General features: G+C 71.0%; 103 protein-coding genes and 1 pseudogene. 46 read left to right on the top strand and 58 right to left on the bottom strand.

The window, feature by feature from the left end:
• Positions 1-158: 158 nt before the first annotated feature.
• Both ACFYPG_RS07755 and ACFYPG_RS07750 read left to right on the top strand, forming a co-directional pair.
• Positions 159-1,439 (top strand): thymidine phosphorylase, encoded by a 1,281-nt coding sequence (locus tag ACFYPG_RS07755; RefSeq protein WP_387351010.1) that lies wholly within the window; start codon positions 159-161, stop codon positions 1,437-1,439.
• Between the two features lie 110 nt (positions 1,440-1,549).
• Positions 1,550-2,230 carry a DUF4272 domain-containing protein gene (locus tag ACFYPG_RS07750; protein ID WP_355009505.1) on the top strand — a complete coding sequence of 227 codons (681 nt, stop codon included), beginning with the start codon at positions 1,550-1,552 and terminating at the stop codon, positions 2,228-2,230.
• A gap of 2 nt (positions 2,231-2,232) precedes the next feature.
• On the opposite strand, the gene ACFYPG_RS07745 is transcribed toward ACFYPG_RS07750, so the two are convergent.
• Both ACFYPG_RS07745 and ACFYPG_RS07740 read right to left on the bottom strand, forming a co-directional pair.
• Positions 2,233-3,141 (bottom strand): putative RNA methyltransferase, encoded by a 909-nt coding sequence (locus tag ACFYPG_RS07745; protein WP_387351008.1) that lies wholly within the window; start codon positions 3,139-3,141, stop codon positions 2,233-2,235.
• A 1-nt stretch (position 3,142) separates the two neighbouring features.
• Positions 3,143-3,631, bottom strand: coding sequence for a MarR family transcriptional regulator (locus ACFYPG_RS07740; protein ID WP_357206872.1), 489 nt, complete (start codon positions 3,629-3,631; stop codon positions 3,143-3,145).
• 57 nt (positions 3,632-3,688) lie between these two features.
• Here ACFYPG_RS07740 and ACFYPG_RS07735 point away from each other — a divergent pair, with 57 nt between their 5' ends.
• Together ACFYPG_RS07735 and ACFYPG_RS07730 are read left to right on the top strand one after the other, a co-directional pair.
• Positions 3,689-4,147: a PPOX class F420-dependent oxidoreductase gene (locus ACFYPG_RS07735; RefSeq protein WP_387351006.1), complete on the top strand. Its 459-nt coding sequence runs from the start codon at positions 3,689-3,691 to the stop codon at positions 4,145-4,147.
• A 50-nt stretch (positions 4,148-4,197) separates the two neighbouring features.
• Positions 4,198-5,271, top strand: coding sequence for an adenosine deaminase (locus tag ACFYPG_RS07730; RefSeq protein ID WP_238680481.1), 1,074 nt, complete (start codon positions 4,198-4,200; stop codon positions 5,269-5,271).
• A 2-nt stretch (positions 5,272-5,273) separates the two neighbouring features.
• Here the strand turns inward: ACFYPG_RS07730 and ACFYPG_RS07725 are convergent, their stop codons facing one another.
• Entirely contained in the window at positions 5,274-5,567 is a 294-nt protein-coding gene (locus ACFYPG_RS07725; RefSeq protein ID WP_238690831.1) for a hypothetical protein, read from the bottom strand.
• Positions 5,568-6,069: 502 nt separating this feature from the next.
• On the opposite strand from ACFYPG_RS07725, the gene ACFYPG_RS07720 reads away from it, so the two are divergent.
• The 4 genes from ACFYPG_RS07720 (at position 6,070) to ACFYPG_RS07705 (ending at position 11,186) form a co-directional block, all read left to right on the top strand.
• Positions 6,070-9,717, top strand: coding sequence for a nitrate- and nitrite sensing domain-containing protein (locus ACFYPG_RS07720; RefSeq protein ID WP_387351003.1), 3,648 nt, complete (start codon positions 6,070-6,072; stop codon positions 9,715-9,717).
• Positions 9,714-10,118 (top strand): roadblock/LC7 domain-containing protein, encoded by a 405-nt coding sequence (locus ACFYPG_RS07715; RefSeq protein WP_030329023.1) that lies wholly within the window; start codon positions 9,714-9,716, stop codon positions 10,116-10,118. Before ACFYPG_RS07720 ends, ACFYPG_RS07715 begins: the two co-directional genes overlap by 4 nt.
• A gap of 98 nt (positions 10,119-10,216) precedes the next feature.
• On the top strand, positions 10,217-10,591 hold the full coding sequence (locus ACFYPG_RS07710; protein WP_124820399.1) for a DUF742 domain-containing protein: 375 nt from the start codon (positions 10,217-10,219) through the stop codon (positions 10,589-10,591).
• 1 nt (position 10,592) lies between these two features.
• A complete protein-coding gene (locus ACFYPG_RS07705) occupies positions 10,593-11,186 on the top strand; it encodes an ATP/GTP-binding protein (RefSeq protein WP_007455465.1) in 594 nt (197 codons plus the stop codon).
• A 279-nt stretch (positions 11,187-11,465) separates the two neighbouring features.
• On the opposite strand, the gene ACFYPG_RS07700 is transcribed toward ACFYPG_RS07705, so the two are convergent.
• A complete protein-coding gene (locus ACFYPG_RS07700; RefSeq protein WP_387351817.1) occupies positions 11,466-13,910 on the bottom strand; it encodes a transposase in 2,445 nt (814 codons plus the stop codon).
• 39 nt (positions 13,911-13,949) lie between these two features.
• On the bottom strand, positions 13,950-14,906 hold the full coding sequence (locus tag ACFYPG_RS07695) for a DNA primase (protein ID WP_387351001.1): 957 nt from the start codon (positions 14,904-14,906) through the stop codon (positions 13,950-13,952).
• 160 nt (positions 14,907-15,066) lie between these two features.
• Between ACFYPG_RS07695 and ACFYPG_RS07690 the strand changes: the two genes are divergently transcribed.
• Positions 15,067-15,405 carry a helix-turn-helix transcriptional regulator gene (locus tag ACFYPG_RS07690; protein ID WP_355009499.1) on the top strand — a complete coding sequence of 113 codons (339 nt, stop codon included), beginning with the start codon at positions 15,067-15,069 and terminating at the stop codon, positions 15,403-15,405.
• A 55-nt stretch (positions 15,406-15,460) separates the two neighbouring features.
• On the opposite strand, the gene ACFYPG_RS07685 is transcribed toward ACFYPG_RS07690, so the two are convergent.
• From ACFYPG_RS07685 to deoC, 10 genes are all read right to left on the bottom strand, one after another.
• Positions 15,461-16,135, bottom strand: coding sequence for a permease prefix domain 1-containing protein (locus ACFYPG_RS07685; RefSeq protein ID WP_355009498.1), 675 nt, complete (start codon positions 16,133-16,135; stop codon positions 15,461-15,463).
• A 68-nt stretch (positions 16,136-16,203) separates the two neighbouring features.
• Complete coding sequence (cydC, locus tag ACFYPG_RS07680; RefSeq protein WP_387350999.1) at positions 16,204-18,042, bottom strand: thiol reductant ABC exporter subunit CydC; 1,839 nt, start codon at positions 18,040-18,042, stop codon at positions 16,204-16,206.
• Complete coding sequence (gene cydD, locus ACFYPG_RS07675; RefSeq protein ID WP_387350997.1) at positions 18,039-19,715, bottom strand: thiol reductant ABC exporter subunit CydD; 1,677 nt, start codon at positions 19,713-19,715, stop codon at positions 18,039-18,041. The genes cydC and cydD overlap by 4 nt, the downstream gene beginning before the upstream one ends.
• The gene (locus ACFYPG_RS07670) at positions 19,712-20,719 is read right to left on the bottom strand and encodes a cytochrome d ubiquinol oxidase subunit II (protein ID WP_355009495.1); all 1,008 of its coding nucleotides are present in this window, start codon (positions 20,717-20,719) and stop codon (positions 19,712-19,714) included. The genes cydD and ACFYPG_RS07670 overlap by 4 nt, the downstream gene beginning before the upstream one ends.
• A 10-nt stretch (positions 20,720-20,729) precedes the next feature.
• Positions 20,730-21,983 (bottom strand): cytochrome ubiquinol oxidase subunit I, encoded by a 1,254-nt coding sequence (locus ACFYPG_RS07665; RefSeq protein ID WP_387350995.1) that lies wholly within the window; start codon positions 21,981-21,983, stop codon positions 20,730-20,732.
• Between the two features lie 476 nt (positions 21,984-22,459).
• The gene (locus ACFYPG_RS07660; protein WP_355009493.1) at positions 22,460-23,365 is read right to left on the bottom strand and encodes a M56 family metallopeptidase; all 906 of its coding nucleotides are present in this window, start codon (positions 23,363-23,365) and stop codon (positions 22,460-22,462) included.
• A gap of 10 nt (positions 23,366-23,375) precedes the next feature.
• The gene (locus ACFYPG_RS07655; protein WP_387350994.1) at positions 23,376-23,849 is read right to left on the bottom strand and encodes a BlaI/MecI/CopY family transcriptional regulator; all 474 of its coding nucleotides are present in this window, start codon (positions 23,847-23,849) and stop codon (positions 23,376-23,378) included.
• A 312-nt stretch (positions 23,850-24,161) separates the two neighbouring features.
• Positions 24,162-24,986 (bottom strand): aldehyde dehydrogenase family protein, encoded by an 825-nt coding sequence (locus ACFYPG_RS07650; RefSeq protein WP_355009491.1) that lies wholly within the window; start codon positions 24,984-24,986, stop codon positions 24,162-24,164.
• Complete coding sequence (locus tag ACFYPG_RS07645; protein ID WP_355009490.1) at positions 24,979-26,409, bottom strand: aldehyde dehydrogenase family protein; 1,431 nt, start codon at positions 26,407-26,409, stop codon at positions 24,979-24,981. Before ACFYPG_RS07645 ends, ACFYPG_RS07650 begins: the two co-directional genes overlap by 8 nt.
• A 6-nt stretch (positions 26,410-26,415) precedes the next feature.
• Positions 26,416-27,375, bottom strand: coding sequence for a deoxyribose-phosphate aldolase (gene deoC, locus ACFYPG_RS07640; RefSeq protein ID WP_387350992.1), 960 nt, complete (start codon positions 27,373-27,375; stop codon positions 26,416-26,418).
• A gap of 133 nt (positions 27,376-27,508) precedes the next feature.
• Between deoC and upp the strand changes: the two genes are divergently transcribed.
• Together upp and ACFYPG_RS07630 are read left to right on the top strand one after the other, a co-directional pair.
• Positions 27,509-28,141, top strand: a complete 633-nt coding sequence (gene upp / locus ACFYPG_RS07635) for a uracil phosphoribosyltransferase (RefSeq protein WP_355009488.1) — start codon at positions 27,509-27,511, stop codon at positions 28,139-28,141.
• A 73-nt stretch (positions 28,142-28,214) separates the two neighbouring features.
• Positions 28,215-28,892: a GPP34 family phosphoprotein gene (locus ACFYPG_RS07630; RefSeq protein WP_355009487.1), complete on the top strand. Its 678-nt coding sequence runs from the start codon at positions 28,215-28,217 to the stop codon at positions 28,890-28,892.
• A gap of 165 nt (positions 28,893-29,057) precedes the next feature.
• On the opposite strand, the gene ACFYPG_RS07625 is transcribed toward ACFYPG_RS07630, so the two are convergent.
• Positions 29,058-30,722 (bottom strand): phospho-sugar mutase, encoded by a 1,665-nt coding sequence (locus ACFYPG_RS07625; protein WP_355009486.1) that lies wholly within the window; start codon positions 30,720-30,722, stop codon positions 29,058-29,060.
• A gap of 48 nt (positions 30,723-30,770) precedes the next feature.
• On the bottom strand, positions 30,771-32,840 hold the full coding sequence (locus ACFYPG_RS07620; RefSeq protein WP_355009485.1) for a serine/threonine-protein kinase: 2,070 nt from the start codon (positions 32,838-32,840) through the stop codon (positions 30,771-30,773).
• Positions 32,841-33,046: 206 nt separating this feature from the next.
• On the opposite strand from ACFYPG_RS07620, the gene ACFYPG_RS07615 reads away from it, so the two are divergent.
• Both ACFYPG_RS07615 and ACFYPG_RS07610 read left to right on the top strand, forming a co-directional pair.
• The gene (locus tag ACFYPG_RS07615; RefSeq protein WP_387350989.1) at positions 33,047-34,630 is read left to right on the top strand and encodes a methylmalonyl-CoA mutase; all 1,584 of its coding nucleotides are present in this window, start codon (positions 33,047-33,049) and stop codon (positions 34,628-34,630) included.
• 482 nt (positions 34,631-35,112) lie between these two features.
• The gene (locus ACFYPG_RS07610) at positions 35,113-36,372 is read left to right on the top strand and encodes an amidohydrolase (protein ID WP_355009483.1); all 1,260 of its coding nucleotides are present in this window, start codon (positions 35,113-35,115) and stop codon (positions 36,370-36,372) included.
• On the opposite strand, the gene ACFYPG_RS07605 is transcribed toward ACFYPG_RS07610, so the two are convergent.
• Positions 36,329-37,291: a DUF4349 domain-containing protein gene (locus tag ACFYPG_RS07605; RefSeq protein ID WP_387350988.1), complete on the bottom strand. Its 963-nt coding sequence runs from the start codon at positions 37,289-37,291 to the stop codon at positions 36,329-36,331. The two genes, ACFYPG_RS07610 and ACFYPG_RS07605, sit on opposite strands and share 44 nt — an antisense overlap.
• Positions 37,292-37,384: 93 nt before the next feature.
• On the opposite strand from ACFYPG_RS07605, the gene ACFYPG_RS07600 reads away from it, so the two are divergent.
• The 4 genes from ACFYPG_RS07600 (at position 37,385) to ACFYPG_RS07585 (ending at position 40,866) form a co-directional block, all read left to right on the top strand.
• A complete protein-coding gene (locus tag ACFYPG_RS07600; RefSeq protein WP_387350987.1) occupies positions 37,385-38,017 on the top strand; it encodes an MBL fold metallo-hydrolase in 633 nt (210 codons plus the stop codon).
• Positions 38,018-38,021: 4 nt separating this feature from the next.
• Positions 38,022-39,005: a hypothetical protein gene (locus tag ACFYPG_RS07595; protein ID WP_387350985.1), complete on the top strand. Its 984-nt coding sequence runs from the start codon at positions 38,022-38,024 to the stop codon at positions 39,003-39,005.
• Positions 39,006-39,109: 104 nt separating this feature from the next.
• Positions 39,110-39,844, top strand: a complete 735-nt coding sequence (locus ACFYPG_RS07590; protein ID WP_387350984.1) for a hypothetical protein — start codon at positions 39,110-39,112, stop codon at positions 39,842-39,844.
• 62 nt (positions 39,845-39,906) lie between these two features.
• Entirely contained in the window at positions 39,907-40,866 is a 960-nt protein-coding gene (locus tag ACFYPG_RS07585) for a GNAT family N-acetyltransferase (protein ID WP_387350982.1), read from the top strand.
• Positions 40,867-40,941: 75 nt separating this feature from the next.
• Here the strand turns inward: ACFYPG_RS07585 and ACFYPG_RS07580 are convergent, their stop codons facing one another.
• Positions 40,942-41,397 carry a gamma-glutamylcyclotransferase gene (locus tag ACFYPG_RS07580; protein WP_355009477.1) on the bottom strand — a complete coding sequence of 152 codons (456 nt, stop codon included), beginning with the start codon at positions 41,395-41,397 and terminating at the stop codon, positions 40,942-40,944.
• Positions 41,398-41,503: 106 nt separating this feature from the next.
• On the opposite strand from ACFYPG_RS07580, the gene ACFYPG_RS07575 reads away from it, so the two are divergent.
• Positions 41,504-42,907, top strand: coding sequence for an NAD(P)H-quinone dehydrogenase (locus ACFYPG_RS07575; protein ID WP_355009476.1), 1,404 nt, complete (start codon positions 41,504-41,506; stop codon positions 42,905-42,907).
• Here ACFYPG_RS07575 and ACFYPG_RS07570 read toward each other — a convergent pair.
• From ACFYPG_RS07570 to ACFYPG_RS07555, 4 genes are all read right to left on the bottom strand, one after another.
• A complete protein-coding gene (locus ACFYPG_RS07570; protein WP_355009475.1) occupies positions 42,885-43,505 on the bottom strand; it encodes a DUF998 domain-containing protein in 621 nt (206 codons plus the stop codon). The genes ACFYPG_RS07575 and ACFYPG_RS07570 overlap by 23 nt on opposite strands.
• A 152-nt stretch (positions 43,506-43,657) precedes the next feature.
• A complete protein-coding gene (locus ACFYPG_RS07565) occupies positions 43,658-43,990 on the bottom strand; it encodes a helix-turn-helix transcriptional regulator (protein WP_355009474.1) in 333 nt (110 codons plus the stop codon).
• Positions 43,987-44,331, bottom strand: coding sequence for a type II toxin-antitoxin system RelE/ParE family toxin (locus ACFYPG_RS07560; RefSeq protein ID WP_387350979.1), 345 nt, complete (start codon positions 44,329-44,331; stop codon positions 43,987-43,989). The genes ACFYPG_RS07565 and ACFYPG_RS07560 overlap by 4 nt, the downstream gene beginning before the upstream one ends.
• The gene (locus ACFYPG_RS07555; RefSeq protein ID WP_112732530.1) at positions 44,253-44,882 is read right to left on the bottom strand and encodes a DedA family protein; all 630 of its coding nucleotides are present in this window, start codon (positions 44,880-44,882) and stop codon (positions 44,253-44,255) included. The genes ACFYPG_RS07560 and ACFYPG_RS07555 overlap by 79 nt, the downstream gene beginning before the upstream one ends.
• Before the next feature lie 508 nt (positions 44,883-45,390).
• Here ACFYPG_RS07555 and thrS point away from each other — a divergent pair.
• Positions 45,391-46,608 (top strand): threonine--tRNA ligase, encoded by a 1,218-nt coding sequence (gene thrS / locus ACFYPG_RS07550; RefSeq protein WP_387350977.1) that lies wholly within the window; start codon positions 45,391-45,393, stop codon positions 46,606-46,608.
• 39 nt (positions 46,609-46,647) lie between these two features.
• On the opposite strand, the gene ACFYPG_RS07545 is transcribed toward thrS, so the two are convergent.
• The 5 genes from ACFYPG_RS07545 to ACFYPG_RS07525 all read right to left on the bottom strand — a co-directional run bounded on the left by ACFYPG_RS07545 (position 46,648) and on the right by ACFYPG_RS07525 (position 53,325).
• Positions 46,648-48,780 carry an ABC transporter ATP-binding protein gene (locus ACFYPG_RS07545; protein ID WP_387350976.1) on the bottom strand — a complete coding sequence of 711 codons (2,133 nt, stop codon included), beginning with the start codon at positions 48,778-48,780 and terminating at the stop codon, positions 46,648-46,650.
• Positions 48,777-50,510, bottom strand: coding sequence for an ABC transporter ATP-binding protein (locus tag ACFYPG_RS07540; RefSeq protein ID WP_355009472.1), 1,734 nt, complete (start codon positions 50,508-50,510; stop codon positions 48,777-48,779). Before ACFYPG_RS07540 ends, ACFYPG_RS07545 begins: the two co-directional genes overlap by 4 nt.
• On the bottom strand, positions 50,504-50,986 hold the full coding sequence (locus ACFYPG_RS07535; RefSeq protein ID WP_387350973.1) for a MarR family winged helix-turn-helix transcriptional regulator: 483 nt from the start codon (positions 50,984-50,986) through the stop codon (positions 50,504-50,506). The genes ACFYPG_RS07540 and ACFYPG_RS07535 overlap by 7 nt, the downstream gene beginning before the upstream one ends.
• A 165-nt stretch (positions 50,987-51,151) precedes the next feature.
• On the bottom strand, positions 51,152-52,591 hold the full coding sequence (locus ACFYPG_RS07530; RefSeq protein ID WP_387350971.1) for a GuaB1 family IMP dehydrogenase-related protein: 1,440 nt from the start codon (positions 52,589-52,591) through the stop codon (positions 51,152-51,154).
• A gap of 137 nt (positions 52,592-52,728) precedes the next feature.
• Complete coding sequence (locus ACFYPG_RS07525; RefSeq protein WP_357221146.1) at positions 52,729-53,325, bottom strand: LysE/ArgO family amino acid transporter; 597 nt, start codon at positions 53,323-53,325, stop codon at positions 52,729-52,731.
• 70 nt (positions 53,326-53,395) lie between these two features.
• On the opposite strand from ACFYPG_RS07525, the gene ACFYPG_RS07520 reads away from it, so the two are divergent.
• Positions 53,396-54,289 carry a LysR family transcriptional regulator ArgP gene (locus ACFYPG_RS07520; RefSeq protein WP_387350969.1) on the top strand — a complete coding sequence of 298 codons (894 nt, stop codon included), beginning with the start codon at positions 53,396-53,398 and terminating at the stop codon, positions 54,287-54,289.
• Positions 54,290-54,305: 16 nt separating this feature from the next.
• Here the strand turns inward: ACFYPG_RS07520 and ACFYPG_RS07515 are convergent, their stop codons facing one another.
• Positions 54,306-56,057, bottom strand: coding sequence for an acetyl/propionyl/methylcrotonyl-CoA carboxylase subunit alpha (locus ACFYPG_RS07515; RefSeq protein WP_387350967.1), 1,752 nt, complete (start codon positions 56,055-56,057; stop codon positions 54,306-54,308).
• A 150-nt stretch (positions 56,058-56,207) separates the two neighbouring features.
• On the opposite strand from ACFYPG_RS07515, the gene ACFYPG_RS07510 reads away from it, so the two are divergent.
• From ACFYPG_RS07510 to ACFYPG_RS07500, 3 genes are all read left to right on the top strand, one after another.
• Positions 56,208-56,819, top strand: a complete 612-nt coding sequence (locus ACFYPG_RS07510; protein WP_355009513.1) for a PadR family transcriptional regulator — start codon at positions 56,208-56,210, stop codon at positions 56,817-56,819.
• Between the two features lie 121 nt (positions 56,820-56,940).
• Positions 56,941-57,900, top strand: coding sequence for an ATP-binding cassette domain-containing protein (locus ACFYPG_RS07505; RefSeq protein ID WP_355009464.1), 960 nt, complete (start codon positions 56,941-56,943; stop codon positions 57,898-57,900).
• Between the two features lie 18 nt (positions 57,901-57,918).
• The gene (locus ACFYPG_RS07500) at positions 57,919-58,674 is read left to right on the top strand and encodes an ABC transporter permease (protein ID WP_355009463.1); all 756 of its coding nucleotides are present in this window, start codon (positions 57,919-57,921) and stop codon (positions 58,672-58,674) included.
• 114 nt (positions 58,675-58,788) lie between these two features.
• Here the strand turns inward: ACFYPG_RS07500 and ACFYPG_RS07495 are convergent, their stop codons facing one another.
• From ACFYPG_RS07495 to ACFYPG_RS07475, 5 genes are all read right to left on the bottom strand, one after another.
• Positions 58,789-59,442: an O-methyltransferase gene (locus ACFYPG_RS07495; RefSeq protein ID WP_355009462.1), complete on the bottom strand. Its 654-nt coding sequence runs from the start codon at positions 59,440-59,442 to the stop codon at positions 58,789-58,791.
• Positions 59,439-60,107, bottom strand: a complete 669-nt coding sequence (locus tag ACFYPG_RS07490; RefSeq protein ID WP_387350965.1) for a Maf family protein — start codon at positions 60,105-60,107, stop codon at positions 59,439-59,441. Before ACFYPG_RS07490 ends, ACFYPG_RS07495 begins: the two co-directional genes overlap by 4 nt.
• A 162-nt stretch (positions 60,108-60,269) precedes the next feature.
• A complete protein-coding gene (mycP, locus tag ACFYPG_RS07485) occupies positions 60,270-61,397 on the bottom strand; it encodes a type VII secretion-associated serine protease mycosin (RefSeq protein ID WP_387351815.1) in 1,128 nt (375 codons plus the stop codon).
• A gap of 1,384 nt (positions 61,398-62,781) precedes the next feature.
• On the bottom strand, positions 62,782-63,240 hold the full coding sequence (locus tag ACFYPG_RS07480; RefSeq protein WP_124858015.1) for a hypothetical protein: 459 nt from the start codon (positions 63,238-63,240) through the stop codon (positions 62,782-62,784).
• A gap of 91 nt (positions 63,241-63,331) precedes the next feature.
• Positions 63,332-63,526, bottom strand: a complete 195-nt coding sequence (locus ACFYPG_RS07475) for an acyl-CoA carboxylase subunit epsilon (protein WP_387350964.1) — start codon at positions 63,524-63,526, stop codon at positions 63,332-63,334.
• A 90-nt stretch (positions 63,527-63,616) separates the two neighbouring features.
• On the opposite strand from ACFYPG_RS07475, the gene ACFYPG_RS07470 reads away from it, so the two are divergent.
• Both ACFYPG_RS07470 and ACFYPG_RS07465 read left to right on the top strand, forming a co-directional pair.
• Positions 63,617-65,632, top strand: a complete 2,016-nt coding sequence (locus ACFYPG_RS07470; protein ID WP_387350962.1) for a serine/threonine-protein kinase — start codon at positions 63,617-63,619, stop codon at positions 65,630-65,632.
• A gap of 65 nt (positions 65,633-65,697) precedes the next feature.
• Entirely contained in the window at positions 65,698-65,925 is a 228-nt protein-coding gene (locus tag ACFYPG_RS07465; RefSeq protein ID WP_387350960.1) for a hypothetical protein, read from the top strand.
• A gap of 83 nt (positions 65,926-66,008) precedes the next feature.
• Here ACFYPG_RS07465 and ACFYPG_RS07460 read toward each other — a convergent pair whose 3' ends face one another.
• Both ACFYPG_RS07460 and ACFYPG_RS07455 read right to left on the bottom strand, forming a co-directional pair.
• Positions 66,009-66,761, bottom strand: coding sequence for a GH25 family lysozyme (locus tag ACFYPG_RS07460; protein WP_355009511.1), 753 nt, complete (start codon positions 66,759-66,761; stop codon positions 66,009-66,011).
• Between the two features lie 126 nt (positions 66,762-66,887).
• On the bottom strand, positions 66,888-67,439 hold the full coding sequence (locus ACFYPG_RS07455) for a Uma2 family endonuclease (protein WP_355009457.1): 552 nt from the start codon (positions 67,437-67,439) through the stop codon (positions 66,888-66,890).
• Positions 67,440-67,540: 101 nt separating this feature from the next.
• On the opposite strand from ACFYPG_RS07455, the gene ACFYPG_RS07450 reads away from it, so the two are divergent.
• The 4 genes from ACFYPG_RS07450 (at position 67,541) to ACFYPG_RS07435 (ending at position 70,716) form a co-directional block, all read left to right on the top strand.
• On the top strand, positions 67,541-68,275 hold the full coding sequence (locus tag ACFYPG_RS07450) for a M50 family metallopeptidase (protein WP_355009456.1): 735 nt from the start codon (positions 67,541-67,543) through the stop codon (positions 68,273-68,275).
• A gap of 36 nt (positions 68,276-68,311) precedes the next feature.
• Entirely contained in the window at positions 68,312-69,295 is a 984-nt protein-coding gene (locus ACFYPG_RS07445; RefSeq protein WP_387350958.1) for a ketopantoate reductase family protein, read from the top strand.
• Between the two features lie 61 nt (positions 69,296-69,356).
• Positions 69,357-69,857 carry a SigE family RNA polymerase sigma factor gene (locus ACFYPG_RS07440; protein WP_355009454.1) on the top strand — a complete coding sequence of 167 codons (501 nt, stop codon included), beginning with the start codon at positions 69,357-69,359 and terminating at the stop codon, positions 69,855-69,857.
• On the top strand, positions 69,850-70,716 hold the full coding sequence (locus ACFYPG_RS07435) for a hypothetical protein (RefSeq protein WP_387350956.1): 867 nt from the start codon (positions 69,850-69,852) through the stop codon (positions 70,714-70,716). The genes ACFYPG_RS07440 and ACFYPG_RS07435 overlap by 8 nt, the downstream gene beginning before the upstream one ends.
• 85 nt (positions 70,717-70,801) lie before the next feature.
• Here the strand turns inward: ACFYPG_RS07435 and ACFYPG_RS07430 are convergent, their stop codons facing one another.
• Positions 70,802-72,385: an acyl-CoA carboxylase subunit beta gene (locus ACFYPG_RS07430; protein WP_387350954.1), complete on the bottom strand. Its 1,584-nt coding sequence runs from the start codon at positions 72,383-72,385 to the stop codon at positions 70,802-70,804.
• A gap of 84 nt (positions 72,386-72,469) precedes the next feature.
• Here ACFYPG_RS07430 and ACFYPG_RS07425 point away from each other — a divergent pair, with 84 nt between their 5' ends.
• Both ACFYPG_RS07425 and ACFYPG_RS07420 read left to right on the top strand, forming a co-directional pair.
• Positions 72,470-73,345, top strand: coding sequence for a biotin--[acetyl-CoA-carboxylase] ligase (locus ACFYPG_RS07425; protein WP_355009451.1), 876 nt, complete (start codon positions 72,470-72,472; stop codon positions 73,343-73,345).
• A 107-nt stretch (positions 73,346-73,452) separates the two neighbouring features.
• Positions 73,453-74,025 (top strand): PH domain-containing protein, encoded by a 573-nt coding sequence (locus tag ACFYPG_RS07420; RefSeq protein ID WP_355009450.1) that lies wholly within the window; start codon positions 73,453-73,455, stop codon positions 74,023-74,025.
• A 45-nt stretch (positions 74,026-74,070) separates the two neighbouring features.
• On the opposite strand, the gene ACFYPG_RS07415 is transcribed toward ACFYPG_RS07420, so the two are convergent.
• From ACFYPG_RS07415 to ACFYPG_RS07400, 4 genes and pseudogenes are all read right to left on the bottom strand, one after another.
• Complete coding sequence (locus ACFYPG_RS07415; protein WP_355009449.1) at positions 74,071-74,727, bottom strand: MaoC/PaaZ C-terminal domain-containing protein; 657 nt, start codon at positions 74,725-74,727, stop codon at positions 74,071-74,073.
• A complete protein-coding gene (locus tag ACFYPG_RS07410) occupies positions 74,724-75,431 on the bottom strand; it encodes a GtrA family protein (protein ID WP_387351813.1) in 708 nt (235 codons plus the stop codon). Before ACFYPG_RS07410 ends, ACFYPG_RS07415 begins: the two co-directional genes overlap by 4 nt.
• 63 nt (positions 75,432-75,494) lie before the next feature.
• Positions 75,495-76,031, bottom strand: coding sequence for a GtrA family protein (locus tag ACFYPG_RS07405; RefSeq protein WP_387351811.1), 537 nt, complete (start codon positions 76,029-76,031; stop codon positions 75,495-75,497).
• A gap of 215 nt (positions 76,032-76,246) precedes the next feature.
• Positions 76,247-76,334: pseudogene (locus ACFYPG_RS07400) on the bottom strand (GtrA family protein); the annotation flags it as partial.
• Between the two features lie 136 nt (positions 76,335-76,470).
• Between ACFYPG_RS07400 and ACFYPG_RS07395 the strand changes: the two are divergent.
• From ACFYPG_RS07395 to ACFYPG_RS07380, 4 genes are all read left to right on the top strand, one after another.
• Positions 76,471-78,315 carry a phosphoenolpyruvate carboxykinase (GTP) gene (locus tag ACFYPG_RS07395; protein ID WP_355009447.1) on the top strand — a complete coding sequence of 615 codons (1,845 nt, stop codon included), beginning with the start codon at positions 76,471-76,473 and terminating at the stop codon, positions 78,313-78,315.
• 37 nt (positions 78,316-78,352) lie between these two features.
• Positions 78,353-79,222, top strand: a complete 870-nt coding sequence (locus ACFYPG_RS07390) for a hypothetical protein (RefSeq protein ID WP_355009446.1) — start codon at positions 78,353-78,355, stop codon at positions 79,220-79,222.
• A gap of 359 nt (positions 79,223-79,581) precedes the next feature.
• Positions 79,582-80,724: a geranylgeranyl reductase family protein gene (locus tag ACFYPG_RS07385; RefSeq protein WP_387350951.1), complete on the top strand. Its 1,143-nt coding sequence runs from the start codon at positions 79,582-79,584 to the stop codon at positions 80,722-80,724.
• Positions 80,725-80,755: 31 nt separating this feature from the next.
• Positions 80,756-81,526 carry an isoprenyl transferase gene (locus tag ACFYPG_RS07380; RefSeq protein ID WP_091394347.1) on the top strand — a complete coding sequence of 257 codons (771 nt, stop codon included), beginning with the start codon at positions 80,756-80,758 and terminating at the stop codon, positions 81,524-81,526.
• Positions 81,527-81,568: 42 nt separating this feature from the next.
• Here ACFYPG_RS07380 and otsB read toward each other — a convergent pair whose 3' ends face one another.
• The 3 genes from otsB to ACFYPG_RS07365 form a co-directional block, all read right to left on the bottom strand.
• Positions 81,569-82,393: a trehalose-phosphatase gene (gene otsB / locus ACFYPG_RS07375; RefSeq protein WP_387350949.1), complete on the bottom strand. Its 825-nt coding sequence runs from the start codon at positions 82,391-82,393 to the stop codon at positions 81,569-81,571.
• Between the two features lie 67 nt (positions 82,394-82,460).
• Positions 82,461-82,814 carry a hypothetical protein gene (locus ACFYPG_RS07370; protein ID WP_210784414.1) on the bottom strand — a complete coding sequence of 118 codons (354 nt, stop codon included), beginning with the start codon at positions 82,812-82,814 and terminating at the stop codon, positions 82,461-82,463.
• A gap of 162 nt (positions 82,815-82,976) precedes the next feature.
• A complete protein-coding gene (locus ACFYPG_RS07365) occupies positions 82,977-83,420 on the bottom strand; it encodes an XRE family transcriptional regulator (RefSeq protein WP_091394342.1) in 444 nt (147 codons plus the stop codon).
• Between the two features lie 264 nt (positions 83,421-83,684).
• On the opposite strand from ACFYPG_RS07365, the gene ACFYPG_RS07360 reads away from it, so the two are divergent.
• The 6 genes from ACFYPG_RS07360 (at position 83,685) to ACFYPG_RS07335 (ending at position 89,014) form a co-directional block, all read left to right on the top strand.
• Positions 83,685-84,029 (top strand): hypothetical protein, encoded by a 345-nt coding sequence (locus ACFYPG_RS07360; RefSeq protein ID WP_110562608.1) that lies wholly within the window; start codon positions 83,685-83,687, stop codon positions 84,027-84,029.
• 31 nt (positions 84,030-84,060) lie between these two features.
• Positions 84,061-84,396: a hypothetical protein gene (locus ACFYPG_RS07355; RefSeq protein WP_355009443.1), complete on the top strand. Its 336-nt coding sequence runs from the start codon at positions 84,061-84,063 to the stop codon at positions 84,394-84,396.
• A 413-nt stretch (positions 84,397-84,809) separates the two neighbouring features.
• Complete coding sequence (locus ACFYPG_RS07350) at positions 84,810-86,225, top strand: PhoH family protein (protein ID WP_387350946.1); 1,416 nt, start codon at positions 84,810-84,812, stop codon at positions 86,223-86,225.
• A 277-nt stretch (positions 86,226-86,502) separates the two neighbouring features.
• Positions 86,503-87,180 (top strand): lytic transglycosylase domain-containing protein, encoded by a 678-nt coding sequence (locus ACFYPG_RS07345; protein ID WP_387350944.1) that lies wholly within the window; start codon positions 86,503-86,505, stop codon positions 87,178-87,180.
• A 105-nt stretch (positions 87,181-87,285) separates the two neighbouring features.
• On the top strand, positions 87,286-87,939 hold the full coding sequence (locus ACFYPG_RS07340) for a rhomboid family intramembrane serine protease (protein WP_355009440.1): 654 nt from the start codon (positions 87,286-87,288) through the stop codon (positions 87,937-87,939).
• A 106-nt stretch (positions 87,940-88,045) separates the two neighbouring features.
• The gene (locus tag ACFYPG_RS07335; RefSeq protein ID WP_355009509.1) at positions 88,046-89,014 is read left to right on the top strand and encodes an NAD(P)/FAD-dependent oxidoreductase; all 969 of its coding nucleotides are present in this window, start codon (positions 88,046-88,048) and stop codon (positions 89,012-89,014) included.
• A gap of 113 nt (positions 89,015-89,127) precedes the next feature.
• On the opposite strand, the gene ACFYPG_RS07330 is transcribed toward ACFYPG_RS07335, so the two are convergent.
• The 7 genes from ACFYPG_RS07330 to glpX form a co-directional block, all read right to left on the bottom strand.
• The gene (locus ACFYPG_RS07330; protein WP_387350942.1) at positions 89,128-90,360 is read right to left on the bottom strand and encodes an ABC transporter permease; all 1,233 of its coding nucleotides are present in this window, start codon (positions 90,358-90,360) and stop codon (positions 89,128-89,130) included.
• Positions 90,357-91,052: an ABC transporter ATP-binding protein gene (locus tag ACFYPG_RS07325; protein ID WP_355009438.1), complete on the bottom strand. Its 696-nt coding sequence runs from the start codon at positions 91,050-91,052 to the stop codon at positions 90,357-90,359. The genes ACFYPG_RS07330 and ACFYPG_RS07325 overlap by 4 nt, the downstream gene beginning before the upstream one ends.
• A gap of 20 nt (positions 91,053-91,072) precedes the next feature.
• Entirely contained in the window at positions 91,073-92,590 is a 1,518-nt protein-coding gene (locus ACFYPG_RS07320) for a hypothetical protein (protein ID WP_355009437.1), read from the bottom strand.
• A gap of 143 nt (positions 92,591-92,733) precedes the next feature.
• Entirely contained in the window at positions 92,734-93,123 is a 390-nt protein-coding gene (locus ACFYPG_RS07315) for a hypothetical protein (RefSeq protein ID WP_355009436.1), read from the bottom strand.
• Positions 93,124-93,492: 369 nt separating this feature from the next.
• The gene (locus ACFYPG_RS07310) at positions 93,493-93,789 is read right to left on the bottom strand and encodes a DUF4190 domain-containing protein (protein WP_387350940.1); all 297 of its coding nucleotides are present in this window, start codon (positions 93,787-93,789) and stop codon (positions 93,493-93,495) included.
• Between the two features lie 194 nt (positions 93,790-93,983).
• Positions 93,984-94,964 carry a DMT family transporter gene (locus ACFYPG_RS07305; protein WP_387351810.1) on the bottom strand — a complete coding sequence of 327 codons (981 nt, stop codon included), beginning with the start codon at positions 94,962-94,964 and terminating at the stop codon, positions 93,984-93,986.
• Positions 94,965-94,966: 2 nt separating this feature from the next.
• Entirely contained in the window at positions 94,967-95,998 is a 1,032-nt protein-coding gene (glpX, locus tag ACFYPG_RS07300) for a class II fructose-bisphosphatase (protein WP_238661612.1), read from the bottom strand.
• 159 nt (positions 95,999-96,157) lie between these two features.
• Here glpX and ACFYPG_RS07295 point away from each other — a divergent pair, with 159 nt between their 5' ends.
• Both ACFYPG_RS07295 and ACFYPG_RS07290 read left to right on the top strand, forming a co-directional pair.
• On the top strand, positions 96,158-96,805 hold the full coding sequence (locus tag ACFYPG_RS07295) for a DUF4245 domain-containing protein (RefSeq protein ID WP_355009434.1): 648 nt from the start codon (positions 96,158-96,160) through the stop codon (positions 96,803-96,805).
• Between the two features lie 206 nt (positions 96,806-97,011).
• Entirely contained in the window at positions 97,012-97,857 is an 846-nt protein-coding gene (locus tag ACFYPG_RS07290; protein ID WP_357202747.1) for a hypothetical protein, read from the top strand.
• A 43-nt stretch (positions 97,858-97,900) separates the two neighbouring features.
• On the opposite strand, the gene ACFYPG_RS07285 is transcribed toward ACFYPG_RS07290, so the two are convergent.
• Positions 97,901-98,122 (bottom strand): exodeoxyribonuclease VII small subunit, encoded by a 222-nt coding sequence (locus ACFYPG_RS07285; protein ID WP_030328827.1) that lies wholly within the window; start codon positions 98,120-98,122, stop codon positions 97,901-97,903.
• A gap of 45 nt (positions 98,123-98,167) precedes the next feature.
• Positions 98,168-99,421, bottom strand: a complete 1,254-nt coding sequence (gene xseA, locus ACFYPG_RS07280; RefSeq protein ID WP_387350937.1) for an exodeoxyribonuclease VII large subunit — start codon at positions 99,419-99,421, stop codon at positions 98,168-98,170.
• A gap of 154 nt (positions 99,422-99,575) precedes the next feature.
• On the opposite strand from xseA, the gene ACFYPG_RS07275 reads away from it, so the two are divergent.
• The gene (locus ACFYPG_RS07275) at positions 99,576-100,562 is read left to right on the top strand and encodes a 4-hydroxy-3-methylbut-2-enyl diphosphate reductase (protein WP_355009432.1); all 987 of its coding nucleotides are present in this window, start codon (positions 99,576-99,578) and stop codon (positions 100,560-100,562) included.
• Between the two features lie 40 nt (positions 100,563-100,602).
• A complete protein-coding gene (locus ACFYPG_RS07270; protein ID WP_112581935.1) occupies positions 100,603-101,037 on the top strand; it encodes a hypothetical protein in 435 nt (144 codons plus the stop codon).
• Between the two features lie 73 nt (positions 101,038-101,110).
• Here ACFYPG_RS07270 and ACFYPG_RS07265 read toward each other — a convergent pair whose 3' ends face one another.
• Both ACFYPG_RS07265 and ACFYPG_RS07260 read right to left on the bottom strand, forming a co-directional pair.
• On the bottom strand, positions 101,111-104,407 hold the full coding sequence (locus ACFYPG_RS07265) for a S8 family serine peptidase (protein WP_387350935.1): 3,297 nt from the start codon (positions 104,405-104,407) through the stop codon (positions 101,111-101,113).
• Positions 104,408-104,544: 137 nt separating this feature from the next.
• Positions 104,545-105,720 (bottom strand): DNA recombination protein RmuC, encoded by a 1,176-nt coding sequence (locus ACFYPG_RS07260; protein WP_355009430.1) that lies wholly within the window; start codon positions 105,718-105,720, stop codon positions 104,545-104,547.
• Between the two features lie 54 nt (positions 105,721-105,774).
• Here ACFYPG_RS07260 and ACFYPG_RS07255 point away from each other — a divergent pair, with 54 nt between their 5' ends.
• Entirely contained in the window at positions 105,775-106,593 is an 819-nt protein-coding gene (locus tag ACFYPG_RS07255; protein ID WP_387350933.1) for a hypothetical protein, read from the top strand.
• Between the two features lie 68 nt (positions 106,594-106,661).
• Here the strand turns inward: ACFYPG_RS07255 and ppc are convergent, their stop codons facing one another.
• The 3 genes from ppc to ACFYPG_RS07240 form a co-directional block, all read right to left on the bottom strand.
• Positions 106,662-109,448, bottom strand: a complete 2,787-nt coding sequence (ppc, locus tag ACFYPG_RS07250) for a phosphoenolpyruvate carboxylase (protein ID WP_355009428.1) — start codon at positions 109,446-109,448, stop codon at positions 106,662-106,664.
• A 129-nt stretch (positions 109,449-109,577) separates the two neighbouring features.
• Entirely contained in the window at positions 109,578-110,630 is a 1,053-nt protein-coding gene (locus tag ACFYPG_RS07245) for a hypothetical protein (protein ID WP_387350931.1), read from the bottom strand.
• Positions 110,631-110,795: 165 nt separating this feature from the next.
• The gene (locus tag ACFYPG_RS07240; protein ID WP_387350929.1) at positions 110,796-111,731 is read right to left on the bottom strand and encodes a cyclase family protein; all 936 of its coding nucleotides are present in this window, start codon (positions 111,729-111,731) and stop codon (positions 110,796-110,798) included.
• Between the last annotated feature and the right edge of the window lie 365 nt (positions 111,732-112,096).

The following is a 112,096-nucleotide window of genomic DNA, read 5'->3' as shown; positions in this document are numbered from 1 at the left end:
CCCCGCCGGGGTGGGTGGGGGGTGGGGGGGGGGGGGGGCCCCCCGGGGCCCGGGGGGGGGGGGGGCGGGTTGCCCCCCGCGGGGGGCCGGGGGCGCCCCCCGCCCCGCGTGGGCAAGGCCGTGCGTCGGTTCCACCAAAGGACTAGGAAGATCATTTGATGAGTAGTTTTGCTGCTGTTGACGTTATTCGGGTGAAGCGGGATGGCGGTGTGCTGTCGGACGCGCAGATCGACTGGGTGGTCGACGCGTACACCCGGGGGGTTGTCGCCGACGAGCAGATGTCGGCGCTGGCGATGGCGATCCTGCTCAACGGCATGACCGGGCCGGAGATCGCTCGGTGGACCGCCGCGATGATCGCCAGTGGTGAGCGGTTGGACCTGTCGGCGGTACGCCGGCCGACGGTCGACAAGCACTCCACCGGCGGCGTCGGCGACAAGATCACTCTGCCGCTCACCCCGCTGGTGGCGGCGTGCGGCGCGGCCGTGCCGCAGCTGAGCGGCCGGGGTCTCGGGCACACCGGCGGCACGCTGGACAAGTTGGAGTCCATCCCGGGCTGGCGGGCCACGGTGAGCAACGACGAGTTCATCGCCCAGCTGGACGAGGTCGGTGCGGTGATCTGCGCGGCCGGTGCCGGGCTCGCCCCCGCCGACCGCAAGCTGTACGCGTTGCGGGACGTGACCGGCACCGTGGAGGCGATCCCGTTGATCGCCAGCTCGATCATGAGCAAGAAGATCGCCGAGGGCACCGGGGCGCTGGTTCTCGACGTCAAGGTCGGCTCAGGCGCCTTCATGAAGTCCGTCGACCAGGCCCGCGAGTTGGCGCGCACCATGGTCGAGCTGGGCGGCGCGCACGGGGTGCGGACGGTCGCCCTGCTCACCGACATGTCCACCCCGCTCGGCCTGGCGATCGGCAACGCGGTCGAGGTGACCGAGTCGGTCGAGGTGCTGGCCGGTGGGGGACCGGCCGACGTGGTGGAGCTGACCCTCGCACTGGCCCGGGAGATGCTCGACGCCGCCGGTCTGCCGGACGCCGATCCGGCCGCGGCGCTGCGCGACGGCCGGGCCATGGACTCCTGGCGGGCGATGATCCGGGCGCAGGGCGGCGATCCGGACGCGCCGATGCCGGCGGCAGCCGAGGTGGAGGTGGTCCGCGCGGAGCGGGACGGGTACGTCGCGGCCATCGACGCGTACGCCATGGGGGTTGCGGCGTGGCGGCTCGGCGCGGGCCGGGCGCGCAAGGAGGACCCGGTCAGCGTGCCGGCCGGTGTGGTCTTGCACAAGCGGCCGGGTGACGAGGTGCGGGCCGGTGATCCGCTCTACGAGCTGCGTGCCGACGACGCGACGCGGATTCCGGCCGCGCTGACCGAGGCCGCGAACGCGGTGCGGATCGCGCCGACGGCCCCGGCGGCGACGTCGTTGGTCATCGAACGCGTCGGCTGATCGATCCGGCGTCGCCCTGGCGTGGTGCCGGTCACGTGGGAGCGCTATTGTCGCAGGCCAAGGGGGGACAACCGGCCTTGCGCCGGCGCGAGCAGACAGGAAGATCCGCCGTGAGCGTTGCTGCCCCCGACCCCCGTGAGGTGCGCGAGGCGAGCCTGGACGAGCTGTCCCGGCTCGGCCTGCCGTTGCCGCCGGCCCAGTTTCCCCTCGTCTGGGAGCCGGGTGACCAGATCGACCTGCGCCCGACCGTGGAGATCGAGGCGCGGATCGCTGTGCTGCACCTGATCCTGGCCCGCTGTTTCGGGATGCCCCCGCAGGCCGCGATGAGCTGGCTGCTCGGCTCGCACCTGGTCGACATGGTCACCCCGCCGGAGTGGCAGTTCGTGATGGGCGGCAAGGGCGACCACCGGTCGTTCGTGCTGCACCACGACGCGCTCTTCGCGCTGGCCTGGGTGCTCGGGTTGAGCAAGCAGCTCGACCCGACGCTGGCCGTCGACGAGCGGCTGGTCGAGCGGCTGCCGCACATCGTCGACGGGGAGACCTTTTCGCACTGGCGCTCCCGGATCCTCACGGCGCCACAGCACCCGGCCGACGCGGCAGCCCTGCTCGACCTGCACTACTGCCTGGACTGGGCGTACCTGGAGACCGAGCGCGGCGGCCGGCGGGCACCCGGCCTGGTCGACGCGAACGCGATCGGGCAGCGGCGTTGGGCGCTGGAGTGGGCGGTGATCCTGCGCGGGCCATACCACGACGAGCCGCCTGGCTGGGAAGAGGTCGACCTCTCCACCTGAGGTCAGCGAGGTCGCAGGACGTCGAGCCGGACCGCCACCGTGACCCGGACCGGTTCGGGTAGCGCGGCCAGTCGGGTGGTGAGTGCGGCTGCGTCGGTGTGCCAGGCGCTGGGGCCCATGCCGACCACTGTGGCGACCTCTGGCCGGGTCAGCGCCAACCCGGCCCGGTGCACTGCGGAGCTGACCAGCGTGAAGTGCCCGCCCAGGCTGGCTGCCACCCGGTCGGCCTTGTCCGGGTCCACCCGCAGCAGGTCGAGGGTGTCCACCAACTCGGCGAGGTGGTCGGCGTCGGGCGTGACCACCAGCAACGTGCCGGCCGGGTCGAGCACCCGGTGGAACTCCGGGCCGTTGCGCGGGGCGAACACGTTCAGCAGCACGGCGGTCGAGGCGTCCGCGAGCGGCAGTCGCTGCCAGGTGTCGGCGAGCGCGGCGGCGGCCCGGGGATGCGCGCGGGCCGCGCGGCGCAGCGCCGGCTTGGACACGTCCAGGGCCAGACCCACGGCGTCCGGCAGCGCCGCCAGCACCTCGCCGAGGTATCGGCCGGTGCCGGCGCCGGCGTCCACCACCAGGGGGTACGCCCCGAAGTCGGGCGGTTGTACCTCTGCTGCAGCGGATTCCGGCTGCGGGGCGTCCGTGTCGCCGAGACGGCCGACGGCGTCCATCGCGGCGGCGGCGAGGGCGGCCGAGATGACGTCGTAGTGCCCGGTGGCCTGGAAGTCCGCGCGGGCCGCGACCATCCCGGGGGTGTCGCCGACGTGCGGGGATCGACCGGTGAGCAGGTTGACGTAGCCCTGGCGGGCGATGTCGAAGCTGTGCCGGCGTGGGCAGCGCAGCGTCCTCGTGTCGGTGGCCTGCTCGAGCGGCTCGCCACAGACCGGGCAGCGCAGCCGGGCGAGGATGCGGGAGTCCACGTCAGACCTCCGCGTCGTGCCGTGGCTGGGGCGCCCGTCCGCCGAGCTGGTCGACCACGCGGTGGGTGAGCGCGCCGAGGGCGTCGACCTCGGCGGGGGTGAGCAGGTCGATCAGGTGCCGGCGGACGGCGGCCACGTGACCGGGGGCGGCGGACTCGATGGCCTGCCGCCCGGCGGGGGTGAGGACGACGACGGAGCCCCGGGCGTCATCGGCGCACTCCTCACGGGTCACCAGGCCGCGCTGCTGCATCCGGGTCAGGTGGTGGGAGAGCCGGCTGCGCGACCACAGCATCCGGTCTGCCAGCTCCCGTAGGCGCAGTCGCCCCTGCGGTGTCTCGGAGAGGTCGGACAGCACGTCGTAGTCGGCCTCGGAGAGGCCGGCGTCCTGGGTCAGCTCCCGGGCCAGCTCCAGGTCGAGCAGTCGACGCATCCGGCGGTAGCCGCGCCAGGCGCGGTCCTCCCGTTCGTCCAGCCACCGGGGTGCGTCCATCCGTCGAGTCTAACGCTTTTGTTGACATGTCATCGATGTGCCCTTAAATTCGATGACATGTCAACTAATTTTCCCCAGCGGCCTGGTGCGCCGACCGCCGCCGCTGGTGACCGACTGTGGGAGCTGTTCGGTCAACGGGGGCGCGGAGTGCTGGTCACAGTGCGCCGGGACGGGCGGCCCCAGCTGTCCAACCTCGACTACCTGGCCGAGCCGGGGTTGCTCCGCTGCTCCACCACCGGCGACCGGGCGAAGGTCCGCAACCTGCGCCGCGATCCCCGCGCCAGCTTTCACGTCACCACTCCGGACGGCGGCGCGTACGCGGTCGCGGAGGGGGCCGTGAGGCTCAGCGAGCCGGCCATGGCCACCACCGACGAGACGGTCGACGAACTGGTCGAGGTCTACCGCCGGATTCGCGGTGACCACCCGGACTGGGCGGACTACCGGGCCGCCATGGTCGGCGACGGGCGGTTGGTCATCCGCCTCGACGTGCACCGGGTGTACGGCTGGCGGCCGTGACCCGGCCGGTCCCGTACCCGTCCGCCAAGGCCGCTGACTAGGGTCTGAGCATGGTCGCAACTATCCGGTACGAGGACATCGTCAAGGTCCCGAAGGCGCTGCTGCACGACCACCTCGACGGTGGGCTGAGGCCGGCGACGATCGTCGACCTGGCCGCCGAGGTGGGCCACGAACTGCCCACGACCGACCCGGAGGCGCTCGGACGCTGGTTCGCGGACGCGGCGGACTCGGGCTCCCTGGAGCGCTACCTCGAGACGTTCGCGCACACCGTGGCCGTCATGCAGACAGCGCCCGCGCTGCGTCGGGTGGCCCGCGAGTGCGCCCTGGACCTGGCCGCCGACGGCGTGGTCTACGCCGAGGTGCGTTTCGCCCCGGAGCAGCACCTGGAACGGGACCTCAGCCTGGACGAGGTGGTCGAGGCGGTGCTGGCCGGGTTCGCCGAGGGCACCGCCCAGGCGGTCGAGGCGGGCCTCACCATCCGGGTGGGCACCCTGCTCACCGCGATGCGGCACGCCGCCCGTTCGCAGGAGATCGCCGAGCTGGCCGTGCGGCACCGGGATGCCGGGGTGGTCGGCTTTGACATCGCGGGCGCCGAGGCGGGCTTTCCGCCCACCCGGCACCTGGACGCCTTCGAATACCTGCAACGGGAGAACTTCCACTTCACCATCCACGCCGGCGAGGCGTTCGGTCTGCCGTCGATCTGGCAGGCGATCCAGTGGTGCGGGGCCGACCGGCTCGGCCACGGGGTGCGGATCGTCGACGACATCGCCCCCGACGGCTCACTCGGCCGGCTGGCCGCGTACGTCCGGGACAAGCGGATCCCCCTGGAGCTGTGCCCCTCGTCGAACGTGCAGACCGGCGCGGTGGCCTCGATCGCGGACCACCCGATCGGCCTGCTGCGGGACCTGCGCTTCCGGGCCACCGTCAACACCGACAACCGGTTGATGAGCGGCACCTCGATGTCGCGGGAGATGTCGCTGCTGGTGGAGACGTTCGGCTACGGCTGGAAGGAGTTGCAGTGGTTCACCATCAACGCGATGAAGAGCGCATTCATCCCGTTCGACGAGCGGCTGCGGATCATCGATGACGTGATCAAGCCGGCGTACGCGAAGTTGCTGGCCTGAGCTCAACCATGTGGGTGGCCGGCGAGCAGCCCGGCCACCCGGCGCAGCACCTCCCGGGCCCGGGCCGCCTCCGCGCCGAGGCCCATCTGCCGGCGCAGCACGGCGGGCTCGGCCCGTAGCAGCGTCACCCCGCGCCGAATCAGCACCCGGGGCGCCTTGCGCTGCTCGGACAGGTCGCGGGCGAGTCGGCGTAGGAAGGTGGCCCCGCGCGGGCGTCGCAGCGCGTACGCCCCGGCGAGCAGGCCGCGGCGGCGGCACTCCTCGACGATCTCGGCGGCGAAGATCCCTTCGGCCACGAAAAGTGGCGATCCGGCGACATCAAATGGCCGGGTGGCCACCCGTCGATCAGCGCCGATCGCATAAACCGGCACATCGGCTCGGCCCTCACGGGCAAGTTGGGCAATGATTTCCACCGCACTGAGGGCGTCCCAGGAGTGCGGCGATTCCCAATCCACCTGGCCGTTTCGTCTCGGCAACGTAGGGTCATCGCCGTCTTTGTAGAAGTCGTCCAAGCAAAGCACCGGCAAGCCGGTTTGCTGCGCTATGTACGACTTTCCGGACCCCGATGGGCCGGCCAGTAGGACAACACGGTGCGGATGTTCCATTACCTTCAGTTACTCCGGCCAGACAGACTGCTATCAAATCGCATCAACATCTCATCACACCTTCGGTCTGGGACAACCTGGGCTTTCTTCTTGTCGACCGGCGTGATGGAATCTCGGGGGTCCGACCCGCCGGGTCGGTCGCTGGGCGTTGCCCGGGGCAACGCGTTCAAGCTGTAATCGCGAGGGCGGTGACGTGAGCAAACGGCCAAAGACGGCGGGCTCCTTCCTGTCGCGGCTGCGCCGGCCGGCCAGCCGGCTCCGGGACATGCCGATCTGGTCCAAGCTCGGTCTCATCATGATCGTGCCGACCATCGCCACGGTCGTGGTGGGCACCAGTGGTCTCATCGACCACGTGGAGACGCTCAACAATGCCAACCGAGCTGGCGACCTGGCGAATCTGTCGAGCTATTCAGGTGATCTGGTCGACACCCTCCAGGACGAGCGGACCGCCGCCGTACTGCTGCTGGGTGCGGACGGGACGCAGCCGACGGCGCAGTACCAGGAGGCCTACAACCGGGTGAACTCCCGGGTGGACCAGGCAGCGGCCCCCTACCGGCAGCAGCGGGCCGAGGTCGAGGACCTGCCGAGCAGCCTGGAAGGTCTGCTCGACAGCATCGACCAGAACCTTCAGGACCTGTCGGGCGTCCGCAGCCAGGTGTTCAACGGCAAGCTCGCGCTCACCGAGACCGTGCAGGCGTACGAGGGTCTGATCAGTGACCTGCTCGCCATCCGCGACTCGTCCACACAGCTCGCCGGTGACAACCAGCTGAGCGACCGGATGCGCGCCGCCGCGGCGGTCGCCCGGGAGAAGGAGTTCCTCGCCGCACGACGGGTCGTGGTGCACCGCGCGCTGGGTGTCAAGGGCGGTCAGCGCCTGACCCCGGCCCTGCGTCGGGACTACGTCGCCAGTGACACCGGCCAGCAGCAGGCCCTGCAGAGCTTCAAGGCCGTCGCCACCCCGGACGACGCCAAGTTCCACGACCAGACGGTCGCGGGCGGCGACCGCCGGCAGGCACAGAACTACACCGGCTGGATCGACGGCAACACCACAGGCAACATGCGCGGCGCGCCGTTCGGCCCGGACCAGTGGGAAGCCGCCATGACGGCCAACGCCAAGCTGATCCGCACCGTCGAGGTGAAGCTCGACAGCGAAGTGGTCGACCAGGCCGACACGCTCCGCTCGGACGTCCAGCGCCAGGTCTTCCTGGAGACCGGCCTGCTGCTCAGCATGCTGCTGCTGGCCATCCTCTTCGCCTACCTGGTGGCCCGCTCGATGGCCCGCTCACTGCGTGAGCTGCGGCAGGGCGCGCTCTCCGTGGCCCAGTACGGCCTGCCACAGGCGGTGGCCCGTCTGCGCGACCCGCAGGTCGTCGGGCAGCTCTCCCCGGTGCAGCTGGCCAACCAGATCGCCGAACCACTGCCGGTGCGCAGCAGGGACGAGTTCGGCCAGGTGACCGAGGCGTTCAACGCCGTCCACCTGGAAGCCGTCCGCACGGCCGCCGAGCAGGCGGCACTGCGTGCCTCCGTCGCGACCATGTTCGTCAACCTGGCCCGTCGTTCCCAGATCCTGGTCGACCGCCTCATCGGGCACCTCGACCGGCTGGAGCGCGGCGAGGAGGACCCGGACCGGCTGGCCGAGCTGTTCCAGCTCGACCACCTGGCCACCCGGATGCGCCGTAACGACGAGAACCTGCTGGTGCTCGCCGGTGCCGACTCCACCCGTGTGCAGCGTGAGCCGGCCGCTCTCATCGACGTGCTGCGCGCCGCGCAGTCCGAGGTCGAGCACTACACCCGGATCGAGTTCGGTGTCATCGACCGTGACATCGAGGTCGCCGCGCACGCGGTCAACGACCTGGTGCACCTCGTCGCGGAGCTGTTCGACAACGCCACCGCGTTCTCCCCGCCCGACTCGCAGGTCATGGTCGAGGCTCGCCGGGTCGGCGACCGCTCCTCGCTGTACGTCGAGGACCGCGGCATCGGCATCAGCGCCGACCAGTTGCACGACCTCAACGAGCGGCTCGCGACGCCGCCGCAGGTGGACGTGGCCGTGTCCCGGATGATGGGCCTGGTCGTGGTCGCCCGGCTGGCGTCCCGGCACGGTGTCCGGGTCGAGCTGCGCCCCGGCAGCGATCGCGGCACTGTCGCCGAAGTGAGCCTGCCCACCTCGGTGCTGGTGCCCCGGGCGCTCTCCGGTCGGGTGCAGCAGCCTCCGGCGCTGCCGGCGGCCGGTACTCACCAGTTCGGTGGCCCGCAGTCCGGTGCTCCCCAGTTCGGTGGTCCGCAGTCCGGTGGGCCCGCGCCGGTCTTCGGCGCGCTGCCCGCGCTGGGCAACGGTCCTCGCCCGAGCGAGTCCGGCAACCAGGTCACCCTGGGCGGTCGCCCGTTCGACCCCGCGACGCGCAACGGTGCCGGCACCCCCGCCAACGGCGGCGCGTACCGCTCGATGCCGGCCTGGTCCGACCTGACCGGCGCGGCCGGAACGAACGGCGTCCACGGCGGCGACGGGTTCACCCCCCGGTCGGCCAACGGCCACGGCATCGACCCGCTGCCGCAGCGCCGGGGCGGGGACGAGACCCCGACCACCGACCAGCAGCCGACCATTCCGCGTCAGCTGCCGAGCAGCCCCGAGGCGCACCCGTACTCGGCGCCGCCGGTCTCCGCGCAGCCCTACTCCGGTGCCCCGGTCTCCGCCTCGCCGGCCTCCGGCCAGCCGTACTCCGGGCAGCCCTACTCGGGTGCGCCGTACGGCGGCGCGCCGGTGTCCGCCGCTCCGGCCTCCGGTCAGCCGTACGCCGGTCCGCCGGTGTCCGCGTCGCCGGTCTCGGCCTCGCCGGCGTCCGGTCAGCCGTACGCGAACCAGCCGTACTCGGCGCCGCCGGCTTCCAGCCAGTCGTTCAGCGGCTTCGCGCCCCGGTCCGCCCCGCCCGCGCAGGCACCCAACGCCCCGGCGCCGCCGGCCTGGCCGCCAGTGCCGGGCAGCGACCGGGACACGGCCACCCCGCCGGTGCCCGAGCGGCTCGCCGCCGCGCTGGACATGACAACGGAGCTGCCGCGGGTGCCGCGACCCGGCGAGCAGCCGGCCGCAGCCCAGCCTCCGGCTCCTGCGCCGACCCCGGCAGCAGCGCCGGCTCCGGCTCCGCAGACTCGGCCGACGCCGCAGCAGCCGCAGGCGCAGAACCGTCAGCGGTACGCGGATGAGACGATGGAGCTGCCGATCTTCCGGGAGCTCGAGTCGGCCTGGTTCCGTACCCGTCGCCCGGGCTCCGAGGAGACCGCGGCCGGCGGTCAGCCAGCGACGAACGGCGACTCCGCGACCCAGCAGTTCGCCGCGGTCGAGGCCACCGGTCGGGCAGTCCACAAGACACCACCCGGGACGACAGGTAACACACCGATGGCAGACACTCCGACGGTCGGAGGGGCGCCGCGGGACAACGGCTCCACAGCGAACGAGGGCACCCGCCCCAGCCTCGCCGAAAGCCTGCCGAACCGCCGGCCCCAATCGCAGAGCAACGGCTGGCAGACCGCCGCCGACGACGGCTGGCGTGCTGCCTCCGCGGCGGCCGGCGCGGCGCCGGTGAGCGAGACCACCACGACCGGTCTGCCGAAGCGCAAGCCGATGGCGCAGCTGGTACCTGGTGCGGTGGAGAAGCCCACCACCTCGGTCCAGCGGCGCTCCCCGGAGGCGGTTCGTGGCCTGCTCTCCGCCTACCACCGGGGCGTGCAGCGAGGGCGTAGCACCTCGGACAACCCGACCAGCCCGGAGGCGACTCCGGGAGGGCAATCCTCGCAGTCTGGCTCAGGCCCGGTGGCCGGGAGCGGGCAGAAGGAGCAAGAAGGATGACAACTACGCAGGATCTTGGTTGGCTGCTGGCCAACTTCGCCGACCGGGTGCCCGGCGTCGCGCATGCGGTCGCCGTATCGGCGGACGGCCTACTCCTCGCGTCGTCACGGGATCTGCCGCGCGACCGGGCAGACCAGCTCGCCGCGATCTCATCGGGTCTGGTCAGCCTGACCCAGGGGGCAGCACGCTGCTTCGAGGGAGGCGCGGTGTTGCAGACCGTCGTGGAGATGGACAATGGCTTCCTGTTCCTGATGTCCATCTCCGACGGCTCGTCCTTCGCCGTGCTGGCAGCCCGCAGCTCCGACGTGGGCCAGGTTGGCTACGAGATGGCGCTGCTGGTCGACCGGGTGGGCGACGCGCTGACCCCGCAGCCGCGTGCGGCTGCGGGCATGCTGGGCTGACGTCTCGCCGATCGTGAGGTCGGCACGACTTCAACAACGACAACGACGGGTTTCACCGGTGGGAGCCGGTAACGGGTGCGAAGGAGGTGAGCGGCGAGATGGCCGATCGTGACGAACCAACCGGAGCGTTGGTCCGTCCATACGCCGTGACCCGTGGTCGCACCCGTCCCCGGCTCGACATCGCGCTGGAGGCGCTCGTCGAGACGACGGTGCGCGGCCGTACCGCTGCCAATGGCAACGGTGGTGGCCGCGAACACCAGTACATCGCCGCGCTGTGTGACGGTCGCGTGCAATCGCTCGCGGAGATCGCGGCGCGGATGCAGCTCCCACTCGGTGTGGCCCGGGTGCTCATCGCCGACATGGCGACGGACGGCCTGGTCGCGGTCCACGAGCCGACCATTTTGGACGACTCCGACGACGCGGTGGGCACTGAACTGCTGGAGAGGGTGCTGAGTGGACTTCGCAGGCTCTGACATGTCGCACCGCCCGCCGAACCCGAGCGGCCGCGTGACGTCGGCGAAGATCGTTATCGCCGGTGGATTCGGCGTCGGTAAGACGACGCTGGTCGGCTCGGTCTCGGAGATCACGCCGCTGACCACCGAGGCCATCATGACCTCCGCTGGCGTGGGCGTCGACGACACCCGGCAGGTGCCGGGCAAGACGACGACCACGGTGGCCATGGACTTCGGCCGGATCTCGATCGACCGTGACCTGATCCTGTACCTGTTCGGTACGCCGGGTCAGACCCGTTTCTGGTTCATGTGGGACGAACTGGTGCGGGGTGCGATCGGTGCGGTCGTGCTGGTGGACACTCGCCGGCTGGCCGACTGCTTCGCGGCGATCGATTTCTTCGAGCACCGACGCCTGCCGTACCTGGTGGCGATCAACTGCTTCGACGGGATGCAGTACCACGACCCGCAGGACGTCCGGGACGCCTTGGCGATCTCGAGCGACGTGCCGGTGGTGGCCTGCGACGCCCGTAACCGGGAGTCGACGAAGCACGTGCTGATCTCGCTGGTCGAGTACGTGCTGACCATGCGCCGTACGCGCGCCGTCGCCCCGGCCTGATCCGGGACGCTGCACGCCCCGGTGGTGGCTCCGGCCGCCATCGGGCGCTGCCAGCTGCCCGGGTGAGTGCCCCCGCGCTGGCTCGTCGCTCGGACGAGCCAGCGCGCCGCCGAGCCGCCTCCTGACGATCCTGGAAGCCGTCAGCCCCTTTCCGGGGCCCCGGCCACCCACCGTCCTCACGAGGCGGCTTTTGCGTGCCCGGGGTAGATCCGCCCCGCACAGGCAGAAACGCCCCCAGCCAGCCGGCTGGGGGCGTTTCCGCGTGTGCGAAGGGGTCGGTCAGGACTGGTAGCCCGCCGAGCGGTACTCGTACTCCCGGTCGTCGTCGCGGTCCCCGTGGTCGCGGCTGAAGTCCCAACCGCCGGCCGCCTCGCGGCCGGGCCGACCACCCACTGCGAAACCGCCGATCTCCTGGCCGCGACGCCAGCCCCGGAAGTAGCCGGTGGTGTTCTCCGCGAGGCTTGCCGCATCACGCACTATGCGCAATGGGCGCTCCTCGCGCAGCGGCGAACCCGGCACCAGGTTGGCCTGCGGCACGCGCTTCGGCAGCCCGGCGTTGGTCTCGGCGCCCACCGCCGGGCGGGCGGCCTGCTCCGCGGCCTGCCAGCCGGTGTCGGCGGTGGTCGACCATTCCAGGTCGGACTCCTCGGCCTGCCCGACGAACCAGGCCGACTTGGCCTGCGCGAAGATCAGAAGATCCCCGTCGCCCTCGTCGGCGACCGGCGGCGGCCGGTGCTCCATGGGCGGTGGCCGGTGCTCGACCGGGGGCGACGGCCGGTGCTCGGCGGCGCGCTCGGTGCGGGCGGCCGCCCGACCGTTGCGAGCGGCCTGCTCGCGGTCGACCAGGCGCAGCGGCGGCGTCTCCAGGTGCTGGTCCGGGGGAGGGTTGAGCCCCTCGCGCAGCGCACGGTCGGCCAGCGGCGGCGGTTCCACCAGCCGCAGCATCGGCGGCTCCGGCGGCAGGTCGTCCGCCAACCACGGCGGGGTGACCCGACCGTCGGCCCGACCCGGGTCGGTCGGGGCTTCGACACCGCGGCTGCCGCCGTACGAGTAGGCCACCGGGTTGTTCGGTGAGCTGTCGGACGGGTCCTCCGGGTTGTTGACCAGCGGCCAGTTCGCACGGGAGCCGGGCGGTGCGGCCTCCTGCCCCGGTCGGGGGGTCGGCACCGGAATGCTGAGATCGGTGGCGCTGAACCCGCCGGTGGGTGGCTCGTCGACCGGGCGTTGCAGGTGGCTCGGCCGGGGCTCACCGTTGGTCTTGGGGCGGGGCGGAATGACCGTTCGCTGCCGCTCGGCCCGCGCGTTGTTGATGGCGGCAGTGGTCAGCGTCGGCCGGAACGGCTCACCGGCCTCGGCCGGCGGCACCATGCCCCGCTGCGCCGGCGCGATCGGGGTGATCCCGGGCGGCGGAGGCGGAGGCGCGGAGACGGGCCGGTTGGTCGGGCCGTCGATCCGGCTCGGAAGCGGCTCGCTGCGACTGGGCAGCGTGGACGGCGGCGGACCAGCCATCGCCGCCGGAGTCATCGGCGCGGGTGCGACCGGCGGCGGCGTGACCGGCGCGGGTGCGACCGGCGGCGGCCCGAGCGGGCGGGGCGACGCCAACGGCGCGTTGCCGGGGATCGGCTCTGGACGGCTGCGCCGCCCGACAGCGGCTGCCGGGTCGGCGGCGGGCGGGGTGGGTCGCACCGACCGCAACCCGGCGTTGGTGCCGGCGAGGCCCGTCAACCCGGCGTTGGTGCCGGCCAGGCCGGTCAACTCGCCGACGGACTCGCCGCGGCGGGCCGCAGCCCGGCGGCCGGGCGCCTGGACCGGCGTGCTGACCCGCGAGCTGAGCGCGCTGACCAGCGCCTCACACCCGGCGTCGCAGGCTCGTACGGAGGCGACGGCCTGGCGGACCGTCTCGGCCACCGCGGACGTGAGCGCCCGGTTGACCGCGGCCCGTCGGGGTGTCTCGGAGATGGCGACCCGCAGGGCGGTGACCGCCTCGTTGATCTCCTCGGCATCGGCGACCCCGTCCGCGGCGAGGTGCGCGGCGATGGCATCCGCCGCGACCGACACCTCGCGGCCCCGGGCCACTGTGCCGCCGAGCATGCCGGGCTCGGGCAGCGCGTCCAGCACTGCCAGAGAGACCGGCTCGGCCGGGTCCGGGTAGGCGCGCAGGGCCGCCGGGTAGAGCTCACGCAGAACCTCACGCAGCGCCACGGCGGCGGAGTGCCGGCCACTGGCCAGCGCGGCGTGCGCGGAGAGCACCTGCTTGTATCCGGCGAGGTCCCGGGGCGCCGGCAGGGTGACGGCGGAGAGCGCCCCCGCCTGCAATGCGCGGGCGAGGCCGACCGCCCGTCGTTCGGCCGGAGGCGACTGCATCTCCTCAAGGGAGTCGTCGTCGGCGAAGCGCTCGGCGAAGTCGTCCACCGAGTCGTCGTCAGCGATCGCCAGGGGTCGCCCCGCCGCGCTCAGCAGCGACGTGACCGTGTGGTCGTCGCTGTCGGCGGCGATGGCCGCACCGCTCGGCCCGCCCGACCGCTCCACGAGCAGCGCGACGAGCTGGGCGTAGCCAGCGGCGTCATCGCTGATCTCGCAGACATGCAGCAGACGGCCTGCGTCGTCGACCACAGCGGACGTCAGCGTCGAACCGGCGGAGGCCGGTCGGTCAGCTGAATCCGCCGAGGCCAGACCGCAGTAAACGCGCACGAGCGCCACGGCGTCGTCCTCCTCCCGGGACAGGTCTTTCCTCTGCCAGCAACTGATGCTCCCCGGTACGGGTCAGTCGCGCCAGTCCACCACCGCAGAGATCTTGCCGACAATGGTGCGCCAACCCAAACTTGCGGTCTGCGCCCCGATCTTCTTCAGCCGTCGCCGAGCCATGAACGCGCCGATCCCGCCGTTGGCGGTGCCACGCAGAGCCTCGTCCAGGTCGTCGAGGCTGGAGCCGGCCGAGAGCATGTCGAGTACCGCAGGCAGCCGCAATGCGTACGAGAGGTCACGCGCGGCCTCGCCCGCCTCGATCAGCAGGGTCGAATCCCACGTGTCGTGCCCGCCGCGCAGGTTCTCCACGACCAGGTCGAGCTCGTAGGTGTCCTCGTCCAGCGGAGCGATATCTGCCGGCTCCACCCGTTCGGACAATTCATTCCAGCTGTCCAGTTGGGACAGATCGTTTGGCGCACCGGATCGGATGAAACTGACAAGCGACTCGGGGGTCTTGAACAGCAGCAGCTTGCCCCGGTTGCTGAGGAAGACCGGCACCTCCTCGTCGTCCGCCTCGTCCGCGACTGCCTCGTCCGACTCCTCGTCGGTCCCGGTGTCGGTGGCGGCGCCGTCCCGGCGGCGCGTCGACTCGTCGTCCTCGTCGGCGAACTCCTGGGCCAGTTCCTCGTCGAGGATGACGACGGTCTCGTCGTCCTCTTCCTCCTCCTCGATCGCCTGGCGGCGGGCGAGGAACGGGTCGTCCTGGTCGCGCTCGGTCACGTCGGTCGGAGTCAGCGAGCTGGCCGGTCGGTACGCCCGGAGCGTGAAGCCGGTACCGGCGGGCAGGGCGATCTCCACTGGGTCGATGCGCAGCTCGTCCCAGAGTGAACGGTCGATCGACGCCGACGGTCGGTCGGTCTCGACCTCGTCTGGCTCGGCCACGCCGGTGGTGTCGTCGAGCTCGGGCTCGTCGGCGTCGGGCCGTTGGGGCGACTGGCGGGCCACGCTGACCTCCGTGTGCTTCGGGTTGCCCACCCACCGGGGTCTCTGACCGGCGAGTGACTCTGGGCACATACCCTAGTCGGCGGCCCTGGGTGACCGGTGCCCGCACCCCGGTGGCCGGTTGGGGCACGGGTCCGACCTGCTGGTCGTCGTCGCTGGCGAAGTGACGATTCGACAAGTAGCGTAGCTACGCATGAAGGCCCAGGAGCTGCACGGCCACCTCGATGCTCTGCTGCTCGCCGTGCTCGAACAGGGCGCGCTGCACGGCTACGCGATCATCGAGGCGCTGCGCGCCCGCAGTGACGGCAGTCTGGATCTGCCCACCGGCACCATCTATCCGGCGCTCCGTCGCCTGGAACGCGCCGGTCACGTGGCGAGCACCTGGAGCACTGTCAGCGGCCGGGAACGGCGGACGTACCAGCTCACCGACTCCGGCCGGCGGGCGCTGGCCGGGGAGCGGGCCGGTTGGCGCGAGTTCCAACTGACCGTCGGCCGGTTCCTCGATTCCGGCAGCCCGCCCACCCCGGCCTGACGCGCCCACTGCTGATGCGCCCCCTCCGGGCTGGCCCGTTCGCGCCGGCCGGTGATCAGCGGGTGGTGGCCAGCAGCCAGCCCCGCGCCGCGCGGGTGAGCGAGAAGTAGGCGCCTCCCACCAACACCGCTCCGATGATCATCGGGGGCCAGTGCAGCGCCGCGTCCCAGAGGTTCAACGACCAGGTGAAGAGGGCACCGCCGGCCACCATGCCGAGGATCAGGACGCCGGTCAGGCCGGTGCCCACGGCACGCTGGGCCAGAGCCAGGCCCGGCCGGGGTGCCCGTGCGCTCGCCCGGACCACCAGCAGGCCGGCCACCGCGAGCAGCAGCGTGCTCATCCAGATCCAGTCGACCGAGTTGGAGAGCAGCAGGTAGCCGGCGGGCGGGCGGGGGCCGTCGCTCCAGCTCGCCCCGCGCCAGGTCAGATCGCCGGCGGCCACCCCCACCCCGGCGACCGCCAGCATCCGCAGGGAGAGCCCACGCAGGGCGCCCACCGCCAGCTCGGCCTGCCAGGACGGGAGCACCTGCGCCGGTGAGCCGAACTCGGCCACCGCCCTGCGCTGCGCCTCGGTGGGTGGCACCCCGCTCTCGCGGTACGCCTCCACGGCGTCCAGCAACCCGTGTCGGGCCTCGGTCAGCAGGTCGGACTTGAGTCGCGCCGGCCCCTGCAACCGGGCGGCCAGCTCCCGCAGGTGCTCGTCGACCATCACGTCCTCACCGCGCCACATGGCACCACAGTGCCACGGACCCCGGCCGGTCGACGTCCGGGAGAACCCTGGTCCGCCCCGGAGCCGGGTCAGGGGGCGAGCGCCAGGTAACCCCGTTCGGCCGCGGCCTGGAGCAGCCACTGGTCCCGGTACCAGCCCGGGGCCGCCACCAACTCGGCGTGCCGACCGCGCTGGATCACCCGACCGCCGTCCAGGACCACTATCTCGTCCAGCTCGGCCAGCCCGCTGAGCCGGTGGCTGATCAGCAGCACCGAGTGCCCGGCGGGGGTGGCGGCGAGGGCGGACGCGAGCACCGCGTCCGCGGCGGCCGGGTCCAGACCTTCGGTGGGCTCGTCGAGCACCAGCACCGGCGGCGCGGCGAGTAGTGCCCGGGCGAGCGCCAGCCGCTGCCGCTGCCCACCGGAGAGCTGCCCGCCCTCCTCGCCGACCAGCGTGTCCCAGCCCGTCGGCTGGGCACGGACCCAGTCCAGCAGGCCGGCGGCGGCGGTGGCCTCGGTCAGCTCCTCCTCGCCCGCTGCGGCCCGCCCGAGCAGCAGGTTCTCCCGCACCGTGGCATGAAAGACGTACGCCTCGGCCAGCAGCCCGCCGACAGCGCGCGGCAGCGCCTCCTCGGCGTACGCCGAGAGGTCCTGACCGTCCAGGGTGACCCGGCCGGACGCGGGCGGGACGGTGCCGGTCAGCACGGCGGCCAGTGTGCTCTTGCCGGCGCCGCTCGGGCCGACGACCGCGATCCGGCGTCCCGCCGGCAGGTCCAGGCTGACCCCGTCCAGGGCGGGTGCCGCGCCGGCCCGGTACCGCACTGTCACGTCGACGAAGCGGAGGTCGTGCGGGCCGGTCAGGTCCGTTGAACCGGTCGCCGTCGCCGTCGCCGTCGCCGTCGCCGTCGCCGTCGCCGTCGCGGTCGCGGTCGCGGTCGCCGTCGCCGTCGGAGCGGTCGGCGGGTCGGCGTCGAGCAGGTCCGCCACCCGGGTCAGGCCGGGCCGCAACTGCGTCCACTGCCGGGCCGCCGCTACCAACGCCAGCGTCACCTCGACGGCGGCCAGGGTGCCGACGGCCAGGACGCCCACCAGCACCCCCCGCACGTCGGCGGCGAGCGCGACCAGCACCACCGCCGCGGCGGTCACGCCGGCGGCCAGTACGCCGGCCGCGTCCACGGCGAACCCGGTGGCGGCCAGCCGACGTTCCAGCCTGGCCAGCCGGTGGGCGCGCTGCTCGGCGGCGCGCAGCGTGATGTCGGTCGCCCCGAACGCGGCCAGGTCTGCGGCACCGTGGGTGAGGTCGATCGCGTCGGTGGCCAGCGCGCCCCGCAGGGGGGCCACCTCGGCTGCGCTGCGGCGGGTGACCGCGGTGGCCAACGCGGGCAGCGCCACCCCGGCGACCAGCAGCCCGACGGCGAGCGCCCCGGCGGCCGGTGGTGAGATCAGCGCCGCCACGGCGACCGCCGACACACCGACCACTGCCGCCGCAGAGGCGGGCACCAGCACCCGCAGCAGCAGGTCCTGGACGGCCTCCACGTCGGAGACCAGGCGGCTCAGCACGTCCCCCGAGCGGTGCGCCGTGCCACGGCGGGCCGCCAGGGTGGCGAAGACCCGGGCCCGGACGTCGGTGATCATGCGGAGCACCGCGTCGTGCCCGGCGAGTCGTTCGGTGTAGCGGAACACGCCACGGCTGATCGCCAGCGCCCGGACCGCGACGATCGCCACTGTGAGGCGGTCCAGCGGAGGCTGACCGGCGGCGCTCATCAGCAGCCAGGTGGCGGTGGCCATCAGGGCCAGGCCGGCGAACTCGGTGGCGGCCGCCAGCAGCCCGGCTCCGACCAGGCGGCCCAGGTACGGCCGGGCCAGTCGCAGCACCGCCCGCTCGGCGGCGGCCCGCCCGGCCGGTGCCGACCCCTTCTGCCCGGTCATCGGGCGGCCTTCCCGGTCGGTTCGGGCGTCAACTCGGTGACTTGACCGTCCTCGATGCGCAGGATCCGGTCGGCGTCGGCCAGCAACGCCGGTCGGTGTGCGACGAGCAGCGCCGTCCGCCCGGCGACCAGGCGACGGGTGGCGTCGAGCACCACCGCCTCAGCGGCCGTGTCGAGTCGGGCGGTGGGTTCGTCGAGCAGCACCACCGGGGCGGAGCGCAGGAACGCCCGGGCCAGTGCCACCCGCTGCCGCTGCCCACTGGACAGCCCGTGGCCGCGCTCACCGAGCAGGGTGTCCAGGCCGTCGGGCAGCCCGGCCACCACGTCGTCCAGTGCGGCGTCGTGCACTGCGGCGGTGAGTACGTCGGCCGGGGTGTCCGGTGCGCCGAGGCGGATGTTGTCGGCCAGCGAGGCGGCGAAGAGGTGCGCCCGCTGCGGCACCCAGGCGAGCTGCCGGCGCCAGGCGTCCAGGTCGGCGGTGGCGAGGTCGATCCCGTCCACGGTGATCCGGCCGCTGGTCGGCGTCACGAAACCCAGCAGCAGGCCGAGCAGCGTGCTCTTGCCGGCGCCACTGGGCCCGATGATGGCGATCCGCTCGCCGGGTCGGATGGTCACTGTCACGTCGCGCAGCGCTGTGGTCCGCTCGTACGCCACCGTCACCCCCTCGAACCGGATCTCGGCCCGCGCGTCGGGGACGGAGGCACCCTCGGCGGCCCGGGGCGCGGTGGGTGCGGCGGAGACGGTCAACGCCTCGTCCAGCGCGGCCAGCCCTTCCATGCTGGCGTGGAAGCGGCTGCCGGCGGCCCGCAACGGCAGGTACGCCTCCGGGGTCAGGAGCAGCACCAGCAGCGCGGTCTGCAGGGCCAGCCCGCCACCGAGCAACCGGATGCCGACCGGCACCGCGACCAGCGCCACCGAGAGGGTGGCGACCAGTTCGAGGACCAGCGCGGAGAGGAACGCGATCCGCAGTGTCTTCATGGTGGCGACGCGGTGTCCGTCGGCCATCCGGCGTACCACGTCGGTCTGCGCCCGGGCACGCCCGAACGCGCGCAGCGTGGGCAGCCCGGCGACCATGTCCAGGAAGTGCCCGCCGAGCAGCGCGAGCCGCCGCCACTGCCGCTCGGTGGCGGCCTGCGCCTGCCAGCCGAGCAGTGCGCCGAAGACCGGGATCAGCGGCAGGGTCAGCGCGATGATCACCGCCGAACTCCAGTCGGCGAAGACGACCCGCGCCAGCACCGCGAGGGGCACCGTCACGCTGAGCACCAGTTGCGGCAGGTACCCGGTGAAGTACGCGTCCAGCGCGTCCAACCCACGCCCGGCCAGTGTGGCGATCTCACCGGCCCGCTGCCCGGCCACCCACCCGGGCCCGTGCCGGCCCACCGCGCCGAGCAGGTCGGCCCGCAGGGTGGCCTTGACCGTGGCGGCGACGCGCGCTGAGACAGTGCCCTGCGCCCACACCAGGGCCGAGCGGGCGGCGACAGCGACCACGAAGCCGGCCAGCGCCGGTCGATCCAACCGGCCGTCGATCGCGGTGGCCAGCAGCGACGCGAGCGCGGTGGCCTGCGCCACGATCAACCCGGCGGCCAGCACCCCCAGGAGCGCGAGCACGGCAAGATCGCCCCGGGCCGCAGGGACCCGGCGCAGCAGACGCGGGTCGAACGGACGGCGGCTCACCAGTACACCGGTGCCCTACCGTCGGTCCGTCCTCGGAAAACCCACCAGCACATCGCCTGGAAGCCTAGTAGGGCCGGAAGTAGCGGCAGCGCCACCCAGCCCAGCAGCCGCAGGGTCGGCGTGCTGGCGGCCGCGTCGGCCACCCGCAGCGAGGCGTCCGGGTCGGTCGTGGACACCAGCACGTAGGGCCAGAGAGCTGCTCCGACCAGCAGCACCGGCAGCGCCAGGGCCGCGCCGGTGGCGACCAGAGCCCACCCCGGCCGCCGCCGGGCCAGCGCCGCACGGGCCGCCAGCAGCGCCGCCACGAGCAGCACCGGCAGGAGTACGGCCACCGCCGGCCGCTGCACGGCGTCGCGTACCCGGGCGGAGAGCAGGCCCACGACGGTGGCCAGGGCGACCGCGGTGAGGGCCACCGGCACCAGCCGGCGGGCCGTGCGGCCGACCACGGCGGCGGCCTCGGCCGACAGTCGCAGTGTGAGGAAGGTCGCCCCGTGCACCGCGACCAGGGTGACCATGGCCAGGCCGGCGGCGGCCGCGAACGGGGTGGCCAGGTGTGTCACCCCGGCGACGTGCCCGTCGGCCTTCAGAGGTACGCCCTGCAACAGCGCGGCGAGCAGCACACCCCAGCCCAGCGCGGCGAGGACGCTGCCGATCACCACGACGCGGTCCCAGCGGGCGCGAACCCGCTCGTCACTGGGCCGGCTGCGCAACTGCACCCCGACGGTGACCAGGATGACGCCGACCAGGGCACCGGCGACTGCCGGATAGCAGCCGGCGAGCAGCTCGCCCTCCAGGAGGGGGAACGCGCCGAAGAGAATGCCCATGGCGGCCACCAGCCAGACCTCGTTGCCGAGGAAGAACGGGCCGAGCGCGGTGAGCGCCTCCCGGCGCCCGGCCGGACCGACGCCGCGGGCGAGCAGCAGCCCGACGCCGTAGTCGTAGCCGGCGAGCACCAGGTAACTGGCGAAGAAGAAGCCGAGCACTGCGTACCAGGCGAGGTCCACTGTCTACTCCTCAGAGGAGGGCGGGTTCGGGGTGGGCCAGCTCGCTGGGCGGTACCGGCGGGCGGCCGAGCGCCGGGTCGGCCGCGCCGCGTCTGGCGTGCCGGGCGAGCAGCACCCAGTTGGTGACGGCGAGGGTGCCCAGCAGCAGACTGAACCCGATCAGCGAGGCGAGCATCAGCGGCGCGCTGACCCGGGAGACGGCCTGCTCGGTGGGGAGCAGCCCGTACGCCACCCAGGGTTGACGGCCGACCTCCCGGGAGATCCAGCCGAGGATCACCGCGATGAACGGCAGCGGCAGGGCGAGCAGGATCAGCCAGAGCGGGAAGCGCAGTCGGATGACCCAGTCCCGGAAGAGCAGAGGCAGCAGGAGCCAGACGCAGCCGAGGGTGAAGCCGATCAGGATCATGAAGCCCAACCCGACGCTGGCCAGCACCGGCGGGGTGTAGTCGCCGGGGCCGAACCGCGTGGTCCACTCGGCGATCAGCGCCTGGCTCTCCGGGCTGTCGCCGCCGAACTTGGTCGGCTGAACCGAGCCCACCGGGCCGAACTGGGCGAAACCGAAGCCCTGCACCATCGTGATGGCCAGTGCCGCGGTGACCAGGCCGATCCGCAGCGAGGTGCGGAAGAGCGCGAAGTCCGGGGTACGCCGGATCAGGTGCCAGGCGCTGACCGCCGCCATCAGCATCCCGCCGACCAGCAGCGCAGCCGAGACCACGTGCCCGAAGGCCATGCCGAGGCTGGGGTTGCTGAGCAGCGCGCCGAAGTCGGTGAGGTGGGCGATCCCGTCGCGGACCTCGTAGCCGACCGGGTTCTGGAGCCACGAGTTGGCCACCATGATCCAGAACGCCGAGGCATACGCGGTGATCGCCACGCCCCAGAGCAGCGCGAAGTGGACGCCCTTGCCGAGCCGGTGCCAGCCGAAGATCCACATTCCGAGGAAGGTGGACTCCAGGAAGAACGCCACCAGCGTCTCGATGGCCAGGGGCGCGCCGAACACGTTGCCGACGTAGCGCGACAGGCCGCTCCAGTTCAGCCCGAACTGGAACTCCATCACGATCCCGGTGGCGATGCCGAGCACATAGTTGATCACGTAGAGCTGACCCCAGTAGCGGGTCAGCCGCTCCCACTTCGGGTTGCCGGTGATCACCCAGGCGGTCTGCATGCCGACGAGCAGGGTGACCAGCCCGAGCGTGACCACCACGAACAGGAAGTGGATCGAGGTGGTGGTGGCGAATTGCAGGCGGGCGAGGAGCAGGGTGTCCATGACCAGCCCTCCATAGCGTTGGCTCCCTTGTCGTAGCCACCCTACACGTAGCTAGCCTACTGGTAGCGTCTACTACGCTACGTCGTAGGAAATATTACTACGTAACGTAGTAATAAAGCTCGCGCTCAACCCTGGCCCTCGTGCCGTAGCGCCCCGGGTCCGTCACCGCCCCACCCCGTCGATCATGGAGTTGTGGTGGGTGACAAAGGCCCCGCTAGTAAACAAACCAGGCACCACAACCCCATGATCGACCCGAGCGGGCCGCGATCTTGCACTTTCTGTCCCGGCATAGGGCGCATTCGAGGCTTATCGACAACCGAAACTGCAAGATCGGCGGGGGTGGGCGCGGGGCGGCGCGGCGCGGGGCGGCGCGGGGCGGCGCGGGGGGCGCGGGGCGGTCAGGGGCGGCAGCCTGGATCTGGTGGTCGGCTTGCGGTGCGGGGCAGCGGTTTGTCGCCCGAGGTGCCCGGTGGGCGTCAGCTCAGGAAGAGGGTGACCGGGAGGGCGACCAGCGTGGTGGCGACCGCGAGGGCGGTGGCGCCGAGCACCCGGGGCGGCCGGTCGCTGACCAGCAGGCGCTGCACCCGTACGTCGAGATCCCGGTCGCCCATGCCGAGCGCGCCGGCCGGGGTGATCCGGTGCCCGGCGGCGGCGAACCGGCGCAGCGCACCCGCCAGCGGTGCCTCGGCGTGCAGCTCGCGGGCCTTGTCGTCGGCGCGCATCTCGACCAGCAGGGCGACCCGCTCGTGCGCGTCGCGCACCCAGCCGAACCACGGCAGCGCCCTGCACAGCGCAGTGAACGGCAGCAGCACCAGGTCGTGCCGCTCGTGGGCGTGCGCACGCTCGTGGCTGAGAACCGCGGCCAACTCGGCCCGGTCCAACAGGCTCAGGGTGCCGGCGCTGATCACCACCTGCGGCTTCACGCCCGGCAGGCAGTACGCGGCGGCGCTCGGATGATCCAACACCAGCGCGCCCGGCGCGGCCGGGTCGTTCCGGGCGACCAGGGAGAGCAGGTCCCGGTGGCGACGCTGGGCGCGTACGGTGCCGTGGATGCTGCGAACGGTCGTCGTGACCAGCACCGCCCCGATGCCGAAGCCCACGCCTACGCCGGCCAGGTGGAACGTGCCCACCCCGATCGGCAGGGCACCGTGGGCGAGGTCGTTGGCGAGGGCGAGCAGTGCGCTACCGGTCGACCGGTCGTACGCGCTCAACCCGAGCGCCATCGGCAGGCCCATCGCCGAGAGGCCCAACGCCAGCCCGACGGCCTGCCAGCAGACGATCGCCACCCGCGGGCTGCGCCACGTCCAGGTGGAACGGGCCAACACCTGGGCGGTCAGATAGCAGGCCAGCATCGTGGCGGCGAAGTGCACGGCGTAGGCCATGGCGCGCGCCCTACCGCTCCGCTGTCTCGCCGGCGGCTCGTCGGCCCGCCGGCCCGTCCACCCGGTCGGTCAGGGCGTCGGCCCTGCCCGCGTCGCCGCCGGTGGAGCCCGACCCGGTCAGGCCGGCTTCATTGCCCAGGGCTGCTCGCAGCACCTCGGCCTCGGTGCCGGTCACCGAGCGGGCGAAGCGCACCAGCGCGGCGTCCCGGCTGCCACCCAGGTCGAGGGCGTCGAGCATTAGTTGAGCGATGTGCGCCTCGCGGCTGGCCGCCGGACGATACCGCCAGGCCCGGCCTTCCCGCTCCCGTTGCACCATGCCCTTGCCGGCGAGCCGGTCCAGCACTGTCATCACAGTGGTGTACGCCAGCTCACGGCCATCGAGCGCGTCGGCCACCTCGCGCACGGTCACCCCGTCCGACGTGCCGGGAACCACGTCCCACAGCACGTCCATCACCGCACGCTCAAGATCGCCCAACCGAGTCACGAACCAATCCTACCCCCGGTAGTAGACCCCCACCCGCCCGTCCCCACCCACCACCAACCCCACCCACCCTCGCCACCAGCGATCATGGGATTGACCGGGCCGAAAGAGATCAAAGCCCCCGCCAACCCCATGATCACCAGGGGAGATCGGCGGAACAGGACAAGCACAGGGCAAGAACAGGGATGTTGCTGCCTCCGAGGCGCTGGAGGCAGCAACATCCCTGAAGGCGCCGTGGATCCTGACCGCCCGGAGTGGGCGGGCTCCCCCCGGAAAACCGCCCCGGACAGAAACCCAGAGGCCGAAAAAAGCCGATCACACCCCCTTCGGGTGCCACACCGTCTTCGTCTCCAGCAGCGCGGTCATCGGCGCCACCCCCGGGTCACCGGTCCAGTCGTGGTCGGCCGGGGCCGGCCGGAGCACCCGCTTGAGGTTGTCCGCCGCCTTGACCTCCAGGTCGGTGGCGAGCGCGGCGTCGGTGACCCCGGTCAGGTCGATCGCATTGACGTCCATGTGCGCGGCCAGCGTCGGCGCGGTCTCGGTGATCGCGCCGGTGAGGATGTTGACCACACCGCCGGGCAGGTCGGAGGTGGCCAGCACCTCGGCCAGCGTCACCGCCGCCAGCGGCTCGCTCGGGGATGCCGCCACCACCACCGTGTTGCCGGTGACGATCGCCGGGGCGATCACGCTGACCAGGCCGAGCAGCGCCGGGCGCTCCGGGGCGACCACAGCGACCACGCCGGTCGGCTCGGGCGCGGAGATGTTGAAGTACGGGCCGGCGACCGGGTTGGCACCGCCGTACACCTGGGCCACCTTGTCGGCCCAGCCGGCGTACCAGACCCAGCGGTCGACAGCGGCGTCCACCTCGTCGCCGGGGATGCCCAGGGCGACGAACTGTTCGCGGCGGCCCTCCAGCATCTCGGCGGCCCGGTAGAGGATCTGACCCCGGTTGTACGCGGTCGCGCCAGCCCAGCCCTTGACGGCGGCGCGGGCGGCGACCACCGCGTCCCGGGCGTCCTTGCGGGAGGCCAGTGACACATTCGAGGACTGCACGAGATACGACCGTCCCGACTCGCTGCGCGGGAACTTCCCGCCGATGAAGAGCTTGTACGTCTTGCGTACCGCGACCCGCTCAGACATTGAGGTACCCCTCCAGCCCGTGCCGGCCGCCCTCGCGACCGTAGCCCGACTCCTTGTAACCACCGAACGGCGAGGTGGGGTCGAACTTGTTGAAGGTGTTGGCCCAGACCACGCCGGCGCGTAGCCGGTCGGCCATCCACAGGATCCGGGAGCCCTTGTCGGTCCAGATCCCGGCCGACAGCCCGTACGGCGTGTTGTTGGCCTTCTCGACGGCCTCGGCCGGGGTGCGGAAGGTCAGCACCGACAGCACCGGGCCGAAGATCTCCTCGCGGGCGATCCGGTGTGCCTGGGTGACGCCGGTGAAGATGGTCGGCGCGAACCAGAAGCCCCGGTCGGGCAGGTCGCACGGCGGTGACCAGCGCTCGGCGCCCTCGGCCGAGCCGGCGTCGGACAGCTCACGGATCCGCTCCAGCTGGGCGGCCGAGTTGATCGCGCCGACGTCGGTGTTCTTGTCCAGTGGGTCACCGACCCGGAGCTGAGCCATCCGTCGCTTCAGCGAGTCCAGTACTCGGTCGGCCACGTTCTCCTGGACCAGCAGTCGGGAGCCGGCGCAGCAGACGTGCCCCTGGTTGAAGAAGATGCCGTTGACGATGCCCTCGACGGCCTGGTCGATGGGTGCGTCGTCGAAGACGATGTTGGCGGCCTTGCCGCCCAGCTCCAGGGTGAGCTTCTTGCTGGTGCCGGCGACGGAACGGGCGATGGCCCTGCCCACGTCGGTGGAGCCGGTGAAGGCGACCTTGTCCACGCCGGGGTGCTCGACGAGCGCGCGGCCGGTGTCGCCAGCGCCGGTGAGGATGTTGACCACACCGGCCGGCAGCTCGGCCTGCTGGCAGATCTCGGCGAAGAGCAGCGCGGTCAGTGGGGTGGTCTCGGCCGGCTTCAGCACCACCGTGTTGCCTGCGGCCAGCGCCGGGGCGATCTTCCAGGCCAGCATGAGCAGCGGGAAGTTCCACGGGATGACCTGCGCGGCCACGCCGATGGGGCGCGGGTTGGCACCGAAACCGGCGTGCGGGAGCTTGTCGGCCCAGCCCGCGTAGTAGAAGAAGTGCGCGGCGACCAGTGGCAGGTCGACGTCGCGGGACTCGCGGATCGGCTTGCCGTTGTCCAGCGACTCCAGGACGGCCAGCTCGCGGGAGCGCTCCTGGATGAGCCGGGCGATCCGGTACAGGTACTTCGCCCGGTCCCGGCCCGGCATCGGGCCCCAGACCTTGTCGTACGCCTTGCGGGCGGCGCGCACCGCGCGTTCCACGTCCTGGGCGCCGGCCTCGGCGACCTCGGCCAGCACCTCCTCGGAGGCGGGGTTGATCGACTTGAAGCTGCCACCGTCGGTCGGGTCGACGAACGTGCCGTCGATGAACAGCCCGTACGAGGGTTTGAGGTCCACCACCGAGCGGGACTCGGGGGCGGGGGCGTATTCGAACATCGGCTATCAGTCCAGGGTGAAGTAGTCGGGACCGGAGTAGACGCCGGTCGTCAGCTTGGTGCGCTGCATCAGCAGGTCGTTGAGCAGGCTGGACGCGCCGAAGCGGAACCAGTCCGGGTCGAGCCAGTCCGGGCCGACGGTCTCGTTGACCATCACCAGGTACTTGATCGCGTCCTTGGTGGTCTTGATGCCACCGGCGGGCTTCACGCCCACCTGCCGCCCGGTCGCTTCGCGGAAGTCGCGCACCGCTTCCAGCATCACCAGGCTCACCGGCATCGTCGCCGCGATCGGGACCTTGCCGGTGGAGGTCTTGATGAAGTCGCCGCCGGCCAGCATGGCCAGCCAGGAGGCCCGCCGGACGTTGTCGTAGGTGGCCAGCTCGCCGGTCTCCAGGATCACCTTGAGATGGGCGTCCCCGGAGGCTTCCTTGGTGGCCACGATCTCGTCGTAGACCTCCTTGTACCGCCCGGCCAGGAAGGCACCCCGGTTGATCACCATGTCGATCTCGTCGGCACCGGCCGCGACGGCGGCCCGGGTGTCTGCCAGCTTGATCTCCAACGGCGCCTGACCCGAGGGGAACGCGGTCGCCACGCTGGCCAGGTGCACACCGGAGCCGCGCAGCACCTCTGCCACGTGGGGGACCATCGCCGGGTAGACGCAGACCGCGCCGACGTGCGGGCAGGACGGGTCGGCCGGGTCCGGGCGCAGGGCCTTCGCGGCGAGCGCGCGCACCTTGCCCGGGGTGTCCGCCCCTTCCAGGGTGGTCAGGTCGACCATCCGGATCGCCAGGTCGATCGCCTGCGCCTTGGCGGTGGTCTTGATGGAGCGGGTGCCGAGCTGTGCCGCCCGCTGCTCCGCGCCGACCTGGTCCACGCCGGGCAGGCCGTGCAGGAAGGTCCGCAGAGCGGTCTCGGATCGTCCCAGCTCGGAGAGCTCCGACCGGGCCGACGTCGTTGTCGCCGTCATGCCGAGAAGTCTACGCACGAGACCGCCGAGTGATCTTGCTCACGACCTCTCGATGGCGTTCCGACGTGAGCGGCGTCCCTGGTCCGACCGCACCCGCACCGTCGCGGGGTACGGACCGGTAGGTTGAGCGATCGTGGACGTACACGTCATTGACCACCCGCTGGCCCAGTCAAGGTTGACCGCCATGCGGGACGCGCGCACCGATTCCTCGACGTTCCGGGCGGCGCTGCACGAACTGACCACCATGCTGGTGTACGAGGCGGCGCGTTCCTTCCCCGTCGAGCGGTACCCGGTGCAGACGCCGGTCACCGGCACCGAGGGCACCCGACTGGCCAACCCGCCGCTGCTGGTCCCGGTGCTGCGCGCCGGGCTGGGCATGGCGGACGCCGCGCTGGGTCTGCTGCCCGAGTCCTCGATGGGTTTCGTGGGCCTGGCCCGCGACGAGGCGACCTACGAGCCCCGCGCGTACATGGAGTCGCTGCCACGCGACCTGGCCGGGCTGCCGGTGCTGGTGCTCGACCCGATGCTGGCCACCGGCGGTTCGCTGGAGCACTGCTGCCAGCTGCTGGCCGACCGCGGCTGCACTGACATCACAGTGCTCTGTGTGCTCGCCGCCCCGGTCGGCATCGACCGGCTGGAGCGCTCCGGCCTGCCGTTGCGCCTGGTCACGGCCTCGATCGACGAGGGGCTCAACGACCACATGTTCATCGTCCCCGGCCTCGGCGACGCCGGCGACCGCCAGTTCGGTGGCATGCCCCGCTTCTGACGGGAGACCCGGTCGGTGCCGGGTCCGGCGGGGTCCGTGCACCGGGTGCGCGGACCCGCTACCGTCTCCGGCCATGACTGGTGTTGCGCTCGCCGAGGAGTTGCTGCTCCTCGCCTACGACGACACGACCGGCAAGGCGACGATGCCACGGATCAGCCTGGACCTGGGCATGGCCGCCGCGGTGCTGGTCGAGCTGGCCCTGACCGGCCGGATCGCGTACGCAGACGGGTCCCTGGCGGTGATCGACCCGACGCCCACCGGCGAGCCGTTCAGCGACGATGTCCTCGGCCGGATCGCGGCCGACACCCCGCACAGCCCAGCGTCCTGGGTACAGCGTCTGCGGCACGGCCTGCGCGACCGGATCCTCGCCGACCTGTGCCGGCAGGGTGTCGTCCGGGACGTCGACGAGACCGAGCTGGGCTTCATCCACGTGCACCGTTACCCGGTCGTGGACACCTCCGTCGAGGCGGAGACCCGGCAGCGGCTGGCCGAGGCGCTGACCGGCGCGGCAGCCCCGGACGAGCGGACCGCCGCGCTGGCCACCCTGGTGGTGGTGCTCCGGATGGAGTCCGCGCTCGGGGTGAGCGGCGAGGCCGCCGCCGACGCCCGCCGCCGGCTGACGGAGATCGCCACCGGCGCCGGGTTCTCCGGCGAGGTGAGCACCGACGACTCGGTGGTCCGCCCGTCGGTCGGCCTGGTCGTCGCCGCCCTGGCCAAGGCCGTCGACCAGGCCCTCGGCAAGCGCGCCTGACCGTCGAAGCCAGCACGCCCCTGCCATCCTTTGCTCTGCACCCGAAGATGCACCACGAGCAGCCGGCGTCTGGCGACCGCCGCATGTCGGCTCCCCGATGGCACCTGGCGCATCCGCGGGTGCAGAGCAAAGGGAACGTGCTGGGCGGACGGGTCCTTCGCGGCGTCAGATGCCGAGAGCGGCGCCGACCTCGGCCCGCAGCCCGACGACCGCCTGCGCCGCCCGGCTGCGGGCCGCCGGGACGTCACCATCCGAGACCGGCTCCACCACCTCGAGGTACGCCTTGAGCTTCGGCTCGGTCCCGGACGGGCGGATCACCACCCGGGCCGCCGCGGTCCGCAGGATCACCACGTCCGACTCGGGCAGCAGGTCCCGAACGCTGTCCACCGGCTGCCCGAGCAGGGTGGCCGGGGTGGCCGCCCGGATCCGGGCCATCGCATCGGAGATGACCCGCAGGTCGTCCACCCGGGCGGAGAGCTGGTCCGTGTGGTGTACGCCGAACTCGGCAGCCAGCTCGTCCAGCCGGTCGGTCAGCGTGCGACCCTGCGTCTTCAGGCCGGCGGCCAACTCGGCCACTGTCAGCGCGGCGGTGATGCCGTCCTTGTCCCGGACGTGTTCCGGGGCGACGCAGTAGCCGAGCGCCTCCTCGTAGCCGAAGACCAGCGGCGCGCTTCCTCCGCCGGCCCGCACGATCCACTTGAAGCCGGTCAGCGTCTCGTCGTAGGGCAGGCCCCGGGCCGCGCACATCGCCCGCAGCAGTGACGACGACACGATGGTGGTGGCGTAGAGCCCGGTCACCCCCCGGCGCATCAGGTGATCGGCGAGCAGGACGCCCACCTCGTCGCCCCGCAGCATCCGCCAGCCGTCGCGGTCCCGGACGACCACCGCGCAACGGTCGGCGTCCGGGTCGTTGGCGATGGCGAGGTCCGCGCCGGTGGAGTCGGCCAGGGCGATCAGCCGGTCCACCGCACCCGGCTCCTCCGGGTTGGGGAACGACACGGTGGGGAAAGCCGGGTCCGGCTCGGCCTGGTCGGGCACCACTCCGGGGGTCGGGAAACCAGCGCTTGCGAAGGCGGCGGTGAGCACCGCCGCGCCCACCCCGTGCAGGGGGGTGTACGCCACAGTCAGGTCCCGTGGCCCGTCCGGGTCGATCACCGCGGTGGCCCGTTCGACGTACGAGGCGACCAGGTCGTCGCCGAGCACCTGACCCGGCTCGCCCAACGGCACCTGGGCCAGCGGCCCGACCGATCGGATGGCGGCCTCGATACCGGCGTCGGCGGGTGGCACGATCTGCGCGCCGGCGCCCAACTCGCCGCCCAGCTCCGCGCCGAGGTAGACCTTGTAGCCGTTGTCCTGCGGCGGGTTGTGGCTGGCCGTGACCATGACGCCGGCGACACCGCCGAGGTGCCGCACGGCGTATGCCAGCACCGGGGTGGGCAGCGGGCGGGGCAGCAACAGCGCCGGGCGGCCAGCGCCGGTCGCCACCTGGGCCGTGCGCTCGGCGAACTGCCGGGAGCCGTGCCGGGCGTCGTACCCGATCACCAGGGGACCGGTGCCACCCTGGGCCGCGAGCCAGGTGACCAGGCCGGAAGCGGCCTGGGTGACAACGGCGAGGTTCATCCCGTTCGGGCCGGCGCGCAGCGGGCCGCGCAGGCCCGCCGTGCCGAAGGTCAGCGGGCCGGCGAACCGGTCGGCCAGCTCGGGGCCGCTCGCCGGGAGACCGTCGAGCACCGCCGTCAGCTCGTCCCGGCTGGCCGGGTCGGGGTCGTCGGCCAGCCAACGCCGGGCTTGCTCGCGAATGTCGTCGATGTCAGTGCTGTCCGCCGCCATGCCCCTTGATAGCACGGCGACGGATCACCCCTGTGGGTTCCCTCCGGCTCAGCCGTTCCCGGTGAGCTGGAACGTCCGTGCCATCTCGTCGAAGATCGCCTTGCTCTCCGCGAACTTGGCGTCCGTGGCGGTGAGGTAGAACGAGTACGCCTTGCCGTCCTGCGCGACTCCCCGCCAGACACCGTGCCGCATCGCGTCACCCGCGCCGCAGGTGTACTCGAATTCGGCTGCCGGCCTGCTGGCCAGTTCGGTCTCCGTGGAGGAGATCTGGTTGTACGGCTTGACGCAGGAGGTGCTCCGGGTCTTGAGGCCGTTCTCGGCCGTCTCGGCCCACCGGACGGAGCTGCTGGTCCACTTCTCGGTGATGATGCGGACCTTGCGGCCGCTGTCGGCCGGGTCGATGTAATCGGTGTACGAGCCGCCGGTGGACTTCTTCCAGCCCTTCGGCACCATGACCTGGATCCCGCGGGCCGTGTGCTCCTGCATTTCGACGGTGGGAGCCGCCGGGGCGGCGGTGGTGGGCTGCGCGGCAGGGGTGCTCGGCGGGGCGTCGTCGCCGCCGGAGAGCGCCACCGCGGTGAGCAGCAGCACGACGACCAGGCCGCCGGCCGCGGCGAGCTGCACCTTGCGCGGCCAGCCCTTGACCGTGGTGACGAGCTGACCTCCGGTGGCCCTGGCCTTGTCCAGCGCGCTGCCGCCCGAAGCGGCCGGCGTGGTCGCCCAGGGCTGGCCGGTGCCCGGCACCGACCACTGGTTGCCGCCGCCGTAGGTGCCGCCGACGCGCTGGGTGGCCTCCGGTGCTGCGCCGCCGTACCCGACCTGCTGGGTGGCATCGGCCGGGCTGCCGTAGCTGACCCGCTGGGTGGCGTCGGGGTGCCCGCCGGCGTCCACCCGCTGGGTGGCGTCCGCGTTGCCGCCGTAGGTGCGCCCGGCCGCCGGTCGGCCCGTCGTCGGCATCGCGCCGGTCGGCGTGTGCAGCGGGCCGGCCAACGCGTCGGCGCTGGTCTCGTCGAGACCCCCGGTGGTGCCGGCCGGGCGAGCTGCCGCCTGCGGGCGCTCGCCCCGGCGCAGCGAGGCCAGCCGGTCGGTCAGGGACTCGCCCGGGGCCAGCATCGCCTTGCCGCCGATCTGGCTGTCCGGCTTCGGCTCCGGCTGGGGCGGCGGCAGGACGGGGATGGGGCGCTGCTGCACCGGTACCACGGCGTACGGGTCGGTGACCGAGTGCACAGCCGTCGCCGTGCTGCCCAGCGGGCCGGCGAGCAGCTCGCGCAGCATGGCCCGGGAGGTGTGCACGTCGAGTCGGCGCGCCGGGTCCTTCTCGAGCAGACCCATCAGCACCCGGGTCAGCGGGCCGCTGCGCTGCGGTGGGGCGGGCGGGTCCTCCACCACGGCGTGCATGGTCTCGATCGGGTCGCCCTTGTCGAACGGGGGGCGCCCCTCGACAGCGGTGTAGAGCGTCACACCCAGCGAGAAGAGGTCACTCGGCGGCCCGAACTCCTGGCCCATGGCCCGCTCGGGCGAGATGAAGTGCGGTGAGCCGAGCACCATGCCCGGGGTGGTGAGCTGCACGTCGGTGGGCATCCGGGCGACCCCGAAGTCGGTCAGCACGCAGCGCCCGTCGGTGCAGATCAGCACGTTGGCGGGTTTGACGTCGCGGTGCAGCACGCCGATCGCGTGCGCGACCTCCAACGCGCCGAGCAGCGCAATGCCGATCTTGGCGACGGCCCGGGGCGCGACCGGCCCGTCCTCGATCACCATGTCGGCGAGGCTGCGGGCGTCCAGCAGCTCCATCACGATCCACGGCCGGCCCGCCTCGGTGACCACGTCGTACACCTGCACCACGGCGGGGTGCTGGATGGCGGCGGCGGCGCGGGCCTCGCGCAGGGTGCGTTCGTACATCGCGTCGCGGTCGCTGGGGGCCAGCCCTGGGGGCAGGACGACCTCCTTCACCGCCACGTCACGGCGCAGCAGGGTGTCTGTGGCGCGCCACACCGTGCCCATGCCGCCGTTGCCCACCGAGGACCGCAGCGAGTACCGGTCACCAATGGTGGTGCCGGGCGCCGCTCGTCCGTTGGCGGGACTGACTGGTCCGCCGCTCCACGTCGGGATCTGAGTCACAGAAAAGCCACCGGGGGAAATCGAGGGGGGCTGGGACACAACCCCCCTATCTTGCTGGTTCCGACGCCGGATGCGAAAGCCGACGCGGCGGACGTTTGTCGAAGTCGACAGAACGTGCCCTGTCGTTCACCTGCTGTCGACCGCTCGGGACGCACTGTGCGGTATCCCTCACCCGACGACGTGGCCGGGCGTCCTACCATCCGGGGATGAACCAACGGCGGTCAAGTGAGTCCGGTTTTCCGATCAACGGCGTCTACACGGAGGCCGACCTTCCGGAAGAACTGGACTCCCGGCTCGGCAGCCCGGGCGAGTTTCCGTACACCCGGGGTGTCTACCCCACCATGTACACCTCCCGCCCGTGGACGATGCGCCAGTACGCCGGCTTCGGCACCGCCATCGAGTCCAACGCGCGGTACCACCAGTTGTTGCGGGCCGGCACGATGGGCCTCTCGGTCGCGTTCGACCTGCCGACCCAGATGGGCTACGACTCGGACGAGCCGATCGCGCACGGCGAGGTCGGCAAGGTGGGTGTCGCGATCGACTCCATCGAGGACATGCGGCTGCTCTTCGCCGACATTCCACTGGACAAGGTGTCCACCTCGATGACCATCAACGCGCCCGGTTCGGTGCTGCTGCTGCTCTACCAACTCGTCGCCGAGGAGAACGGGGTGCCGGGCACGGCGCTCAACGGCACCATCCAGAACGACATCCTCAAGGAGTACATCGCCCGGGGGACGTACATCTTCCCGCCGAAGCCGTCGCTGCGCCTGGTGGCCGACACGTTCGCGTACTGCCGCAGCGAGGTGCCGAAGTGGAACACCATCTCCATCTCCGGCTACCACATGGCGGAGGCCGGCGCGACGCCCGCGCAGGAGATCGCGTTCACGCTGGCGAACGGGGTGGAGTACGTGCGGGCGGCGCTGGCCGCGGGGCTCGCCGTCGACGACTTCGCGCCCCGGCTGTCGTTCTTCTTCGTGGCCCGCACCACGCTGCTGGAGGAGGTGGCGAAGTTCCGCGCCGCCCGGCGGATCTGGGCTCGGCTGATGCGTGACGACTTCGGCGCCAAGGATCCGAAGTCGATGATGCTGCGGTTCCACACCCAGACCGCGGGCGTGCAGCTCACCGCCCAGCAGCCGGAGGTGAACCTGGTTCGGGTGGCGGTGCAGGGTCTGGGCGCCGTGCTCGGTGGCACCCAGTCGCTGCACACCAACAGCTTCGACGAGGCGATCGCGCTGCCTACCGAGAAGGCGGCCCGGCTCGCGCTGCGTACCCAGCAGGTGCTGGCCTATGAGACGGACCTGACCTCCACCGTCGACCCGTTCGCCGGGTCGTACGTGGTGGAGGCGATGACCGCCGAGATCGAGGCCGCCGCTGTCGAGTTGATGGAGCGGGTGGCCGACCACGGCTCGGCGGTGGACGCGATCGAGGCCGGGTTCCAGAAGCGGGAGATCGAGCAGTCCGCGTACCGGATCGCCCAGGAGATCGACTCGGGGGAGCGGGTGGTGGTCGGGCTCAACCGGTTCACGGTGGACGAGGAGGAGCCGTACGAGCCGCTGCGGGTCGACCCGACGATCGAGGCGGCCCAGGCCGACCGGCTGGCCCGGTTGCGTTCCGAGCGGGACGCCGACGCGGTGGCACGGGCTCTCGCCGATCTTCGGGCCGCCGCCGAGGGTACGGAGAACGTGTTGTACCCGATGAAGGAGGCGCTGCGGGCCCGGGCGACAGTGGGTGAGGTCTGCGGGACGTTGCGTGAGGTATGGGGGTTGTACCGCCCCACCGACCGATTCTGAGCGTCCAGCCGCGACTGCGTGCCTCGGGGCGCGCCGCGACTGCGGCCTCGGGGCGCGGTGTGTCCGGCGCTCTCAGCGGGTATCCGGTCGGTTGAGCCGGGACGCACACCCTGTGCGCCTACGGCGGGTGGGTGCGTGTGAGCGTCCTTATCCGGCTCGTTGCGCTGTGTGGTCGGCTAATTGTCGGAGTGTCAGTTCATCACCCCGACTAATGCGACAATTTGGCAACGGGTCTCCGACTGTCGACCGGGATTCGGGACCGCCGCGACCGGTTACGCGTTGTAGGAGGTGAGGGGCTGATGACGGCATTCGACCGTGATCTACCTGCTGTCCCCCGCCTTGACGAGCGGCCCCAGCAGGGCATACGTGACTCTGCGCGGTCCGATCATTACCGTAACGAGGTTGCGCAGCGTCACCGTCGGAGGTCTAGGCTGTCTGCTGTCCCCGATGATCCATCCATTCCTAGTGATCGAGAATTCGACGTGACGAGTGCGTTGACGCTGCCCACGAGTGGCCAGCTGGCGTCGTCCTGGCCGGAGACGCCACCGGGATCCGAGCCCCTGCCCCGCGAGTTGGACCACCTTCTCGCGCTCCGGGTACCGGGGCTGATCGCTACGCGCCGTCACCTCCACTCGCACCCTGAGCTTTCCGGCAACGAGTTCGAGACGGCCGCGCTGATCGCCCGGGAGCTGTCGCTGGCCGGGCTGAGCCCGCGCCTGCTGCCCAAGGGCAACGGCGTGATCTGCGACGTCAACGGCAGGCCGGACGGCCCGGTAGTGGCGCTGCGCGCCGACATCGACGCGCTGCCGCTGGACGACCCCAAGGACGTCCCGTACCGGTCGACCGTGGAGGGCGTCTGCCACGCCTGCGGGCACGACGTGCACACCTCGGTCCTGCTCGGCGTCGGCATGCTGCTGGCCCAACTCGCCGACCTGGGTGAGCTGGACGGTCGGGTCCGGCTCATCTTCCAGCCGGCCGAGGAGATCCTGCCCTGCGGTTCGCTGGAGGTCATCGAGGCCGGCGGCCTGGACGACGTGGTGCAGATCTTCGCGCTGCACTGCGACCCGAACCTGCCGGTGGGCCAGGTCGGCCTGCGGGTCGGCCCGATCACCGCGGCCGCCGACAACGTGACAGTCCGACTCTCCGGCCCGGGCGGGCACACCGCCCGCCCGCACCTGACCGTCGACATGGTCGACGCGCTCGGTCGGCTGATCACCGAGGTGCCGGCCCTGGTCAGTCGTCGGGTGCCGGCCAACAGCGGCCTGCTGCTGGTCTTCGGCCACGCCTCGGCCGGCACCCGCTACAACGTCATCCCGTCCGAGGCGAGCGCGTCCGGCACCCTCCGGGTGATGGATCGCGACACCTGGGAGAAGGCTCCCAAGATCGTCGCTCAGGTGGTGCGGGACGTGATCGCGCCGACCGGTGCCACTGTCGATCTGGAATACCTGCGCGGCCGGCCGCCGGTGTGCAACGACGCCCGCGCCATCCAGGTGCTGACCGCCGCCACCGCCGCCGCCCTCGGTCCGGACGGGATCGCCGAGACACCGCAGAGCATGGGCGGCGAGGACTTCTCCTGGTACCTGGAGTACGTCCCCGGCGCCCTCGCCCGGCTCGGCGTGGGTCGCGCCGGCCCCAACGTCGACCTGCACCGGGCGAGCTTCGACGTGGACGAGCGGTCCATAGCGGTCGGCGTCCGCGTCATGGTGCAGACCGCGTTGCGGGCACTGGCGGCGGCGCGCTGACCGGCGCGACCAGAGCCGAGGGCTTGCGCCGTCGGCGCAGCACCACCAGCAGCGCCACCAGCGGTACGCCCAGCGCCACCAGCCACGGCAGCAGTGCGCCCAGCACCGTGAGCAGGACGGTCATCGAGACGACGAACGCCTTCCAGCCGCCCCTGAGTCCGACGAGGAAGCCGGTCTCGGCCTTCTCCTCGGTGTCCTTCGCCGCCGGCCCGGCCAGCGACACGGTGATCGTGGAGAGGGCGGTCAGGTCGGCCAGGCGTCGCTTCTTGGCTTCCAGCGAGGCCAGGTCGGCCTCCCGTCGACCCAACTCGTTCTCCAGCGACACCAGGTCGGTGATCGAGGTGGCCCGGGACAGCAACCGGCGGGCGCTCTCCACCCGGGCTCGCTGACTGGTGATCCGGGCCTCCAGGTCGACCGTTTCCTCGGTGACGTCCTGAGTGTTGATCTCCCGGCTCTGCTGCCGACCGAGCTTCGCGATCTCCTCCACCACGCCGGTGAACTTCGCCGCCGGCACCCGCAACTCCAACTCCGCCACCGCGTCGGCGTCGGCGCTGTGCCGCTGGTCGCCGCCGACGAAGCCGCCGGCCCGACCGGCCGCGGCGGTGGCCTCGCGGGCGGCAGAGTCCACATCGTCCACCTGCACCCGCATCTTTCCGGTGTAGATGATCGCCCGCTGGTCGACCCGTAGGTCGGGTGCGCCGGCGCCAGCCCCCTCCGGTGCGCCCGCGGCGGCGTCCCGGTTCACCTCACCGCCGTTGGCGGCTGGCGCCTCGGCCGCCGTGCCCGCGCTGTCCTGCGCCCCGCTGTCGTCGGCTCCGCACCCCGTCAGCGCCAGGGCCGCCGCCAGTGTCGTCGCCGCCAGCAGCGCACTGCGGCGTCGTCCCACCTGTCCGTCCATCCCCGCTCCCATCGTCGTCAACCGGTGTGGCGATAGCTCGGACGCGACGCGCACACCGGCTGGTTCCGGCAGACTGCGCTGAGGACGTCACGATTCGATAATCGAGGAGTCACGATGCGGCTCACCAAGTACGCCCACTCCTGCCTTCGGGTGGAACACGACGGGGGAGTGCTCGTCGTCGACCCCGGGGTGTTCAGCGACGCGGCGGCGGCGCTGGACGGTGCGGACGCGGTGCTGATCACCCACGAACACCCCGACCACCTCGATCTGGCAGCGGTGCGCCTCCAACTCGACCGACAGCCGTTCCCGATCCACGGGCCCGCCTCGCTCGGCGAGGCCCTGGGCGACGCGGCTGACGTGCTGCGCCCGGTCAGCGTCGGTGAGTCGTTCACCGCCGCCGGGGTCGCCGTGCGCGCGTACGGGGGACGACACGCCGTGATCCACCCCGACATCCCGGTGGTCGACAACCTCGGCTACCTGATCAACGACGTGGTCTACCACCCGGGCGACTCCCTGGTCGTGCCCGACGAGACCCCCGTCGACACGCTCTTCGCGCCGATCCACGCCCCCTGGTCGAAGTTTTCCGAGGTGGTCGACTTCATCCGCGCGGTCGCGCCGCGGCGCGCGTACGCCCTGCACGACGCGTTGCTCAACGACAAAGGGCTGGGCGTGCTCGACAGGCAGTACACAGCGCTGTCCGGCACCGAGTACCAGCGACTGGAGCCCGGTAGCCGGGTGGACGTCTGACCCGATGCCCGGCCTCTCCGCGGAGCTGGTGCAGCAGCTCTACCGCACCCCACCGGACCGGTTCGTGGCCGCCCGGGACGCCGCTGTGGCCGAGGCCCGCCGGGCCGGCGACGCGACCACCGCCCGGCAACTGGCCCGGCTGCGTCGCCCGACGGTGGCCGCCTGGTTGGTGAACCTGCTCGCCATCGGACGCCCGGAGCTGGTCGCCGATCTGGTGCAGCTCGCCGACGCCCTGCGAGTCGCCCAGCGTGAGTTGCGGGGGCCCCGACTGCGGGAGCTGTCAGCGCAACGCCGGGCGGTGGTCGGCGCCCTGGTCGCCGAGGTTCGCAAGCTCGCCGCGGCCGAGCCGGACGCGCCACCGGCGAGCCGGCTGCCCCTGGCCGAGGTGGAGGCGACGCTGAACGCGGCGTTCTCCGACGCCGAGGTCGCCGAGCAGGTGCGGGCGGGCCGCCTGCTGCGGGCGGCCAGCTACGCCGGCTTCGGTGAGGTGCCCCGGCCGCAACTGCGGCTGGTCACCGACGATGACGAGGAGCACGAGGAGGAACGCCCGGCCCGCCGACCCGGCCCCCAACGGGGCCGTCCCGAGGCGACCCCCCGTACGGACCGGGCGGCCGAGCGTGCCGAGCAGGCCGAACGGGCCGCACAGCGAGCGGCCCGAGCGGAGCGGGCCCGGCAGCGCCGTGCCCTGGACCGGGAGTTGGCGAAGGCCCAGGCCGACCAGGAGCGGGCGGAGACCGAGCTGACCGAGGCGACCGGGCAGGAGCGCGACGGTGTGGCCGTACTCGATCGCCTTGAGGCCGAGTTGGCCGAGCTGGAGCGGCGGCGCGCGGTCGCCGAGCAGGATCTCAGCCGGGCCAAGCTCGCCCGGCGTGCCGCCGAGCGGGCGGTCACCGTGGCCCGGCGGCGCGCCGGTGAGGTCGAGGCGGCGGTCGAGGCGCTGGCGGCCGAAGAGGGGGATGCGGACGCGGGCGGTGGCGCGGCAGACTGAGCATCGATGGACGACGACGAGTGTGCGCGCCGTACACGGCGAGTGGCCCCGGGTCGGGGCGTGGTCGTGGTCGCCGGGCCGGGTTGCCCGAGCGGGGCGGCGCGGTGACTCCGGAGCAGGTCGCGGCCGCCAGTAAGCCTGTCGTGCTCGACCTGGGCGACGCCTTCAGCCGGGACCCGACCACGTTGCGCCGGGCCCGACTGCTCGGCATCTCCGGCTGGGCCTTCTACATCAGCGGCCGGGCCGGCGCGCTCGGCGGTGTGCGGGCCGAGACGGCCGCCGCCGCCCTCGGGTTCATCGCCCCGGACGCGGTCGCCGACGGTTGGGACGCCGCCGCCCGGGTCGTTGCGCCGTTCGAGGTGGCCGCCGCGAGCCTCGCCGAATGCTGCCGGTGGGGGGCGCAGCAGCTCGGCCCGCTGCCCGGCACCGAGCGCCTGTCGGTGCTCGTCGAGCGGGCGGTGGTGGCGGCGGAGGCCAGTGGGATGCCGCTCTTCGCCGCGTGGCGGGCCATGCCGCTTCCGGATCTCTCACCCGGAGCTCGCAGCGCCGCCGGGCTGCGGCTGCTCCGGGAACACTTCACCGGCGCCTACCTGCTGGCGGTACGCGCGGCCGGGATGACCCCGCTGGAGGCCGTGCTGTCCGGGCCGGAGGGCGAGGCCGGGGCGGTGGCCTGTGGCTGGCCGCCGCCGTACCCGCCGATCGGACCGTTGGTGCGCCGCCGGCTCTGGGCGGAGGCGGTGACCAACCGACTGGCCGCGCCGGCGTTCACGGCCCTCGGGCCCGCCGACGGCGCGGAGTTGGTGGAGTTGCTGCACCGCACCCGGGTCGACCTCGGCTGAGCCTCCCGTCGGCCGGAAAAATGGGCGGCGTCGAAGCGGATCGGCTGCCAGGATGTCCTGCCGTGACCCTTCCCGCTGGTTGGACGACGCGCCGACCCACCCTCGACGACGTGCCGGAGATCCTCGCGGTGGTGCACGCCGCCGACACCTTCGCCATCGGTCATCCCGACTTCGACGCCGAGGACGTCGCGGCGTCACTGACCGCCCCCCACTTCGACCCGACCCGGGACTCCTGGCTGGCCATCGACCCCGACGACACAGTTGTCGGCTGGGCGACGGTGGACAACCCGACCGGGGTGGGCCGGGAGTTCGTGGAGGTCTACGTCGATCCGGTACGGGCCGCCGCCGTCCGCGCGCCGTTGCTGCTGCGCCAACTGGACCGCGTCGCCGAGCGCGCTGCCGAGCGGGGGCTGCCGTCACTCACCGTCCGCTGCGCGGTCTTCGCGCCGGAACGTGACTGGGAACACGCCCTGCGCGGGCTCGGGTTCGCCCTCGTCAAGCGGTACGTCCGGATGAGCCGGCCGCTGGACGACCTGCCCGACGAGCCGGCCGGGCCGTCGGCGGTGACGGTGCGGCCGGTCCGCCCGGACGACGAGACCGATCTGGTGGAGTTCCACCGGATCTACGAGGACGCCTTCGGCGACACCCCGGACCACGAGCCGCTGTCGTACGAGCGGTGGCGGGCCCGGATCGGCGACCTGACCGCCTGGGACGAGTGGTTCGTCGCCGAGGTGGACGGGGTGCCGGTCGGCGCGTTGCAGTCCTCGGACCAGGCGCTCGACCAGCAGTCGGGTTGGGTGAAGAGCCTGTCGGTGCGGTCCGCGTACCGTCGCCGGGGTGTGGGTGCGGCGTTGCTGCGCCGCGCCTTCGCCCGCTACGCCGAGAAGGGGCGGCGCGCGGTCGGCCTGGGCGTCGACCTCACCAACCCGACCGCCCCGCTGTCGCTGTACCGCTCGGTGGGCCTGCGGGAGACCCAGTGGACCGACATGTACGAACTTTCCGTGCCGGCGGCCGGTGTGTGATTGACGACCCCGGTCCGGCCCGACCGGCGCCTCGCTCGACAGCGGTAGCACACTGGGGGCGTGCGATACGCGCTGCTACGCCGAGGCGGTGCCGGTGGGGCGGGCCCGCAGTTCGGTGACGTAGTCGTCCGGGGCGCCCGCCTTCTCGGCGGCGTTCGCGATCTCGGACAGGTACCAGGAGGTCGGCAGGCCACCCTCGTACCCGTTGAAGACGTAGATCCAGGCGGTCACGTCGCCGTCGAGGGTGGAGACCCGGACGTGCAGCTTGCGGTACGTGCCGGCGGTCACCCCCTCGAGTTCGTCGAGTTGGCCCGCGTCGTAGGGGTGGATGTCGTAGAGCGCCACGAACACCCGGTCACCGGGAGACTCGACGAGGGTGCTCACCGCGCCCTCCCAGCCGATCATGTCCGCCCCGGCGAAGGTCAGCCGCCAGCCCTCCAGCCAGCCGGTGCCGACCATCGGCGAATGCGGACAGTAGGCGCGCATCCGGGCGGGATCGAGATTTGAGCCGTAGGCGGCGTGATGACGCACGGCGATGACGATAGCCCGGCCGACGGGTGGGGGAGAATACGACAGTGCGTGTCGAATGCGCTCGGGAGAAGAAAGTCACTGTGAGCATCAACGAAGGGCGAACGCTGTGAGCCGGATCGTGATCATCGGCGGGGGGCCGGCCGGGTACGAGGCGGCACTGGTCGCCGCCCAGCTGGACGCCGATGTCACAGTGGTGGAGGCCGACGGTGCGGGCGGTGCCTGCGTGCTCTCCGACTGCGTACCGTCGAAGACCTTCATCGCCAGCTCGCAGGTGGTCACCGGCTACCGCGACACCGAGGAGTTCGGGGTGCACTCGGACGGCCTGGAGGCGGTCACCGTCGACGCGCGTGCGGTGCACGGGCGGGTCAAGCGGCTGGCCCTGGCGCAGTCTGCGGACATCCACGCCAAGCTGCTGAAGGCGGGAGTCACCTTCGTGGCCGGCACCGCCCGGCTCGGCGAGGACTCCCTCGGGCACACCCACCGGGTCGTCGTCACCCCCGCCGACGGCGCGGAGGAATACTCGATCGACGCGTCCACCGTGCTGGTGGCCACCGGCTCGACGCCCCGTCAGCTGCCCACCGCCGTACCGGACGGTGAGCGCATCCTGACCTGGCGACAGGTGTACGACCTGCCGGAGCTGCCCGAGCACCTGATCGTGGTCGGGTCCGGCGTGACCGGCGCCGAGTTCGCCAGCGCGTACCTGGCGATGGGGGTCGAGGTGACCCTGGTCTCCAGCCGGGACCGGGTGATGCCGCACGAGGACGCCGACGCCGCCTCCGCCATCGAGCGGGTGTTCCGCAACCGGGGCATGGAGATCCTCAACAACTCCCGGGCCGACGCGGTCCGGCGTACCGCCGACGGCGTCGAGGTGGAGCTCTCCGACGGCCGCAAGGTGACCGGCTCACACGCGCTGATCACCGTCGGTTCGATCCCGAACACCGCCAACCTGGGTCTGACCGAGTACGGGGTGGAGCTGGGCCGGGGCGGTTACCTGACCGTCGACCGGGCTTCCCGGACCAACGTGCCCGGCATCTACGCCGCCGGCGACTGCACGGGCGTGCTGCTGCTGGCCAGTGTCGCCGCCATGCAGGGCCGGATCGCCATGTGGCACGCGCTCGGTGAGGCGGTCCGCCCGCTGCGGCTGCGTACCGTCGCGGCGAACGTCTTCACCGACCCCGAGCTGGCCACCGTGGGTGTCTCGCAGGACGAGGTCGACGCGGGCAAGGTGCCGGCCCGGCAGGTGATGCTGCCGTTGTCCGGCAACGCCCGGGCCAAGATGGACGACCTCTCCGACGGTTTCGTGAAGCTGTTCTGCCGTCCCGCCAGCGGTCAGGTGATCGGCGGTGTGGTGGTCGCTCCGAAGGCCAGCGAGCTGATCCTGCCCATCACGATGGCGGTGGAGAACAACCTCACTGTCAACGAGCTGGCCCAGACCATCACCATCTACCCGAGCCTGTCCGGCTCCATCACCGAGGCGGCCCGTCAGCTCATGCTGCACGAGCTGGAGTGACCCGCCGGGTCAGGCTCATCGCCACCGTCACCAGGACCGCCACCTCGGCGAGGATCAGGAGGCGTTCGGCCAGGCCGATGAGCATCCGGTCGCCGGGGTAGGCGGACCAGATCATCGCCGCCGCCAGGGCCAGGCTCAACAGGACCAGGGCGCGTAGCGTCCGGGCGGCGGGCGTCAGGTCGGGTCGGCGGGCGAGCAACCAACCGGCCACCGGCAGCGCCAGGAAGGCGATCACCGACGCGTACCGGTGCAGGTAGGCGGCGGTGGTCATGGCGGTGCCCGGCTCGTTCGTCGGCACCACGGCGGCCAGCAGCAGCCCACCCACCCACGCGCCGAGCAGCAGCTCTGCCGTTCGACCGGAGTGCGGTCGGGGTGGGCTGGCGCGGCGCAGTCCGTAGAGCAACGCCACGGTGGCGAGCGCGAGCACCACCATGGCGATGTCGATGACGCCGCCGCGGTCGGAGACCGCGAAGTCGCTGATGGTCAACGCCCACGGGTTGAGGTCGTCGTTGACTTCGAGGTGGCCGATCACTGTGAGCAGCGCCGCCAGGGCGATCCCGCCCAGGGCCAGCAGGCCGGTACTCCGGGTAACAGGCATACCTCAGCCTGTCGCCGCGGACACCCCACCCGAATCCGGGACAGCCACCGAAATCGACCCCCGGGACCACCCCTAGAGGCCTTCCGGCATTTGGCTGTCACGTGCTTCTGCGCATCCGTGAACTTCCGATGGTCGCGACGACCCTCGCCAGGTCAGGCGACGTTCAGCTGGATGTTCCCAATGCGGGCGACGACGTCGAGATGACCACCCAGGCCGGTGACGTAGGCGCGGAGTGATCCCAGGCTGGTGTGCTCGCCATTCTCGATCTGGCTGATCCTCGCCTGCGTCAGCCCTGCCGCCTCGGCCAACTGCACCTGAGTCATACCCAGGTGCTTGCGGATCTCTGCCAGCTGCGCCCCACTGACCGCTGCCAGCATCTGCTCACGGTGCTGAGCGCGCCGGGAGGTCCTGTCCGGATCTGCCCAGGATGGATCGAGCGCGCGGGCCTTCGCCTTGACTTCCTGCCAGTCAGCTCCATCGGTCATCTCTGTGTTTCCCTCAGCCTGGAGAGGTGCTCCTGAAACCGGTCGTCCGCCAACGGGACCGCCGTCTTGTACCAAGTCTGCCACTGGCCCGACTTGTCGCCAGCGACCAGAAAAACAGCTTCTCGAACGGGATCAAAAGCGAAGATCATGCGGACCTCCGTGGAGCCAGTCGACCCAGGTCGCAGCTCCTTCATATGGTGGAAGATGCTGCCTTTGAGGCGGTCAACCAGGGGACGCCCGAGCGCCGCAGATCCAACGACACTCAGTCGATGGGGACGTCGACGGCGGCGACTGCGGCGGCGGCGCGGGCGTGACGGGCGCTGACCACTGTCATCGCCCAACCGGCGGCGGCGAAGCCGGCGGCCGCGGCGGTGGCGATGATGGCCAGCCGCCAGGCCGACTCGGTCAGGGCGGTGCCGCCCAGGTGCCCGACCAGCGCGCCGTAGGTGGCCCAGCCCAGCGCGGCGACGGCCTCGTAGAGCACGAACAGGCGGTACGGGTAGCGGCTGCGCCCGGCCGAGAAGCAGGCCGCCATCCGCCCGCCGGGCACGAACCGGCAGAGCAGGATGACCAGCGGCCCAGGTTGTCGCAGCCCCTGGGTGACTCGGCTGGCCACCCGGCGGGCGCGGCTCAGCTCGGCGTGCCGGGGTGGCCGCCGATCCGGTGCGCTGCGCCCCAGCAGGTAGCAGGCCAGGTCGCCGGCGAATACGCCGAGCGCGCCGACGGCGATGGTGACCGGCAGGCTGAGCCCGCCGTAGACGGTGAGCGCACCACTGGTGATCATGACGATCTGGGTGGGGATCACCGGCACGAAGGCGTCCGCGATCAGCAGCGCGAGCAGCACCAGGTACGCCCACGTCGGCGACGCTACGTCAGTCAGAAGTTCGGGCACGCCTGCCACCTCGCCGAATGCGGCCGATTGGGTGTCTTGAGCCTGACGTCGTGTCCGGCGTCACGGTGGACGGCCCCGGCCCGTCGTGACCGTCGACACGACTGGGCCACCCAGCCACAACGAGCCCGATCGGTGCCGGGTGACGGTTTCGGAGGCGGTTCCACCCGTTCGAGGCGGGCGGCAGAACGCCGTTCGTCGGCGTACCGTTGTCGGCGCGGCCACGCCCGTCGGGTCCCCCGTTCCTGACGATTCGGCCGCCAGGGCCGCCGGCGGGTCCCGCGCCGGCGGCCCACCCCTCCGCCGCGAAATCCGGGTGCATTCCCGATGGTCGCGCGGGTACGGTCGCCACATGCGCAGCGCGGTAGTGATGACCACGACGCCGGGTGTCCCCGGCGCGCCGCTCTGACGTAACCACAGTCGACCAGGCCCCGGGGCGATCCGCCCCGAGGCCAGCGCGCCGAACGGAGCTCAGGTCGCCTCCGGGTCGTACCCGATCCAGGAGCTCGACATGATCGACCACCGTAGGCTCGGCCGTGAGCTGGACCTCTTCGTCTCCGACCCGCTGGCCGGCGCCGGCCTGCCGATCTGGCTGCCGGCCGGTGCCGCCGCCCGGCATGCCGTCGAGGAGTACGTCCGGGAGTTGGAGCGCCGCTCCGGCCACCAGCACGTCTACTCGCCGCCGCTGGGCAAGCGGGAACTCTTCGAACTCTCCGGTCATCTCGGCTACTTCGCCGACGACATGTTCCCGCCGATGCGGCTGAGCGCCGACGACGAGTTCGTGCTCCGGCCGGCGCTCTGCCCGCACCACGCGCTGGTCTTCCGGGCGCGGGGCCGTTCCTACCGGGAGTTGCCGTTGCGGATCGCGGAGCTGGGCGGGATGTACCGCTCGGAGCGCTCCGGTGTGCTCGGCGGGCTGTCCCGGGTACGCGCCATCTCGCTCAACGACGCGCACACCTTCTGCGCCCCCGAGCAGGTCGGCGCGGAGGTCGTCGAGATCCTCGGGCTGATCCGTGCCGCGCACGCCGCGCTCGGTGTCCGGCCGGCCGGGTTCCGGCTGTCGCTGCGCGGGCCGGGCGAGAAGTACGTCGGCGACGACGCCCAGTGGGCCCGCGCCGAGGAGTTGCTTCGGGAGGCGCTGGCCGGGATGGAGTACGTCGAGGCACCGGGGGAGGCTGCCTTCTACGGTCCGAAGATCGACATCCAGATCGTCGACGCCGCCGGCCGGGAGTCGACCATCTCCACCGTTCAACTGGACTTCGACAAGCCGGAACGGTTCGACCTGTCGTACACCGACTCGGACGGCAGCCGGCGTCGCCCGGTGATGGTGCACCGCAGCCTGGTCGGCAGCATGGAGCGGCTGTTCGCGTACCTCATCGAGGTGCACGAGGGGGCCTTTCCCGCCTGGTACGCGCCCGTTCAGTTGGTGCTGCTGCCCGTCGACGACGGCCAGGCCGACGCGGCGGCCGACCTGGCCCGACGGGCTCGCGACGCCGGCCTGCGGGTCGAGGTCGACGTCGCCGGCTCGCTGGGCGCCCGGGTACGGGACGCGGTCCGCCGCCGCGTCCCGTACCTCGGAGTGCTGGGGGCCCGGGAGGTGGCCGACGGGCACCTCGCGCTGCGCCTGCGCGGCGGCCGCGCCCTGGCTCCGATGCCCGCCGACGCGGCTCTCGCCCTGATCGGCGGGCAGGTCGACGCCCGCGCGACCGACCTGCTGCCGTCGGACTGACACGCCCACCGATCGTCTCGCGCGCACGGCCGCCCGACCTCAGACCGATGCCGGTTGGGCGGCCGGTTCCTCGTCGACCACAGCGCCGGTGAACTGGGAGCGGTAGAGCCGGTGGTACGCGCCCTGGGCGGCGAGCAACTGCTCGTGAGTGCCCTGCTCGACGATCCGGCCGTCCTCCATCATCAGGATCAGGTCGGCGTCGCGGATGGTGGACAGCCGGTGCGCGATGACGAAGCTGGTCCGGTCCGAGCGCAGCGCGGCCATCGCCCGTTGCAGCAGCACCTCGGTACGGGTGTCCACCGAGCTGGTGGCCTCGTCGAGGATCAGCAGCGACGGCTCGGCGAGGAACGCCCGCGCGATGGTGATGAGCTGCTTCTCGCCGGCGCTGACGTTGCTGCCCTCCTCGTCGATGACGGTGTCGTAACCGTCGGGCAGGCTGCGCACGAACCGGTCCACGAAGGTGGCCCGGGCGGCGGCGAGGATCTCCTCCTCGGTGGCGTCCGGTCGCCCGTAGGCGATGTTGTCCCGGATGGTGCCGCCGAACAGCCAGGTGTCCTGGAGCACCATGCCGATCCGGCCGCGCAGGTCGTCGCGGCGCATCGTGGTGATGTCCACCCCGTCGAGCGTGATCCGGCCCGCGTCCAGCTCGTAGAACCGCATCACCAGGTTGACCAGGGTGGTCTTGCCGGCGCCGGTCGGGCCGACGATGGCCACTGTGTGTCCGGGCTCGGCGACCAGCGAAAGGTCGTCGATCAGCGGCTTGTCCGGCTCGTAGCGGAACGAGACGTGCTCGAACTCGACCCGACCGTGCGGGTCGGTGACCCGGGCCGGCGCGACCGGGTCGGGGGTCTGCTCGTCCGCGTCGAGCACCGCGAAGACCCGCTCGGCCGACGCCACCCCGGACTGGAGCAGGTTGGCCATCGAGGCGAGCTGGGTGAGCGGCTGGGTGAACTGGCGGGAGTACTGGATGAACGCCTGCACGTCGCCGAGGCTCATCGTGCCGGAGGCGACCCGCAGCCCACCGACCACGGCGATCGCCACGTAGCTCAGGTTTCCGATGAACATCATCGACGGCATGATGATCCCGGAGATGAACTGCGCCCCGAAGCTGGCCCGGAACAACTCCTCGTTCTTCGCGTGGAACGCGGCCTCGACCTCACGCTGCCGGCCGAAGACCTTCACCAGCTCGTGGCCGGTGTACGCCTCCTCGATCTGGCCGTTCAACTCGCCGGTGTGCGTCCACTGGGCGATGAACTGCTTCTGCGAGCGCTTGGCGATGCGCTGGGTCACCAGCACCGACAACGGCACCGCGACCAGGGCCACCAGGGCCAGCACCGGCGAGATCCAGAACATCACGGCCAGCACGCCGACGACGGTCAGCAGCGAGGTGAGCAGCTGGCTGAGGGTCTGCTGGAGGCTGGTGGAGATGTTGTCGATGTCGTTCGTGACCCGGCTGAGCAGCTCACCGCGCGGCTGCCTGTCGAAGTAGGGCAGCGGCAGCCGGTTGAGCTTCTCTTCCACCTCGGCGCGCAGCCGCAGCACCGTGCGCTGGACCACCCCGTTGAGCAGCCAACCCTGCCACCAGGACAGCAGGCTCGCCGCCAGGTACAGCCCGAGCGCCAGCAGCAGCACCCGACTCAGCGCGTGGAAGTCGATGCCCACCCCGGGCACCACGTCCATCCTGGCCAGCATGTCGGCGAAGCTGTTGTTGCCGCTGGCCCGGGCCGCCGCGACGGCCTGCTCGGCGGTGGTGCCGGCGGGCAGTTGCCGGCCGATCACCCCAGTGAAGATCAGGTCGGTGGCGTGGCCGAGGATCTTCGGTCCGGCCACGCTGAACCCGACGCTCACCAGGGCCAACGTGATGATCGCGGCCAGGTGCAGCCGGTGCGAGCGCAGCCGGCCGAGCAACCGCCGGGCCGACGGGCCGAAGTTCATCGACTTCTCGGCGGGCATTCCGGCGCTCATCCATCCCGGACCGCCGCCCTGACGGCCGGGTGGCAGCCGCTTCGGCGTCGGCGCGGTCTCCCCGCCGGTCCCCGGCGCGGTCTCCCCGCCGGTCCCGGGCGCGGTCTCCTCGCCGGGTTGTCGCGCGGTCTCATCCGGCGTCCGTCCGTCGCCGGCCGGCTTCTGACTGGGTACGGCCGCGGCGCGCGACTCGTCACGCTCGCTCATGCCGCCACCTCCGTGGTCTGCTGCGAGGCCACGATCTCGGCGTACGTCGGGCAGGTGTCCAACAACTCCGCATGTCGTCCCACTCCGACGACCCCTCCGTTTTCCAGGACGATGATCTGATCGGCGTCGATGATCGTGGAGACCCGCTGGGCGACGATCACCACCGCCGCCTGCGCGGTGACCGGCCGCAGGGCCGCTCGCAGCCGCGCGTCGGTGCCCAGGTCGAGCGCGGAGAACGAGTCGTCGAAGAGGTAGATCTCCGGTTGCCGGACCAGGGCCCGGGCGATGGCCAGGCGCTGCCGCTGCCCACCGGAGACGGTGGTGCCGCCCTGCGCGATCGGGGCGTCCAACCCGCCGGGCATCTGGGCCACGAAGTCGCGGGCCTGGGCGATCTCCAGCGCCGACCACAGCTCCTCGTCCGTGGCGTCCGGGTTGCCGTAGCGCAGGTTGCTGGCGACCGTTCCGGTGAACAGGTACGGCCGCTGCGGCACCAGGCCGATGCGTCGCCACAGCTCGTCCGGCGCCAACTCCCGCACGTCCACCCCGTCGACCAGCACCGCGCCGTCGGTGACGTCGACCAGGCGGGGGATCAGGGACAGCAGCGTCGTCTTGCCCGCGCCGGTGCTGCCGATGATCGCCGTGGTGGTGCCCGGCGTCGCCCGGAAGGAGATGTCGCGCAGCACCGGCTCCACCGCGCCCGGGTACTGGAAGCGCACCCCGCGCAACTCCAACTCGGCTCGGCTGGGCAGCTCGGTGACCGGCACGGTGGCCGGGACCACCGAGGAGTCGGTGTCCAGCACCTCGACGATCCGCTCGGCGCAGACCGCTGCCCTCGGCACCATCATCAGCATGAAGGTGGCCATCATGACCGCCATCAGGATCTGCATCAGGTACTGGAGGAACGCGGTGAGCGCGCCGATCTGGATCGCGCCGGCGTCCACCCGCTGCGCGCCGAACCAGAGCACGGCCACGCTGGAGACGTTCAGCACCAGCATGACCACCGGGAAGATCAACGCCAGCAACCGGCCGGTACGCAGCGCGGTCGCGGTCAGGTCGGCGTTGGCGACGGCGAAGCGGTCCGTCTCGTACGGCTCCCGGACGAACGCGCGGACCACCCGGATGCCGGTGATCTGCTCCCGCAGCACCCGGTTGACAGTGTCGATGCGGGTCTGCATCAGCCGGAAGCCCGGCACCATCCGACGGATGATCGCGCCGAGGGTGATGGCCAGCACCGGGACGCTGACCAGCATCAGCCAGGAGAGCCCGACGTCCTCACGCAACGCCATGAACACGCCGCCGACGCTCATGATCGGTGCGGCGACGAGCATCGTGCAGCTCATCAGCACGAGCATCTGCACCTGCTGCACGTCGTTGGTGTTGCGGGTGATCAGCGACGGTGCCCCGAACCGGGCCACCTCGCGGGCGGAGAAGCGGTTGACGTGCCCGAACAGTTCGGCGCGTACGTCACGGCCGAAGCCCATCGCGACCCGGGCACCCAGGTAGACAGCCGCGATGGAGCAGACGATCTGGATCAGGCTGACCAGCAGCATCCAGCCACCGGTGCGCACGATGTAGTCGGTGTCGCCCCGGGCCACACCCTGGTCGATGATGTCCGCGTTGAGGCTGGGCAGGTAGAGCGAGGCCATGGTGCCCACGAACTGGAGCAGCACGACCGCCAGCAACGGTCTCTGATAGGTGCGCAGTTGGCCGCGCAGGAGTCGGATCAGCACGCCGGGTCCTTCGTTTCGCTAGGGCGTCCGGTCATCCGCGGGTCGTCTCCGCTGCCGATGACCTCAAGCAGGAACTCCCGGATCACCTGGGCCTTCGCCGGGTCGGCGTCGACCGAGGTGAGGGGCCGTCCGGAGTGCATGAGCGCGTCGAGCGCTGCCACCCGTTCCCGCCCGGCGGGGGTGATGGCGAGTCGGATGCTGCGTCGGTCGTTGTCGTCGCGCTGCCGCTCGACCAGGCCGTCGCGCTCAAGCGTGTCGACGATGCCGGTCAGGGTCGCCGGGCGGACGAACCCCTTCTCGGCGACCGCTCGGTGCGGCAACTCGCCGTGCCGGGCGAGCGTCATCAGGGTGATCATGCCGGCCTGGGTGAGGCCGTGCTCCTCGGCGAGGTAGCGGTTCCACCGCTGCCCGACCAGGTGCCCGGCCACCACCAGCAGTCGGCCGAGCGGCACGTCCTGGAGGGTCACGAGTTCCACGAGAAGCAGGTTAGCCCCCTGATAGTCAGGGGCCAAACGAAATTGCCGTAGCGGTGGCCACATACCGAACACGCGTCGATCATGGAGTTATGGTGGGCAATTCACCCATCGCTGCCCCTTTTGCGGGGCACCACAACTCCATGATCGACGCGGTGAAGGGGGCCCTTACCAACTCGTGGGGAGGGGCATTCCTTCGGTGAAGCCGGCGGCGCTCTGCACGCCGACGATCGCCCGCTCGTGGAACTGGGTCAGGTTCCGTGCTCCGGCGTAGGTGAAGGCGCTGCGTACCCCCGCGATGATCTCGTCGATCAGGTCCTCGACACCGGGACGGGCCGGGTCCAGGTGCATCCGGGCCGAGGAGATGCCCTCCTCGAACACTGCCTTGCGGGCCCGGTCGTACGGGCTGTCGTCGGCAGTTCGGGCGCTGACCGCCCGAGCCGAGGCCATTCCGAAGCTCTCCTTGTACCGCCGGCCGTCCGCGTCGGTGTAGAGGTCACCGGGGGACTCGTAGGTGCCGGCGAACCAGGAACCGATCATCACGTTCGACGCGCCGGCGGCGAGCGCGAGCGCCACGTCCCGGGGGTGCCGCACCCCGCCGTCGGCCCACACGTGCCGGCCCAGTTGGCGGGCGGCGGCAGCGCAGTCGAGCACGGCGGAGAACTGCGGTCGACCCACGCCGGTCATCATCCGGGTGGTGCACATCGCCCCCGGGCCGACGCCGACCTTGATGATGTCCGCCCCCGCCTCCACCAGGTCGCGTACGCCCTCGGCGGTGACCACGTTGCCGGCCGCCACCGGCACCCCCGGGTCCAGCTTCCGGACCGCCTGAAGTGCGGAGATCATCCGTGCCTGATGGCCGTGCGCGGTGTCCACTACCAACGTGTCCACCCCGGCCTCCAGCAGCGCCGCCGCCTTGCCGGTCACGTCCCCGTTGATCCCGACGGCCGCCGCGATCCGCAGCCGCCCCCGGTCGTCCACCGCCGGTGTGTAGAGGGTGGCGCGCAACGCGCCCTGTCGGGTCAGCACCCCGACCAGCCGACCCTCGGCGTCCACCACCGGGGCGAGTCGACGACGGCCCGCCGAGAGCAGATCGAAACCGGTACGAGGATCCGCGTCCGCCGGAACGGTGTGCAGCTCGGTGGACATCACGTGACGCAGTTGCGCGAAGCGGTCCACGCCAGTGGTGTCCGCCTCGGTGACCACACCCATCGGCCGGCCGTCGTCGTCGACGACGATCACCGCACCGTGCGAGCGCTTGGGCAGCAGGTGGATGGCATCGCCCACGGTCTCTGTCGGGCCCAGCGTGATGGGGGTGTCGTAGACCAGGTGGCGCTGCTTGACCCAGGCGACGACGTTGGCCACCACCTCGATCGGAATGTCCTGCGGGATCACCGTGATGGCACCCCGGCGGGCGACCGTCTCGGCCATCCGCCGTCCGGCGACCGCGGTCATGTTCGACACCACCAACGGAATCGTGGTGCCGGTGCCGTCGCCGGTGGAGAGGTCGACGTCGAGTCGGGAGCCCAGGTCGGAGCGGGCCGGCGCCATGAAGACGTCGGTATAGGTCAGGTCGTGCGCGGGAGCCGCGCCGTGAAGGAACCGCACCCGGCAATCATTCCCGCTCGCGGCCGGTTCCACCGCCGGTGGTCGCGGAAAACACTCGCATCGTCGTCGGTCCTGGTCCCGGTGGCGCGGCGGTGCTCGCCGCAGGAGATGCCACGGCGAGTCCGGGTACGAACCGGTCAGCCCAGTAGGAGTGCCACGGCGAGCCCGGCCATCACGACGGCGATGACCGCGTCCAGCACCCGCCAGGCGGCGGCGCGGGCGAGCAGCGGCGCGAGGCGCTGTGCACCGACGCCGAGCGCGGTGAACCAGGCCACACTGGCCAGAACGGCGCCGGCGCCGAAGACCCACCGGTGCGGGTGTTGCTGGGCCACGCTGCCGAGGAGCAGCACGGTGTCCAGGTAGACGTGCGGGTTCAGGTAGGTGAAGGCGGCGCAGGCGAGCAGGGTCGCCCCCAACGTGGCCGGCGGCCGCTCGGTGGGCAGCAGGGCGCCGGGACGCAGGGCGCGGCGGGCGGCGAGCCCCGCGTAGCAGAGCAGGAAGGCGGCTCCGCCCCAGCGGATCGCCGTCAGCAGGCCCGGTCGGCCGGTCACCAGCGAACCGACCCCGGCCACTCCCGCCATGATCAGCAGCGCGTCCGAAGCGGCGCAGGTCAGCACCACGGGTACGACGTGCTCGCGTCGCAGGCCCTGACGCAGGACGAAGGCGTTCTGGGCGCCGATGGCGACGATGAGCGCGATGGAGACCGAGAAGCCGGCGACGGCGGAGGTGAGCACGGAGTCGACGCTAGGACCGTCGACGGTCACCAGTCCAACTAAAGATTTTCACGCAACTTAAGCTGAGCTGATGGACGGTCTCGACTCGGCGCAGCTTCGGACACTCGCGGCCGTGGTGGCGGAGGGCAGCTTCGACGCGGCGGCCCGGCTGCTGCACGTCACGCCGTCAGCGGTGAGCCAACGGATCAAGGCGCTGGAGGAGACCGTCGGCCAGGTGCTGGTCCGCCGTGCCCGTCCGTGCGTGGCAACCGACGCCGGCCGCCCGCTGCTGCGCCTGGCCGGTCAGCTCGCGCTGCTCGAACGGGAGGCCCTCGGCGATGCCCGCGGCCCGCTGGCCGGCGGTGGCCGGATCCGGGTCGCCGTGGTGGTCAACGCTGACTCGCTGGCCACCTGGTTCCCCGCCGCGCTGGCCCGGTTGCCGCAGCGGGCCGGGCTCTCATTCGACCTGCGGCAGGACGATCAGGACCACACCGCCGAGCTGCTGCGCGACGGTTCGGTGACGGCGGCGGTCACCGCCCAGCGGGAGGCCGTGCAGGGCTGCCGGGTGCTGCGACTCGGGGCCGTGCGCTACCGCGCGTTGGCCACAGCGGAATTCGCGGCGTCCCACTTTCCCGGAGGATTCACCGCCGCCGCGCTGGCGAGCACCCCGTTGCTGGTCTTCGACCGGAAGGACCGGGTGCAACATCGGTTCATCCGGGCGGTGGTCGGTCGACCGCTCGACCCGCCGGTGAACTACGTACCGTCGGTGCCGGCGTTCAGCGAGGCGATCCGGCTCGGGCTGGGTTGGGGTCTGGTGCCGGAACAGATCGCCCAGGCCGACCTGACCGCAGGTCGCTGTGTCGACCTCGCGCCGGGCCGACACCTCGACGTTCCGCTGTACTGGCAGCACTGGCGGCTGGAATCGGACGTGCTGAACGCCCTGACCGTCGCCGTCCGCGAGGTCGCCGCCGAAACCCTGCGCTGATCGTCCGCCGGACGGCTCAGGCGATGGTGCAGATGGGGGCACCGGCGGTGATCACGGCGCCGACCTCGGCGCTGAGGCCGCTGACCGTACCCGCCTTGTGCGCGTGCAGCGGCTGCTCCATCTTCATCGCCTCCAGCACCACGACCAGGTCACCCTCGGCCACCGTGTCGCCGTCCGCCACCGCGATCTTGACGATGGTGCCCTGCATCGGCGAGGTGAGCGAGTCGCCGCCGACCGGGGCACCGGCCTTGGCGCCGCCACCGCGCCGGGTCGGCTTGCGAGCTGCGGGTGCCGCGGTGGTCGTACTCCCGCCGAAGCCGGCGGGGAGGCTGACCTCGATGCGCTTGCCGCCCACCTCGACCACGACGGTGTCGCGCTCGGCCGGCGCCTCGGCGGTGCCGGCGGCGGCGGTGAACGGCGGCACCGTGTTGTGGAACTGGGTCTCGATCCACCGGGTGTGCACTGTGAAGGGCTCGGCGGTGAACGCCTCGTCCCGCACGACGAGCCGGTGGAACGGCAGCGCGGTGGCCATTCCGTCGAGGACCATCTCGTCCAGCGCGCGGCGGGCGCGCTCCAGCGCCTCGGTCCGCGTCTCACCGACGATGATCACCTTGGCGAGCAGTGAGTCGAAGTTGCCGCCGATCACGTCGCCGGCCGAGATGCCGGTGTCGACCCGCACACCTGGCCCGCTGGGCAGGCGCAGCGCGGTGACAGTGCCGGGGGCGGGCAGGAAGTTGCGGCCCGGGTCCTCGCCGTTGATCCGGAACTCGATCGCGTGCCCGCGCGGCGTCGGGTCCTCCGTGATCCGCAGCTTCTCGCCGTCGGCGATCCGGAACTGTTCGCGGACCAGGTCGATGCCGGCGGTCTCCTCGGTGACCGGGTGCTCGACCTGGAGTCGGGTGTTGACCTCCAGGAAGGAGATGGTGCCGTCCACGCCGACCAGGTATTCCACTGTGCCGGCGCCGTGGTAGCCGGCCTCGCGGCAGATCGCCTTGGCGCTCTCGTGGATCTGCGCGCGCTGGGCGTCGGTGAGAAACGGCGCGGGCGCCTCCTCGACGAGCTTCTGGTGACGCCGCTGCAACGAGCAGTCCCGGGTGCCCACCACGATCACGTTGCCGTGCTGGTCGGCGAGGACCTGCGCCTCGACGTGCCGGGGCTGGTCGAGGTACCGCTCGACGAAGCACTCGCCCCGACCGAACGCCGCGACCGCCTCCCGGGTGGCCGACTCGAACAGTTGCGGGATCTCCTCCATCGTGCGGGCGACCTTGAGGCCGCGCCCGCCACCACCGAAGGCGGCCTTGATGGCGACCGGCAGGCCGTGGTCGACGGCGAAGGCCATCACCTCGTCCGGGCTGGCCACCGGGTCCGGGGTGCCGGGAACCAGCGGTGCGCCGGCCCGCTGGGCGATGTGCCGGGCGGTGACCTTGTCGCCCAGGTCACGGATCGCCTGCGGGGTGGGGCCGATCCAGGTCAGCCCGGCGTCGGTGACGGCCTGGGCGAAGTCGGCGTTCTCGCTGAGGAAGCCATAACCCGGGTGTACGGCGTCGGCGCCGGCCCGAGCGGCGACGTCGAGGAGCTTGTCGATGCGCAGGTAGGTCTCGGTCGCGCTGTCCCCGTCCAGCGCGTACGCCTCGTCCGCGAGGGTGGCGTGCAGGGCGTCGCGGTCGGAGTCCGCGTACACGGCAACGCTGCCCAGGCCGGCGTCGCGGCACGCGCGGATCACCCGGACGGCGATCTCGCCGCGGTTGGCGATGAGTACCTTGCGCACCTTCGTGGCTCCTCCCGGGCAGGTTACTGACGGGGAGTGTATCGGCCGCCCACGGCGACCCTAACGATCGCTCAGTGTGGGATGGCGCACTGCACCCGCCACGGTTTAGTCAAACTTGGCTATTACGCTTATCGGGTGTCTTCGACTCGGATGATGATTCTCGGTCTGGTGCGGTGGATGCAGCCCGTGCACGGCTACGACGTGCGCCGTGAGCTGCTGAGCTGGAGCGCCGACAAGTGGGCGAACGTGCAACCCGGGTCGATCTATCACGCCCTGCGCAAGCTCACCGAGGAAGGGCTGCTCCGCGCCGTCGCGACCGAGCAGGTGGGCGCCCGTCCGGCGCGGACCACGTACGAGGTGACGGTCAAGGGGGAGGACGAGTTCGAGACGCTGCTGCGCAACTCGTGGTGGACCATCAGCGAGCCCGTCGACCCGTTCGTGGCTGCCTTCTCCTTCCTGCCCGCCATGCCGCGCGCCGAGGCGGCCGCCGCCCTGCGTAACCGGGCCAACCTGCTGCGCGCCGGCGTCGAGTCCATGCGCGCCTCGCTGGAGTCGGACTGGGTGCGCAACCGCAAGCCGGTGCACGTGGCCTGGATGTTCGAGCTGTGGTCGGCGCGCGCGGAGGCGGAGATGACCTGGTGCGAGCGGATCGCGGAGCGGATCGATTCCGGAGTGTCGTACCTGCCTGCTGAGCTGGACGAAGCGCAGGGTTGGACGGGGTGGAGGGACGGCCTGGAGTCGCCCGGCTCCAACGCGGAATAATCAACGTTGACTAAGAAAGCTATATCGCGTTAGCCTACTGACGGCACAGCGGGGGATTGCGCCGTCCGGCGTCGACCCACTCGACGGCCGGCCCGACCGGCCCGAACGACCAGGAGCAGAGATGATCGAGACCAGGGGGCTGCGGAAGTCGTTCCGCTCCCGCGCGGGTCGAGAGACGAAGACGGTGGACGCCGTGCGGGGCGTCGACCTTGACGTTGCCAAGGGTGAGATCTTCGGCTTCCTCGGCCCGAACGGCGCCGGCAAGACCACCACGCTGCGGATGCTCGCCACGCTGATCGAGCCGGACGGCGGCGAGGCCACCATCGCGGGCGCCGACCTGCGCAAGGACCCGGCCGAGGTGCGCCGCCGCATCGGGTACGTCCCGCAGGGCGGCAGCACCTGGGACGAGTCGACCGCCCGCGAAGAGCTGGTGCTGCACGCCCGGATGTACGGCATCAGCAAGGCCGACGCGCAGCGGCGTGCCGCCCGCGCCCTGGACGCCTTCCAGCTCACCGAGTACGCCGACCGCAAGTGCAAGACCTACTCCGGCGGCCAGCGTCGCCGGGTGGAGATCGCCCTCGGCATCATCCACGAGCCGAAGATCGTCTTCCTGGACGAGCCGACCACCGGCCTCGACCCGCAGAGCCGTGCACACATGTGGGACGAGATCCGCCGGCTCCGCGCCGACGGGATGACCGTCTTCATCACCACTCACTACCTGGACGAGGCCGACGCGCTCTGCGACCGGATCGCGATCATGGACAACGGCGAGGTGGTGGCCGAGGGCACCCCCGCCGAGCTCAAGCGGGAGATCTCCGGCGACGTGGTGCTGGTCGGTCTCGACCTGGCCGCCACCCCGCAGGCCGCCCAGACGCTTGACGGCGAGCCGTACGTCAACAAGCTGGAGACGGTCGACGAGGGCGGCCTGCGCCTCTACGTCGACGAGGGCGCCACCGCCATCCCGCAGGTGCTGCGCCGACTCGACCACGCCGGGCTGGAGCTGCGCTCGATCGAGCTGCACCGACCCAGCCTGGACGACGTCTTCCTCACCAAGACCGGCCGCTCGCTGCGCGAGTCCTGACCACCGGAGACGACTCTCATGAAATTCGCCCGCGACACGTGGCTGATCTTCCAGCGCCAGATCCAACTCCTGCTACGCAACCCGGTCTGGGTCTTCGTCGGCGTGTTCCAGCCGGTCATGTACCTGCTGCTCTTCGCCCCGCTGCTCAAGCCCGCACTGAACGCGCCCACCCAGGCGGCCGCCTACAAGATCTTCGTACCGGGTCTGCTGGTGCTCCTGGCCATCTTCGGCGGCCTGTTCCAGGGCTTCGGCCTGATCGCCGAGCTGCGAGCCGGCGTCATCGAACGCTCCCGGGTCACCCCGATCAGCCGGCTCGCCCTGCTGCTCGGCCGCTCGCTGCGCGACGTGGTCTCGCTCCTGGTGCAGGCCGTCATCATCACGCTCCTGGCGCTTCTCTTCGACCTTCGGGTGTTCCTCGGGGACCTGCTGCTGGCGTACCTGATGCTCGCCCTGATCGCCCTCATGACCTCGGCCGTCTCCTACGGCGTCGCCCTCAAGGTCAAGAGTGAGGACGCACTCGCCCCGCTGATGAACACCGTGGCGCAGCCGGTGCTGCTGCTCTCCGGCATCCTGCTGCCGCTGACCTTCGCGCCCGGCTGGTTGCAGGGCATCGCCAACTGGAACCCGTTCTCCTGGGCGGTCGACGGCACCCGGGCGCTGTTCGCCGGTGACCTGGGCAGCGACAAGGTCTGGCAGGGCCTCAGCATCACCGCTGTCCTCGCCGCGCTGGGCGTCTACTGGGCTGCCCGCCAGTTCGCCCGCAGCGTCCGCTGACGCCGGCCTTCGCTGTTCCTTGGTATTGGGGTGTCCCCTGGTGGGGACACCCCAACGCCGTGTTCAGCGGTTGCCGATGGTCGGCGGTTGTCGGCGGTCGGCGGTTGTCGGCGGTCAGCGGACCCGGGCGAGGGTCAGGCCGTCCGCGATCGCCAGCATCACCGGGTCCACCCGTACGTCCGCGAGGACCTCGTCGTTGAACGCGGCGATGGCCCGGTCATTGGCGTCCTGCGGGGCGATCACCCGCCCGCCCCGCAGGACGTTGTCGACGGCAATCACCCCACCCGGACGCATCCGGGGCACCAACTCGGCCCAGTAGATCGGGTAGCCGGTCTTGTCCGCGTCGATGAACGCGAAGTCCAGGTGTCGCTCGTGCGGCAACTCCCGCAGCCCGTCCGCGGCCGGGCCGATGCGCAGGTCGATCAGATCCTGCACGCCGGCCCGAGCCCAGTAGCGCCGGGCGATGCCGGTGAACTCCTCGGAGATGTCGAAGCAGGTCAGTTGCCCACCCTCGGGCAACCCGCGGGCGATCGCCAGAGACGAGAGCCCGGTGAACGTGCCGACCTCGACGGCCTGCCGCACGCCGAGCAGCCGGGTGAGGAACGTCAGGAACGCGGCCTGCTCCGGAGCGACCTGCATGGTGGCGTGCTCGGGCAGCACCGACCGGGTCTCCTCGGCCAGGTCACGGATGATCTCGTCCGGCGGGGAGCCGTGTGCGACCAGATAGGCGTGCAGCTCGTTGGTGAGCGGGATCGACTTGATGGTCATGACCGGACGTTACCGAGCGGCTCGACCATTTGGCCGCCCGGCGCGACAGTCGTCCACAGGTCGGTGATCCGCAGATCCAGCTCGGCGAGGAGCCGGCGCAGCAGCGGCATCGACAGCCCGACCACCGTCCCCGGGTCACCCTCGATCCGTTCCACGAACGGCCCACCCAGCCCGTCGATCGTGAACGCGCCGGCCACCGCCAGCGGCTCACCAGTGGCCACGTAGGCGGCGATCTCGTCGTCACTGATGTCAGCGAAGTGGACCGTCGTCGACGCGACGGCCTCCGCGCGCCGGCCCGCAGTAACGTCGACCAGGCAGTGCCCGCTGTGGAGAACGCCGCTGCGTCCCCGCATCCGCAGCCACCGCCGGGTCGCGTCCGCGGCATCCGCCGGCTTGCCGAGGATCTCCCCGTCGAAGGCGAGCACCGAGTCGCAGCCGATCACCAACGTCCGCTGATCGGCGGTCGCATTAAGCCGGGTCAACACCGCCTGCGCCTTCAGGCGAGCCAACTCCAGGCACAACTCCTCGGCCCGCTCGGTCACCACCAAGGACTCGTCCACCCCACTGACCAGCACCTCCGGCTCGACGCCGGCAGCCTGGAGCAATTTACGACGGGCAGGGCTCGCCGATGCGAGCACGAGGCGGAGCGGCAAAGTCTCAGACACCACCCCGACGTTACCGCCCAGCCACCCACCAAGACCGACACCCCGCCGCCGCCGGGTGGCCCGCGCCCTTGATCCACTCGACCTACAGGAAAACGCGCTATCCCGTCCCCCCGGACACCGCGACTTCCTGCAACCCGAGTGGATCACCGCTTCGCCGATCGTTCAGCGACTGATTCTGGGTGGCGGATCATCGCCACGTCGACGCCGCCGCGCTATCACGGCCCATCCGACCCCGGCAGCCACGAGCACCCCGAGAGTGGCCAGCCCACGCGCGGTCGCGCTGTCGCTCCCCCCGCCCGGCTGAGCGCCAGCCGTCGTGGTCGGGCCAGCACCGGCCGGAGCGCTCACCGATTCAAACCCAAGCGGCGGTACGTCTGCCGTCAGCGCCGCCACAAGATCGATCACTCCATAGCCGTACTCGTCGTCACGCCCAGGAGGGCCCTTGTCGACAGCGGTAGCCGTGAGCCGGTGCGCCACCTCTCGGGCCGGCAGGTACGGGTACTTGGATCTGATCAACGCAGCCGCGCCCGCAACGATCGCCGTCGCGCTCGATGTGCCAGTCCCCTTGGAGTATTTCCCGCCGTAGCTGGTGCTATAGATGTCAACGGCAGGGGCGACCACATCGATGTTCGGTCCGGTGACCGAGATGGCAGCATGTTGTCCAGCGCGATCGACGCCCCCAACCGCGATAACACCCTCTTCGCTGGCCGGATAGCGGACGCCCGTGTCGGAAGGCGCATTACCTGCTGCGGCGACCACTACGATGTCGGCATCCTGGGCTGCCCTGATCGCTCGCTGAAGTCGTATGCTGGCACCGGCGACCGCTGAAATGCTGATAACGTCGGCACCGCCGGCGATGGCGAATTCAATGCCGGAAGCTAGTGCGTCGGGATTGCCCACGCCGTTAGGTGGGGTATCCCGGATTGGAAGGACCTTTGCTCTCGGTGCAATACCTAGGGCGCCTTGATTGTTTGTCTGCCCATGCGCGGCGATCAGGCCAGCCATTGAAGTTCCATGACTGTCCCGATCCCGGCGCCCGTCACCATTTCCCCCGGGAATAACGTCGGCTCCTACAAGTAAATTCTCGCGCAGGTCGGGATGGGGGTCGACTCCTGTGTCCGGCACTGCAACGATCACGCCGGACCCTTGGCTAAGCTTATGTACCTGCTCAATCCGCAGGAATGGGAGGTGCCATTGATCGCCCCGTATTAGGTCTGCATCCTGGGGCGGGGCGGCAAGGCTTGCAGGGAACAAGACTCCGACCAGGGCTAGTCTGGAGAAACCCGCCAGGGTTGACTCAATCACCTGCCGAAACCAATTGCCGGACCCGGGTCGATCGGATTGTCCCTGTCTGGTGGGCGAACCACCGGAGGGACGCCCTGGTCGGTCTCCCATGGGTTATCCGGATCCCAGTAGCGAGAGTTCTCTTCGCCCTCTGCCCCAGTCCTTGGACGGCCGCCGGTTCCAGGTAGACCGGGTGCACCGCCAATCGGGAAACCGTTCAAACCTCCATTGAAGCTACGTGCCCCGCCCGGCCGACTTCCAGCCGAACCGGTGGGCGTAGTCCCAGCGCCGCCGCCGCCGATGACCCCGCCTACCGGATTGACCCTTCTAGGAGTGCCAGAATTGTTGACCGGATGGCCTGGGGCTGGCCCCGGCACGCCGCCGATTAATCCTCCGGCGGAAGGGGCCGGGCGGGTGGGCGTTGCGGGATGTGCTGCCTTTCCCTCGAGGCCCCCGCTGACTGGTTTTGACAGGCTCCCAGGTTGGGGTGTTCGCGTGGGAGGCGTTGAAGGCGAGCCGATGGAAGCAGGGGGCATCCTTGTCGTAATGCCAGGGCCAACCGAAGCTGGTGGGCCTCCTGCTCCCGGTGCTTGAACGGTTGGTGGCGTCGTCCCAGTGGGCGGCAGGGAGTGTCCAGCGGGCGCACCCCCGAGGACTGGACCGATCCCCGAGATCGTGGGGGCGGCGGAACCTACCCGCCCAGCACTTGCGCCACGAGGCTCAGTGGTGGACGTGGGTAAGGGCACTGGAACTATCGGTGGAATAGGGGGTGCCGAATAACCGCTATAGACGTCAGGGTCGTCCGGCTGCCGCACATTCCTAGGCGCCACGGGTGGTCTTTGGAGGGTTGCTTGAGCTTGTTGGAGTTCGCCGCTCAGGTTGAACATCATGGAGCGGGCCTGCACATTCAGCCGTTCCAGTTCCCCGTCAGCGACAGGCGGCTCGGTCGCCCGGTTGCCCATCACCGCTTTCGGGTCGGCGACCATCGACTCGTACGCCTGCTTCTGCTGGAACTTGGTCGCGTACTCCTCATAGACCTTGTGGAGTGCGGCGCGGGTGGTGCCGATGGCCTGGGTTGCGGCGGAGAGCGCTGTGTAGTTCGCGGCGGCCGCGTCGTGGGTGCGCTGCACCTTGTCGATGAGTTCGTCGAGTTCGGCGAGGTACGTGCGGGAGGCGGCACTGGTTTCGGGGGGCCACGCCTCGGCGAGTCCGCGTCGGTACTGCTGGAGGCGGCCGAGGTGGGTTTGCGCCAGGTCGCAGACCTTGCGCCAGCCGGCGACCTGCTTCCAGTGGTTGGCGGTGTCGTGGTCCTGGAGGCAGGCCCACATGCTGTTGACGTCCATGAGGTGCCAGTCGGTGAGGCCGGAGGTGCGGCCGGTGCCCCGTTCGATCACGGCAGCACCACCGGACCTTCGGCGTCGGGACCGGTCGGGTCGGTCAGCATCGACGTTGGGCCGCCGGGCAGCATGTTCAAGGGGTTGGCGAGGGCTCGTTGCACGTCGACCACTCGGGCGGCGGTGAAGGCGTCGCTGTCGGCGTAGTGGGTGGCGACCTGATCGGCGGCGGCGGCCAGGTGGCCGGTGGCGCCTCGGACGGCGTACACCATGTCGGCGGTGGCCTGCTGCGTCTCGTGGTGGGCGTGCAGGAAGGTGACCAGCTCGATGAAGGCGTCGCAGGGGTTGGGCAGCTTCGCGGACATGTCTTCGGCGATGTACGACAGGTGCGGCGCGTAGTTGCTTTCGACCTCGGCGGCGAGCCGGTCGGCGAACTCTCTGAGCTGGCTGATGTCGGCTTCGATGCCGCCGTAACCGCGTAGCCAGGGTGCTGGCCGGTCTTCTTCGGGGATCATGGATCCTCCCTACCCGTAACGGCACCGTTTCCCTGAGTGAGGTTAACGGCTCAACGCCACCCTGACAGCCCCCGTACGGCAGGTCTCGGGGTCAGCGGGGCAGGCTGGCGGCGCGCCACCCGCGTGAGCCGCCGGGTCGACCGCTGCGTGCCCAGGCGGACGCGGTCGCCGGGACGGGGGCGGCGGCCGGACGGGTCCGGACGATGATCGCCCCCACCAGAGCGGCCAACTCCTCGGCGGTGGGCACGCCGCGGACGACCCGGAACAGCGGCTCTTCGGCAGACATGCCGCCAGGGTACGCGGCGCGAAGTTACCCGAAGCGCACAGTGGCGTGCCGGCGGTGTGAGCGTCAGTCGGTCCGGGTACCGTCTCACCGATGTCGAACGCGCTTCCCCAACTCGTCGCTGACCGATACCGGCTCCTGTCGCCGCTCGGCCAGGGTGGCATGGGCAGGGTGTGGAAGGCGCGCGACGAGGTGCTGCACCGGGATGTCGCCATCAAGGAGTTGGTGCCGCCGCCCGGTCTCACCGACGAGGAACGCCGCGAGATGCGGGAGCGCTCGTTGCGGGAGGCGCGGGCCATCGCCCGGCTCAACAACGCCAACGTGGTCCGCATCTTCGACGTGCTGCGCACCGATGGCGATCCGTGGATCGTCATGGAGTACGTGGCGTCGAAGTCGTTGCAGGACACTCTCGCCGAGGACGGCCCGGTGGGGGTTGCCCGCACGGTGGAGATCGGCCTGGGCGTGCTGGGTGCGCTCAGCGCCGCGCACAAGGCCGGCGTCATGCACCGCGACGTGAAGCCCGGCAACGTGTTGCTCGGCGACGACGGTCGGGTGGTGCTCACCGATTTCGGTCTCGCCACGATCCCCGGTGACCCCAACGTGACCCGCACCGGCATGGTGCTCGGCTCGCCCGCGTACATCTCGCCGGAGCGGGCTCGGGACGGCACCGCCGGGCCGGAGGCCGACCTGTGGTCGCTGGGCGCGACGCTCTACGCGGCGGTCGAGGGCAAGTCGCCGTACGCCCGGCCGTCGGCGATCGGCACCCTGGCCGCGTTGGCCACCGAGCCGATTCCGCCGCCGAAGAACGCCGGCCCGCTCAAGGCCGTCCTCAACGGGCTGCTGCGCAAGGACCCGAACGAGCGGATCACCGCCGAGGTGGCGGAGCGGTTGCTGCGCCGCGCCGGGGGCAAGCGGTCGCGCGGCATTTCCCTGCTCGATGGCGTACGCCGGCCTGGGCCGAACGGTCCGCGTGAGCCGCGCCTGCCGGTGGTGCCGGCCCCGCGACCGGCCGAGAGTGTCGACCGGCCGGTGTCGCCGCCGCCGGCCGCGACCACCTCCGCCGCAGCGGCGACCCCCGCCGCCGATGCCACGCCGCCGGCTGTCGTTTCCGGTGCGGTCGCCGACCCGACTGCGGTCGTGCCGGCCGAGTCGGCGGCAGCGGCCCCGGCCGAGCCGACCGCCACGATCGACCGACCGTCCGACGCCGACCAGTCCGACGCCGAGCCGACCGCGAAGGTCACGGCCGCGCCCGACACGAGCGGCGGCGGAACGATCGGCGACGGTACGACGAACGTCGACGACGAGCCGACTGTGGTCGACGGTCCGCCGGTGGCTCCGGAGCAACGCAAGCCGACCACGCCGACGTCGCTCATGCCGCCGCTGAGTCCGGCCGGCCGCGCGCCGGTGCCTCCCTCGGACGGCACCAAGCCGAACAACACCCGACGCAACGTGCTGATCGGGGCGGTGGTCGCGCTCCTGTTGATCGGCCTCGTGGTGATAGTGCCGATGCTGACCACTGACGACGACAAGACCCCGCAGGCCAACCCGACCAGCGCTGCCGCGACCTCCGCGTCCGCGCCGACCTCGGCTGCGGCGCCTCCGCCGCCCACCACCGGTGCGCCGAGCCCGTCTGCCTCGGCCACTCCCTCCGTCGACCCGAACGTGCTGCCGGCGGGCTGGAAGCTGCACAAGGATCCCGCAGGCTTCTCCCTGCCCATTCCCGATGGTTGGGTGCGTCGCGAGGTCGACAGCGTGACTGTCGTCTTCGACCAGTCCAACGGGCCGGGTGAGCTGCTCGTGCAGTGGACCCCCAGGCCGGCGAAGGATGCGGTCGCCGACTGGCGGGAGCAGGAGCCGAATCGCGCGAGCCGCGTCATCAACTACCAGTACCTCAGCATCAAGGAATGCACTTTCTGGAAGACCTGCGGTGACTGGGAGTGGCTGGAAACCCGCGACAACACCCGGATCCACGTCCGTAACCGGGGGTTCGTGACGGCCAAGGACCGGGGTTACGCGCTGCGGTGGGAGATCCCGGAGAAGGACTGGCAGGCCAACCTGCCGAACTTCGACCGGATCGCCAAGGGTTTCGTGCCCGACCGCAAAGACTGAAACTGATTCGCATGACCTTGTGTCGTCCTGGGTAATTGACAGTCGACGACGGAAGGAGGCACGACATGCGTTACCGACGGAGGGACGCTCGGCCCCGGCTGGCACTGTGGATGCTCGTGGCGCTCGGCGACGCGATCCTGCTGCTGGTCAGCGCGGGGGTTTCGGTGCTCGTCGCACTGCTCGGCGTCGTGATCGTTGCCGGCTTTGGTGTTGCTGCCTGGCGCTTGACCCGCAGGGGCGCGCTGGCTAGTGAGAACGCTGTGGTGCCGGCCCTGAGCCGGCGGCGGGCCTGACCCGTACCCGGTGGTGTGGCGGCAGCCGGACCGATTGTCGACCGTGATGGTGATCGTCGATCCCGCTGCCGCCAACGGCCCGGTCAGGTGTTGTTGGCCAACGCGATCAGGCGGCTCCGATCGCCGTTCCAGTAGTTGCGGTCCACGTTGCCGCTGATCCCGGAGACCGCGCCGGTGCTGGTGTACTGCCAGAAGCTCCACACCGAAGCCCCGGCCGGCAGGGCACCGGGCGTGCTCGACCAGCGGGCCAGCCAGAGCGGGTGGTTCGCCCACGGGCCGGTCCAGCTGCCGGTGCACTGGTTCCACCAGCTGGTGGTGGTGTAGATGACCGCGTACCGGCCGGTGCGGGAGCGGTAGGTGTTCAGGAAGTCCTGCACCCAGTTGCGCATCCCGGTCGTGCTGAGCCCGTAGCAGTAGCCGCCGGCGTACGGATTGCCTTCGATGTCCAGCGCGGCCGGGAGAGTGCGGCTGTCCGCGGACCAGGCGCCGCCGTTGGAGGCCAGGTAGTTGGCCTGGGTGGAGCCGGCGGAGATGTTCGGGCGGGCGAAGTGGTACGCCCCGCGGATCACCCCGGCGTTGTACGAGTTGACGTAGTTGGCGTTGAAGTTCGGGTCCTTGTAGCTGGTGCCCTCGGTCGCCTTGATGAAGGCGAACTGGATGCCGGCGTTGCGAACGCTGGTCCAGTTGATGCTGCCCTGGTAGCGGGACACGTCGACACCGGGTGTGGTGGCGGCGGCCGCCGGTCCGGCGGTCGCGACCAGGGCCGCCGCCGCGGTGGCGAGGACGGTGAGGCCGGCCGCGAGCGCGCGGCGCAGCGATGATGAGGTACGGGCCATGAGTGCCTCCAAGAGGATCGCTCTATCGACATCCATCTTTGGAGGTAAGTGCCCTAGATTGCAAGTGCGGCTGAATAAAAGCTTCAATCACGGGGCGCGTAGGACCCCTGGACGAGGCGGAACCGATCAGCGCAGTGCGGCCGGGTCGAGCTGCCAGCGGAACGGCTCGACGACGCTCAGCGTCTCACCGGGCTTGGCCACCTGGTCCTCGACGTAGTGCTCGCCGTCGAGCCGGAACAGCCGCAATGAGTGACCGTCCCCGTCCTGCTCGACAAGCAGGTACCAGGGGATTCGCGCGATGGCGTAGAGCTGCATTTTGAGCAGACGGTCAGCGGCCGCGTTCCCCGGCGAGACGACCTCCCCGACGAGAGACACCCGGTCGGAGTCGAGATAAGTGCCGTCGTCGTCGGCATCGGTGACGACGAGATCCGGGATCACGACCCGGTCGACGCCGAGCCGGACGTTGATTGCGTCATAGACCAGGAAACCGCGAGGCTCTGCTGCCGCCTCGATGCTGTTCGCCAGCCGACGCGACACCCGCTGGTGCCGTCGGCTCGGGGCAGGGCTCACCAACAGGCTCCCGTCGAGCAGTTCGATCCGGTCAGGCGTCTCGCCCAGGGCGAAGTAGTCGGCTTCGGTCCACAGACCGACGTGCGGCTCCAGTGGGGCAGTGCTCACCGACGGTCACCTCCCGCTTCGCTCGCCACCCGATCAGTCTCACAGGATACGAGCCGGTGCCTTGGGAACGACACGGAACGCCGCCGGTAGGCTCGCGCCCCATGATGTCGATCGACGGACTGGGCGAGAAGTGGGACACGCTGTTCGGCGCGCAGCCGGACCCGCCCGCGCTGCTGGTGCTGATCACCGGGGCCGTAGCACTGGTGGTGGTCTCCACCCGGCTGCCGTGGCGGATCGCCCGTAACGCCGTCACCATCGCGCACGAGGGCGGGCACGCCCTGGTCGCCCTGCTGACCGGCCGCAAGCTGCGCGGCATTCGACTGCACTCGGACACGTCCGGGCTGACGCTCTCCGCCGGCCGCCCCACCGGGCCGGGCATGATTCTCACTCTGCTCGCCGGGTACGTCGCACCGCCGCTGGTCGGGCTGGCCGGGGCCTGGCTGCTCGGCGGTAACCGGATCACCCTGCTGCTCTGGGTGGCCGTGGCGCTTCTGCTGGCCATGCTCGTCATGATCCGCAACGCGTTCGGTGTGGTGTCGCTGCTGGTCACCGGAGCGCTGGTGTTCGCCGTCTCCTGGTACGCGACGCCGCAGGTCCAGGCCGCGTTCGCGTACACCGGGGTGTGGTTCCTGCTGCTCGGTGGGGTGCGACCGGTGGTCGAGCTGCAACGGCTGCGCTCGCGGGGCCGGATGCCCGCCTCCGACGCCGACCAGCTCGCCGGGCTCACCCCGTTCCCGCCGCTCTTCTGGGTGGGCTTCTTCGCCCTGGTCAACGTGGCGGCGCTGATCGCCGGAGCGCTCCTGCTCGCCGGCCCGTTCCTCCCCACATCGCCCTAGCCGTCTCGCTCCGATCGATCCGGGCAGAATGAGGCAATGCGATACCTGATCATCGGCGCGGGTGCGGTCGGCGGGACCATCGGGGTACGGCTGGCCCAGGCCGACCGGGACGTGACGGTGGTGGCCCGCGGTGCGCACCTGGAGGCGATCCGAGCGCGGGGTCTGACCCTTCGGCAGCCCGAGGGTGAGGTCACCGCCCGGCTCGCGGCGGTGGACCGGCCCACCGATCAGCCGCTGCCGGCGGACACCGTGCTGATCCTCACCGTCAAGTCACAGGACACCGCCGGCGCGTTGGCCGCCTGGGTGGACGCTCCGGTGGTCGGCGGCGGCACGGCGGGCGAACGTCTGCCGCTGGTGACCGCGCAGAACGGGGTGGCCAACGAGCGGGCCGCGCTGCGCCTCTTCGCCGACGTGCACCCGGTCTGCGTCTGGCTGCCGGCCACCCACCTGGACCCGGGTGTGGTGGTCGCCAACGGGTACCCGCATCCCGGGATGCTCCACATCGGCCGGTACCCCGGAGGCGCCGACGACACCGACCGGGCTGTCGCCGCCGACCTGACCGCCGCCGGCTTCGTCGCACCGGTCCGCACCGACGTGCTGCGCTGGAAGTACGGCAAGCTGCTCAGCAACCTCGGTAACGGCCTGCAGGCGTTGCTCGGCCGGGACATCCCGGACGCGCTGGTCGAGCGGGTACGCGCCGAGGGCGTCGCCGCGCTCGCCGCCGCCGGCATCGCGCACACCTCGCCAGAGGAGGAGAAGGCCGAACGCGGCGACCTGGTCGGGCAGCGCCCGGTCGACGGCGAGGCCCGCTCCGGCGGCTCCACCTGGCAGAGCCTGGCCCGGGGCACCAGCTCGACCGAGGTCGACCACCTCAACGGTGAGATCGCGCTGCTCGGCCGGTTGCACGGGGTACCGACGCCGGTCAACGTCGCCGTGCAGCGGGCCGTGCGCCGGGCGGTCCGGGAGCGGATCGGGGCCGGCGCGTTCCCGCTCGACGAACTGGAAAAGTCGATCGCCTGACCGGGCAACCAACGGCCCTTGCCGGTGCGTGTTCCCAGCGACCGACACGGGGAGGTAGCGGGTGCCGGACGTCGACGGGTTCGACGAGTTCTATCGGGGGAGTCGGCAACGACTCCTCGGGTTCGTCTACGCCCTCACCGGTGATCGGGGTGAGGCCCAGGACGCCGTGCAGGAGGCGTACGTCCGGGCGTGGCAGCGCTGGTCGACGATCAGCGGGTACGACGACCCGGAGGCGTGGGTACGGGTGGTGGCCAGCCGGATCGCGGTCAGCCGGTGGCGCAGTCTGCGGAGCCGGGCCCGCGCGTACCTGCGACACGGGGCGATCGAGACCGTTCCCGGGCCGGGCACCGACACCGTCGCGGTGGTCGCCGCCCTGCGTCGACTGCCCGAGGAGCAACGCGTCGCCATCGCCCTGTACTACCTGGTGGGCATGCCGGTCGCCGACGTGGCGCGGGAGACCGAGGCCCCGGTGGGCACCGTCAAGGCCCGTCTCTCCCGGGGGCGTACCGCGCTCGCCGGCCTGCTCGCCGTCTCTGACCTGGAGGAGGCCACCGATGCGTGACGACCCGACGTTCGTCGAACAGATCCAGCGGGACCTGCAGGACGTGCGGTGGCTCGGCCCGGAGGAGATCCGCTCCCGGGCCCGCCGCCGCAACCAGCGCAGGATCGTGGTGGCCACCGTCGTGCTGGCCCTCGCCGGGGTCTCCGCAGTGGCGGTCGCCGCCCCGAGGAAGTCCGCGCCGCCGGTCCCGCCGGCCGCCACGCCCTCCGCCTCGCCGACCCGGCACGAGATCAGCCCCGACGCCCTGTTGCAGCCGGCTGACCTGCCGCAGCAGTTCGACGTGCAGCTCAGCCAGTCGGGCCTGGGCGAGCCGGTCCTGCTGGATCACATGCTCGGTGCCTGCCGGACGAGTCAGGGGCGATCGAATGGCTTGCTGCATTCGATCCTGTCCCGTTCGCAGACCCTGGTACCGAAGCGCGCCGCGGCAGTCCTCACCCAGTCCGATGGTCTATTCACGCAGGATCTCTACCGGCTACCTCCGGACGCGGCCATCCAGCTTCTCGCCACCATGGACGACCTGGTCGCACCGTGTGCCGAATGGACCAGCGTCGGCGAATACAAGGTGCAGGGCGCAACAGGCACAGGCACCGCGTCGGCGACGCACCGCTGGGCGGTGGTCCAGCGGGACTTCGCCGGTGACGGGGCTGCGCTGCTGCGGCACACCGGTTCGCAACCCGTCGACCAGAAGACGGGCAAGCCCATCGCCGCGCCACCTCGGCCGACCATTACCGCCGTGGTTCGGGTGGGCGACCTGATCACCGTGCTCAGCCTCCGACAGACGGGCACCGAGATGGACCTGCGCCGATTGGCGGAGGTCGCCGCCCGCCGGATGTGCGTCGCCGCCAACCCGGCCTGCTGACCACTGTCGATCCGCGCAACCTCAGGGGCTGTTGCCCGCCGCCCGGAGGCAGCACTTCTCGTGACGTTGCGCGGATCGACCGGCCTCAGAGCGGGATGTTGCCGTGCTTCTTGGGCGGCAGGGTTTCCCGCTTGGTCCGCAGGACGCGCAGCGCCCGGACGATCTGGGTGCGTGTCTCGTGCGGAGCGATCACCGAATCGATGTATCCACGCTCGGCGGCCACGTAGGGGTTGGCCAGGGTGTCCTCGTACTCGGCGATCTTCTCGGCCCGGACGGCCGCCGGATCCTCGGCCCCGGCCAGCTCCGAGCGGTAGAGGATGTTCACAGCCCCCTGCGCGCCCATCACCGCGATCTGCGCGGTCGGCCAGGCGAAGTTCAGGTCCGCGCCGAGGTGCTTGGAGCCCATCACGTCGTACGCCCCGCCGTACGCCTTACGGGTGATCACGGTGACCTTCGGGACGGTCGCCTCGGCGTACGCGTAGATGAGCTTCGCGCCCCGGCGGATGATGCCGTCCCACTCCTGACCGGTGCCGGGCAGGAAGCCGGGCACGTCCACGAAGGTCAGCACCGGAATGTTGAACGCGTCGCAGGTGCGGACGAACCGGGCGGCCTTCTCCGAGGCGGCGATGTCCAGGGTGCCGGCGAAGTGCATCGGTTGGTTGGCCACCACGCCGACCGGCCGTCCCTCGACCCGGCCGTAGCCGACCACGATGTTCTGCGCGTAGAGCGGCTGGACCTCCAGGAACTCGCCGTCGTCGAGGACGTGTTCGAGGACGGTGTGCATGTCGTACGGCTGGTTGGCCGAGTCCGGGATGAGGGTGTCCAACTCCCGGTCCTCGTCATTGACCTCAAGCGAAGCGGGGGCGTCGACGACGACCGGCTCGTCGAGGTTGTTCGACGGCAGGTACGACAGCAGCGCCTTGACGTAGTCGACGGCGTCCTCCTCGTCACTGGCGAGGTAGTGCGCGTTGCCGCTGCGGGTGTTGTGCGTACGCGCGCCGCCCAGCTCCTCCATGCCGACGTCCTCGCCCGTCACCGTCTTGATCACGTCGGGGCCGGTGATGAACATGTGCGAGGTCTGGTCGACCATCACGGTGAAGTCGGTGACCGCCGGGGAGTAGACAGCGCCGCCGGCACAGGGCCCCATCACCAGTGAGATCTGCGGGATGACGCCGGAGGCCCGCACGTTGCGGAAGAAGATCTCGCCGTAGAGGCCGAGCGAGACGACGCCCTCCTGGATGCGCGCGCCGCCGGAGTCGTTGATGCCGACCACCGGGCAGCCGATCTTCATGGCCAGGTCCATCACCTTGACGATCTTCTCGCCGAAGACCTCACCGAGCGAGCCACCGAAGACAGTGAAGTCCTGCGCGAAGACGCACACCTGCCGGCCGTCCACCGTGCCGTAGCCGGTGACCACACCGTCGCCGTACGGGCGGTTCCGCTCCAGCCCGAAGGCAGTGGACCGGTGCCGGGCCAGCCCGTCGAGCTCGACGAAGGAGCCCTCGTCGAGCAGCATCTCGATCCGCTCGCGGGCGGTCTTCTTGCCGCGCGCGTGCTGCTTCTCCACGGCGCGGGCCGACCCGGCGTGCACCGCCTCGTCGACCCGGCGCTCCAGGTCCGCCAGCTTGCCCGCGGTGCTGTGCATGTTGGTCCCGGTCTCGGTAGTCACCCAGGGAATATAACGATGGTTCAGGTGGGTGCCGCTGTGCAGTACGCCTCAGTGTCGACCGGAGCACCGCCGTAGGCTGGCGGAATGCCGGGCTCCCCGTACACCGATCTGGACCGGCCGCCGCTCTCGGCGGCCCGGCTGCGCCGCGCGTTGACAGCGCCGAACGGGCCGTGGGCCCGGCTGGAGCTGCGAGCCGAGACCGGCTCCACGAACGCCGACGTGGCCGAGGCCGCGCGGGCCGACGAGCCCGAGGGCCTGGTCGTGGTCGCCGAGCGGCAGACCGCGGGGCGCGGCCGGCGCGGGCGGGTCTGGCAGTCGCCGGCGCGGGCCGGCATCGCGACGAGCGTCCTGCTGCGGCCCGGTGAGGCCGTGCCGGACCGCGGCTGGCTGCCGGCGACACCCACCGGGTACGGGTGGCTGCCGTTGCTGGCCGGCGTGGCGCTGGTGGAGGCGGTGGCCCGGCTGGCCGAGCTGGAAGCCACCCTCAAGTGGCCGAACGACCTGCTGATCGACGACGCGAAGTGCGCGGGCGTGCTGGCCGAGGCGGTGCCTGGACGGGCGCCGGACCAACCGCCGGCGATCGTGCTGGGCATCGGGCTCAACGTGACGTTGCGCGCCGACGAGTTGCCGGTGAATCCGACCGGGCTGCCGGCCACCTCGCTCCAGTTGGCCGGCGCGGTGGCCACCGATCGGGATCCGCTGCTGCGGGCGCTGCTGCGGGCGGTGGCCGACTGGTACGACCGTTGGCGTTCGGCGGGCGGCGACGCGGTGGCCAGCGGCCTGCGCGACGCCTACCTGGCGGCCTGCGCGACGATCGGGCGCGAGGTACGCGTCCTGCTCCCCGACGGCGACTCCCTGACCGGCACCGCCACCGGGGTGGACCCGGACGGCCAACTGATGGTCACCACGTCGACCGGCGTCCGAACCCTGGCCGCCGGCGACGTCCTGCACCTCCGCTGAGGACGGGCAAGATCACGTAGAGCCGAGTGGGCCCGCGCGGCGGATGTTGTGGTGGGGCCTGGGGGGTTTACCGTCTGCGCGTCCAGAAAATCGCGTTGGAGGTTCCCGTGGCGTTTCCCGAAGACGTGCTCACCGAGGACGAGCACGTCGTGCTGCACCTGCACCCGCACTGGAAGGCGTTGATCCGGCCGATCGCGGTGCTGGTGCTGGCCATCGCCGCGGTGGTGGTCGGCGTGCTCCTGTTGCCCGAGAGTGGCGGCGGTTCGGTCGCGCTGGCCGTGATCGGGGCGATCGCCCTGGTCGCGGTGCTCTGGCTCGGCCTGTGGCCGTTCCTGGTCTGGCGCACCACCCACTACCTGTTCACGAACGAGCGAGTCCTGCTTCAGCAGGGTGTGCTCTCCCGGGACCGGCGGGACCTCCCGCTCGCCCGGATCAACGACCACTCGATGAACCAGCGTTTCGTCGAGCGTCTGCTCGGCTGCGGGACGCTCACCATCGAGTCGGCTGGTGAGCGCGGCCAGTCGGTGCTCGCCGACGTGCCGGACGTCGGGAAGGTGCAGACCACCCTGTACGAGCTGGTCGAGGCACAGCACGACAAGCACTCGCTGGGCGATGGCGAGATGCGCGACATGCTCGCCGACATGCAGGACGGCAAGCCGCTGCGCGACACCACTACCTGATCCGGGCCGGTGGAGACCCGCCCCTGGCACACCGTCGGGGGCGGGTCAGTCGGGTGGGCCGCTGCTCTTCGGCGGGTCGGTCTCGGACGACCCGACGGTGGACGGGACTGCCGCGGTCGGGCCGCTGTCGGGCTGGTCAGCTCCGGCCTGGTCAGCTCCGGGCCGGTCAGCGTCGGTCGGAGTGGTTTCGGCGGGGTCGGCCTCGACCGGTCGCACGGCGAACCAGCCACGGAAGCGGGTCCGCAGCACCTCCTGCTCGGGCCGGTCGTCCGGGCCGAGGCGCAGCATGGCGCCGGTGAGGCTGACGGTGCCGAGCCCGGGGCGGGCAGTCGACGGCCGGGCGCCCATCACGTCGACCCGGACCGCGAGCCGGTCGCCGGCCCGCACCGGGGCGAGCCAACGCAGCTCCTCCAGGCCGGGGGAGGCGTCCGCGGCGGCCCGGGACAGCAGGTGGTCGACGTACGCGCGCATGAACAGGCTGACCGTGTAGAAGCCGCTGGCGATCAGACCACCGTGTCGGCTGGCCGCAGCCAGCTCGGGGTCGACGTGGTACCACTGCGGGTCGAAGCGGCGGGCGAAGGCGACCATCTCGTCGCCGTCCACGGTGACCACGCCAAGATCGACGGTGAGCCCCGGGACGAGATCCTCGAAGAACAGCTCGGCGGGTCGCCCCGTGCCGGAGCGGGCGTCGGGTGTCGTCACCGGCGGGGTGCGCGACGGGTGCCGACGTGCAGCTCCGCGGCGAGTTCCGCGTCCAGGTCGACGGCGGGGCTGACGCTCAGCCGCGGGAGCCGACCCTGAGTCGGTGCGCCGGCCGGCGGGTCGTTGCGTTGCGCGGACTCCGCCTCCTCCAGCTCGGACACCGATTCCGCCAACTCGGCGACCGGGTCCATCTCCGCCATGGTGTCCCACTCATCGCGCGGAATGCTGTGCCAGGTGGAGTCGGGCTTCGCGGGCTCGTCCTCGGCCGGCGCGACGGGTTGGAAGACAAACGTGCGGTACGACCAGAACCGGAACAGCGTGGCCAGCAGGACGCCGACGGTCTTGGCCAGATTCAGTGCCAGCAGGCCGTGTACGCCGAGACCGTACTTCGCCGCCGCCACAGCCCCCAGCTCAATGAGCAGGCCAGCGCCGTTGAATAGGAAGAAAAGCAGATATTCCCGGCGAAGTGCCGATTTCGGGCGATCACGGTACGTCCAGTGCCGATTCATGAGGTACGACGTGATGGTGGCGACGATCGTCGCGATCACTGTCGCCTTCAACTGACCATTGACGAAAACGGTCAGTGCAAGGGCATTGAACACCGCGTAATTGATGACGGTGTTGATGCCGCCGACGATGCCGAACTTGAGCGCCTCGTGGATGAACTTCTGCCAGCGCTCAGGCAGCAGGCGGACAAGACGCATGCGAAACACCTTAGGGCAGTCGGTGCGGCCGGCGATCACCGGCCGAACGAGGTGGGCGGCAGGTCACGCCCCGTGGTCACGGTCGGGATCGACCTGCGGAAGGGTCGGGGTTCCCGCTTCGACGAAGACGAACCGCCGGTACGACCAGAATCGAAACAGCGTGGCGAATCCCGTACCGACGATGTAGCTGGCGAGATTGTCTGCCAGGCGCGTCTGGAACACGGCCGGCCAGATGGCCCCGAGCCCGTAGCGGCTGAGCGCGAGGCAGGCCACGGTGATGCCGAGACCGACCGCGTTGAAGAAGAAGAACAGCGCGTACTCGCGGGCCGCGTTGTTGCGCTGACGGTGCCGCCACGTCCAGAACCGGTTGCCCACGAAGGCGACGGACGCCGCGATCACCGTGGAGATCGTCTTCGCCGTCAACTCTTCGATGCCGTGCCTGCTCGTCAGGTAGTTGAAGAGCGCGAAGTCGACGAGGAACGCGAAACCACCCACTGTGGCGAACTTGCCCATCTCGCGGATGAGGTGACCGAAGCGGTCGAGGAGTAAGCCGACGAGACCCCGTCGGGTCTGCCGGGGACCCGGTTGTTCCCCGGTCATCGTGGCGGCCACGGGGGGAGCCTACCGGCTGCCGGCCAGTCAGAGGGGTAGCAACGGCAAGCGGGCGTGGTCTCCCGGAGGGGCCCAGCGCCGTGTACTCAACCACTGCACAGAGCGTAGCCAATTGGGAGGACTGAGCCGCTGCGGAACGGGAATCACCGCATCGGTCGGCGGGGCAGGTCAACGGCCCGACCGCAACAAGCGTCCGCCGGGGTGCAAAACAAGATTTGCGTGAAACTGCGCGGGAAAGCGGGTATCAGCTCGTGATGCCGCAGCGAGGCCGTAGCTTGTGCAGTTCTTCACAACCTGTCCCACTGACTCGGAAGGCTGCCCGGTTTACGCTGAGGCCAATCCCAGGTTTCCACGAAGGCGACGCATCGCGCCGCTGAGCTTCGTGCATCCCATAGATCGGTCAGCGTCGACCACAAGGAGATGTGTCATGGTTGCTCCGGCTGTTGTGCGGGGTATCGATCAGGCCCCGACGTCCCATCCGAAACTGCTCGCCTGGGTCCGTGAGGTCGCGGAACTGACCACCCCCGACCGTGTCGTCTGGGTGGACGGGTCCGACGAGGAGTGGCGCCGCCTCACCGATGAGCTGGTCGAGGCCGGCACCCTGATCCGGCTCAACCCGGAGAAGAAGCCCAACTCGTTCTACGCGCGCACCGACCCCACGGACGTCGCCCGGGTCGAGGAGCGCACCTACATCTGTTCCGTCGACGAGGCGGACGCCGGCCCCACCAACAACTGGATGGCGCCGGCCGAGATGAAGCGGACGATGACGGATTTGTACCGGGGCTCCATGCGCGGTCGCACCATGTACGTCATCCCGTTCGTCATGGGGCCGGTCGAGGCCAAGTCCCCGATGTTCGGCGTCGAGATCACCGACAGCCCGTACGTGGTCGCCTCGATGCGCATCATGACGCGGATGGGCACCCGGGTCCTGGAGGCCATGGGCGACGACGCTGACTTCGTGCACGCGCTGCACTCGATCGGCGCCCCGCTCGCCCCCGGCCAGCAGGATGTCGCCTGGCCGTGCAACGACACCAAGTACATCTCGCACTTCCCGGAGAGCCGGGAGATCTGGTCGTACGGCTCGGGTTACGGCGGCAACTCGCTGCTGGGCAAGAAGTGCTACTCGCTGCGGATCGCCAGCGTGATGGGCCGGGACGAGGGCTGGCTCGCCGAGCACATGCTGATCCTCAAGATCACCTCGCCGGAGGGCAAGGTTTACCACATCGCCGGCGCCTTCCCGTCCGCCTGCGGCAAGACCAACCTCGCCATGGTGGAGCCGACGATTCCTGGCTGGAAGGTCGAGACCATCGGCGACGACATCGCCTGGATGCGGTTCGGCCCGGACGGCCGCCTCTACGCCGTCAACCCCGAGTACGGCCTGTTCGGCGTCGCGCCCGGCACCGACTGGAAGACCAACGCCAACGCCATGCGCACGCTGGACCGGGGCAACTCCGTCTTCACCAACGTCGGCCTGACCGATGACGGCGACGTCTGGTGGGAGGGCATGGGCGAGCCGCCGGCACACCTGATCGACTGGAAGGGCAACGACTGGACGCCGGAGAGCGACAGCCTGTCCTCCCACGCGAACAGCCGATTCTGCACCCCGATCACGCAGTGCCCGATCCTCGCCGACGAGTACTTCGACCCGAACGGCGTGCCGATCGACGCGATCCTCTTCGGTGGACGCCGCAAGGACACCGTCCCGCTGGTGACCGAGGCCCGCGACTGGGTGCACGGCGTCTACATGGGCGCCACGCTCTCCTCGGAGACCACCGCCGCAGCGTCCGGCGCCGTCGGCGTGGTCCGGCGGGATCCGATGGCGATGCTGCCGTTCATCGGCTACCACGCCGGGGACTACTTCCGGCACTGGATCGAGATGGGCAAGGGCACCGACGGCGACGAGGCGAAGCTGCCGAAGATCTACTACGTCAACTGGTTCCGCAAGGACCCGGACGGCTCGTTCCTCTGGCCCGGCTTCGGGGAGAACTCCCGGGTGCTCAAGTGGGTCGTCGAGCGGCTCGAGGGCACTGCCGACGCGGTCGAGACGCCGGTCGGCATGGTCCCCGCGCCGGACGCCCTGGACGTCGAGGGCCTGGACATGACCCCGGAGGATGTTCGGATCGCGCTGAAGGTCGACCCGGACGAGTGGCGTAACGAGCTGCCGATGATCACCGAGTGGTTCGAGAAGTTCGGTGACAAGCTGCCCGGCGTGCTCTGGGCCGAGTTGGACGCGCTGCGCGCCCGCCTGGACGCCGCCCAACCGCAGCGGTAGGTGTGAACGAGACCCTTCGCGGGCAACATCGGAATTCATGAGGACGGCCGCCGAGACACAGGTCCGGCGGCCGTCCGCCGTCCGGGTGCTCACCATCCTGCTGGCGACGACCGCGGCGGCCACCGTCGTGGTCGAGCTGCTCAACTGGTGGTACGCCCCGGAGCAGGGGTTCGGGCTCGCCGTACGGACCGGCTGGGCCATGCTGCGCTCGTTCGGCTTCCTGCTGCTGATCGGGCACGTGCGACGGGGTCGTACGGCGGCCCGCCCGTTCGGGCTGATCCTCGCGGTCACCACGATCTTCGCGGTCGGCCGGCTCATCGTGCCCCGGCAGGGCGTGCCGCCGCTGCCCGGCCTGCTCGGCTTCGCCATTCTCACGGCGCTCTGCGTCGCGGTGGTCTGGCTGCTCTACCGCTCGTCGGCGTTGGCCGCGCACCTGGTCCGGCACCGTCCACGCCTCGTCATCGACTCCGGCGGCATCTCCTGGCGGGAGACCCCGCCACGCCGACCACAGGCCAGTGCCTGGTTGTTGACCAGCCGGGTGGCTGCCTTCACCTACAGCCCGCTGATGCTGGTGCCGGCACTGGTCGCCGGGGGTTCCATCCTGGATGGTCGACTGACCGCGGTGCCGGCCGTGCTGTTCTGGTTCGGTGCGGGCATCACGGCCAGCTACGCGGTGCTGTTCTGCACAGCGTTCCTGATGCGGGGCAAGGACTGGGCGCGTGGCCTGCTGGTCGTCGTCACTGTGGCCGTACTCGCCGTGGATCTGCCGCTGTGCTGGTGGCTGCTCGGCGTGGACGGCCTGATCCGCGACGGCGCCCCGCTGCTCGCCGCCGCCGGGCTGACCCTGTACGGCCTTCGCCGCGCCGCTCGCGCCCCCGACGACGCCGGACCTGAACCCCGACCTTGACCGCGGCGGAGCCCCGCACCGACGCCGCCGGGTGCCGACCCGGCGGCCGACCGCGGCCCAGCACCTGCCCATCCCCTCGTCTGCTCTGCACCGTCCTTTGCTCTGCACCCCGATAGGCGACAGTCGCGGACGGTAACCGTCGCATCCGCGGGTGCAGAGCAAAGGTGGGGTGGGTGAGATTGGTCGGCCGGGTGCGGGAGCGGTCTTCGCGGGCGGCCAGGGGGCAGGATGGCGGGTGGCGTCGGTCACAGCGTCGACGTCGGGGCGAGCTGCGGAGATGTCGCGGCGGCCGGCCGCAGGGCCGACCGGGTCGCCCGGCGGGAGCGGCCGCGAACCGGCGGACTGGGAGGAGGCTCGTGGTGGGCGACGAGTTCGACGTGGTGGTGGTGGGGGCGGGACCGGCCGGGGCGGCAGCCGCGCTGACGGCGCGCCGGGCCGGTGCCAGCGTGCTGCTGCTGGACCGGGCCGACTTTCCCCGGGACAAGGCGTGTGGTGACGGGATCGCCGCGCACTCGGTGGACGTGCTCGCCGAGCTGGGGGTGACCGAGGCGGTGGCGGGTTACGCGCCGCTGCCGGCGTTACGCATGGTCTCGCCGGGTGGCGGTGCGGTGGCTCGGGCGCTGCCCCGACCCGCGTACACAGTGCCCCGGGAGGTTTTCGACGCGCGGCTGGTGGCGGCCGCGGTGGCCGCCGGCGCGCAGTTGCGCCGGCACACGGTGCGCCAGGTCGAACAGCGCGCGGACCGGGTGGTGCTCGACGGGCAGGTGTCCGGCCGGGTGGTGATCGGCGCGGACGGCGCCGGCTCGGTGGTACGTCGGGCGCTCGGCCATCCGCAGAACCCCGAGCGACACCTCGCGCTGGCCATCCGGGGGTACGCCCCGGCTCTGCCCGGCCCGTCCGAGCAGCTCATCGTCACCTCGAAGGCGCGTTGGCCGGCGTACGCCTGGTCGTTTCCGATCGGTGACGGACGGGCGAACGTCGGGTACGGGGAGGTCCTGCGCGGTGAGCCGTTGAGCCGCGCGTACCTGCTGGACCGGCTGGCCGCGCTGCTGCCCGGCACCGATCTGGCGACCGTGACCGCGTTGCGCGCGCATCACCTGCCGCTCTCCACCCACCGGCCGTCGCCGGGGCGTGGGCGCACCCTGCTGGCCGGGGACGCTCTGTCACTGATCAATCCGTTCACGGGGGAGGGGATCTTCTACGCGTTGCTCTCCGGCGCGCTCGCCGGGTCGGCGGCGGCCCGGTCGCCCGAGGGCGCGGCTGGCCGCTACGCCGACGGGTTGCGTCGCCGCCTCGGCACCCACCTGCGGCACAGTTCGGTGGCGGCGTGGTTGGCCCGGCGACGTCGGGTGGTGGACGCGGCGGTCCGGGCCGCCCATCGGGACGACCGGGTGTTCTACGACGTGGTCGAGCTGGGGCTGGGTGACGGACGCCTCACCGCTCGTACGCTCGCACTGATCGGCGTCGGTCTGGGCGGCGGGGATGGGGCTCCGAGGCAGTGAACTGGCGCAAGGGTCGCTACGCTGCTAGGTGATGACGCTGCGGAACCTTATCTACTCCGTGTACGAGCGCCGGCTCACGGCGAAGCTCGCGGGTAAGCCGGTGCCCCGGCACGTCGGGGTGATGTGCGACGGCAACCGCCGATGGGCGAGGGAGATGGGCTTCGTCGACCCGAACGACGGGCACCGGGTCGGCGCGGCGAAGATCAAGCATGTCCTCGGCTGGTGTGACCAGGCCGGCGTCGGGCACGTGACCCTCTATCTGCTGGCCACCGACAACCTGCGCCGTCCGGCCGCCGAGCTGGACCCACTCCTCAAGATCATTGAGGACCTGGTGGTGGAGCTCTCCGAGGAGGGCAACCCCTGGCGACTGCGCATCGTCGGAGCGCTCGACCTGCTGCCGGCGCAGACTGCGGCGGCACTCAAGGGCGCCGAGGAGCGCACCCGTGAGCGCACCGGTGGCGCGGAGGTCAACATCGCGGTGGGCTACGGCGGCCGCCGGGAGATCACCGACGCGGTCCGTTCGCTGCTGCTGGAGCACGCCGCCACCGGAGGCACGATCGAGGAGTTGGCCGAGGTGCTGGACGTCGAGCACATCGCCGAGCACCTCTACACCCGCGGCCAGCCCGACCCGGACCTGGTCATCCGCACCAGCGGCGAGCAGCGGCTTTCCGGTTTCATGCTCTGGCAGTCCGCGCACTCGGAGTTCTACTTCTGCGAGCTCAACTGGCCGGATTTCCGGCACATCGACTTTCTGCGGGCCCTGCGCTCGTACGCCACCAGGCAACGCCGCTACGGCGCCTGACCCGGCGGCGACGCCGTCGGCCGCCGCTGGGGTCAGGTCGGTTCAGGACAGGTGGGTCAGCGCCCGGGTGAGGAAGTCACCCAGGGCGGCCGGCGACTCGATGGTCAGGTCGGCGGCGTTGGCCACCTCGTGGCCGGTCTCCGGGTTGGCCACCGCCACGCAGACGCCGAGGAAGTCCGGGTCGGCGGTGGCGCGAGCGCGCAGCGCGGCGAAGGCCTTGATGTCGGAGACGTCGTCGCCGAAGTACCAGGCACCGGTGGCACCCTTGATCGCCTCGCCGATCACCATGCCCTTGTCCCTGTCGACAGGTGGCTTGAGTTCCAGCACCATCCGCCCGGCCTGCGAGCGCAACCCCAGACGGTCGGCCTGCGCCTGCCCCCACTGCTGCACAGTCGGGCCGAGTTGCGGGGCGGTACGCCAGTGCAGCGCGACCGAGAGCCGCTTGTACTCCACAAGCGTGCCGGGTGGCAGTTCCGCCCGAGCCAGGTCGGCCAGCTCCGACATGGTCGGCACCCAGGGCAGCGCGGCCGGTTCGGTGACTGTCTCGCCGCCGGAATGGCTGTGCTCCAGCCCGTAGAGGCCGTAGAGGTCCACGCCAGCGAGCCCGCCGAGCTGATCCCGAAGGAACTCGACGGGTCGGGCGGAGACGATCGCGACCCGCTGCACGACCGGGGCGAGCGCCTCGATCGCGGCCAACGCCTTGGGCGCCGGGCGTACCGCGGTCGGATCGTCGTCGACGGGCGCGAGCGTCCCGTCGAAGTCGAAGAAGAGCACGGTCCCGGCCGCCCGGCTGGCGGTTACCCGCCAGGCCTGGTCGGCGTTCAACGGGGTCCTCGGCTGCTGATTGCCCAGATTCAACGGCGGCACGCGCGTCAGCGTACCCCGGCGATCCAGGCTCATTCCTGGCCGAGCGGACCCATTGAGCGGTAAGCGATCAGCGTTCGGCGGCTCCTCGTCCGCGCCGGCCGAACGGCACCACCGCGGCCTCCTGGCCGTGGCTCAACAGGTAGCCCTCCACGAACCCGGTGTTGCGATCGCCGGTGTGGTTGTCGATCTCGTTGAGCCGTGCCACCAGGAACTCGGTGAGCGCGCTGATTCGGTTGTTCAGACGCTCGTGCAGCTCGGCGACGACGGCCAGGACGACCGCGGTGCCGGCGGTGATGAGCGCAAAGAGGTTGACGAGCAGCGGCAGCTGCCCGCCGTCGACCGCGAGGGTCACCGTGTTGCCGGTCGCCCACAGTGTCACCGACACCGTTGCGACCACGACTGCCAACCACTTCAGGGTCATGGACAGACCCCTCCTTCTGTCCCGCAGGGCTGGGTTCGGCCTTGTCCCGTCCCCCCGCCGATGACGAGCCCAAGCAGTACGAGTAGGGACGCTAGCGTGCCCGTTCCGGCCCCGGAGGCAAACGAATGAACCTGACCAGGCGTTCTTTCGCTATCTGAGGAACTAGCCTGCCTGATTGCCCCTTTTTCGGACATCGACCGGCAACGTTGGGCGGTATGCGAGGTATCTGATGGTTTCCCGGATGTGGAACTTCTCCGCGTCCGACACCTGCGGGTCGACCAGACGGCGCAGCAGCGCCTCCACGTCGGGGTCCATCGGAGGGGCGGCCTGGCCGGTGCGGGGGCCGGCTGCGGCGCGGTCCCAGCCGAGCGCGGCGAAGGCCGCGGCGGGGTTCAACCCCAGGCCCTCGCAGAAGGCGACCACCCGTTCGGCCTCCGGGTCGCTGGCCCAGTCGCCCCGGACCCAGCGGTTGATGGTCTGCCGGGAGACGCCGGTGCGCCGGGACACCTCGGTGCCGCTCCAGGCTCGGGTAGCCCGCGCCTCGTCCAGGGCCCGCCTGACGAAGGTGGCGAAGGCGATCTTCCGCGCATTGGCCGTCTCGGTCACTCCGTGACGGTACGACCAGCCGGCTACGGGTGCGCGCCCCGGCTCGCCACTGTCACGCGGACGTGACGAAGGGTTCGGATTTCCGGTAAACGAGTCAGTGCCACTGTTGAGGGGTGTCACGCGGGCAGAATAGACGAACGTAGAGGCGAACGTAAGCGGACGAAAAGCTGATACTGTCACGCCCATGGGACAATCTACGGTGTGTCACGTGCATGAGACGATTGGTGCTCACATGCGTCACGCCCCCGGTGCCAGGGGGTCGTGGTGACCGAGCTCGCCACCCGCGCCCAGGCCTTCGGGCTGATCGCCGAGGGGGTCGCCGCAGGGCTGACCGCCCCCTGGCGCCTCTATCTGGCCCGAGGCTGCCGCTACCTGTCGCTGAGCGTCGGTGATCGTGCCGAGTGGAACGCCTGGCGTACCCATCTCGGCTGCCCGGAGCTGAGCGTCCGGGTCTACGACGCCGGCGGCGAGATCCGTCGGTCCTCGATGGCCGAAGTCGTGCTGGACGGCTGCCGGATCAGCGTCGAGCTGGTCGAGGAGGTCAGCACCGACGACCTGGACCGGCTGCTCGTCGCCGACCCCACCACGATCGAGCCGGAGGAGCGATGACCTGGCGTCCCGGCTGGGCCGGAGCTGCCCGATGAGCCCGTTTCTCGCGGTGTTCCTCGTCCTGGTGCTCGGTGCCACCAGTTACGCGGCCGGCCGTCTGCACGGGCAGCTCAGCTACCGCATCGGCTACCGCTTCGGTTACCGGCAGGGCTACTTCGACGGTGACCGGGGCGCCTGGAACCGGCGTCGTCGGGACGCCCAGGCGGCGATCGCCTCGGCCCTGTCGGTCTCGCCGGCGGGCGTGGTCCGCACCGCCGGTGCTGTCGAACGCCCCGGCACCACGTACACCGGCTCGTCGTTCAGCGCGCCGGCCGCCCCGATCACCGGGCGGCACCCGATCGGCACGCTCGTCCGACGTACCGGTTGAGGTCGGTCGGCGGGCCTGCCCCGCCGACCGGCGCCACGAGCGCGGTGCGTCGTCCGCGGCGGACACGCACCGTCGGGGTCACGTCAGACCGGTGACGGTGGCCCCACCGGCCGGGATGCGCGCAGGGGGCATGCATCCCGGCCGGGTCCGCCGCGTGCGCGACAGTGCCCTTCGACCGGTGCAAGCGTCGACGGAGCGCTGTTCACGATCGCGTCTTGGGAGATCCACGTTCGGCCCCTAGCCGGGAAGGTCCGGCGGGGCTAGCGTCTAGGCATGGCACGGGGTTCTCCCGAGCCAGCCGGTCCGCCCGGATCTGCGACCTCGCGCATGGGGTTCCGCATCCGACCCCGTGTCCCCGGGCACCGGAGGAGGCGGAACACGGGTGGCGGGTGCCCATCCGTCGGAGCAGGCCTGTGACGACTCGCCGTACCATCGCCGGTGCCGACCAGACCCCGGCCGCGACTGCCACGCCCCGCCGAGCCACCAGGAGCCGCCGTTCGGTGGCCGCCGCGCCGGCCGACCCCAAGGAGCCACGACCAGCCGGCCAGGCCTTTGTCCTGGACACGTCGGTACTGCTCTCCGATCCGGCGGCGTTCCACCGGTTCGCGGAGCACGAAGTGGTGCTGCCTCTCGTGGTCATCACCGAGTTGGAGGGAAAGCGGCACCATCCGGAGCTGGGCTGGTTCGCCCGGCAGTCGCTGCGGATGCTCGACGACCTGCGGGTTCGGCACGGCCGACTCGACCGCCCGGTGCCCGCCAACGATGTCGGCGGCACCCTGCGGGTGGAGCTCAACCACACCGACGACGGTGTTCTGCCGCCCGGGTTCCGCAACGAGAGCAATGACGCCCGGATCCTCTCCGTCGCGCTCAACCTCGCCGCCGAAGGGCGGGAGGTGACCCTGGTCAGCAAGGACATGCCGTTGCGGGTCAAGGCGGCCTCGGTTGGACTGCGCGCCGACGAGTACCGCCACGGCCAGGCCAGCGACCCGACCTGGACCGGTATGTCGGAGATGGAGTTGAGCGAGGAGCAGATCGGCCAGTTGTACGCCGGCGAGACGCTCGACCTCGACGAGGCGGCCGGGCTGCCCTGCCACACCGGTCTGGTGCTGCACTCGGGGCGTGGCTCCGCGCTCGGTCGGGTGCTGCCGGACAAGTCGGTACGTCTGGTCCGGGGCGACCGGGAGGCGTTCGGGCTGCACGGCCGCTCGGCCGAGCAGCGAGTCGCCCTCGACCTGCTGCTGGACGAGTCGATCGGGATCGTCTCACTGGGTGGCCGGGCCGGCACCGGCAAGTCGGCGCTGGCGCTCTGCGCCGGGCTGGAGGCGGTGATGGAGCGCCGCCGCCACAAAAAGGTGATCGTGTTCCGCCCGCTCTACGCCGTCGGTGGCCAGGAGTTGGGCTACCTGCCGGGCTCGGAGTCGGAGAAGATGTCGCCGTGGGCCCAGGCGGTCTTCGACACGCTCGGCGCGGTGGTGCACGAGAACGTGCTGGAGGAGGTCACCTCGCGGGGCATCCTCGAGGTGCTGCCGCTGACCCACATCCGCGGGCGCAGCCTGCATGACGCCTACGTGATCGTGGACGAGGCCCAGTCGCTGGAGCGCGGGGTGCTGCTGACCGTGCTGTCCCGGATCGGGCAGGGCTCCCGGGTGGTGCTCACACACGACGTGGCCCAGCGGGACAATCTGCGGGTCGGCCGGCACGACGGGGTGACGGCTGTCATCGAAGCGCTCAAGGGTCATCCGCTCTTCGCGCACGTCACCCTCAGCCGTTCGGAGCGATCTCCGATCGCGGCGATGGTCACGGACCTCTTGGAGGACATCCCGATCTGACGGGTGATATGCGGGCTTTTGTCCGCATTATTGGAGTGGCGCAGATCACAAAACGCCTGGTTGGTTTCCCATCAGCCTCACTGTGCGCAATCGTGTCCCACGAGCGTCCACGCACCACCGGAATCGTTGGTGATCGAACGTCGCGAGACGGACGACATCGGCGAAGGTCGGTGCGGCGGCGCGACCGGCAACCGGTCGGGGCGCTCGTGGCACGGCTGACGGCCCACCTGTGGTCTGCGCCGCGCCGCGTCCTTGCTCCCGACGAAGGGACCACTTCGTGAGTCGGCTGTGGAGCCGGTTGGGCGCCCGTACGGCTGCTGTCGCGCTGCTCTCCGTGGGCGTTGCCGGTGGCTTCTACCTGGGCGAAGACCGGGAAACCCAGCAACAGGGTCTGACCGAGCAGGTCAGTCTCGAGGTCGACCGGGCCGACCTCGCGTACCAGCGCGAGCGGCAGGCCGCCCACCAGGTGCAGTTCTCCAAGCAGCGGGCCGCCGAGTACCAGGCCAAGCTGCGGGCGAAGCAGGCCGCCAAGGAAGCCGCCGAGCGGGCCCGCAGGGCCGAGGCCGCCGCGGCGTCCCGTAAGCGTGAGCGCGCCGCAGCCAACGCAACCGCCAAGCCGTACGACGGGCCGATCCCGGCGTCCTGCGCGGAATACAGCGGCAACCGCAAGGTCGGCTGTGCCCTGATGATCGACAAGGGCTTCGGCATCGCGGAGTTCCCCTGTCTGGAGAAGCTCTGGACCAAGGAGAGCGGCTGGAACCACAAGGCTGCCAACTCTTCGTCCGGCGCGTACGGCATCCCGCAGTCCCTGCCGGGCAGCAAGATGGCCTCGGTCGCGTCCGACTGGCGCACCAACCCGGCCACCCAGATCATCTGGGGGTTGGGTTACATCAAGGGCCGGTACAAGACGCCCTGCGGCGCCTGGACCTACTTCCAGAACAACGGGCACTACTGACGCTGTCGACGCGGGGCGGGTGGGCGACCACCCGCCCCGCTGTCGCGCGTACCCCGGACGGGACGTGAGTGGCGGTCGGCCGCTTTTGCTGATAGCAGTTGTGGAGTGACACTGCACCCGTCAAGCGGCGACCCGTTCCGGTTCGGCACCGAGGCGTTCTACGCCTCGCTCGGCCGGGCGTTCGTCGCCATGTGCGCGGTGGTGCCGTTCCTCTTTCTCATCGAGGCCGTCGACCAGGGGCTCGCGTTCGGCCTGGACGCCACCGCCGGCATCATCCCGCAGCGCATCGAGGGGCTGGACGGGGTCTTCTTCTCCCCGTTCCTGCACCACGGCTTCGACCACCTCTACAGCAACAGCATCCCGCTGATCCTGCTGGGCACCTTCGTCCTCGCCGCCGGCGCCCGCCGGTTCCTCTGGTCGACACTGGTCATCATCCTGGTCAGCGGCCTCGGCGTGTGGTTCACCGGCTCACCCAACTCGGTGGTGGTCGGCGCCAGCGGTGTCATCTTCGGCTACCTGGGCATCCTGCTCACCCGAGGCATCGTCGAGCGCAGCTGGTGGAACTTCGCGGTCTTCCTCCTGGTCGGTCTGCTCTACGGCTGGCAGCTGGTCGGCATCCTCCCCACCGACGAGCGGATCTCCTGGCAGGGGCACCTGTTCGGCCTGCTCGGCGGGGTGGTGGCGGCGATCCTGTTCCGTCGGCGGCGACCCGCGTTGGGCGGCCCGGACTACTCGGGCTCCACGCTCAGCCTGCCCTGAGGCGATTCTCCGGCGCGCCTCTGGGACATGCTTGCCCGACCGTCGTCGCCCGCTTACGGTCGAGATCAGCAAGCGTTGATCCGTGAGCGGAAAGCGACGGTACGCCATGCGCGAGGTCGATGTCGCCGTGATCGGGGCCGGTCCGGCCGGCCTCTTCGCCGCGTACTACGCCGGGTTCCGGGGGCTGTCCGTGGCGGTGATCGACGCGTTGCCCGAGCCGGGCGGCCAGGTCACCGCCATGTACCCGGAGAAGCTGATCCTCGACGTCGCCGGCTTCCCCGCGGTCAAGGGCCGCGACCTGGTGGCCAACCTGGTGGCCCAGGCGGCACCGTTCAATCCGCAGTACCTGCTCGGCACCCGGGCAGAGAAGCTCGCGTACGCCGACGGCCGCCCGGTGCTCGGCCTGGCCGGTGGAGAGCAGCTCGCGTGCGGCGCGGTCGTGGTCACCGGCGGGCTCGGCAGCTTCAGCCCTCGGCCGTTGCCGTGCGCCGACGGCGCCCCCGGCTCGGGGATCCTCTACTTCGTCACCGAGCCGACCGAGCTGACCGATCGGGACGTGCTGATCGTCGGTGGCGGCGACTCCGCGTTCGACTGGGCGCTGGCGCTGCAACCGTTGGCCCGGTCGGTGACCCTGGTGCACCGCCGGGAGAAGTTCCGGGCCCACGCCTCGACTGTCGCCCGGGTGCTCTCCCTGCCGGTGCGGGTGGTGGTCAACGCCGAGGTCACCAGGCTGCTGGGGGACGGCGCGGTGACCGGTGCCGAGGTGACGGTGCGCGGCGGCGCGACCGAGACGCTGCCGGTGGACGTCGTGGTGGCCGCCCTCGGCTTCACCGCCGACCTGGGCCCGCTCGCCGAGTGGGGGCTACGGCTGGACCGCCGGCACATCCTGGTCGACAGCGCGATGGCCACCAACCTGCCCCGGGTCTTCGCGGCGGGCGACATCACCGAATATCCGGGCAAGGTCCGGCTGATCGCCACCGGCTTCGGTGAGGCGGCGACGGCTGTCAACAACGCGGCAGTGGCCATTGACCCGAGCGCACACCTCTTCCCCGGGCACTCCTCCGACGCCGGCTGACATTCGCCGTCGAGGGCCAAGCAGCCGGCGTCCGCGCGGAGGCCGGGGCCGGCACGTCCGGGCGCTGCACCAACCGCCGGGCTCGCCGATGATGCCGGCGATCCCTGGGTCGGTCAGGCTGGGTCGCGTAGGGCAAGATCCGGGGGGACTCTGGCTGCGCGCCACAGGGGATATACCGCTCCGGCCAGCATGGCGATTGCGGGGGCCAGAAGGAGAGCCGCGACTCGTGTGATGGCGGGAAACGCCATCGTCTCCGCCATCGGTACGTCGAGGAAGGTCTCTCCAGCGAGTCGGTACTGCGCAAGCAGGAACCCGATACCACCGACGAGAAGTCCGATACTGGTGGCCAGGACGCCGAATGAGGCGAGCTCCATCGCGAAGAGACGGGCTACCCGCATGTCGCTGAAGCCCAGCGCCTTGAGGAGCCCAATCTGCCGCAGTCGTGCGCGCACGAGGCCAGCACCGATGGAAAGGCCGGCCAGCAGGCACATCAGCAGCAGTGCGCCGGTGATCAACTGCCCCAGCACTCGGAGGAAGTTCATCGCTGGGGGGAGGGCGTCAAGCTGCGATTGAATGCTCGACGCGTTGTAGCCCTGATCGCTGAGCTTCTGCTGGGTGTCCGGGACCATCTCGGAGTCGCTGACCTCCACGATCACCTTCGGATACCCGAGGTTGCGGCCGAACGACTCCGGCGTCACACCCTCACGCGCCGCTGCCATCGCTAGGACGGTCTCCTGACTCAGGTAGATAGCCGTGGGGCCGTCGCGTCCGCCGATCGCTTCGTTGTACACGCCGACGATCTGCAGGTCGAGGTAAGCCGCTTCACCTGCCTCAGCCGCTACACGACGGGTGTACTCCACCGTGACGCGTTTACCAATGAGGCCTTCGAGGTCCGCTCCTGCAAGATGAGCGGGCAGCACGGCTTCGTCTCCGGTCAGTGTCATCAGGTCAGGCCGGGACGACGCGACGATTGGAGGCTGACCGGCGGGCATCCGCGGAGTGGCCCAGAGCGCGCCGGGAACCTCAAAATCGGCACTGGTGACGAGGCAGCCTGCCTGAATCCACGGCCGAACCGACGTCACACCGGGCATCTGGGATATGTCCGCTATTCGGTTGGCGGTCAGCGGTAGAGGTTTACTGACACCGAAGTTGCTTACCTCGATCGTGCGCATAATCGAGCTCTCGCGGACCTGATGTTCCACTGCCGCACCGGCCTGCCCCACCAGGGCATCGCAGAGTAGCGCGAAGGCAACTCCGGCGGCCACCAACAGGCCGAAAGACTTGCTCCGACGCACGGTCAGGCGAGTGTTCTGGCCTGCCAGTCGCCAGTCCGGGATAATCTTCATGATTCGATCCCGTCCAGATGTGTGGGGCGAGCTTCCGACAACACGCCGTCGCTCAGCGCGACGGTACGTTGGCTGATGCCGGACACGACGTCGTCATGAGAGGCGATTACCACCGCCAGGCCGTCGTTCGCGGCGCTGGTGAACTGCGCCAACACCTCGTGGATCGCCTCGGAATCGAGGCCGGCAGTTGGTTCGTCTGCGAGCACGATCGCAGGTCTGTTGATAAGCGCCCTCGCGACGGCTATGCGTTTCTGTTCCCCGCCGGACAGGCGATTAGCCGTAAAATGTGCTCTGTCCGCGAGCCCCAACTGCGCCACCATGCTGATAGCTTTGGACCGGGCTACGCGTGCGGAGTCCAAGGAGGGGAGCATGATGTTATCGATGGAGGTGAGATGCCCGAACAGATTGTGCTCCTGAAAGACGAATCCGAGCTTCGTTGCCCGTAGCGCGGCGGCTTGTCGGCTGCTGATTCCTGAGGCGTCCTGACCGGCAACTCTCACGCGGCCGGCGTCCGGAACGGCAAGCAGTCCAGCAATGTTGAGCAGAGTGCTCTTGCCTGCTCCGGACGGCCCTCGCAGCCAAACGATTTCTCCCGGTGTCACCGAGAGGTGCACATCCGTCAGGACCGGCACCAGTTCATCGCCGCGAGCATAGCCTTTCGCAATATTCGTCAACTCTAGGGCGTAGACCAATTTCCCTCGTCTCGCAATCGTCAAAGTTTGCTGAGGCCTGCGTCCAGCAATTGCACCGTGGCTTCGAGAGTGCATCTCGACTCGGATAGCAGCGGTCGATAGAGCAGGGGGAACCCATCGCAGCCGCGCACGGCTCTTGCCCATTGTTCAAGAGGCGGCGGCAGCGCGTCGCGGTTCACCGACGTCCCAGAGGCGACGAGGGCGACGATGACCTCTTTGGCCATCAGCCGATCCGGGCTGGCCAGCGCCTGGCCGGCCTCGGCCATCTGCGCCTTGAAGTGTTCGCGGACAGCGTCAGGGTTGCTCAGGTGAGGCGCAAGGGAAAGCATGGTCCACGACAGGTAGCGGTCTTCCGCATCCCTGACCGGAAACAGGCTGGCCGTGACCCGGGGTGCCTGCCGGCCGATTTGCTGGAGCAAGGTCATGACGCGGGCGGCGACGACGACGCTGCTCCGATCTGCCCTGCCGCCGAGCTTCTGGGTGGCAAGGGAAGCGGCCTCATCCTCCAGCGCCCGATCCGCCTGGCCCGAGTATCGCAGGATTACTGCGCACATCAGCAGGTCAAGGCCGTTTCCGCGGCTCCGGAGCTCGGGAATTTGCGCCCGTACCGCACGGATCGTGTCCTGGCTGAACAGTTCGTCTGCCGCGTCGACGCTCTCGGCGAGGACCGCAGCGAAGTAGGTGTTCTCCAAGGTCCCCAGTCGCACGGCGTGGCCTCGCAGCAGCCCGGTCGCGGGGTCGATCCTGGCACGGAGGCTCGCTGCCAAGGGCTGGAGCCGCGCCGGCTCACCGCCGGCGAGCAGCCAACTCTGCGACAGGTAGTACGCCTCGAATTCCGCACCCGCCACTGTCATCTGCAGGTGTGGTTCAAGCCAAGTTCGGATCCGCGCCAACTGACTGGCATCCGGCTTCTGCCCGAGCTGGCTCCGGGCGCACAGCACTCCGTGCAGGTCGACGATCGACCTGGTAGACATCGGCTGCCCGAGGTCGGGCGCGGCGACGGGGCGGATGGTCGTGGCGATCGTCCTGTCGCCGAGCACCGCCGCGCTCTCCAGTGCCCGACACTTGGCGTACGACTCGTCAGTGGCTGCTGCCGCGGCCTTCAGTCGCGCAACCAAGCTGGCCGCCGTCGACGGTGGCAGAGGTAGCGACTTCACCGCTACGACATCGGTGATGGCAGCGATGGCAGCGATCTGTGCTGTTCCGTCCTTCGGGAGCACCGGGTCGTCCAGGATGCCGGTGGCCCAGTCCCCAGGGATGACCTGCCCAGTGCTCTTCTCGACCAGAGCGCCGTACCAGCGCCCCCAGATCGGCTCCTCATCGATCTGTTCCTTGAGTGACCGTTGTACTTCAGCCGAGCCACCAACGGCCGGATGGGGGTGGGCTGCCTCGATGGCTGCTATGGCCGCCAAGCCGTACCCGCTGGCCGGCCACGACGAAGGGCCGTCAGAGGACAGGCCGGGCCGCATGATCAGCCCGTTCTCAGCTACCAACGTGCGCAGGGTGTCGATCAACGCGCGTTGCTCGCGCGACCGCACGGGCCCCTCATCGCCTCTCATGACGAAAAGGCCGATTCCACCGGCGACAATTGCCGCCACAATTAACCAGGTCAATGCGTTTCGCGAACGGAGCCGCAGCCAGCGGCTGCGGCTCCGTCGACTAGCGATTGTGGTGCTCACAATCAGGTGACCGCGGTGACCGTCTTGGTCTGGCCGTAGTAAAAGGCCTGCGCGGTCTCTGAACCTTCGACGCCGATGGTCCGCCAGTTGGTGCACAGGTTGCCCGACTGGTACGAACCGCGGGACCCGTTGTTGTTCGTCCAGCTGGCAGAGACCGGATCACCGCTCTTTCCGAACGCGGTGACCGACGGGGAAACACCCCACGGGTCGAACTTTGTGGTGTTCTTGACCCAGTCATTGCCCGAAACCGGGTTCGAGCCGCCGGAGATGACGGCTGAGCTGGTCCAGTCGGCGCAACCACCGCTGGCCCAGGTAGCGATCCAGACGTTGCCGGTCAGCTTGGCACCGTTGGCGAACGTCGTTGAGGCGCTGCCGCTGGCCATGGGCGTCATGTCGCCAGCCTGAGCTGGTGCTGCACCGCCGACGACGGCGAGCGCGACGGCGGAGGCCGCTACGCCGTACCTAGACAGCCTGGATACAATCCCTCTGTCCCTCACATGTTCCTCCCAAGGTGTGGTGTGGGGGACACGTGGTTACGGCGTTCCCGCGCCGTAACCACACCCCCGTGTGAGAGATAAGCTTGTCACGCGACAAGGAGTAACTCAACCGCAACATGATGTTGACTTGGGGCTAACTTCGGTCTATTGCGTCAGGCGACGAGACCGCCGCTTGGAGTCCCTTGCGCGTCGATGTCTCTAAAGGTCGGTGGTGCTTGTGCTGGCCGTCGGTGCCACGAGGGCCCTTGGAGGGATGGGGGACCTCTAGAAGACTGCCGACAGCAAGGCGCCTGAATAGATGACCGTCACGATGGCGATAGTTGCCCAGCCGGTGGTCAGCGCAATTGTGGCAAGGGATTCGCCACGATCCCCGGTTCGCGTGATCTCGGCGCGCGCTCGGCGAGCAGTCAGGACGGCCGCCGCGCCGAGTAGCCAGGCCAGCGGTAGAAACACGACGGAGAGGGCGGCGAAGACCGCCGCCGACAGCGCGGTTGGGTTGGTCCGTCCTTGTGTGGTGAGGCCTGGGGCGTTGGGGGCAGGCGAATGTGGTTGCTGAGTCACGGATAACCCCTTCAGATAGCCGATTTCCAGGCTGCCTGGTGCTCGACCCCGAAAGGTAGGGCGGACCTCTCGGCTGGAGGTGGCCGCGCCTCTCGCGTTGAGCACCCTCTGTCTGCAGCTTAGATTGACCGTACTAAGTCCACTCAAATGGTCAGCTCTTGCCAAGCTGTCACTGACTGGTCGGCTCCCGGTCGTCACACTCGGGCATCACCTCGACGGACGGGGGGTGCCAGCGCGGCGATCAGCACCGCCACCATTGTCAGCGCGGCCCCGAGCAGGGTGTTCACACCCGGGTGCGAGGCCGCCGTGGGGAGGATCAGGTCCAGCAGGACCGCGCCCACGATCTGCCCGGCGATGGTGGCCAGGCCGAGCAGCAGCACACCCGTGAAGCGCACGATCGCGGCGGCGATCGCGATGAACACGATGCCGATCGGGCCGCCCAGGTAGAGCCACGGCTCAGACGGCAGCTCACCGCCGGGCCAGCCGCGTACGGCGATGTCGATCGCGAACGCGACGAGCAGGGTGGCGGTGCCGACGGCGAAGTTCACGAGCGTGGCGGTCAGCGCACTGTCGGCCGCCGCCCGGACCCGACCGTTGACGGCCTGCTGCCAGGCGATACCCACCCCGGCGAGCAGTGGTAGCAGGGCCAGCGCCAGCGCGCCCAGGTCGCCAAGACGGTCGCCGACCGCCAGGCCGACCGCCAGCACGGTGAGCACCGCTCCGGCCAGCCGCTGCCGGGTGACCGGCTGCCGGCCGGTCGGCCCGATTCCGGCCCGGTCCACGGCGAGGCTGCTGCCGGTCTGGCCGGCGACCACCGCCACGGTGAAGACCGCCACGCCCAACGTGCCGATCGTGAGGCCCTGGGTGGCCACCAGGAAGGCCCCGCACATCCCGCCGAGGCACTGCCACGGCCGTAGCGAGCCCGTCCGCAGGGCCTGCCGCGTCGCGACCAGCCCGCGCCGACCACCGGGGGTCGCGGGCACCAGCACCAGCAGCACCAGCAGGCCGATGCCGAACGAGACCACGGCGGCGGCGAAACCGTCGTCGAGGCGTACCCCCAGCTCGCCGTTGATCCGCGACTGCACCGCCACCGCGACCCCGGAGGCCGACGCCAGCGCGACGCCGGTGATCCGGCGGGCGGCCGACAGGGTCTGCGGGGTCGCCGTGTCGGTGATTGTCACTCCTGCTCGGCCAGCGGACGACCATCGAAGTCGACGGCGGAGTAGAGCGCCAGCTTCTCCAGCCGGTGGTACGAGTCGATCACCCGGATGGTGCCGCTCTTCGAGCGCATCACGATCGACTGGGTGTACGCGCCGCCCGCCCGGTAACGCACCCCGCGCAGCAGGTCGCCCGAGGTGACCCCGGTCGCCACGAAGAAGCAGTTGTCGCCGGTGACCAGATCATCGGTGCCCAGCACCCGGTCCAGGTCGTGCCCGGCGGCGATCGCCTTCTCCCGCTCCTGCTCGTCGCGCGGCCACAGCTTGGCCTGCATCGCACCGCCCATGCACTTCAGCGCGCACGCGGAGATGATGCCCTCCGGGGTGCCGCCGATGCCCATCAGGACGTCGACGTCCGACTCGCCCCGGGCCGCCGCGATCGAGCCCGCGATGTCGCCGTCGGAGATGAACCGGATCCCCGCCCCGGTCCGGCGGATCTGCGTGACCAGGTCGTCGTGACGGCTCCGGTCCAGCACGCAGACGGTCACCTCGGAGACGTCAGTGCCCTTGACCTTGGCGATCCGGCGCAGGTTCTCCGCGACACCGGCGTTGATGTCGATCACGTCGGCGTACGCGGGCCCGACGGCGAGCTTCTCCATGTAGAACACGGCGCTGGGGTCGAACATCGCACCGCGCTCGGAGACGGCGAGCACCGCCACCGCGTTCGGCATGCCCTTGCTCATCAGGGTGGTGCCGTCCACCGGGTCGACGGCGACGTCCACCTCCGGGCCGGTGCCGTCGCCGACGTGTTCGCCGTTGAAGAGCATCGGGGCGTTGTCCTTCTCGCCCTCGCCGATCACCACCACACCGCGCATCTGGATCGAGTTGATCAGCTTGCGCATCGCGTCGACCGCGGCCCCGTCGCCGCCCTCCTTGTCGCCCCGACCGACCCAACGGCCGGCGGCCATCGCCGCGGCCTCGGTGACCCGGACCAGGTCGAGGGCAAGGTTTCGGTCGAGATCCTGTGGGATCCGCGTCCTGGTGTTCGTCATGACGGCTACTCCTCCTCGCGACGGTGCGGGGACGACCGGCGACGGGGAGGCCCCCACTGCCGGCTTTGTCGCTGATCCTCACACGATGGCCGACCGGGCGGCGGCGCGGGGCGGTGATGGCCTGGATACCGCCGGTCGGGCGGCTGCGAAGATAACGGGGTGGAACCCGCACAGCCTGCCGACCGCGTACCCGCCGACAGCACGCCGCCCGACGGTCAGCCGCCGGCCGACGCCCCCGCCGGCCGCAGTGGTGAGCCCGCCGCGACCGACCCGACCCCACCGCCACCAGCGGTGTCCGGCAAGTCCGAGCGGTCGCCGAAGGACATGGCGATCTCGCTGCTGGTGCTGCTCGTCCCGATCGCGCTGCTCCTGGCGTTCTACCGGGGATTCCTCGGCGGCGACCAGGCCACCACAGTCGATCCTGCGCCCGCCATCGAGCAGGCACGTTCGGCGAACGTCTTCCCGGTGAGCCAGCCGCAGGGGCTCGGCGCCGACTGGAAGACGGTCAGCGCCCGCTACCAGACCGTCGAGGGCGGTGCGAACCTGCGACTCGGCTACCTCACGCCGGAGGGGCGGGGCGTCCAACTGCTGCAGAGCAGCGTCCCGGCGGACCGTCTGCTCCCCGCCGAGCTGACCAGTCAGGGCCAACCGCAGGGCCCCACCGAGCTGGCCGGGCGCTCCTGGCAGCTCTACACGGCCCGGGGGAACCAGCAGGCGCTGGTCCTGCTGGAGCCGACCCGCACGGTGATCGTCGTCGGCGACGCCCGGGACAACGAACTCCGCGAACTGGCCGGCTCGCTGCGCTGACCGGACCCGGTCGAATGGCCCCGTCGGCGCTGAATCTGGGCAACTGGCCCGAAGGGTGATTGTCCGACGCGTCGACAGGGAAGAAGGAGGGGGTGATCCGGGCGCGTTGCTCGGCCCGGGTCGCGCGACGCAGCCGACGGTGCTGCTGCGTCGCCGGAGTTTCCGGCGCCGTCCAGGTCGTCGGGTGACCCCCTTGGGAGACACGTATGACTGTTCGACGACTCGGCGCCGGCCTGGTAGCCGCCGCCCTGATTACGCCCGCACTGGCCGCCTGCGCCAGCGGAACCGGCACCGCCGGATCGACGCCGTCTCCGACGGTGAGCGCGTCCGGGACGGCGAGCCCATCCGGTGCTCCGGTCGCGGGCGACGCCAAGCAGGCCCTGCTCGACTCCACCAAGGAGATCAGCAACGGGAACTTCCGGTTCACCCTGGCCGGTGCCGGCTCGACCGCGGAGGGGCTCGTGCACCAGCCGAGCCAGAGCGCGGCGATGAAGATCGCGATCGGTGGCCCCTCGTCCGACCTGGCGATGAAGCTCGATGTGATCCACTTCAAGCCGGACAGCTGGGTCAAGCTGGAGCTGAGCGGCCCCACCGCCAACAGCCTGCCCGCCATCAAGCAGCTCAATCTCGGCAAGTACCAGCACCTCGACCAGACCCGGATCAAGGGCAACCGCAGCCTCGGCTTCGACTTCGAGAAGGTCGACCCGGCCGGCAGCGCGGTGCTCACCCAGGGCATCACCGAGGTCCGCAGCACCGGCACCGGCGCGTACGCCGGCACCATCGACGTCACCAAGGCCGCCGAGGCGGGCTCGTTGAACGCCGCCACGATCGCCGCGCTGGGCACCCAGGCGAAGACCGTCCCGTTCACCGCGAAGGTCGACCCGCAGGGCCGGCTCAGCGAGCTGGTGCTGCAGTTGCCGGCCGCCGGGCAGACCACCGCCCAGGAGATCAAGATGACGTACTCCGACTACGGTGCCGCCACCGCCGCGCAGAAGCCGCCGGCGGACCAGGTCGTCGAGGCGCCGGCCGAGCTGTACAGCCTGTTCAACTGACGTGCCGAGGTGGGGCGGCTCCGGCCGCCCCACCGGCGGTCGGTCAGGAAGCGGGCTCCTGCCGGGCGGCGTCGATCCGCGCCCGCGCACCATCCAGCCAGCGTTGACAGATCACCGCCAGCGCCTCGCCGCGTTCCCAGAGGGCCAGCGACTCCTCCAGGGACGTGCCGCCGGCCTCCAGCCGCTCCACCACCGAGGCCAGCTCGGCGCGGGCCTGCTCGTAACTGAGCCGCTCGTCCGGCCCGGCCTTCGTGTCATCAGTCATCGCGTTCATCTCAGCACACCACTCCCCACCGCGCCGCGTCGCCACTCAGCCATCGACAGTGGCGGCCAGCTCGCCGTCGGCCAGTCGTACCCGCAGCGGGTCGCCCCTGCCGACCTCCGCCGCCGCGCGGACCACGTGGCCGTCGGCGCGCTGCACGATCGCGTACCCCCGGTCGAGGGTGGCGGCGGGGGAGAGGGCGCGTAGCCGCGCGAGGGTGTGCCGCAGGTCGTCCTCGGCGGCCCCGAGCCGGTGCTCCAAGCAGCGGCCGGCCCGCTGACGCAACGCGGTCAGCTCGGTAGCCCGATGCTCCACCATCACCTGGGGTCGGGCCAGCACCGGTCGGGAACGCAGCCCGTCCAGCCGGTGCGTCTCCCGGTCGACCAGGTTGCGCACCGCCCGTTCGAGGCGGTGCCGGGCCTGACCGATGAGGCGTACCTCCTCGGTGAGGTCGGGGACGACCCGCTTCGCCGCGTCGGTCGGGGTGGACGCGCGGACGTCGGCGACATAGTCGATCAACGGCGCGTCCGTCTCGTGGCCGATCGCGCTGACCACCGGCGTACGACAGCCGAACACCGCGCGACAGAGCGCCTCGTCGGAGAAGGGCAGCAGGTCCTCGATGCCGCCGCCACCCCGGGCGATGATGATCACGTCGATGCTCGGGTCGGCGTCCAGCACCTTGAGCGCGTCAACGATCTGTGGCACCGCGGACGGGCCCTGCACGGCCACGTTGACCGTCCGGAACTCCACGGCCGGCCAGCGCCGCCGGGCATTTGTCAGCACGTCCCGCTCGGCCGCCGACGCGCGACCGGTGATGAGCCCGATCCGGCCGGGCAGGAACGGCAGTCGACGCTTGCGGGCGCGGTCGAAGAGCCCTTCGGCGGCGAGCAGCTTCTTGAGCTTCTCCAGTCGGGCCAGCAGCTCCCCGAGCCCCACCTGACGAATCTCGTCGGCCCGCAGGCTCAGCGTGCCCCGGGCGGCGTAGAACTCGGGCTTGGCGTGCAGCACGACACGTGCGCCCTCGCGTAGCTCCGGCGCGCCGGAGTCCAGGACGTCCCGGTTGGTCGTGACGGTCAGGCTCAGATCGGCCGATGGGTCACGCAGGGTGAGGAAGACAGTGCTGGCCCCGGGGCGGCGGCTGATCTGCGCCACCTGCCCGTCCACCCACACCCAGCCCAGCTTGGCGATCCAGGCCCCCACCTTCTGGCTGACCACCCGTACCGGCCAAGGCTCCTCAGCGCTGCTCGCCCCGCCGCCCCCGCCGCTGGCCCCGCCGCTTCCCACCCGCCCGCCCTCGCTCACCCGCCCACCCTACGGACCTCCCCCGCCTGGCCCGTCGATCATGAAGTTATTGCCCTCCGTGCCGGCGTGTCGCAGCAATAACTTCATGATCAACGCAGGGATGGGCGGGGCGCGGGCCGGTGGCGGGTGGAGGGGTGGCACGTACGATGGGGTGGTGACTGAGGCTCAGGCGACTCACCGGACCGGCAAGCGCGTGCTCCTGGCCAAGCCCCGCGGCTACTGCGCGGGTGTCGACCGCGCCGTGCAGACCGTGGAGGAGGCGCTGAAGCTCTACGGCGCCCCGATCTACGTGCGCAAGCAGATCGTGCACAACAAGTACGTGGTGCAGACCCTGGAGGCCCAGGGCGCCATCTTCGTCGAGGAGAACGAGGAGGTGCCGGAGGGCGCCACCGTCATCTTCTCCGCGCACGGTGTGGCACCGGAGGTCCACGAGCAGGCCAAGGCGCGTTCGCTGAAGGCGATCGACGCGACCTGTCCGCTGGTCACCAAGGTGCACCACGAGGCGCGGCGCTTCGCGGCCGAGGACTACGACATCCTGCTCATCGGCCACGAGGGGCACGAAGAGGTCATCGGCACCGCCGGTGAGGCCCCCGCGCACATCCAGCTGGTGGACGGCCCGGACGGTGCCGACAAGATCACCGTACGTGATCCGGAGAAGGTGGTCTGGCTCTCCCAGACCACGCTCTCGGTCGACGAGACGCTGGAGACGGTGGCCCGCCTCAAGCAGCGGCTGCCGCTGTTGCAGTCTCCGCCCAGCGACGACATCTGCTACGCCACCTCCAACCGGCAGCACGTGATCAAGGAGATCGCCGCCGACTGTGACGTGGTGATCGTGGTCGGCTCGACGAACTCCTCCAACTCGGTCCGCCTGGTCGAGGTCGCCCTGGACGCCGGCGCCCGCGCCGGTCACCTGGTCGACTTCGCGCACGAGATCGACGACGCCTGGCTGGAGGGGGCCACCACGGTTGGCCTGACCTCGGGCGCGAGCGTCCCGGACGACCTGGTCCAGGAGGTGCTGGTCCACCTCGCCGCCCGCGGCTTCGCCGACGTCGAGGAGATCACCACCGCCAACGAGCGGCTCACGTTCTCGCTTCCGCAGGAGCTCAGGCGGGACATGAAGGCCGCCGCGGCGCGCGGCTGAAGCACGGAACGAACTCGGGTCGGCGTACGTCAGATTCGGCATGAGGACTCTTCGGCTCGCCGTCCCCGCGCTGGCCGTCTGCGTGGCGCTGAGCGCCTGCGGCGGCCAGGGTGTCGGGGGCGGCACACCCACCCCCACACCGACGGGAGCACAGCCGGTGACCAGCCAGCCCACGCCCGACCCGACGCCCTCGCCGGAGACCGGCACCCGGAGCGTGCCGCCCGGACTGAAAACTCCGAAACCGGGCGGCCCGAGCACGCCGCCGGGCGTCGGGGCCACCACCCTGAGCGGCACCGTGCAGGGCGGTGTGGAGCCCGGCTGCGTGCTGCTCGACGGTTACCTGCTGCTCGGCGGCCCGCGTGAGGTGCTGACGCCGGGTGCCCGGGTCGAGGTCACCGGTCGGGTGGAGCCCGGCATGATGACCACCTGCCAGCAGGGCACCCCGTTCGTCGTGACGGCAGCCCACCGGTCCTGACCCTTTCCACCCCTGACATGCGGGAGCCCGCCCCCGAACGTGGGGACGGGCTCCTGCCGGTGTTACGAGCGGATCAGTTCACCGCACCGATGGACACGTTGCCGCGACCCACGATCGCACCCTCGCTGGTGACGATCGCCAGTTCACCGGAGAGCTGACGCCCGTCGGCCGGAACGGCCACCGCGGTCACCGTGCCGGTGATGGTGGCCGACTCGCCGTGCATCAGCGGCACCGCGACGGCCGGAGCGGTGATCGTGCCCAGCGACGCGGACGCGAACGCGTCGTAGTAGTCGTAGGCGGTGCTGGTCCCCGGCCCGTCGACCCCGTACGGCTCCACCACGACGCGGTAGGTGCCGGCGGCCGGGTTGGTCAGCGTGACCGCCTCCTCCGAGTCGCCGTCAGCGGCCCGGCCGACCTCGGTGGTACCCCGGTAGACGAACAGGTCCAGGTCGGCGCCCGCGTTGGCGGGGTTGCCGATCCGGGCGGTGAACGTCGACGTACCCGCCGGGATCTCGACGGTCCACTCCTGGTTGGGACCGCCCTCGGTGATGGTCGGACGCTCGGTCCGCACACCGGTCAGCGCGCCGCTGCGGCCGCTGACCGAGACCGGACCGAAGGCGTTGGTGACCTTCCAGCTCACCGGGGTCGGCTCGCCGGCCTCGACACTGGGCAGCTCGACCAGCGCCGGCTCGACCGTCAGGCCCTGCACCCGCGCCTGGAGCTTGAACGGGTTGTTCAGCGCCGGGGACGTCCGCCGCGCCTCCACCTCGATCTCCCAGACCCCGGGAAGCGGGTTCTGGTAGTCACGCTCCTGCGGCTTGCAGACGTTGACGTCGGAGAAGTTGGTGTAGCAGACGGTGCTGGTGGTGGCCTCCACCGGCACACCCAACGGGTTGATCGCGATGAACCGGGTCTGCGAATCGGTGGCGATTCCGGAGAGGTTCACCTGGAGTGCCTTGGCGCCCTCCGGCACCGTGACGAAGTACGACGTGAAGCCGTTGCGGTCGACCGAGCCCTCGTTCGCGTACGAGAAGGTGGGCTTCTTCACGTCGTTGGAGGCCACCACCACCGTGGACACCTCGAAGTCGACGACGTTGGTCGCCGGGTCGTCGATCCGCACGATCGCGCCGTGCGCGCCCTCGGTGGCCGGCTTGGCGGTGACGCTGATGGTGACGGCCTTGTTGAGCGGCAACGCGACGGTCTTCGGCGCCTTGAAGGTGCCGTCGTTGCCCTGGAGCGTGATGGTGTGCTTGATGGTGCCGGCCGGGCCGCTGGTGCGGGTGAGCTTGACCGGGTACGTCTTGCTCTGGCCGACCTTCTGGCCGCCCTCGGACGAGGTGCAGCGGTTGTAGACGCCGGTGCCCCGGCCCGGGTTCGGCACGAACTTCACGCCGTTCCAAATGGTCAGCTGCTCCGCCAGAGGGCTGCAGACCGGCGCGTCGGAGACGTACGACCGGGTTTCGACGCCCTGGCGCAGCAACTGCCAGGCGCCCGGAACGTTGACCATGCCGTAGCCCTGCGCGTACGTCGGCACGTCCGCGATCGGCTTGGCGGAGCTGAACAGCGCCCGCCGCAGTGCGGCCGGGCTGACGCCCCGGTCGGTGGCCTTGGCCGCCGAGAGCAGCAACGCGCCGGCGCCGGCGGTCTGCGGAGACGCCATCGAGGTGCCGTTCAGCATCGCGTAGCCCGGGGGCAGCGCGTAACCGGCCTCGGGGACCGGGGCTCCGAGCTGCCAGGTCGGTGCGGTGGAGATGGCCGAGCCGGGGGCGGCGATGTTCGGCTTGAAGCCGCCGTCCTCGCGCGGGCCACGGGAGGAGAAGTTGAACAGGGCGTTCTTCTTCTTCACGACCGAGCCGTAGTTGGCCAGCCAGGTGTCCTTGCTGATGTTGGCGGCAACGCTGATCACGTTGCTGGCCACCGACGGGTCGCCGACGGTGTTGAGACCCGGGCCGGAGTTTCCGGCCGAGATGACCAACTGCACGCCGTACGTCTCGATCAGTTCGTTGTAGAGGTTCGTCCGCGCGTTGTTGCCGTCGTTCAGGCCCGGAAGGCCACCGATCGACATGTTGACGATGTCGACGCCACGGTTGGCCACCAGGTCGATCATGCCGGTGGTGAGGGCAGCCGCGCTGCAGCCGCCGCCCCAGGAACAGGCGCGGGCGGAGACCAGCTTGGCACCGGGCGCGGCGCCGTCGAAGGCTCCATTGCCGAGCATGTCGTTGGCGGCGGTGATGCCGGCGACGTGGGTGCCGTGGGTGCTCTCGACGATGCCGATGTTGACGTAGTCGTAGGTGCCCGGCAGGCCGATCGGCGTGGTGTTCACGTTCTTGCGGAACTCGACGACGAAGGGCTGCCGCTCGGCGACCGGGGTCGCCGGGTTGTCGGTACCGAAGTAGCCGATGTCGTACTTTTCCTTGTACGGCCGCATGACCGGGTCGTCGGTGAAGTTGAGGTTCTGGTTGGCGTCCACCCGGATGTTGTTGGTGGCCGGGTCGAAGAGCACACCCCAGGTGTCGGTCGTGTCGCCGTCGCGGTTGACGTCACCCCGGGCGTCGCTCGCTGTGGTGACCGACTCACTGAACAGGTTGAACCGGTACGTGCCGGCCGGTGCCGTCCAGGTGCCGCCGGCGATGGTGAACGACGGGCCGGTGACCTCGGCCTGCATCCGCCGCCACGAGCCGTCCTCCAACGGATCGGTAGCGGTGACCCAGTCGACGATCTTGCGCTCGCCGGTGGTCGTCTGCTGCAACGCCGGGTGGGCCAGGTCCACACCGGAGTCCATGATGCCGATCGTGACGCCCCGGCCGTCCCACTCGGGGTGGGCCGCGGTGAACGCCACCGCGCCGGTCTCGTTCGTCGGCATGTAAGGGTTGTCGGCCGGGGTGGTCTCTCCCGGCGCCGCGACGGTGGCCTGCCGCGCGCCGGCGGTGCCGGTGGCGGTGCGCTCCGGGGCCGGGTCCGGCAGTTGGATGACCTCGTCCAGGTCGACGGCCGAGACGCCCGGCAGCCGCGCCGCCTTGAGGACCCGGTCGGTCGGAACCTTGGCCAGCACGAAGCCGACCCTGTCCTGCCGCTGGCTGACAATGCCGCCGAGCTTGGTGAGGCTGTCGGCGACGTCCCCCGCCTCACCCTTCTCGGTGGCGACGATCAACGTGACGGTCGGAGCCTTCTTGGCGCGGGCCTCACTGAGCAGTTTGGCGTCGTGGGCGCCCAGCGTCTCGGCGGCGGTGGCCGGGGAAGCGTCCGGTGTGGTGGCGGGAGCGGCGGCCGCGGTGGCGGCACCACCCATCGTCGTCATGGCGCTCGCCGCCAGGACCGACGCGAAGAGCGCGGCTGAGGTGCGCCGGCTCATATTTCGGAGTCTGCTCACGTTCTCTTTACCTCCAGAGAACAGGGCCCTTCAGAGAAGGGCGCTCGGGTGAGCAGAATCTTTCGTGGTAGCGGCGAGCACTGTCACTACTGGTCAGTCCCTTGTGACCAGTTCGTGACATGCGGATATACGTACTGTCACATGATCGGCGAGCGGTTCGAGGCCTCGTCGTCGGCCGGATCGGCCAGCTCGGGTGCCTGCGGTTGCCGGGGCGTCAACTCGACCTGGGCCGGGGTGGCCAACTCGTCGTCCGACACGCCCAACTCGGCGAGCTTGCGGGCGCTGACCAGCACCCGGGCCTCCAGCGAGCCGACCGCCCGGTTGTAGGCGGTCACCGCACCGGCCAGCGAGGACCCGAGCTTGCCCACGTGGTCGCCCAGGGTGGAGAGCCGGCCGTACAGCTCCCGGGCGAGAGTGTGCACGGCGAGCGCGTTGCGGGCCAGTGCCTCCTGCCGCCAGGAGTAGGCCACGGTGCGGAGCAGCGCGACCAGTGTGGCCGGCGTGGCCAGCACCACGTTGCGGGTGAAGGCGTGCTCCAGCAGCGACGGGTCTCGCTGGAGCGCGACGTCGAGGAACGGATCGGCCGGGACGAACAGCACCACGAACTCGGGCGAGTTGTCGAACGCCGACCAGTACGACTTGGCGGCCAGGGCGTCGACGTGCCCCCGCAGGTGCCGCGCGTGCGCGTCGAGGTGGGTGTCCCGGCCGCGCTCGTCGCGGGCCTCCATGGCCGTCAGGTACGCGTCGAACGGGGCCTTGGCGTCCACCACCACCGACCGGCCGCCGTGCAGCCGGACCACCAGGTCGGGGCGGACAACCTGCCCGTCGTTGTCGGCGGTGACCTGCTCGGAGAAGTCGCAGTGCTCCAGCATCCCGGCAGCCTCGACGATCCGGCGCAACTGGTGCTCGCCCCAGCGGCCCCGCACCTGCGGTGCGCGCAGCGCCGCCACCAACTGCTTGGTCTCGGTACGCAGCTCACCGGAGACCGCGTTCATCGAGCGGACCTGCTCACGCAGCTCGGCGTACGCGTCGACGCGGTCGTGCTCCAGCTCGGCCACCCGCTGCTCGTAGCGGCGCAGGGTGTCGTGCAGCGGCGCGACCGCCCGGGCCACCGCCTCCTGGGACTGTGCGGTGGCCTCGTAGCTGAGCGCCCGCATGGACTGCTCCAGCCGACCCTCGCCCTCCCGGGTGGCGGCCAGGGTGGCGTCCAGTCGGGCGATGTCGGCGGCCGACCGGGACCGGGCCGCGAGCCAGCCCACCGCCCCGCCGGTGCCGAGGCACACGATCACCAGGAGCAGCGTCGAGACGTCCATCACCGGAGCTTGCCAGACGGATACGACGTGCGGACCGGGGGTACGTTCGATGACATGGAACTTGTGCTCTGTCTCGCCGTTGTGCTGGTCGGCGCGCTGGGTGCCGCCGCGCTCGTCCGCGCTCAGGCCGGTGCCCGTCGGCGCACCGAGCTCGCCGACGCCCGCGCGGAGGCGCAGCGGTGGTACGAGCGCCTCGGCGGCCAGTTGATGAACCTGCACGGCGACGACCCGGCGGTACGCCAGGCGCTTGCCGACGCCGGTGAGCGGTACAACGCGGCGGGCTCCCAGCTGGAACAGGCGTCCACGCCGCACCAGTTCGGGCTGGCCCGGGAGACCGCGCTGGAGGGTCTGGCGTACATCCGGGCGGCGCGCACGGCGCTGGGCATCGATCCGGGCCCCGAGGTGCCGACCCTGGCCGCCGCCCGCGGCGTGGGGCAGCTCACCAAGGAGCGTGAGGTCGATGTGCAGGGGCAGACCTTCCGGGCCGGGCCACAACCCGGCCGGGAAACGCCCTACTACTACCCGGGTGGGCGTTATCAGGGTCGACCGGTGCCCGCCGGCTGGTATTCGACGCCCTGGTGGAAGACGGCGCTGGGTGCCGGTGCCGGTGTGCTCGGCGGCATCCTGATCGCCGACGCGCTCTTCTCGCCCGCCTTCGCCGACCCCGGGTACGGCTACGACGCCGGCTACCAGGAGGGCTTCGGTGACGGCGTCGACCAGGGGGGCGGCGGCGGCGACCAGGGCGGGGACTTCGGCGGCGGCGACCAGGGCGGCGACTTCGGCGGCGGCGACTACGCCGGTGGGGACTTCGGTGGCGGCGGCTTCGGCGGTGGCGACTTCGGGGGCGGGGACTTCGGCGGCGGCGACTTCTGACTGTCGCTCAGACCCACCGAAACGGGCCCCGGTCGCAACGACCGGGGCCCGTTTGTCGTACCTCTTGATCAGCCGGTGTTGCGCATCCCGGCCGCGATGCCGTTCACAGTGGTGAGCAGCGCGCGTTCCAGGGCGGTGCCGTCGCTCGGCGCGCGTCGGCCGCCCGGTGCGGTGGCGACCGCCCGGCCGGCGGCACCCGACTCCCGGTACTGCCGCAGCAGCGCCACCTGGAGATGGTGCAGAGGCTCCAGGTAGGTGTCGCGGACGGCCAGGGTGCGCTGGAGCACCGGCGAGTTCTCCAACAGGGCCGGTGAGGCGGTCACCGCCAGCACCTCCCGCTTGGTCAGCTCGTACTCCTGCTCGATCTGCTCGAAGATCGGGTGCAGCTTCTTCGGCACCAGCGTCTCGACGTACCGGCGGGCGATGCTCAGGTCGGTCTTGGTCAACATCATCTCGACGTTCGACAGGAACGTGCGGAAGAAGTGCCAGTTGCGGTGCATCTCGGCCAGCACGTCCGCCAGACCGGCCTCGCGGGCGGCGGCCAGCCCGGAGCCGACGCCGAACCAGCCCGGCACGATCTGCCGGGTCTGCGTCCAGCCGAACACCCACGGGATGGCCCGCAACCCGGACAGCCCGGCGCCGGTGTTCGGGCGCTTCGCCGGCCGGGAGCCGATGTTCAGCGCGCCGAGCAGCTCGGTCGGGGTGGACGCCCAGAAGTACGCGGGCAGGTCCGGGTCCTCGACGAGCGACCGGTAGGACCGGAACGCCGACTCGGAGACCACGTCCATCGTCGCGTCCCAGCGCTCCAACATCTCGGCGGGCTGCCGGGGTGCGGTGTGCAGCAGGGTCGCCTGGAGCACAGCGGCGAGGGTGAGCTCCAGGTTCTCCCGGGCCAGCGAGGGCAGGGTGTACTTGTCGGAGATCACCTCGCCCTGCTCGGTCACCTTGATGGCGCCGTCCATGGTGCCGTACGGCTGCGCCAGGATCGCCTCGTGCGTCGGCCCGCCGCCGCGCCCGACAGTGCCGCCCCGGCCGTGGAAGAGCCGCAGGTGCACACCGTGCCGGGCGGCCACGTCGCGCAGCGCGCGCTGCGCCCGGTGGATCGACCACTGGCTGGTGGTGATGCCGGCTTCCTTGTTCGAGTCGGAGTAGCCGAGCATGACCTCCTGCACGTCACCCCGGGCCGTCACCAGCGCCCGGTACGCGGGCAGCGACAGCAACTCGTCGAGGAGTTCGCCGCCGGAGTTCAGCTCGGCCGGGGTCTCCAGGAGCGGCACGAACCCGACCCGGGCCCGCCCGCTGTGCACGTCCACCAGGCCGGCCTCGCGGGCCAGCACCACCGCGGCCAGCACGTCGTCGACACCCAGGGTCATCGAGATGATGTACGACTCGATCACCTCGGCGCCGAACCGGTCCTGTGCCTCCCGGATGGTGCTGAACACGTCGAACGTCTTGCGGGCCGGCTCGGACAGCGACGTGTCCAGTGTCGACAACGGACGGCGACCGGTCAGCTCGTCGGCGAGCAGCTTGGTGCGTTCCAGCCGGGTCAGCGCCGGATAGTCGGAGACCTCGCCGACCGCCTCGTAGAGCTGCGCGAGCACCGCGTGGTGCGCCTCGGCGTGCTCCCGGACGTCCATGGTGGCCAGGTGCAGGCCGAACGCGGAGACCGTACGGATGGTGGAGGCCAGCCGGCCGACCGCGGTGAGCTGCCCGGAGTTGCGGGCCAGCGAGGCGCGCAGCAGGTCCAGGTCGGCGATCAGCTCGGCGGAGCCCCGGTAGTCCCGGCCCGGTACGTGTGCGGTGCCCTGGCGCAACCTCAGCCGGGTGTTGGCGAGCTTCGCCTTCACGCAGCGTGCCTTGAGCCGGTACGGCTCCTCCGCGTTGACCCGGCGGAAGCGCTGTGCCACCTCGGGCAGCGCGTCCAGGTCGGCGGCGAGGCTGGCGGAGAGGTCCAGGGAGACCCCGCGGAGTCGGCGGGACACCGAGACCTCGCTGATCAGGTGGTCCATCGCCTTCTCGGTGGCCGCGATGCCGTGCTCGTGCTGGATGGTCAGCACCTCGCGGGTGACCGCCGGGGTGACGAACGGGTTGCCGTCGCGGTCGCCGCCGATCCAGGTGCCGAAGCTCAGCGGCCGGGCCGTCGGTGAGGTCTCCACACCGAGCGTGCGCAACGTGTCGGCCAGGTCGTCGAGCACCTGCGGGGCGGCCTCGGCGTACAGGTCGCGCAGGTAGTAGATGGCGTTGCGGGCCTCGTCGGTCGGGTCCGGCCGGTCGAGCCGTAGCTCGTCGGTCTGCCACATCAGGTCCAACAACTCGGCCAGCCGGCGGTTGGCCGGGCCCTCGTCGCTGGCGCCGTAGAGGATCGCGTTGGCGGTCTCGGTGTCCAACTCGTCGGCGATCGCCCGCAACTTGGACAGGATCGAGCGACGAGCCGCCTCGGTCGGGTGCGCGGTGAAGACCGGTCGCACCGCCAGCCGGCGAGCCGCGTTGGCGATCTCCTCGGCCGGCACCCCGCGCTCGGCGATCATCTTGGCGGCCTGGTCCAGCCAACCGCCCTGCACCGCGCGGCGGCGGCGCAGGTCCCGTGCCCGGTGCACCTGCTCGGTGATGTTGGCCAGGTGGAAATAGGTGGAGAAGGCGCGAGCCAGCTTGGTGCCGGTGGTCACGTCGAGCCCGCCGAGGCGCTGGGCGGCCGCCGGGGCGTCGGAGCGGACCTGGGCGCGGATCTCCTCGACGAGGTCGAGCAGCGGGCGACCCTCCTGGCGGGCCAGGGTCTGGCCGAGCAGGGTGCCGAGTCGGCGAATGTCGGCGCGCAGTGCGGCGTCCGGGCCGTCGTGGTCGTGCTGGTCGGTCACGATGCGCTCCCTTACGTGGATACGAAGGACAGCGCTGTCCGACTCACTGGATGGTATCCGCGCGCAGCGGATGTCTGGAGGGCCCCCTGATGATCCACTGCCCTGGGAAGGGTGTTTTCCGGGGTGATCTCAACCACCGTCGCGGTCCGGCGAGAGGGCCGTGCGGGTCGTTGCAGGGCCGGAGGGGGCGGTCCGGCGACCCCGGACCAGGCTCGCGCTGACGAGTCCGAGCCCTCCGAGCACCGCCCAGATCCCGAGGGCGGAAGCCGGCCAGCCGGCCGACCGCCAGTCGAAGTACACAGCGGCCTTGGTCAAGTCGTTGGCGAGCCCGGGGATGTTCCAGCGGTGCATGCCGCGCAGCACCCCGGGCAGGAACTCGGGCGCGTAGATGCCCCCGGAGCCCGGGTTGCCGAGCACCACCAACAGCAGGATGACCAGCGCGGTGCCCGCGACGCCGAGCCAGCCCTGAATGGCGCTGGCGAACATGGCGGCGGCGAAGACGGCCAGCGCGCCGATGGCGGCGATCGTCGGTACGTCGCCGTGCCAGATGTCCAGAACGGGTCCGACCACCACCGCGCCGGCGATGCCGAGCAGCACGCTGTAGACCGCCAGGGCGGCGATGCGTAGTCCGGCTCGTCGCGCCGTACGGGGGGTGGTGCCGGCGGATATCCCGAGCACCGTCGAGGCGAGATAGCCGCCGAGGACGTACCCGACGTTCAGGTAGAAGGGCACCACCCCGCGCGGGTCGGTCGGGGTGACCGGCACCTTGTCGACGATCCGGAGCGAGGTGCCGGTACGGGTGGTGGCGGTGCCGAGGACCTCCTTGATCGCGCTGGTGGCGGAGGGGCCGGAGGCGCTCGCCACGGTGAGGAGCAGGCCGTTGTCTTCTCCGGTGCTGAGTACGGCGTACACCGCGCGGCTGAGCAGTGCGTGCTCGGCGGCGGCCGGGTCGTCGTACCCGATGGGTTTGAGGATGGTGGTCTGGGCACGCACGGCGTCGAGCGTCGCCTGGGCGCGTTGGTCGCTGGAGACGACGCCGATCGGCAGGTCGCGGGGTGTGGGCTGGTGCAACGCGCCGACGTAGGCCGCGATGAACGCCGTGGCCAGTACGAGGGTGCCGAGGAGCAGTCCGATGCTGCGCGGCGCCCAGTCGCGAGCTGTGCCGCGCGATTCCTTGTCCACGTTGTTAGCCTATGGCCCGTTTTGTGGACCGCAGGGTGGAACCAACTCGTCGCCCCGGCGGCCCGGTCGCGACCGCCGCTGGCCGTGCGGCAGGCGTCGCGGGTGGCGGTAGGCGTCGCGGGTCGCGGGTCGCGTCGCAGGTTGCGGCAGGGGTCGCGGGCGGTGTCAGGGGTTGACGACGGCGAAGGCGCGAACCGGAAAGGTGCCCATGCCGGCCACCATCGGCGGGGCAGCGGTGAACCGGAACCCGCTCGGCGGCAACGCATCCAGGCCGGTCAGGTGCTCCACGATCGGGATGCCGGCGGCGAGCAGCGCGCTGTGCGCGGGGCGTACGCCGGCGGCCGTCGGGCTCATGTCGTCGATGTTGATCGAGTCGATGCCGACCAGGGCCGCCCCCGCGTCGACAAGCGCCTGGGAGGCGTCGCCGGTCAGGTACGGCGCTTCCGGAGCGCCGTACCGTTCGGTGCCGAAGTGCGCGTCCCACCCGGTGTGCAGCAACACCGCCCGGCCGCTCACCTCGTACGGGGCCAGCATCAGCCGGTCCACCGCGCGGATGCCGTTCGGCACCCGGACCACCACCCCCGGCAGGTCGGCGAGACGGTCCAGCGACACAGCGGTCAGGTCGTCCCTGCCGGCCCAGCGGTGGGCGGGCGTGTCCAGGTACGTGCCGGTGTTGGCGATCATCTCGATCCGGGCCACGTGGAACTCGGTGTCCGGGGCGTACCGCTCGCGGGATGCCGCGAAGGTCAGCCAGTCGGTGATCCGGGGACCCGGCCAGCCCGGCAGGGTGGTCATCCCGCCGCGGATCACGTGGCTCAGCTCGACCAGCCGGCGTTCGGTGCCGGATCCGTCGACCGCGACCCCCCGGCCGCCCTTGTGCGGCTCCTCGATGATCGTCCTGGCGCTGATCCGGACGTCGGCGACCATCAGCAGCCCGAGGTGCCGGACGAACAACGCCGCCAGCTCGTCGTCGGTGATCTCCCGACCGGGAATGTCCAGCCGGAACCCCTCGGTACGCAGCCCGCCGCCGTTGGCGAAGCTCACCTCCGCGTCGAACTGTGCCCGCCACTGCTCACCCATGCCGAAACCCGACCACGCCATCCGGCGACCGTCAAGATCCGCGAGACACAACGGCAGGCCGCCGGGTGTCCGGCCCGGCGGGATCCGCAGTCTGGTCCGGCGGGTCCGTGAAGATCCGCTCAATTGCAGGGAAAGTGCTGCCTCGGCGCGCTGTGACGCCGCAAGTTCCCCGAAGTTGAGCGGATCTTGTCGCGAAGAAGGCCGACTCGGACCCAAGATCGCGCAACATCCAGGATGTAGTGGTCTCGGCGCGTCGCTGATGCCACTACATCCTGGTTCGAGCACGATCTTGGCGCGGGGCGCGGGGCGCGGGGCGCGGGGCGCGGGGCGCGGGGCGCGGGGCGCGGGGCGCGGGGCGCGGGGCGCGGGGCGCGGGGCGCGGGGCG

Source organism: Micromonospora sp. NPDC005553, from assembly GCF_042871765.1.
Taxonomy (GTDB): Bacteria; Actinomycetota; Actinomycetes; order Mycobacteriales; family Micromonosporaceae; genus Micromonospora.
The sequence above is the reverse complement of the archived record's forward strand: the minus strand, read 5'-3'. Positions and strand labels throughout refer to the sequence as shown.

Bases quoted from the DNA above. Each gene is read 5' to 3' on its own strand.
- ACFYPG_RS07395 (WP_355009447.1), top strand. From the start codon at position 76,471: ATGGTTGCTCCGGCTGTTGTGCGGGGTATCGATCAGGCCCCGACGTCC.
- thrS (WP_387350977.1), top strand. From the start codon at position 45,391: ATGATCGACCACCGTAGGCTCGGCCGTGAGCTGGACCTCTTCGTCTCC.
- ACFYPG_RS07380 (WP_091394347.1), top strand. From the start codon at position 80,756: ATGACGCTGCGGAACCTTATCTACTCCGTGTACGAGCGCCGGCTCACG.
- ACFYPG_RS07615 (WP_387350989.1), top strand. From the start codon at position 33,047: ATGAACCAACGGCGGTCAAGTGAGTCCGGTTTTCCGATCAACGGCGTC.
- ACFYPG_RS07630 (WP_355009487.1), top strand. From the start codon at position 28,215: ATGACTGGTGTTGCGCTCGCCGAGGAGTTGCTGCTCCTCGCCTACGAC.
- ACFYPG_RS07260 (WP_355009430.1), bottom strand. From the start codon at position 105,720: ATGGACGTCTCGACGCTGCTCCTGGTGATCGTGTGCCTCGGCACCGGC.
- ACFYPG_RS07495 (WP_355009462.1), bottom strand. From the start codon at position 59,442: ATGACCATCAAGTCGATCCCGCTCACCAACGAGCTGCACGCCTATCTG.
- ACFYPG_RS07315 (WP_355009436.1), bottom strand. From the start codon at position 93,123: ATGACGCCCATGGCCAGCGGCAGCGCCTCAACGACGTTCGCCAACGGT.
- ACFYPG_RS07730 (WP_238680481.1), top strand. From the start codon at position 4,198: ATGGTCGCAACTATCCGGTACGAGGACATCGTCAAGGTCCCGAAGGCG.
- ACFYPG_RS07715 (WP_030329023.1), top strand. From the start codon at position 9,714: ATGACAACTACGCAGGATCTTGGTTGGCTGCTGGCCAACTTCGCCGAC.
- ACFYPG_RS07405 (WP_387351811.1), bottom strand. From the start codon at position 76,031: ATGACCGGGGAACAACCGGGTCCCCGGCAGACCCGACGGGGTCTCGTC.
- ACFYPG_RS07505 (WP_355009464.1), top strand. From the start codon at position 56,941: ATGATCGAGACCAGGGGGCTGCGGAAGTCGTTCCGCTCCCGCGCGGGT.
- ACFYPG_RS07475 (WP_387350964.1), bottom strand. From the start codon at position 63,526: ATGTCTGCCGAAGAGCCGCTGTTCCGGGTCGTCCGCGGCGTGCCCACC.
- ACFYPG_RS07330 (WP_387350942.1), bottom strand. From the start codon at position 90,360: ATGAAGATTATCCCGGACTGGCGACTGGCAGGCCAGAACACTCGCCTG.
- ACFYPG_RS07650 (WP_355009491.1), bottom strand. From the start codon at position 24,986: ATGTCTGAGCGGGTCGCGGTACGCAAGACGTACAAGCTCTTCATCGGC.
- ACFYPG_RS07390 (WP_355009446.1), top strand. From the start codon at position 78,353: ATGAGGACGGCCGCCGAGACACAGGTCCGGCGGCCGTCCGCCGTCCGG.
- ACFYPG_RS07445 (WP_387350958.1), top strand. From the start codon at position 68,312: ATGCGATACCTGATCATCGGCGCGGGTGCGGTCGGCGGGACCATCGGG.
- glpX (WP_238661612.1), bottom strand. From the start codon at position 95,998: ATGACGAACACCAGGACGCGGATCCCACAGGATCTCGACCGAAACCTT.
- ACFYPG_RS07625 (WP_355009486.1), bottom strand. From the start codon at position 30,722: ATGGCGGCGGACAGCACTGACATCGACGACATTCGCGAGCAAGCCCGG.
- ACFYPG_RS07410 (WP_387351813.1), bottom strand. From the start codon at position 75,431: ATGCGTCTTGTCCGCCTGCTGCCTGAGCGCTGGCAGAAGTTCATCCAC.
- ACFYPG_RS07690 (WP_355009499.1), top strand. From the start codon at position 15,067: ATGAAGGCCCAGGAGCTGCACGGCCACCTCGATGCTCTGCTGCTCGCC.
- ACFYPG_RS07460 (WP_355009511.1), bottom strand. From the start codon at position 66,761: ATGGCCCGTACCTCATCATCGCTGCGCCGCGCGCTCGCGGCCGGCCTC.
- ACFYPG_RS07425 (WP_355009451.1), top strand. From the start codon at position 72,470: ATGCCGGGCTCCCCGTACACCGATCTGGACCGGCCGCCGCTCTCGGCG.
- ACFYPG_RS07520 (WP_387350969.1), top strand. From the start codon at position 53,396: ATGGACGGTCTCGACTCGGCGCAGCTTCGGACACTCGCGGCCGTGGTG.
- ACFYPG_RS07335 (WP_355009509.1), top strand. From the start codon at position 88,046: ATGCGCGAGGTCGATGTCGCCGTGATCGGGGCCGGTCCGGCCGGCCTC.
- ACFYPG_RS07435 (WP_387350956.1), top strand. From the start codon at position 69,850: ATGCGTGACGACCCGACGTTCGTCGAACAGATCCAGCGGGACCTGCAG.
- ACFYPG_RS07665 (WP_387350995.1), bottom strand. From the start codon at position 21,983: ATGGACACCCTGCTCCTCGCCCGCCTGCAATTCGCCACCACCACCTCG.
- ACFYPG_RS07470 (WP_387350962.1), top strand. From the start codon at position 63,617: ATGTCGAACGCGCTTCCCCAACTCGTCGCTGACCGATACCGGCTCCTG.
- ACFYPG_RS07545 (WP_387350976.1), bottom strand. From the start codon at position 48,780: ATGAGCGAGCGTGACGAGTCGCGCGCCGCGGCCGTACCCAGTCAGAAG.
- ACFYPG_RS07705 (WP_007455465.1), top strand. From the start codon at position 10,593: ATGTCGCACCGCCCGCCGAACCCGAGCGGCCGCGTGACGTCGGCGAAG.
- ACFYPG_RS07645 (WP_355009490.1), bottom strand. From the start codon at position 26,409: ATGTTCGAATACGCCCCCGCCCCCGAGTCCCGCTCGGTGGTGGACCTC.
- ACFYPG_RS07480 (WP_124858015.1), bottom strand. From the start codon at position 63,240: ATGATCCCCGAAGAAGACCGGCCAGCACCCTGGCTACGCGGTTACGGC.
- ACFYPG_RS07255 (WP_387350933.1), top strand. From the start codon at position 105,775: ATGGAACTTGTGCTCTGTCTCGCCGTTGTGCTGGTCGGCGCGCTGGGT.
- ACFYPG_RS07450 (WP_355009456.1), top strand. From the start codon at position 67,541: ATGATGTCGATCGACGGACTGGGCGAGAAGTGGGACACGCTGTTCGGC.
- ACFYPG_RS07735 (WP_387351006.1), top strand. From the start codon at position 3,689: ATGTCAACTAATTTTCCCCAGCGGCCTGGTGCGCCGACCGCCGCCGCT.
- ACFYPG_RS07595 (WP_387350985.1), top strand. From the start codon at position 38,022: ATGCCCGGCCTCTCCGCGGAGCTGGTGCAGCAGCTCTACCGCACCCCA.
- ACFYPG_RS07685 (WP_355009498.1), bottom strand. From the start codon at position 16,135: ATGTGGCGCGGTGAGGACGTGATGGTCGACGAGCACCTGCGGGAGCTG.
- ACFYPG_RS07755 (WP_387351010.1), top strand. From the start codon at position 159: ATGAGTAGTTTTGCTGCTGTTGACGTTATTCGGGTGAAGCGGGATGGC.
- ACFYPG_RS07290 (WP_357202747.1), top strand. From the start codon at position 97,012: ATGACTGTTCGACGACTCGGCGCCGGCCTGGTAGCCGCCGCCCTGATT.
- ACFYPG_RS07270 (WP_112581935.1), top strand. From the start codon at position 100,603: ATGAGGACTCTTCGGCTCGCCGTCCCCGCGCTGGCCGTCTGCGTGGCG.
- ACFYPG_RS07740 (WP_357206872.1), bottom strand. From the start codon at position 3,631: ATGGACGCACCCCGGTGGCTGGACGAACGGGAGGACCGCGCCTGGCGC.
- cydC (WP_387350999.1), bottom strand. From the start codon at position 18,042: ATGACCGGGCAGAAGGGGTCGGCACCGGCCGGGCGGGCCGCCGCCGAG.
- ACFYPG_RS07370 (WP_210784414.1), bottom strand. From the start codon at position 82,814: ATGACCCTGAAGTGGTTGGCAGTCGTGGTCGCAACGGTGTCGGTGACA.
- deoC (WP_387350992.1), bottom strand. From the start codon at position 27,375: ATGACGGCGACAACGACGTCGGCCCGGTCGGAGCTCTCCGAGCTGGGA.
- ACFYPG_RS07355 (WP_355009443.1), top strand. From the start codon at position 84,061: ATGAGCCCGTTTCTCGCGGTGTTCCTCGTCCTGGTGCTCGGTGCCACC.
- ACFYPG_RS07285 (WP_030328827.1), bottom strand. From the start codon at position 98,122: ATGACTGATGACACGAAGGCCGGGCCGGACGAGCGGCTCAGTTACGAG.
- ACFYPG_RS07500 (WP_355009463.1), top strand. From the start codon at position 57,919: ATGAAATTCGCCCGCGACACGTGGCTGATCTTCCAGCGCCAGATCCAA.
- ACFYPG_RS07565 (WP_355009474.1), bottom strand. From the start codon at position 43,990: ATGACCGATGGAGCTGACTGGCAGGAAGTCAAGGCGAAGGCCCGCGCG.
- ACFYPG_RS07660 (WP_355009493.1), bottom strand. From the start codon at position 23,365: ATGGCCTACGCCGTGCACTTCGCCGCCACGATGCTGGCCTGCTATCTG.
- ACFYPG_RS07570 (WP_355009475.1), bottom strand. From the start codon at position 43,505: ATGCCTGTTACCCGGAGTACCGGCCTGCTGGCCCTGGGCGGGATCGCC.
- ACFYPG_RS07710 (WP_124820399.1), top strand. From the start codon at position 10,217: ATGGCCGATCGTGACGAACCAACCGGAGCGTTGGTCCGTCCATACGCC.
- ACFYPG_RS07465 (WP_387350960.1), top strand. From the start codon at position 65,698: ATGCGTTACCGACGGAGGGACGCTCGGCCCCGGCTGGCACTGTGGATG.
- ACFYPG_RS07240 (WP_387350929.1), bottom strand. From the start codon at position 111,731: ATGGCGTGGTCGGGTTTCGGCATGGGTGAGCAGTGGCGGGCACAGTTC.
- ACFYPG_RS07600 (WP_387350987.1), top strand. From the start codon at position 37,385: ATGCGGCTCACCAAGTACGCCCACTCCTGCCTTCGGGTGGAACACGAC.
- ACFYPG_RS07510 (WP_355009513.1), top strand. From the start codon at position 56,208: ATGATGATTCTCGGTCTGGTGCGGTGGATGCAGCCCGTGCACGGCTAC.